Source organism: Flavobacterium sp. PLA-1-15 (assembly GCF_049060005.1).
Lineage (GTDB): Bacteria > Bacteroidota > Bacteroidia > Flavobacteriales > Flavobacteriaceae > Flavobacterium.
The window spans coordinates 1-115,343 of the sequence record NZ_JBMGQS010000007.1; the positions used below are offsets into that span (position 1 = coordinate 1).

Here is a 115,343-nt window from a genome sequence, read left to right on the forward strand (position 1 = left end):
TAGCGGTTGAAGATGCTGATCTCCCTTACATTGTATCCTGTCAGGTCAAAACTGTCGTTCTTGTCGTTGCCGTCTGGGGAGATACCTTTTTGGATTTTACAAGAAGTATTGGCAACCGTTATAGGTTCGCTTACAGAACATCCATCTGCAGTGGTTACCGTTACGGTAAATGTTCCTGGAGATTTCAAGATGATTGTATTACCCTCAGCTGTATTCTCGAAAACCGCATTATTTGATGCTGACCAAACATAAGTTGATGTAAGAGGGTCAAACGATCCATTCGATGGTATTGCGACAAGTTTGTAATTATTTGAATCACATCCTTGCTCAAATTCAACTTGTATTGAAGTTGTATTTTCATCTACATCTGTTTGGAATGAAGATATACATCCTAGAATATCAACTTCTAAAGTATAAGTACCAACTTCGTTAGCTGTAAAAGTTGCTCCTTGACCTTCAACACCACTTGGAGTAGTCCATGTGTAGGTTGCGTCAGGATTGTTTATATCAAAATTGGTAGGCGTGAATGATAAAGTTACGTTCTGACCTGGGCATATCACGTAAGGTTCACCATCGAACGCTATTTGCCAATTTGCTACACTTTCTCCAACAGTAATTGTTTCTGGACCACTGATACAGCCTTGAATATCTACCATTACTGAATAGGTTCCTGGAGCATCAATAGTTGTTGAATTAGTCGTTGAAACTACTTCGCTTCCATCTACCAAAGTAAATGTATAAGTAACTGGCAATCCGTTTGGATTATTTGTAACATTCACAGAGAGTGTTCCAGTTTCATCTGGACATAAATCAGCTGGAGCTGTCAAGTCGAAGATCCAAGTTGTGTTTGCATTTGTAATTTCAAATGTTTGAGTAGCAATACAACCTGAATTGTTTACGGTTACTGTATAAGTACCATATCCTGCTTCTCCATTGATTGTTAATGAACCTGAAGTTTCGGCAAGTGTATCTGTGCCAAATGTCCAAGTATAACTTACTAGAGCTGGATCAAAATTATTGTTTGTTGGAGAAACTGTGATCGTTGTGGTTCCTTCTGGACAAATTTCTTTTGAACCTAATAATGTAAATTGAGGCGTAAGGTCTTGAACAATCAAATCAAAATCAACCACTTGGAAACATGAAGTTCCTAAGTAATTTACCCTTACATAAATAGTTTGACCGTTTGTTCCTGGGAATTCTTCCAAATCTTCAACCGGAATAGCATTTTCCAAAACATTGTTTTCAGCATCTTCTATTGTCAAGAAATAGATAGCTTCGTGCGTAGCAGGTGCAAAAGGAGATAAAATCTGTACTCTCGTAGCCTCTAAGTTGAATATTCCATTTCCTGAAGCATCACATAGTACTAAGTCATTTGGAGTTACTGCATTTTCATCAATAAAGTATTCTACGATAACTGAATCTTCAGTAACACAATCAGTTCCTATGAAGGTTGATTGAATTTTATATGTTCCTTGTTGCGTTACAAGTAAAACAGGTTGTGTTTCGCCTGGAATAGGTTCAGTACTGTCGTTTAGGAACCATTCGATATTATACAAAGTTGGGTTTAAACCTGAATCCAATGTTACAACATCACCTTCACAAATCGCAGTTCCTTCAGAAACTAAGAAATCTTCTGGAAGTTCTATATTACCGATGTCAAAACTTCCTCCTTTTAGGAATACCGCAGAATCCAACGAAGTATCTTCTCCGAAAGGACCATAATCTGCAATTACCATCTTAATATGATAGGTGTTTCCTGGAATCATTGTGTAAATCCCTAATGTAGTAGCAGTTAAAGGACGCGTAACACCATTGAAATTGATATTTGCTCCAATTTCTCCCGCCTCATTAGCATAATAATTTTCAAAATGCTCTACATTTTGTGATTCACATTGAGAATTATATTGTCCATCTCGAATGTTAAGTACTGAAACTGGAATTGTAGTACCAGGGATAACGGCTAAGTTTATAGGAGCTGTACCTGCTGTTACATCTGTTAGTATAAAAGCAAAAGCATCACTATAATCACACTGATAAGTTCCGTATTCTTCAGAAGCAAAAATAAAATCAAAATTGATAAAATCTTGCAGTGCTACGAAATCAAATTCTAAAGAGGTGGCATTTGCTAAAGTTCCAGTAATAGGAGGGTCTTGTGCTGCTAAAATTGCAGATAAATCTGCGTCTCCGCCAAGACCACCGTTAGAAAGTACACTGTTATTTGGTCCTGGAGCAGCCATTGCGCTACCACAAGTAAGGACAATACCATCTTCGAATGGGAAATCTGACTGATCTTTATTGAAATATCCAATTCCGTTTGTAGTTGCAGTTGTACCTGTTGAATAAGTGATATTAGTTACCGTTGCACATTCTGATTTGATAAGAATATCGGTTACCAACTGTTCTTTGGTATATAAACTGGTGCTTACTGTGATTGGAGGCAAGATTGTGCCTATGCATAAATCAAATGTTATGTCTTGAAGCGTACTTGCTGCTGACCAAACTCTTATTATATATGTATTTCCAACAGTCAATCCATCTGCAATACTTTGATTATCAGCGCTACAGTATTCTAATACTAAGCTGTTGCAATCAACGCCTCCGTATAATGAATGATTAAGATCATCACTTAAACTTCCTACAACATTTTTTAGATCGATGATGTGTTTAGGACTGGTTGCAACAAATTTAAACCAAACGTCATCATCTTCTGCTCCCGCACAGCTGCTCGACTGTGGAGAAGCTGTTGCACCAGTAATAGCTCCAGGAGTTACTGTATTACATACCAATCCGTCGTTAACAGTTGCAACAATCGCCGTAGAACATTCGTCATTGGTAACTGGGGCAGGAGTAGTGATACATAAAGTAAAAGAGCTGTTTCTTGGATTGGTTGCTGTACTTGTTTCTTTAGAAAATACTCTTATTTTGTAGGTTGTATTGATTGTTAAATTGTTTGCAATACTAACATTCGGATCACTGCAATAAAGTTGTACCAGATTATCACAATCTGTTCCTTCGTATAGAACATGATTAATGTCTGTTGAAGTTCCAACAATATTACTAAAAGTAATGATATGGATATTTGAAGTAGCCACAAAGCTGTACCAAATATCATCATCTTTACCTCCACTACAAGTTGTTCCTTGAGTTGAGAGTGTTCCTCCTAATGTATTTCCAGTAACAGAATCTGCACAAACTCTAGTTGGATTTACAGGAACTTGAGTTGCCGCGCTACATTCGTCATTTACAGGTTTTGTAATAAATGATTTAGGATTTAAGATTGTCCAAGTACTGATATCTGTTGGAGAACAAATTGCTCTTACATAATAGATATAGGCAGTTCCAGGTGTTAAGTCTTCAATGATGTATGGGTTTTCGTTTACATCTGTTAGATAATAGCCAGGAACACCGGTGTTTAAAGGAGTATAATTAACAGGAGGTATTGCTCCTACTGATGGTACTGCATAAACTTCCCACTGTTGTTCTGATCCGCCAGCTGTCCAACTAAGTTGGGCAGTAGTTTGGGTAATATTCTCTACTAAAAGATTTGTTGGTTTAGGACAAGTTGGAGGCGTACAATGTCCTAATATATCGTCTGAATATAAAACCGTAAGGGGAGTTCCCTCGCCAGGCAGTTTTGTATAAATAATATCCGTAAACGGGCTTTGGATGGATACACCAATGTTTTGCGGGTTGCTACCTGCTACGCTCCAATACAAATCAATTGGAACATCAGTACAAAGTAAAACCTCAACACCATTGGCGTTATTGATTAAAGAAGCTCCTAATGTTTTAACAACGATTCCGTTTTGGCGAACCTCCATTCTTGCATTGTTCCAGCTATTACCGGTTGCAGTTGTCAATTTGAATCTGTAAAGACATTTATCTGTATCCGCACATGTAACGGTATTGAATACTATAGGGCCTGTCCATGTACTTGGATCATTTCCACCACACACTGCTCTTACATAATAGTAATAAATTGTAGCAGGATCAAGATCTGTTGGTGTTAGAGAAAGTGCTCCTGTTAATCCAGGGTAATATCTGTCTCCAGATGTAACAACTGGAACCACGCCCGGAGCTGCTGGAGCCTGAGCCTGAGGTCCTGCTTTTAATAATAAAACTTCCCACTCTGTTGCAACTCCACCTTCTTCCCACTTTAGTTCAGCACTGTTTAATGTAATACTTGTTTCTGTAACCGATTGGTTGATTGGTTTTGGACATGTAGGTAATGTAATAAAAGTATGAACAGCCGACCAAGGTGAATTGTTTGGTGTGTTACATACTACTCTCACATATACATCATATAATGTATCTGCCAATAAACCGTTTGGAATAGTGTGAGAGAAAGGAGTCGATGATCCATTCACTCCTGATGCCATTGGAGTTGACAATGCATCTGGTGCTGGTTGGCCTGAAAGAACATAATAAATTTCATATCCAACATTCTCCGTTCCTGGAGCTGTCCAATTTACGGTTGCTCCGATTGTTGTGACGAATGTTGTGTTTACTGCGGTTGGTGCAATATCACATCGTGGCGTATCACATTCTACTATACCATTATATACTACAGATCCAGGAGTACCAGTTCCAGCAGGTTTTGTAAAAATAGTTTGTCCGAATGAATTGATTATCGAAAGGATACATTGTTGTGGTTGACTACCTGCAGTTAACCAGAATACATCAAATGGGACGTTGTCACACATTGTTACTGTTATGTCAACTGGACCACCTCCGCCAGTAAATGTTCCACCAATTGTGTTTACTGGTGTTGATGCTGGAACTACCGGAAGAACAATTCCATTTTGTCTAATTTGCATTCTAGCACCGTTCCAACCATTATTCGCAGAATCGGTCATTCTAAAAGTATATGTACACTGGTCTTCAGGAGCACAAATGGCAGTATTAAATACAAATGGTCCTGCCCATGCACTGTAAACTCCAGGTGAACATTCAGAACGCACCCAATATTGATAAAGATGTGCAGTTTGTAATCCTGTTAATGGCATTCCAGCCACTCCATCATTGTCAATAAATTCAATATAGGTACCAGGGCCATTTGGTATTGGCTGGCCCGCATCTTGCACGGCAACTTGCCATGTAGTAGCTGTTTCAACTTCTGTCCAAGAGGCATTTCCTCCATCTAAAGTTGCATTTGCTTGATCAAAACCTAAACCTGTAGGCATTTCACAATTTTCATATTGTATGATAAGATTATAAGCGAATGTAGGTGTTTGAGAAGCCGAAGAAACTACGATATAATAATCTTCTCCTGCAACTACTGGAAAGTCATCTATGAGTCTTACATCTGAATTTGTATTTGCAACACCAGCCAAACAGCTGACACTAATGTCTGAACATTCATTATATACAAAAACAGATGTTCTTGCGGCACCTGGAGTCAATTTAATACTAATCAATCCAGCTGTTGGGGCAACAAATTTATAGATAACATCATTACCTGCTAGATAGTTTGTGCCCGTTGGTAAAGCGCCACAACCTGTTCCTTGGGAAGCCGTAATAAGATTAAGAAAATCTCCTGTGTTAGCGTCTGTTTCATAAGGAAGTGATGTTACGGTTATAGGATCAGTACATACTGTTCCGAAAGCGTATGTGCTAAAGAAAAAAGGACCTGCCCAATCACTGAATACATCATCATCACATTCTGCCCTCACATAGTATTTATAATCCATCCCTGGAATTAATCCAGTTGCAGTAAAACTAGTTGCACTACTTGAAGTATCCATAACTAATGGGCTGTCATCCCCAGGCTGAGAAGCGGTTGCAGGAACCACAGCATATTGAAAATTAATAGCTGTTCCTTGATGCAACCATGAAAGTAATGCCGATTCTGAAGCTATAGTAGGGACATCAAGTCCAGAAGGACTAAAGCATTTTTCTGTTACATTAACATCATCAATTATCCATCTGTCACCACCCATTCCAATAGTAGTTTGAGTATGAACCCTAACAAAAGCTATATATACTTGCTGACCAGCGGTTAAAGTTGGAGTAAGATTGACAATCTTTTCCTCAAAACTATCAAAAACCACATTCATTTCCGGCTCTGTCCAATCTTCTAATAATTGATATTGCGAAATATCTCCTTGATTGGCCACATCCGTAGAATATCGAACTTCATAAATAGTTCCTTGGTTACCACTGATGGCCTGATGGGCCTGAAAACGCAACTGTCCATTTTCAGGAACTGTTACGAGATGGGTGATCAAGAAATCCCTAGAAGTATTGTTTTGTCCAATTTCTTCAGTTCCAATAAACATAGATTGGGTCCCGTTGACAGTTGTTGCTGCGGCATTAACCAACCTCCAACTTTGGGCCATACCCACACCGTTGTCCGCTCTCATCCAATTCGTAGGAAGACCGCTTGGATAGGGCGTTATTTCGTCAAAATTCTGTGGGAATCCTTGCGAAAACCCATACAGGGAAAACAAAAAAGTTAATAATAAAAATGTAATTTTTTTCATAAAATGAAAATTTAGGTAGTTTAATATAGTTTCGTAGTTTAAGAATTTCCAAATTTAACAAAAATTAAGATTAATATGCGCAAAAACATTTATTTAACTAATTAATTTCTAATTGTTAAGATAAATATGTCTTAAGAAAATATCTTGTTAAAATTCATTACATTTTTATTAAACAGCAAGTATGTAAACATATGTTTTCAACATTTCATATATTTGAATTCTCAAAAAATAAATAATGCAAGCATTTCCGAACAAAAAAATTTACTTCGCATCCGATCAACACTTTGGAGCGCCTACAGCCGAAATGAGTTTTCCAAGAGAAAAACGTTTCGTGAAATGGCTGGATGAAATTAAAGTGGATGCCGAAGCTATTTTTTTATTGGGCGATTTATTTGATTTTTGGTTTGAATATAAAACTGTTGTTCCAAAAGGTTTTGTGCGGGTTTTAGGAAAGTTGGCTGAAATTCGCGATAGTGGGATTCCGATTTATTTCTTTGTTGGCAACCACGATTTGTGGATGTCCGATTATTTTGAAAAGGAATTGAACATTCCGGTTTACCACGATAATAAAGAATTTATTTTTGGAAATAAAACCTTCCTGATTGGTCACGGTGATGGAAAAGGCCCGGGCGACAAGGGGTATAAAAGAATGAAAAAAGTGTTTACCGCTCCATTCTCAAAATGGCTGTACAGATGGCTACATCCAGATATTGGCGTTACTTTGGCGCAATATCTTTCGGTTAAAAACAAGTTGATTTCGGGCGATACAGATGTGAAATTCTTAGGAGAAGAAAACGAATGGTTGGTTCTTTATGCCAAACGAAAGCTCGAAACGAAGCATTATAATTACTTTATTTTTGGACACCGTCATTTGCCGATGAAGCTTACGGTTGGAGAAAACTCAGAATATGTAAATCTCGGTGATTGGATTGGTTATTTTACCTATGGTGTTTTTGATGGCGAAAACTTTGAACTGAAGGAATACAAAAATTAGTTCATACCCACTCCATAAATATATTCTTCTAGTTTTATTTTGAATAAAGTGCCTTCCACAAGGTCTTTTATTGAGTCGAGTTCCTTCATAGAAACGGCCAAATCTATTTGTGAAACTGGCGTTTTGAGCAAGAATTTCGCACAACGATGCTTCATTTCGCAGTTTTCACAGCATCCGTTTCGTCTAGCACTTTCTTCAATTAAGGTCACAAAATGCTTCAATTCCGGAACCGTAAAATAGAAACCGGTTTCCTTGAAAACCAATTGTATTTTCTCTGATTTCACTACATTTCGCTCTTTCCAATAAAAAGACATTCCGAAGTCGTTGTAATAAATTTGCTCAATTCCTTTCATATAACTTAAGGGCTAATTTGAAACAAATATACTATTTTATTTATACTCATTCTAAATAGAATTGTTAAAGTATAAATTTTGCGGAAATTTTATTTGATGAATTCTGATTCCAATGGCGAAGCTAGCCTGATGGAAATGAAAATCCTTTTGCTTGAAAATGTATTTTTTGCTGATAGAAAAGAGCGACCAACGGAAGCTCCTTTTGTATCTTGCAAAAAACCATTTTCAAGTGAAAGATTGTAATGTACAGCAAGAAAAGCTCTTGAAATTAATTATCCTCTTTAATGTCTTTTAGACGAAGTTGAAGCGTAACGTTGCCGTTCCATTCGTTTTCATCGATGCAATAAACGGCTTGAAACGGTTGGCGATGAGTCGTAATTTCCAATTTATTTCCAAGTCCGAAACCAATTCCGGCAATTCCTTCCGAATTATTTTGCTTGATAAAAAGCCGGATATGCTCTTCGGCCTGACCGATTTTTTTACCAAATCCAGTATCGATTACGCTTTTGGAAATGAAAACGGGTGTCATATTTTGCGGTCCAAAAGGCTCAAACTGTTTGAGTATTCTGATGAATTTTGGAGTTATGTCAGAAAAGTTTAGTTCGGCATCAATCAATACTTCTGGCACTAGCGACTCTTCTTGAATGGTCTCTTTTACGATTTTTTCGAAAGCATTCTTGAAATCTTGATAATTTTCCTCCTTTAAAGTCAAACCAGCAGCATACATGTGTCCGCCAAATTGCTCTAGACGTTCCGAGCAAGCTTCAAGCGCATTGTAGACATCAAAACCTTTTACGGAACGAGCCGAAGCAGCCAATTTATCGCCACTTTTTGTGAAGACCAAAGTTGGGCGGTAATAGGTTTCGATAAGTCTTGAAGCTACGATTCCGATGACGCCTTTGTGCCAATTTTCATGGTAAACTACTGTTGAAAAACGTTCAGCTTCATCCTTTTCAATGATTTGGTTTAAGGCTTCAATCGTTATTTGCTTGTCGAGTTCTTTTCTGTCGACATTGTATTTTTCGATTTCGGAAGCAAATTGAACGGCTTGTTCAAAATCGAATTCCGACAGCAATTCAACCGCATGATTGCCGTGTTTGATTCTCCCTGCAGCGTTGATTCTTGGTGCGATGATGAAAACCACATCGGTAATATCCAAAACTTTTTTCTTCACTTGATGGATCAATGCCTTGATTCCCGGACGCGGATTGGAGTTTATGACTTCGAGTCCGAACTTTGCGAGAATCCTGTTTTCTCCCGTCATCGGAACAATATCGGCTGCGATTGCTGTTGCAACCAAATCCAAATAAGGCAACACCTCTTCAATGGTTTCCCCTTTGTTTTTGCCCAATGCCTGAATCAGTTTGAAACCAATTCCGCAACCGCATAATTCATCATACGGATAGTTGCAATCCTGTCTCTTGGGATCTAAAACGGCTACGGCTTCTGGAAGAAATTCTCCCGGGCGGTGGTGGTCACAAATGATGAAATCGATGTTTCGTTCTTTGGCGTAAGCCACATGTTCGATTGATTTTATACCGCAATCCAAGGCAATTATCAATGAAATTCCATTATCATCGGCATAATCGATTCCTTTGAAGGAAACACCATAACCTTCGTCGTAACGGTCGGGAATGTAAGTGGCAACATTCAGATAATAGGATTTCAAATAGGAAGCAACGAGCGAAACGGCTGTCGTTCCATCGACGTCATAATCACCGAAAACCATAATGTTTTCATCGTTTTCGATGGCTTTTTCAATTCTTGAAACCGCCAAATCCATATCTTTCATCAGATACGGGTCGTGCAAATCATCTAAGGAAGGTCGGAAAAATTTTCGGGCATCTTCATAGGTTTCGATACCACGTTGCAGTAAAAGTGAAGCAATGTTTTCTTCAACATTTAGCGTTTGAGCCAAGCTTTTTATTTGGCTTGCTTCTGGTTTTGGTTTGATTGTCCAACGCATTTTTGTATGGCTTTTAAAAATTAAATATTTATTATTACAATTATTTATTTTTTGAATTTGAACCATTAAGGAATTAAGTTTCATTAAGCTAACAATGCCTTAATCTTTTTTAATTGCTTAATGGTTTAAAACCAATGCTTCTTCTTCAAATTGAATTCCATCCCAACCAAATTGCATAAAATTTCGAATATTTTGATGGTCGGTTGCTTCAGGATTTTGCAGAACATCTTTAAAATAATAAGCTCCGAAACAAGCCAATGTTGCTTCTTTTGAAAGATTGTTCAATTTCGCGAAAGCAAATATTTTACAAGAGCCATTATTTTCTCCTACATTATTATTTTGATTACCGTTTTGGAAAGCAGTTGGTGTAAATTCATAATTTGCTTCAATAACCTGTATTGTTTCTTGAAAGGTTATTGATTTTGGATTTGCTTGAAGTTGTTCTAAAAAAGCTGTAATGGTCATTATGATTTCGAATAATTAATGTTCACTTCCACTTTTGCAAATTGACGGAACATTTCCATCACGCCACAATATTTATCTACCGAAAGATAAACGATTTTATGAAGTTTTGCTTCGTCTAAATCCGTTCCAAAGAAATTATAATTTACACGAACGGTATGGTAAAATTTTGGATGCTCCTCGGTCAAATCGCCTTCGACATCAATGGTAAAAGTATCAATTTCAGCTCTCATTTTTTCAACCAACGAAGCAATGTCAATTCCCGTACAACCCGCTAATGAAGCCAGCATCATCGATTTTGGTCGCAAACAATCGTTGTTTCCACCAAACTCAGTATCCGAATCCATCTTTATGATTCCGCCCGGGTTTGTAGCTTCGAAAGTCATATTTCCGAGCCATTTTGTATATACTTGATGTGTGTTCATAAATTTAAAGATTGAAGGATTTAAAATTTAAAGATTAAAATCTTCGCAAATTTATTTCGTCGATTTCCCAGCAACCACAACCACAATTTCACCTTTTGGTGGTTTTGCTTCGAAGTGTTTCAAAACTTCTGTTGCTGTTCCTCGAACGTTTTCCTCGTGCAGTTTTGATAATTCTCTTGAAACACAAACTTGTCGGTCTTCGCCAAAATAGGTGATAAATTCCGCCAAGGTTTTTACCAATTTATGAGGCGAAACGTATAAGATCATCGTTCTCATTTCTTCGGCTAAAGCCAAATATCTCGTTTGTCTTCCTTTCTTTTCAGGAAGAAATCCTTCGAAAATAAATCGGTCGTTTGGCAAACCGCTATTGACCAAAGCGGGAACAAATGCGGTTGCACCTGGCAAACATTCAACTGTAATATTATTTTCAACACAAGCCCTTGTGAGCAAAAATCCAGGGTCGGAAATCGCCGGAGTTCCTGCGTCTGAAATTAAGGCAATGGTCTCACCGGCTTTTAATCTGGAAATTAAATTCTCAACCGTCTTGTGCTCGTTGTGCATGTGATGGCTGTGCATGTGCGTTCCGATTTCGAAATGCTTTAGCAATTTTCCGCTGGTTCGGGTATCTTCTGCTAAAATCAAATCGACTTCTTTCAAAACCCGAATCGCACGAAAAGTCATGTCTTCGAGGTTTCCGATTGGTGTTGGAACAATGTATAATTTTGACATTTATCTTATTTAAACTTTTGCTCTACAACTTCAAGAAAACGTGTTTCAAAATCTTCTTTTCCTTTCCAGTCATTGTAATCTGGTTTTACCAAATCTTCAATAAAATTTTTGGCATCTTGAAACGTGTTGAAGGTGTTCAATTGCGAAATTACTCTATTGAAATCTTCGTTGCTTCCGGCAAAAAGCTGGCTTACAAACCCAACCTTGTCGTTCAACCCGAATGTGATTCCTTTTGTAATCTTGATGCCATCGTATTGAGGAGCCTCAGGAAATTCTCTTTTAGCTGGTTCTTCGACTTCTTCTTTTTCTGGAGCTTCTTGAACTTCTTTGAATTCTTCGATTTCTTCTACCACTTCAGCCTTTACAGGTTCTGGTCCTTCCTCATGCTTCTTCTCGATTTCAGCCTTTATGAATTCCAATTCTTTATAATCAGAACCTAAGAAATCTTCAAAAATAATCTGGTGTCCCGATTCTTTCGCAACTTCTTCAACTTCGTCTTTTTTATCAAAAGCCAATTCAAAAGTGGGTACAAATAAATCTTCTTTTTTCTCTTCTGATTTGCTTTCTGCTGGAGTTTCTTCTTCCTCTTCTTCAACTGAAGGTTCTTCTTCTTTTTCAACCGCAACTGGCTCCTCTTCGTCTTCGCTTTCGGCTACAGCCTCTTTTTCAACATCCGAAACTTCTTCTTCTGGAGTTTCTTCTTCGGCAACTTCAACTGTTTCTTCTGCTTCTTTCTCTTCCGTTAACTCTTCTTCTGTTGCTTCATCGGTAGTTTCTTCCTCCACTTCATTTTCCTCCGTCACTTCTTCTTCCGCCTCAGATACATTTTCCTCTGGAGTTTCGGCTACAGTCGTTTCTTCAACTTCCTCGTTTGATGGTGTTTCTTCCACTACAACCTCTTCTTTTTCCTCAAAAGTCGCTTCCAATTTCTCTTCCACTTCCTTGTATCCGATAGTTGGTTTCGCCTCTCCGAAATTTTCTTCTACAAACCTTAAAACTGATAATTTCTCATACAGCTTTTGCGTTTCCTGATGCAGTTGCACCAGTTCCGATTTGTTTTTAAGCTTTAAAATTCTGTGTGCGATGCTGATTAATTCGGCTTCCAACTTTTTTTTCATAACTTTTAAAATTATAGTGAATAAGGCGTGTCTTTTTTAATATTTTTGTTATCGTTACAAAGTAAAAAAAACTAATCCTTTTTAAGGCTGAAAAATACAAAATGTTTCTCGAAAATACAGTAAATCATAAAGAACAATTTGGATGGATTGAAGTAATCTGCGGTTCGATGTTTTCGGGTAAAACCGAGGAACTCATTCGAAGGCTGAAAAGGGCTCAATTTGCCAAACAAAAAGTTGAAATTTTCAAGCCTTCTATCGACACCCGTTACCATGATGAGATGATTGTTTCACATGATACAAACGAAATCCGCTCGACTCCTGTTCCCGCTGCCGCAAACATTCGAATTTTGGCACAAGGATGTGATGTAGTTGGAATTGATGAAGCGCAGTTTTTTGATGATGAAATTGTATCCATTTGTAATGATTTGGCCAATTCAGGTATACGCGTTATCGTAGCCGGACTCGATATGGATTTTAAAGGAAATCCTTTCGGACCAATGCCTGCCTTGATGGCAACTGCCGAATATGTTACCAAAGTTCACGCCGTTTGTACCCGAACGGGAAATTTAGCCAATTATAGTTTTAGAAAAACCGATAGCGACAAATTGGTTATGCTTGGCGAAACGGAAGAATACGAGCCCTTAAGCCGTGCCGCTTATTTCAATGCAATGAAAAAAAACCAAGAGTAATTCCTACTTCAATATAATCAACAAATTTATTCAATTTTATATTTGTACGAACAAATTTATTATATTTGTACGTACAACATCATTCTTCTGTCTTATGGATGCAAAATTGACCTTAAAGTTTGACAAACAAATTGTTGAGAAAGCAAAAGAATATGCTTCAAAAAACAATAAAAGCTTGTCGCGAATTATAGAATCTTATCTTCAACTTCTAACTTCAAAAGAAAAAACAGAAGATACAGAAGAAATCGCTATTTCTGATTTTGTTAAAAGCCTTTCCATCAAAACGAATGTTCCTTCGGATTTGGATTATAAGAAAGAATACGGCGATTATTTAAATGAAAAATACAAATAAATGATACGCCTATTTTTAGACACTAATGTAATGTTGGATTTGCTTTGCGAAAGAAAACCATATTACGATTCCGTTGCGAAAATAATAATGCTGAAAGAAAATGATGAGATTCAATTGGCTGTTTCGTCACTTTCTTTTGCAACCTGTCACTATGTAATGTCTAAAATTACTGATAAAAAATCGGTTTCAGAAGTTTTAAAAAAGTTCAGAATTGTTTGCGAAGTTGCAGATGTTGATGAAAGCAATATCGACAAAAGCTTATTTTCAAAATTCAATGATTTTGAAGATGCCGTCCAATATTATTCCGCTTTAAAATCAAAATCGGATATTATCATTACTAGAAGCGCAAAGGATTTCAGTCTATCAGAAATCCCAGTTTTGTCTGCCGAAGAATTTCTTTCATCCATTAATAAAAAATAAAAATTGGCACTTTCCATCCAAAATATAATTCCTAAAATCGGAGCCGAATTCCACGGTACTAATCCCGATTCTAAAATAGACAATGTTTCCATCGACAGCCGTTCGTTGCAAAACAACCAATCAACTTTGTTTTTTGCTTTGGTTGGCCCGAATAACGACGCTCATATTTATCTTGAAGAACTTATTGCAAAAGGTGTTCAGAATTTTGTTGTGACATATATTCCTGAAAGCTTAAACAGCAAAGCTAATTTCTTAAAAGTAAAAAACACTACTGAAGCTTTACAGCAATTTGCTGTTTTTTACCGAAATCTATATTCGTTTCCTGTAATTGGAATCACGGGAAGCAACGGAAAAACCATCGTCAAGGAATGGTTGAATTTTTTATTGAGTCCGGATTACAATATCATTAGAAGTCCAAAGAGTTACAATTCACAAATTGGGGTTCCGCTTTCGGTTATTTCCATAAATGAAAAACACAATCTCGGAATTTTTGAAGCCGGAATTTCCACCATCAACGAGATGCAGAAACTCGAACCCATCATAAAACCAACTATCGGATTATTGACCAATATTGGTTCGGCTCACGATGAAGGTTTTTCGAATTTGGGCGAAAAAATAAAGGAAAAACTCAAGCTTTTTCCGAATGTTGACGTGTTGATATACAACAAAAACAAAACGATTGATGCTTTTATTAAAAATGTAAAAACGTTTACCTGGAGTTGTAAAGACAGGGAAGCAGATGTTTTTATTTCTAAAAAAACAATACTCGACAAGACGCTTTTGCATATTGATTTTGGCGACCATCATTTCGAAATCAAGATTCCATTTTTGGACGATGCTTCGATTGAAAATGCCATCCAATGTATGATGGTGCTGTTACATTTTGGCTACGACCATAAAACCATTGAAAACCGAATGGAGTTGCTTTTCCCTGTCGAAATGCGACTTAAAGTCAAAAATGGCATTAACAATTCGACTTTGATTGACGACAGTTACAGCTCGGATTTTCAATCGTTGAAAATTGCGTTGGATTTTCTCGAAAGCCAAAAGCATCACAAGAAAAAAACGTTGATTCTATCTGATATTTTCCAAAGTGGTTTAGACAAGGAAGAATTATATGCAAAGGTTTCGCAATTGATTATTTCGAATAAAATCAATCGTGTGATTGGTATCGGAAGTACCATTTCTGAATTTAAAAATAAATTTCTGAACAGCATCACTTTTCAAAATACTGAAGATTTTATCAATGCTTTTGATAGTTTGTCTTTCGGAAATGAAACTATATTAATCAAAGGAGCACGAACGTTTGAATTTGAAAAAATCGTGGCTTTGTTGGAAGAGAAAACACATGAAACGGTTTTGGAAATCAACCTCAACGCCATCAACCACAATCTGAATTTCTTTAAATCGAAATTAAATCCGGAAACGAAATTAATGGTGATGGTAAAGGCTTTTGGGTACGGAAATGGCGGTTTTGAAATTGCGAAATTGCTCGAACACCATAAAATTGATTATCTGGGTGTGGCTTTCGCCGATGAAGGAATTTCGCTAAAAACGGCTGGAATCACAACACAAATTATGGTTTTGAATCCCGAAAATACAAGCTTTCCTGCGATAATCCAGCATCAATTAGAACCTGAGATTTACTCGATAAAAGGCCTGAATGCCTTTTTGAAAATTACCGAACAGAAAAAATTACATCATTATCCAGTTCATATAAAACTCGACACCGGAATGCACCGACTCGGTTTTCAGGAAAATGATTTGGAAGAATTGATTGCTACTTTAAAAAATACGCCTTCGATAAAAGTAAAAAGCATCTTGTCGCACATGGCAACTAGTGACGATTTGAATCACAAGGAATTTGCGCTTTCGCAGATTGATTTGTTCGAAAAACTATCTTCAAAATTGATGAAAGAATTGAAAATCCAACCAATTCGTCATATTTTGAATACATCTGGAATTTCTAATTTTCCGGAAGCACAATATGACATGGTTCGTTTGGGTATTGGACTTTACGGCATTTCCAATGATTCGGAAGAACAACATTATTTGGAAAATGTAAGCACGTTGAAATCGATTATCTCCCAAATCAGAACCATTAATGAAGGCGAAAGTGTTGGCTATGGCCGAAGATTTATGGCGAACAAAACCACTAAAATTGCCACAATCCCAATTGGTTATGCCGATGGAATTTCGAGAAGTTGGGGAAACGGACTTGGTTTTGTAACCATAAACAATCAGAAAGCGTTTATTGTAGGGAGTATTTGCATGGACATGCTGATGGTAGATTGCTCCGAAATCAATTGCAAAGAAGGCGACCAAGTGATTATTTTCGGCGAAAGTCCAACCGTGAATTTAATTGCAGAAAAAACGCATACAATTCCGTATGAAATTCTGACCAGCATATCCCAAAGGGTAAAAAGGGTTTTTTACAGGGAATAAATTTTGCATAAATTTTAAATGTTAAAAAAATTATTTAATTTAGCTCAAACAAAAATTAACTAAACAAAAATTAAGACTATGGGAATGATTTCAGAATTTAAAGCCTTTGCGATGAAAGGCAATGTGGTGGACCTTGCAATCGGGGTTATCATTGGAGCTGCTTTTAGCAAGATTGTCACTTCTTTTATAGAAGATGTAATTACACCACTTTTACTAAAACCAGCTTTAGAAGCTGCAAATCTTACCAAACTGGAAGAACTTACCATTTTTGGTTCGGTAAAATACGGAATGTTTCTTTCTGCCGTTATTAACTTTTTAATCGTTGCATTCGTTTTGTTCCTTGTAATCAAAGGAATCAATGCTTCAAGAAAGAAAGAAGCTGCCGCTCCTGCTGCGCCACCTGCTCCAACCAATGAGGAAAAACTATTGATGGAAATTCGTGATGCGCTGAAAAATAGATAATTAGATAAATACCGCTGCATTATATATTCTAACTAAACCACGTCAAAAGGCGTGGTTCTTCTTTTTGTAAATTTTTAAAACAATTTGTTATATATTTTAAATTCGTTTTTTCAATTGTTTTATTATCTACTTTTGTACCATCAAAAAAATAACTCTTTTACTTTAATAAATATACAATATGAAAGTTGCTGTCGTTGGTGCTACCGGAATGGTTGGCGAAGTAATGCTTGAGGTTTTAGCAAAAAGAAATTTTCCTGTAACTGAATTGATTCCAGTTGCTTCTGAGAAATCAGTTGGAAAGGAAATCGAATTCAACGGAAAAAAATATAAGGTGGTTGGTTTGCAAACGGCAGTTGATATGAAAGCTGATATCGCTTTATTTTCGGCTGGTGGAGAAACTTCTTTGGAATGGGCTCCAAAATTTGCGGAAGCGGGAACAACTGTCATTGATAATTCTTCGGCTTGGAGAATGCACGCTGATAAGAAATTAATTGTTCCTGAAATCAATGCTTCAGAATTGACAAAAGACGACAAGATCATTGCTAATCCAAACTGCTCGACGATTCAGATGGTTTTGACTTTAGCACCATTACACAGAAAATACAACATAAAGAGAATCATTGTCTCCACTTACCAATCGATTACCGGAACTGGTGTGAAAGCCGTTCAGCAATTGGAAAACGAATATGCAGGAGTTCAAGGCGAAATGGCTTACAAATATCCAATCCACCGAAATGCAATTCCACAATGTGACGTTTTTGAAGACAACGGCTACACAAAGGAAGAAATGAAACTGGTTCGTGAAACCCAGAAAATTTTGGGCGATAAAACGATTGCTGTTACCGCAACTGCCGTTAGGGTTCCAATCGTTGGAGGTCATAGCGAAGCGGTGAATGTTGAGTTTTCGAATGACTTTGATGTGAACGATGTTCGTCAGATTTTGCATGAAACCGATGGCGTTGTGGTTCAAGATAACACGGATACTTACACGTATCCGATGCCAAAATATGCACAAGGAAAAGATGAAGTTTTTGTGGGAAGAATTCGTCGCGACGAAAGTCAACCGAATACTTTAAACATGTGGATTGTGGCGGATAATTTAAGAAAAGGAGCGGCTACAAACACTATTCAAATTGCTGAATATTTAGTTGCGAATAAATTGGTATAAAATCAATTAAAAAAATATTTTCAAATCCGTTTTATTTCTAGCATTTATAAAAATGTTAAAATAAAACGGATTCTTTTATTACCATATTACCTTTGCGTTTGATGAAGAAAAAATTTGCCATAATAAATCTGTCCTTGATGGTTACCGTATTGTTCGCAATACTGTTCCAATCACTGCATTCTTATGAGCACATTTTAGAGGATAAAGCTACGTTCACGCATCTTGATTCTTCCAAAAAGGACGTTCACGCAAACGACCATAACCACGAAAAATGTTTTGTCTGCGAATTTACCTTCAGTAGTTTCGTCGGAACTGAATTCACATCTTTTCAATTCAAGCAATCTTTTGAAGCTATTGCTTATAGCTTTTTTTACAATGAAACCCCTTCCTTTTTTTCAGGAAGCCAATCTTCACTTCGAGGTCCGCCTCAATCTAATTGCTAATTAATTTTGAGCATTTTGCTCTTTCTCGGACGGTTTTCTGCTGAAAATCAGTCCTAATTATCATTTTAGATTTTTCAAAAACCAATGCGCTATTTCATTGCTCTTGTTTTCCTATTTATTGGAAATCAATCGCTTGTATATTCCCAGAATACAGTCAGCGGGAAAATTACAAGCCAAAAAAACGAACCGCTTGATGGAGCTCACATTCATGCAGGTCAGCACTTTGCTGTCAGCAATCCTATTGGAACTTTTTCGATTGATTTGCCTTCCGGCCAAAATCGTATCGTGGTTTCCTATATTGGATACAAAACGGTTGACACGCTTTTGAATGTGACTAATGATGCCGTACTGAACATCAAATTGAAGGAAGATATTTCTGCTCTTTCTAATGTTGTTGTAAAGGACAAAAACATCAAGACCAACGCGACATCCGACAGGAAAGAACTCAAGATTGCGCAGCTCGAAAAATACAGCAGTGGCAGTCTGGGTGATGCGTTGAAGGAAATCAGCGGTGTATCTTCGTTGAAAACTGGAAATACGATTGTAAAGCCTGTCATCAATGGTTTACACAGCAGTCGGGTTTTGATCATCAACAACAATGTTCGTTTGGAAGACCAACAATGGGGATTGGAACACGCACCAAATCTCGACATCAATACAGCCGGAAAAGTTTCGGTCATAAAAGGTGCTTCGGGATTGCAATACGGTGGTGATGCAATTGCTGGCGTTGTGATTATTGAGCCTTTGCCTTTGCCTGTGAAAGATACGCTTTACGGAAAAACCATCCTGAACGGTGCTTCAAACGGTCGAGGTGGAAGTATTTCTTCATCGCTTTTCAAAGGCTATCAATCGGGTTGGAACTGGAATCTGCAAGGCACTTTTAAATATCTTGGCGATGTTGAAGCACCCGATTACGTACTTTCCAACACCGGAAACCGTGAAAAGAATTTCTCTGCCGGATTGGGTTATAAAGGTGAAAGCTCAGGCTATTCCGCTTTTTTCAGTTATTACAATGCAACCATCGGAATTTTAAGGGCATCGCATACTGGAAACATTGCCGATTTGGTGAACGCCATCGACAACGGAAGGCCAAGTACAATTAATGATTTCACGTATAATATCAATGCTCCAAAGCAGGAAGTGCAACATTATTTAGGCAAACTAAACTATTACCAGACATTTTCAAACTTTGGAAAACTGACCTTTCAATATGCTTTTCAGTTGAACAATCGTCTGGAATACGACATACGAAGAGGCGTTGCAAAAAACAAACCTTCTCTGGATTTGTCACTATCGACACATTCCATGCTTGTTGATTTGGAAACCTCTTCGAGTGAAATTTCAAAATATAAATTTGGAATCAGTGGGGTTTATCAGAACAATGTTGCCGATATTGATACAGGCGTTCGTCCTTTGATTCCTGATTATGACAAATATGAAGCGGGTGTTTACGGCATTGGCACATTTGCCATGGGTGAAAAATTAGAATTAGAAACCGGCTTTCGTTATGATTTCAGCCGAATCGATGCCACGAAGTTCTATCTTAAATCCAGATGGAACGAGCGGAATTATGATGCTGATTTTTCAGACATCATCATCGGAGATTTTGGAACACAATGGAAAACCAATCCTGTTTTTACCTATCATAATTTGTCGGGAAGCATCGGGACAAAATATCAAATCAATCCGAAGTTGAAATGGTTTTCCAATCTGAGTCTGGCAAGCAGAAGTCCGAATCCATCGGAACTGTTCAGCGACGGATTGCATCATTCTACAGGACAGATCGAATTGGGAGATTTGCGATTGGAGAAAGAGAAGGCTGTTAAAATTTCGACTGCTTTCGCTTACTCTTCCGATAAATTTGCTTTCGAAGTTAATCCTTATTTAAACCTCATCAATGATTTCACCTTGCTTGAACCAACAGGTTTGGAACAATCCAACAGAGGTGCTTTCCCTGTTTGGGACTACCGTCAAGTAAACGCCAGAATGATGGGGATTGATGTCAGTGCAGATTATGATTTTGCAAAAAACCTCAACTACCATTCAACATTTGCCTACGTTTATGGAGAAGACCAAGACAGCAAGGAAGCCTTGATAGACATGCCTCCTGTTAATTGGAACAACGAAATTCAATTCAGGAAACAAAACTGGAATAATCTGATTTTGGGGCTAAAAAGTGAATTGGTTTTTACCCAAAAACGCTTTCCTGACAATGATTTTATCGTCGATGTTCCGGTGGATGGGGAATTTGTTCCGACTTTAGTTGCCATCAGCCGGCCTCCAAAAGGCTACAATCAATTGCATTTCAGTTCTGAAATGAGCTTTGCGACTTTTGAAAAATCTAAGATTACAATCGGATTCAATATCCAAAACATTTTCAACACGAACTACCGAGATTACCTCAACCGTACCCGTTTTTATGTGGACGATATGGGGCGGAATTTCACGGTTCAATTAAAATTCAATTATTAAAAATTTAAAATTTACAAAAAATGAAAACCCTTAAATTAGTACCATTCGCTTTAATCGCATTGCTTTCTTTCAATTCTTGCAGTAACGACGATAACGCAAGCCTACCTGTAAACGAAGAGGAAGTAATTACAACCGTAACGGTAACACTTACGCCTGAAGGAGGAGGAATTCCAGTTGTTTTAACCTCAAGAGATCTGGATGGAGACGGTCCGAATGCACCCGTAATCACTTCAACTGGTAGCGTCGTAGCATTGACAACTTATAATGGAACCGTTTCCTTATTGAATGAATTGACCAATCCTGCCGACAACATTTCTCTTGAAGTATTAGAAGAAGGAGATGACCACCAATTCTTTTTCAACGCAACGGGAGGTTTGTCAGGAACATTCGCCTATGCTGACCAAGACGAAAATGGAGACCCAATTGGTTTGTCGTTTAAATTTACAGCTTCGGCCAATACCCAATCTGGAAATTTAACCGTAATCCTAAGACACGAGCCGAATAAAGCGGGAGCAAATGTTGCATCAGGAGATATTACAAATGCTGGTGGCGAAACAGATATTCAAGTTACATTTCCTGTAATTGTTCAATAATTGAATTAATTGACAATATAGAAAAACCGTTTCTCTGGGAACGGTTTTTTTTTATTACTCCAATTTTCATGCAATTAATTATCAATAGTTTACAAATTTATTGTTAAATTTATAAAATTAATAATCCTTTAAATATTTTATTATGAATTCAATGTTTACTAAAATCGTAAGAATTTTTCTTGGAGTGATTCTTCTAGTATCGGGACTCAACAAACTATTCGGATTTATTCCTACTCCTGCAGGCGATTTGATCGAATCATTTGGACGAGTAGATTACATCTTTCCTGTTGTAGCCGTTCTAGAAATTGTTATCGGAGCGATGCTTTTGGCAAAAAAATGGATCGCATTTGCCTTGATATTATTAGCGCCAATTGCCATCAATATTCTACTTTTTCATATCTATTTGGACTTTGCTGGAATTATCCCTGCCATAGTAATCGCAGTTTTAAATGGAATTTTGATTTATAAACATTGGTCACAATATAAACCGCTATTTAACTAATCTCTAACAATGGTTTTGTTATTTTTGTCAAAACCAAAACTTTCATCAATGAAAAAAGTACTTTTAACATTGGTTGTAACTTCTTCTATGACCACATTTGGACAAATCAATTATCCTAAGACTGAAAAAAAAGTAGTGGATAATTCTTATTTCGGAACCACTATTCATGACCCATACCGTTGGCTTGAAGATGATAAATCGGCTGAAACAGCATCTTGGGTAAAAGCCGAGAATGAAGTAACCTTCAATTATCTTGAAAAAATTCCCTTCAGAAAAAGCTTGAAGGAAAGAATGGAAAAGCTATGGAATTACGAAAAAATTTCAGCTCCATCAAAAAGAGGAAATTATACGTATTACTATAAAAACAACGGACTTCAAAACCAATCTGTTTTATACAGAAAAGACAAAAATGGCAAAGAGGAAGTTTTCCTAGACCCTAATACTTTTTCTGCAGATGGTTCTACTTCTTTGGCAAGTATGTCGTTTACTGAAGATGGTTCTTTAATGGCTTATGCAGTTTCGGAAGCAGGAAGCGATTGGAACAAAATCACGATCCTTGATGCTGTGACCAAGAAAAAACTGGAAACAGAAATCGTAGATGTAAAATTCAGTGGTATTTCGTGGTACAAAAACGAAGGTTTCTACTATTCAAGCTACGACAAACCTGAAGGAAGCCAGCTTTCGGCAAAAACAGATCAGCATAAGTTGTATTTCCATAAATTGGGAACGCCTCAAAAATCAGATAAGGTAATTTTTGGCGATAAGGAAAAAAGAAGATACGTTGGTGGTGGTGTTACAGAGGACAACCGCTATTTGATTATTTCTGCTTCTACATCTACTTCTGGAAACGAATTGTACATCAAAGATTTGACAAAACCAGACAGCAAGATTGTAACGATTGTAGATAATTTTGAAACCGACAACAGCATCATCGAAAATGTAGGTTCAAAATTATACATCATCACCAACAGAAATGCTCCTAACCAAAAGGTAGTTACTGTTGATGCTTCTAATCCAACTCCAGAAAACTGGAAGGATTTTATTCCAGAAACTAAAAACGTGCTTTCAGCAAACACTGGTAGCGGTTATATTTTCGCCCAATATATGAAAGATGCTGTTACACAGATAATGCAATACGATTATAATGGAAAATTGGTAAGAGAAGTCAAACTTCCAGGCGTAGGTTCTGCAGGTGGTTTTGGAGGTAAAAAGGACGAAAAAGTATTGTATTATTCGTTTACCAACTACACCACTCCGGGAACTATTTATTCGTTTGACCCAAAAACAGGTACTTCAAAAGAATACGAAAAGCCTAAGGTTGATTTCAATTCTGCCAATTACGAGAGCAAGCAAGTATTTTATACTTCAAAAGACGGAACAAAGGTTCCAATGATCATTACCCACAAAAAAGGTTTGAAACTGGACGGTAAAAATCCAACCATTCTTTATGCTTATGGTGGTTTCAACGTGAGCCTTACACCATCTTTCAGCGTTTCAAATGCGGTTTGGTTGGAGCAAGGTGGTATTTACGCTGTTGCGAATCTACGCGGTGGTGGCGAATACGGAAAAGAGTGGCACGATGCAGGAACACAATTGAAAAAACAAAACGTTTTTGACGATTTCATCGCTGCAGGCGAATATTTGATTGCTCAAAAATATACCTCTTCTGATTTCTTGGCCGTTCGCGGAGGATCAAACGGTGGTTTGCTGGTTGGAGCAGTAATGACGCAACGTCCAGACTTGATGAAAGTAGCTTTGCCAGCCGTTGGAGTATTGGATATGTTGCGTTACCATACCTTTACAGCCGGTGCTGGATGGGCTTATGATTACGGAACTGCCGAAGATTCTAAAGAAATGTTCGACTATTTAAAAGGCTATTCTCCCGTTCATAATGTAAAAGCAGGCGTTAAATACCCAGCAACCTTAATAACAACTGGAGATCATGACGACCGTGTGGTTCCAGCACACAGTTTTAAATTTGCAGCCGAATTGCAAGACAAACAAACGGGTCCAAATCCTGTTCTAATCAGAATCGAAACCAATGCAGGTCACGGAGCTGGAAAACCAGTTTCCAAAACAATCGAAGAGATTGTAGACATCCAAGCATTTACACTTTATAATATGGGATTCAAAGAATTGCCTAATAAAATATAAGCCCATTTTTGCTCCAAAACGAAAGCATCCGCCAATTATGACGGATGCTTTTTTATTTTCTATTCGTATCCTTAGGTAGGGACAAATCATACATTTAAAATCAATCTCTTTGTTAGGTTAAGTTGACCATTTCTCTGTAAAATCATACTATTTATTGGAAAGCATTAAAATACAAAAGGCCAGAATTGCTTCTGACCTTTTAACATGCGAATTAAATAACCTTTTAATTAATAATTAGCCTCCCATATATTCTCCTTCATCGCCACCTTCACGTCTTGGTTGTCTTTCTTTTTCATTTTTCTTTTTGTTGAATCTGTAAGTAAACGAAAGATTGATTTGTCTTTCTCTCCATTGCATTTCGCTATAAGAGTTCAGCGTATTAACGATATTTGTTTCATTAATTCTTTTTCTTGAATTGAAGATATCACTAACATTTAGAGAAATCGTTGCCTTTTCTTTCAGGATGTCTTTACTCAAGGCCATGTTAGCAGATAAAACGCCTAAGCTTTTTCCTTGGAAATTCCTTTGTGGCGCGTTGTAAGTACCGTTTAGTTGCCACTCTATTTTGTATGGCAACGTTACTTTAGAATTTACTCTTGCAAACCATCCTGTTGCAGTATTAGCCAAATCTACAACTTCCGTTTGCTGTACGTTGTTTACGGTTCTCAAATAACTGTATTCACCCATGGTTTCATTGCTAAAGAAGTTGAAATTACTGTTCAGCCTCCACCATTTGAATGGATTGTAGTTTAAGGTAAACTCGAAACCAAATCTTCTTTCTTCAGCCAAGTTGATAGGACCACTTAAAACAACCGGGATTCCATTAGAAAATTCTCCGTTTTCTCTTTTAACAAATTGAAAAACATCTTTTGTTCTATTGAAATAGGCTGATGTGCTCAATGTGACTTTCTTCCATTTTTTCAAGTATCCAAAATCAAATGCATCAGTCATTGCTGGATCGAGGTCTGGATTTCCTTGAAATACATTAATATCACTAGATCTATTTTGGAAAGGATTCAAGAATCTTCCTCTTGGTCTTTGAATTCTTCGGCTGTAGCTTAACGAGATGTTGGTTTCATCTGAAATTTCATAAGTAAAGAAAGCACTTGGGAAAAAATTGTTGTATTTTTTTGTATTGTAATCATCTGTTGACAATTGGTTTACATTGATTTTTGAATCTTCCCAACGAAGTCCGAACAAATAAGAAAACTTGCTGATTTTTGAACCAAATTGAGCATACAAAGCATTTACATTTTCCTTGTATTCAAAATCATTTGAAAGGTCAAAATTAGTATCATATCGATTTGTAGCAACATTCAATGAATCCGACTGAAATTTCACTATGTTCTCAGTAAAGCTTCCACGGTAACCCGCTTCGAAACGGCTGTTTTCTTTTATGGGCAAAACATAATCTGCTTGGAGCTGTGTTGTGGTTTGCTTTTGGTTATTGAAGGTTCTTTCGTCTGTATTTACGCTGTCAAAAATAGAAGCGCTGTCGTCATCTGTATTCAAAGAAACATTTCCGTCAAACGTCAATTGATGTCCGTCCTTTTTAAATTTCTTGATAAAATTTGTAGAATATTCTACGTTTTCACCATTCGAAACTTGATTGTTCAAACGGTTTCTTGTAGAAATCAAGTTCCTGTTTGTGTCATAATTATAGAAAACCGTATTATCGGGATTGTTTCCAGAATCGCTACGGTAAGAAAAAGTATTGGACCATGTTGTCGTTTCGGTTAGAAACCAATCAAATCCAAAGCTTCCGTTATAACCTTCCCTAACTCTTTCGTTATTTCTTCTTTCATCGATAAATCGATATTGAGCATTCGGGTTCAGATATTCAGTATCGGTCATGGAATTTCCAGGGCTCGTTCTATAATTATAACCTTGCGTAGTAAAAAAGTTAATGTTTTCATTCTTGAAGTTAACTGTTCCTGTAATACCATAAGTTTCGGGATCTCCAACAGTTGCTGTTACCACACCGTTTATTCCTTGATTTTTACCTTTTTTAAGCAAAATATTGATGATACCAGCACCACCTTCGGCATCATATCTTGCAGATGGATTGGTAATAATTTCTACCTTATCGATTACATCTGCGGGAATTTGGCGTAAAGCCTCTGCCATATTGATGGCGTTTGAAGGTCGGCCGTCAATTAAAATTCTCACGCTTTCGTTTCCACGAAGACTTACCGTACCATCGGCATCAACAGAAACGGAAGGCACGTTGTCTAGCACATCGCTTACGGTTCCGCCCTTTACAATCATGTCTTGCCCAACGTTGTACACTTTTTTATCGAGCTTCATACTTACGGTAGAAACTTCCTGACGAACCTCAACGGCATTCAGCATGGTAGCATCTTCTACCAAGGCAAAACTCCCAAGATTAGTATCTTTAAGAAGGCTTCGTTGTTTCATTTCAATTACTTTGAACGAAATAAATTCAACCTTTACATCATAAACTCCTGCATTGATTTCAAATTGAAATTCCCCTTTTGCATCGGTAATTCCTCCAGCTATGTCACTTGGATTTTTAGTATTCTGAAAAGTTACGGTAGTGTATTCTAACGGCTGATTGGTCACTTTGTCAATAACTTTTCCTGTTACTTTTACTTTTTTAGCTTGAGGTCTTTCTTGCGAAAAGCCTAAAAAAGAGATCATTAAAAGCAGTAAAGTTAATGCGCGCTGAAAATTTTTCATCAATTGAAATTTTAATTATCGGGATAAGACTGCAAAAGTACCTTTTGGTTTAAGCTCGATTTCACAAAGGTTTGTTAAAACATCAATTGAACTGTTCTAAATTATCGTGCTGATTTCCACAGGTGGTCTCCCGATGATGGCTTTATTTCCGTTTATCACGATTGGCCTTTCAATTAAAATTGGATTTGCAACCATTGCATCGATGATTTCTTCATCGGATAAATCTTTATTTTTAAAATTTTCCTTCCAAATAGTTTCATTCTGACGGACTAATTTCAAAGGCTCTACATTTAATTTCTTGATGATATCTTTCAGTTCTTTCTTTGACGGACTGTTTTCCAAGTATTTAATCACTTCAAACTCTTTTCCCGATTCTTCCAAGATAGCCAGACCTTCTCTGGATTTACCACATCGTGGATTGTGCAATATTTGTATCATATAAAATTTATTTTTTTACAAAGTAATAGAAATGAATTGAGAAATAAGGATTAAATTCGGACTAACAAACCCCGTTAAAAATTACAAGCTATGTTTATAGAACAAATGAACAACAAGAAATTCAATTTCATTCTTTATCTGCCTATTCCGTTGGGATTTATGTTTCTGATGATCGCCAATTACATCAGTAGTCAAGGAATGGATACAGAGAAGGTGATTCATGATTTAATTGATCAAATTGGTGTAAATCTCGCTTTTGTCTTACTTGTCGGTCCTTTATCATTTGCCTGTTTGTTTCTTCTCTTTTGGGTAAAAGTTTTACATCAGCAAAGCATCCGAAGCCTTACAACCTCTAGGCCAAAAGTTGATTGGGGCAGAATCTTGTTTTCTTTTTCACTATGGGCAACAATCACAATTGCAATGGTTTCTTTGGCCTATTTTTCTAGTCCGGAAAAGTATCAAGTGAATTTTCAGCCCGTTCCTTTTTTTACGTTTTTAATTTTGGCAATCTTGCTTATTCCGTTGCAAACAAGCTTCGAAGAATATTTTTTCAGAGGCTATCTGATGCAAGGAATTGGTGTGGCAACCAAAAGCAGGCTGTGGCCTTTCCTGATTACATCGATCCTGTTTGGTGTAATGCACATTGCCAATCCAGAAGTAGGCAAAATGGGCTATATCATCATGGTTTACTATATCGGAACTGGTTTTTTCTTGGGAATTTTAACCCTGATGGACGAAGGACTGGAATTGGCATTAGGATTTCACGCGGCGAATAATCTAATCGGAGCTTTACTAATTACCTCCGATTGGTCGGCATTTCAAACGCATTCCATCTTAAAAGACCTTTCAGAACCAAGTGCTGGCTTTGACGTAATTTTACCAGTGGTTGTAGTATTCCCGATTCTTTTATTTATCTTTAGTAAGAAGTACAATTGGACGGGGTGGAAAGAAAAACTAACCGGATCCATAAACAATAACCTAACTAATACAACCGAGCATGTATAACCCAACCTACCGTGATGTTCACAATAAATTCAAGCTCAACGGCTTTCATTTGGATCGTGATGATCTTTGCCGTGTGGCGTATAGCTTTATAAAAGAAGGCGAAGCTTTTGAAAAACCTGTCGGAGATTTTATACTCGATTGGTTTGACGATAAAGATTACATCGAAATGCAAACTTCTGGAAGCACCGGAATTCCAAAATTGATTCGCGTAAAGAAGCAAGCAATGGTCAACTCGTCTCTTGCCACAGGAGATTTTTTTGATTTGAGTCCAGGCGATAAAGTCTTGAACTGCCTTCCCGTAAAATATGTGGCAGGAAAACTGATGTTTGTTCGAAGTTTTATACTCGGTCTGGATATGGAGTTTGTGGCGCCAAGTTCAAGACCGCTCAAAAACAATGATGTTTTATATGATTTCTCCGCAATGGTACCGCTTCAGGCTCAAAATTCATTGGGAGAATTGCATCTGGTAAAAAAACTAATCGTTGGCGGAGCAAAAATCAATACTGCTTTGGAAGAAAAACTCCTAAAGCTGCCTACTAAGTCTTTTGAAACCTACGGAATGACCGAAACCGTCTCTCATATTGCTGCAAAAAGTGTTGGCGAAAAAAGCTTCAAAGTCCTGCCGAATGTCACGATTGAAAAAGACGACAGGGATTGCCTGGTTATTCACGCCCCAAATATTTCTGAAGAACCAATAGTCACCAATGACTTGGTTGATTTAATTTCCGAAACTGAATTTACGTTCTTGGGAAGATTAGACAATGTGATCAACAGTGGCGGTATAAAATTCAGTCCGGAAAAAATCGAAGAGAAGCTTTCTAAACTCATAGCCGACAAAAGATTCTTTATTGCCGGAGTTCCAGATGCCGATCTGGGAGAGAAATTAATCCTTGCGATTGAAGGTGAAAAATATGATCTACCGGCCACTCTTTTTGATAAATTGGACAAGTATGAAAAACCAAAAGAAGTTGTTTTCATTCCGCAATTTAAAGAAACCGGGAACGGAAAAATCATAAGAAAAGATTCGTTGCTATAAGCTTTCAGAAATATTCTCAAAGCATACTACAAAAAAAACTGCAAGCCTTGAAGCTTGCAGTTTTTTTTATAAAGCAATGGTCGATTGACTTAGAATGCCATTGTCTATTGAGTTTTTTCAAAACGTTGAGGTTCCAATCCCAGTTCTGTAAATGCTAAAGTTATGAAGGAGTGTTTTGGTGCAGTACCATTTTTTTAATCAGTACAATTTGCCCCAGGTGATAATAACTGTGTTCAATCATTGCATCGATGTTTCGTAGGTAAGTTCCATATTTCTCGTCTACAAAATTCTCGTCTAGTTTCTCTTCTTCCATTTGTTCAATCCATTCTGCAAATGCTTCAGAATCATTCCAGAATCTGTTCAGGAAATCCTCCCATTCTCCCTGCGAGGCAATAGGAGGGAAGTCAAAACTAAACATGTCCTTGATGTCCAGCGTGCCGCCTTCAAAAACATTGTTGATCCCGTTGATGTAGTAATGAATATGCTGTGCCAAGACAGCGATGGTATTCAAGGAAGCGATTTGGGTAGTTGCCGTTTCCCAATCCATATTGGCCAATTGGTCTTTATAATTTGTATTGGCTATCCAAGTCCCATTCAAGATAACTTCTCTAAAACGGTTGGCTATAATGTTGGTTTTTTTCATCTGATTCAGTACTTTTTATGTCCTAAAATTATAGAATTTCATCCGGAGAAAGACCATCAATCCCTTTCCAATCCTCCTTGTTGTAAATTCCAGCATCAACCTCAAATTTGATGACAAGTTTTGCAAGTTCTCTCATCTCTGCAGCATTGTCAGCATTAGTGAGGATACACTCAATCGCATATTCTTTCATTCCCTCAACTTGCTCAAACATTTTTTTGGCCACCTTTTCTTGTTTCTCCAAAGCCATGACGTATTGCGCTTCGGCTAATTTCTCATCAAGGATCTTGTCTTCATAATTGTCTATTATGCCATCAAAATTTTCAAATCCCTCTAGCATTTCATTCAGATCGTCGCCGTTTTTTTTAGCAGCTTCTTCGGCTATTTGTTTCACTTCCCTTAATATGTCGGGCTGTTCCAACAACGGTTGTGCCTCGAGCCAAGCCATCATTTCTTCATCGGTTCCCTCCAACATCAGTTCTAAAAGTTTTTGTCTGTACTTCATAGCTTTTCTTTTTAAGTTCTAACTCATTTTCGTTCATTGCAATGCTAAAAAACGAGCCCAATATAATAATTAAAAGCATTCCATAAAAAAACGGCAAGGATTTTAAGCTTGCCGTTTTTTTTGTTGCTCCTTTATTTTCTGAAATAAATTCAAAGAACCTATAAAGGAGAGTATGCAACCTGAAACCCACAACCAATAGCCGATTTCGCGCGCTACAATAGGGCCTTTGTTGCCAGCTTCATCCTTATAAATGGTACTGAAAAGTAAAAAGCTCAACGAAAAGCATACGGCCAAAAAGCCCGAAACCATAGCATTTCTAATCGTATTGCTCAACAGGAAAACCCAGCATAGAAACAGAAAAGGATTGGCCATCCAAGAAATTCCAGCACCAAATATATCCGCCCATCCCAGCAACAGGGCCATAAAACCATAAAATTTTTCCTCGGGATAACTACCGTTGCTGTAGATAGACTGTGTGAGCGACGCCAGAAAAAGCAGAAGGCTTAAGATAATGATAGCGATTCGCTCGCCTTTAAATTCGTTTTTGTTCATTTAAAGTATAGTGTCATTTTAACCTCACTCTTTAAGCGTTCCATAGCTGTTATTATAAACCTTCCCCTCCTTGGGGTGCGTAAACTTCAAGGCCGACCAAACACCATCAATACTAATAGCCTTGCTCTCCACCAAGCCATAATCATAGCCCAGCTCGATGACCTTTTTGATGTTCAAATCCGTTTCCTTCTGTCCCGATTTGGGCCACGAAACCCAAAGAAATCCCTGGGGCTTCAAATGTGCTTTTAATTTTGGAAACACATCATGAAAAGCCTTCTGCGTCACCACAAACAAATGGATATAATCCAATTCACCAACCAGTTTAGCTTTCAAAGCAACAGCAGGCAGTCCTGCAACAACCGCAAAATCCTCCGGTGCATTTACAAAAAACGCACTCATTCCTTCCTTTATCCCTAACTTTTCTGCTACTGATTTGCTCATAGTGTTTTGATTTTTTGTTGTGATGCAAAACCGCTGATGCTCTCTGGCTCTTCAAAGTCTCCCGACTTCGAAGCATTTTTTAATTCATTTTTTGTGCGAAGTCGGGAGACTTCGCAGAGCGGGGTTTGCGCTATTCATCCGGTTTTCCATTTTGTAAGAACCTTATTGTACTTTCAACGAACTTTTTTTGTTCAGCCTCTTTTAAATCAACAAGTTCATTCAAGTCAGTCAACTTGGATAAAATATGTTTAACGTAAAAATACTTATCACTCACTACACTTTTAATAAATCCGTTAATACATTCTTTTGAAGCCGATAATGTATTCCGTTCTCCAGTTAATAAAAATAAATTATCATCTTCATAAGTTATGCCTTTGTATTTATACGCCTGTACACCGCATACAATTAAATTATCTTCTTTATAAACTTTAATTGAATATCGAATATCATTGAAAGTAAATTCAATATTTACTGCATCATCAATCCATCTATGTCCAATAAATATTTCAAGTGTATTACCAAAATTATCCTTTAATAATTCAATAGCGTATTCTGCGATTTCATTTTCAAATTCACTCGACAGGTTCGTTGTTTTTAGCATCTTTAGTTTTATTCAAAAGGTTCGTTTATGGATTGCGCCAAACGTCTAATAGCGGTTGCCTTAATTTTTTCTTTTTCAATTTCATTCAAATAAGTGTCAGCTACAAATAAAGCAAACTTTCTCAACTCTTTTGTTGTCCAAGTTACTTCAAGTTCTATGTTATTTTGGTTAAAAGAATTTATATCTTGTAAAGTAACGCTTTCCCATTTTCCATTATTTCCAACACATTGGATTTGTTGATGAGAAACCGCATTTCGTACTTTTTTAATGAGGTTTTTAAAAGTATGTTTGTCTTGAACCCATTGATCCTTTTTTCGTTTAGTAGGATTGAAAGTACCATTATTCAACAAACCATTTAATTCTGGTATGTTGGCAATTTCAGTATTGAAAAAAGTTTTTGCTCGCCTATTATAATATTCTGAAGGCAAAACGATTAATCCCAAAAGACAATTAAGCAATAGAGTAATATTGTAAGTTCCTTTATAAGCTGAAATTACTTTTTTTGTTCTTGTAATGAACTCAACGTCAAAAATTTCATTTTTAATTTCTCCCATATTGCGATTTTTTGTCAAGGTTGCTACCAACTATTGGCTATAATGACCTCTCGGCTTTGTCGTCGTTCCGAAAGGAGTTTTTCATTCCTTTTCGGAATGCGTCAAAGGCGGCAGTTGGGGAAACGTCGTGCGGAAGCAACAATGGTTTCCCGGTTGTCGGCGAAGCCGAGCCAAATTGTTTATTGTCTGATGTTATTAGATATATCACACTCAAAAGTGTTGTATAAGTCTGATACCATATCGTTTCCCCCAAATATAACTACTTCCCCATCAACTCCCTAACCTCTTCCACACTTTTCCCAGCCAGCCATTCCGTTACGGTGGTTTCCTTTTCCTTTGGTGCATAGACCGGTAGGGCCGTAAGGGCGTGCGTGGCGGGAACCTTCATTTCGCGGAGCGAAAACAAATCATTCGGGGTGCAGTTCAGGTGCACGCACATCAGGGTCAGCTGCTGAAAATTCAGCTGTACTGCCTCCCCCTTGAGCATCTTGCTCACCGAGCCTTGGTTGAGCCCCAGCTTTACGAGGAAGGCAGAGGGATACTTCACGTTTCTAAGGGTCATGATAGGTTCCAGGTTCAGGACAATACTGCTTTTTGGAACCTTTACGCTTGTTCGTTTGTGCTTTTTCATGCTGTTGCTTTTTTTGATAAAGATAATCAATTTCTTTATGATTTGCTACATTCTCTAGAGATAGAACATCATTCTCTAGATGCCTATATCCATTCTCTATATCTTGAGCATCATTCTCTAGATATTTACATTCATTCTCTAGATGCCTGCATTCATTCTCTAGAGGTATATCTCCATTCTCTAGCTGTTGGGCATTATTCTCTAGATGCTTAGCTTTATTCTCTAGAGTGAAAAGGCTTCTGGACTTCTCGAAAGGTGGTTTTTTGAAAGAAAAAAGCATCACATATTGGGCGAAATACTAAAGTTTTATACTTTAACATCTAAATTTTAAATAAGATTTTATGAACAAAGAAAATGAATCGTTTTTTGGGATGACCTTGAAGGTAAAGAACTTTGGGGTAAACAACGCCGTGGAGCTCAACAGCATCCCTGCGGTAGAAAATTCGTTTAACCGCCTCGATGAGCAAATTGCGGCGCTCATCAAGGCAGACACTGGAGGGCGTGCCGACCTGACAGGGGTTACGATAAACAAGTCGAACACGAGGGCAGCCCTCGAAACGTATGGCAAGCAGGTGTCTAATGCCCTGAGTGCCCATGCGGTGGTAACCGAGAATGTAGAACTGCTAAAGCGCGCCGATACTTTATCGAGCTCTTGGTATAAATTTTCGGAGGAAGAGCTCATCACGCAGGGAACCATCATCTTTGGGCTTGCAAAACCCTTGATGTCAGAATTGGCAGTGTATGGCGCGAAGGAAATTGATGTGTTGAATCTAGAAAAGGCATTGACGGTTTTTGCAAGTGCAGTATCGAGTCCGAGCTTGGCCATCGACCAGCGCAAGGTAGACAACAAGCAGGTCGTGAAAATTATTGGCGAAATAAAGGATCATTTCAGCACCAGGCTAGACATCTTGATGCGTAGTTTTGAAGTAAACAACCCGGCATTGTATGAACTCTACATCCTGGCAAGAGCCATAGACGTGAACGGACCGGTAAAACAGCCAACGGCAACGGCCGAGGTAGCGCCAAAGGCAGTGCAGGAAGTGTTTGCAGCGCCTTATGAGGGCAAGACGCTTTTCACGCTTCGCAACACCGGTACTGATGTGGTTTTCTTTAGCCTTTCGGCAAAAAATACCGAGGCAGGCTCAACAGAAGTGGCCCTTTTTCCGGGAGAAACGCGCTCGCGTTTGGCCAAAAATCTTGCTCCATCGGGCACTTTCCTGATGGTGAGAAACGAGGGCGAAACCATCGCTCCAATTAAAATTTGGGTAGAGTAATAGGGTATCTATCTAAATGCAGCCATAAAAGAAAACCCCGCTTTTATGGTGTTTTTTAGGGAATAGGCAAGAGGCAAGAGGCAAGAGGCAAGAGGCAAAAGGGAACAGGGAACAGGGAACAGGGAACAGGGAATATGCGAAAGTCTACAATCTACAATCTAAAATCTGCAATCTAAAATCTACAATCTACTCCAAGTATAGTGCTGTTGTTACTTCGATTTCCTTTTCGGAATTCTTGTCTTTTAATTTGGATGTTATTTTATAAGGATTGTTGATTCGTCCACCGGTGAAATTCATTCGTGCAATTACTTGCTTTTTTAAATCTTCAGGAGACATTCCCGTTGTTTCATAGTTTGAAAACATATTAGGGGAGGAGAGAATTTTGTTACCGTTAGCGTCCGTAATTTCCAATGAAAAGAGTGCAAAAGCCTTGCCGTCTATTATTTTAAAACCTTCTACGCCTTCCAATATCAGCATCAGTTGGTGGCTTGAATCGGCTGTATCGGCTATCACAACTTGCTTGGTGGTTTCGTCCCATAAATAGATGTTGGAATAGGCAAAATCCTTGTTTTTTATCTTAAGCACTTTGTTTTCTTTTATCGTAAAAGGAAGTTCAAAGGTGTGTTTTCCATCTCCCTTTTTATCGGATATGATAACGATGGCCTTGTATTTTTCGTTGTTTTTATTGGGCAAGGCCGTTACGAAATTGGAGTGTAATTGAAGTGGGGAAAGTTCTGTTCCGTCGTTTAAATTTTTCAGCACGTCAGGTTCAGAAAAAAGGGTGTCTTTTTCGTTGCCTATAATGTATATGGCCAATCCGGGATAGGTTTTGCCGTCAACAGTCGTTAATCCAGTCACATTGTTGAAGACAAAATTGATTTTCTCGCCATAAAAAAATTCATTTCTTGTCTCGGCCTTTCCGTTAATTTCCATGACCACATCATCACTCCCAATACCGTCGGCCCTGGAATAGGCTCCGGTTATTAAATCTTTACTGACCGACTGGTTGAACTGGCAGGAGCCGCAGATGAAGAGTAGCGCGATTAGGTTTGGTATAATTTTTTTCATTTGTTTTTATTTGATGCTATCATTTGATGCTATCAAAGATAGAATTTTTTAGACATCTCCATCTTTGCTCTTTCTTCTTTCTTCTTTCTTCAAAAATCTACCTTTTTATACAACGTTTTATTGTTTTCGCCTTGTTTAGAAATAAGATTTAGTGCTACTGCTTTTTTTAAGTCTCTGGAAGCTGTTGCGGTAGAGATGTCCTTGAAAACATTCATATAGTCTTTCCTTGAAAATTCTTCAGACGAAAGGTTTAGAAAATATTCAATCCGATCTATTTCCTTCATCGTCCTGTTATTAAAGGACAAGAGTTCGCTCAAGGCTCTTTTGATGATGCCGAGCATATACTCAATGAATAGTGTCGAATTTCCGGCCTTGTCGCATACTGCCAAAACAGAGTAGTAGTCCTTTTGATTTTTGCTGATAAGTGTTTCAAAAGGCAGGAACTCAAAGAAAGGATATTTTTCCATCAGGATAATGGTTTGCCACAGCCTTCCCATTCTTCCGTTGCCGTCCATAAACGGGTGGATGAATTCCATCTCATAATGAAAAACACAACTCTTAATCAAATGCAGTTCATTGGATTTTAAATATCCAAACAAGTCTTTCATCACGAAAGCTACGTTTGCCGCAGGCGGAGCAACGTGTGCCACTTCCGATCCTTTTACAATTCCTACGCCTTTGGTTCTATACTTTCCAGGCTGTTCAATGAGGCTTTGCATTAGTATTTTGTGTGCGCTCAAAAAATCCTTTTCAGAAGTAGATTTGAAGGATTGAAGGTTGTCGTAAACTTTAATAGCGTTCAATACTTCTAAGATGTCCTTCTGCGGACCGATTACTTTTTTATTTTCTATAAGTGCCGTAATCTGCTCTTCGCTCAAAGTATTTCCTTCTATTTGAAGAGAGGATTGGATGGTCTTGATCTTGTTCTGTTTGCGTAGAGTAGGCGATTGTTTGTTGAGAAAATTTGCATTCACTTCTCCAATCATTTCAGCTATCGAAGAGATCAATTCTAATATGTTTGCATTTAACTCGTAAGGAGGTTTCATATTGATGCTATCATTTGATGCTATCAAAGATATGATTTTTTATGTACTCTCCATCTTTTCTATTTCTTGTTTCCTCTTTCTTCTTTCTTCTTTCCTCTTCCAACTTAAGCAAAAGCCACTCTCTGGTTCATAAGTCCGCTCAGGGAATCCATTCCCGGCAGGACCACGTTTTGTTCCAGTCCGTCAAAGGCTCCTGTAGCAGGGCATTGCCAGTCGATGTCCAGAATCTGTTGCAATAATTCCTTTAGTTGCTTGATGTCCGACGGTTTGGTGATGTACAGATTGGCACCGTTCGCCAGGGTGTTCGTAATGCTAGCTTTTTCGTTTGAGGTCGAATAAATCGCAATCGGCAGGCTTGCAAACCTTGGTTCCCTGCGGATTTCCTGTAAGGTTTCCAATCCGCCCTTGATCGGCATGTTCTGATCGAGAAAGAGGCAGTGCGGCAGATGGTCGGTTTCCTTTAGATGGTCCAGCAACAGCTGTCCGTTTTGGAAGTAGGCGAGGGTATAGTCCTTGCTGATGTCCTTAAGGGCAATTTGAAACAATAAAAGATCGTCCAGGTCGTCATCGGTCAGGATGATATAAGGCTTTTTTGAGGTTTGCATGTGCTAGTGTTTGATATGATTTGGGCGTACTGAAATGGTCTGTTCAATACGGTGCCAAATTTCTCAATTTGCAGGAAGCTATGGGTTATGGAATTTTTGGAGAATGTTATAAGGTGTGTGTAGATGCTTTTGCCACAGATTTCACGGATTACACGGATTTTTCCGCGGATGGTTTAAAATCATTGCTTGCCACAGATTCACAGATTATTTTAAATCCGTTGCATCCGTGGATGTACAAGGATGTTTTAATAAATATAAAATCGGTGCATCTGTGGCTAATGGCTACAACCGACTAAAAATCCAACTTCGTGAAGGAATATCCCAAGACTTCCGCAATTTTAGAGGAATCTACTACCTTCCCAACCGATGGTTTCTCGTGGTTAAAGGTGGGCGGTGCCAATGCAAGATCAATAGCCTTGTCTATATAATAGTCCTTTCGGGTAGGGTGGAAGGGTGCAACAGCATTGAAGGTCTCGCCCCAGGAGCGGGTTTCGATAATCTTCAAGATGATGCCGATGCAGTCGTCCTGATGGATCATGTTGATGGGGGCATCCGGATTCTCAACGTCCTTTCTGCCGGCAAGGGATTTTATAGGATGGCGGTCTTCGCCAATCAAGCCACCAAAGCGAAGGACAGTAGTTTGAAAGGAGGTGTTGCCTTGCAAAAGTTTTTCGGTTGCCAATAATTGCTGTCCCGACTCGGTGTCGGGATTCGGAATCGTGGCTTCGGTAACGTGTTCTTCATCGTCATTATACACCGAAGTCGAACTGATAAACAGCACGTTTTCTATACCCGATTGTTCAATGTGAGGGATAAGATTTTCGATCTTGGCGACAAAGTTTTCCTTTTTAACACCACGCAGTTTCGGCGGAATGTCAACTATCAGTACAGACGAATTTTCCAGAAATCCGGTTATGTCGCCCTGTGTTTCTTCCGCTTTAAGCGAAATTAGGAAAGGTTCTATTTTGGCTTCCTCCAATAATACAAGCTTGTTTGCTGAGGTGGTCGAACCCTTTACGGAAAAACCATGTTGCAGCAATTTCTTGGCCAATGGAAAACCGAGCCAGCCACAACCGAGTAGGCTAATTTGTGTCATCTGCAAGAGGTATTATATCCGATTCGGGAATGGTTAGTGGTTTTGGCGATGGCTTTATCTTCTGTTTTATAACGATGGCATCGTTCAGTACAAACGGTTTTGGCATCATCGAAGCCGGCCGTTTCGGAATACTGAACAATGGATTTTCGAGCAAGTCAAAAGAGGCTTCCATAAGTTCCATATCCAGAGGCGAAACCTTGTTGATGCTGAACTGCAGTTGGAGTGGTTCGTTATCGGTTACATAATAGCTCACGATTCGTTTTCCGTTTCGAGGATGGGCAGAGCCTTCCTGCCCGAGGAGTTTTGCGTTATTGGTTCTCAGGTTGTGGATCACGAGGCCTTCATTGGCAAAGATGTCATAGCGGCTTACTTTTCTGTTAGGCGAAATCCTGATTTTCAAGTGGCGCTGGTTGCCGATAATGCTGTCGCGCAGGAAAGTAATCGTAGGTTGCGGTACGTCTTTTACTGGAGCCGGAGCCATCAGGGTAAAGCCTGAGTTGTATTTGCTGAAAAGCGCATTCTTATTCAATGATACCGCTGATTGTGGATTTTCGCCCAGGTAATTCTTTGTCCAGGTATCCAGATGGTTGTCATAGGTAGCCCAGTTTGCCTTGTCTTCCTCAGCATCATAGATGTACAAAAGGCTGTTTGGTTTCGCTTTTCCTGCCTCAAATCCCGAGTGGATATGGGCATCTACCAAGAACCCAATGGAAACGAGGAGCATTATTAGCGCCCACGTTCCTTTTTTGCCAAACGAACCCAGAATAGGCAGCAACAATCCGAAAACGAGTGTCAACAGCAGGGCGCTTCCAGCAAGCATTTTCAGCCCTAAACCAACCGGAAACATCGTGACAAATGGCACGTAGATGGCAATGGCGGGAATGGCAAAAATGATATAGAGAAGGTTGTTTGTTCTTTGCGTCAGGACATAATAGCCGAGCATGAGCAATGATCCAAAGACCGGAAGGACAAAAAATCCGGCACCGGGAAGGGCAAAGGCCAAGGCAAAATTGAGTGCAATCCATAAAAACAACGGCGCAATAGAATAGCTCATCAAATGGTTTTCGGGGATAAATTTCCGATACACGAAAAACACGATGGCAAGTGTGAGGAACATGAATGCACCAATATAGGAATGTCCGTTATAGGTAAAGCCGTGGAGGATTTCGGTATATTCTGGATAAATTGCAAGAATGATACGCCATCCCAAGAAGATGATACCGCCAACGGCGATCAGGGAGGTAAAGAAAAGCAGGAAGCCTTTGGCAATGTCTCTTCCGTTAAGGATCCTTTTTCCGAAGCCTACAAAAGTCAGTCCTAAAAACAATACCAATGCTCCCACAACCAGTGGAATATTCCATGAAAAAGGATAGCTAGTAAAGTTGAAAGGCGTATTGAAATAGACTTTGTCTTCGGTAGAATTGAGGGTGTTTAAGTCGGCATTCGAAAAGTAGTTCAGTAAAGGCATCAAGTAAGTCCCTTGATGTTCGAGTGTTTTTTTGCTCAAATGCTGCACATCGTCCTGAGCGGTATGGTAGTTGAAATGGTCGTCGATAAACGCAAAATTAAAGCCTTGCACTTGTCCGCGTTCTCTAAAGATGGTAAGATCGGTATCGTTGGGAAGCATCTTATAGATGCTGTACATCAAGGAATTTGAAGCCGGAAATTTAGGACTGGCTTCTGTAAAACCGTCCACCATATTGGCGTTTCCTTCATTGACTTCCATCAGCATATACGACGGACCTGCAGTTCCCCTGGCTTCAAAGTTAATGACCAAGCCAATTTCCTTTGCCCACTGGTGTTCTGTTACAAAGAGTGCGGCGCCGTTGAGACCTACTTCTTCGGCATCTGAAAATAGCACTACAATATCGTTTTTATGTGTGGTTTTGTTGTGTAGAAATGCACGTAGGCCTTCCAAGATGGTCACAATCCCCGAACCGTCGTCGCTCGCGCCCAGAGAAGCAGAATGAGGTGCGCTGTCATAATGCGACAAGAGCATCAGGGCTTTGGAATTGTTGCTTCCTTTGATTCGGGCGAGGATGTTCTTGCATTTTACGAGATTTCCCCATTCGGTAAACGTATAGCCTTCTTGGATTTTGGTTTCCAGACCTAATTCCTGCAATTCTTTTACGAGGTATTCGGCAACGGTTTTATGATTTTCTGAGCCTACATAATGCGGTTCTTTTGCAATGTCTTCTAATTTTTTTAAAGCCCTTTTAGTCGAAAACTCTGATAAACTGCCCTCGGTTTCGGGAACAATCTGAGGCATTGTGAAAAAATAGACAAAATAGGTAATGGCAACTAAGAAGAAAGCGTAGAGAAAGGAAGAATAAAAGTTTTTCATTTCAAAAGAGGTTAGTAGGGGTAAATCTTGTGTACTTACTGGATTCATCCAAAATAGACCCCTTGAATATCATTTCCTTCATGATAAAAATCAAAAAAGAGAAACATTCGGCACCAACATCTTATCGCAGCTATCTATATAGGAATGAAAGGCTAAAGGTAAACAGAATTCTTAGTAAACCAAAAATGTTATTCGGTTTCTTATCAAGATATTGCCTGTTTTTGTAATTTTTTTCGTATTCTAAATGATTAGAACTCTTTCTTGACTAAAATGTAATAATCGTTTTCCAAAGGCATATAACCTTGGTCGTACAAAAAATAATAAGTGTTGCCTGTTTTGGTGTTGAGTACGTTTGTAAAGAACTCAAAGTCAAAACCCTTGCTTACCAGTTTGGTTCGGGTGGTTTTGGTTTTTCCGTCGAGGTTCAATTCTGTGAGGATGCGGTAATTCTTGCGCAACTTGTTGTTGATGTTGCGCATATAATTGGTGCTGTCCTTGTTCATCTTGTTGTTGTAGGCATTTCTACAACCGTCACTGCAGAACTTCTTGTCCTCGCGGCCTACAATCTTTTCATTGCACTCTAAACAGGTTTTTTCCATTATTTCAGCTTCTTAATCTGATACAAATCCTTTCTTCTGTCCTTTAAAATTCTCACGCTTCCCATCTCGTGGAGTTTCTTCAGCATATCCAAATCGACATCGGCAATAAGCGTCATTTCGGTATTTGGAGTAGCTTCGGCTTTTACTCCATTGCTCGGAAATGCAAAATCCGAAGGGGTGAAAACCGCCGCTTGGGCATATTGGATATCCATATTGTTCACCTTTGGTAGATTACCCACACAGCCTGCAATGGCAACATAGCATTCGTTTTCGATGGCCCGGGCCTGGGCACAAAGTTTTACGCGTGAATAGGCATTCTGGGTGTCGGTCAAAAACGGAACAAAGAGGATTTCCATTCCTTCATCGGCCATCAATCGGGACAATTCTGGGAATTCTACGTCGTAGCAGATCATGATGCCAATCTTGCCACAATCGGTATCAAAAGTCCTGATTTCGGATCCGCCGACCATTCCCCAATACTGCACTTCGTTTGGAGTGATATGGATTTTGGTATACATCTCCGAAGTTCCGTCGCGTTTGCACAGGAAGCCTACGTTGTAGAGGTTTCCATCTTCGGTATAGGGCATGCTTCCTGTAATGATATTGATGTTGTAGGCAATGGCGAATTCTTGGAATTTCTTCCGGATAGGTTCTGTAAAATGAGATATCTCACGGATGGCATCGGCTTCATTCAAATGATTGAAATCGGCCATCAATGGTGCAATAAACAATTCTGGAAAAAGGCAAAAATCGCTGTTATAGCCTGAAACGACATCAATAAAAAATTCAGATTGTTCGAAAAGCGCCTCTAAATTCGCCAACGGACGCATCTGCCATTGCACCAATCCTAAACGGATAATGCTCTTTCGGGTATTGATTAGCTTCGGACTTTTTTCATAATAAATATTGTTCCATTCAAGCAAAACGGCATATTCCTGAGAGCTGATGTCGCCCTCAAGATAATTTTTCATAATCTTGATTACGTGGAAATCATTGCTCAATTGGAACGACAAAACAGGATCGTAGAGTTCCTTTAGCTTAACCTTTTCGAGGTATTCTTTTGGCGTGATGGTATCGGCGTGTTCGGTATAATTTGGAATCCTACCGGCAAAAATGATGGATTTTAAATTCAATTGTTCGCATAATTCTTTTCGAGCATCATAGAGTCTTCTTCCCAAACGCAATCCACGAAATTGAGGGTCGATAAACACGTCGATTCCGTATAAAACTTCTCCGTTCACTTCATCGTGGGTGGAAAAAGTATAGTTTCCGGTAATTTTTTGATAGGTATGGTTGGCAACTGCTTTTTTATAATCTACAATCAAGGAAAGTGCGGCACCAACTACTTTATCATCGACCAGAATAACCAATTGGCCCTCTGGAAAAATGTCCAGAAGATTTTCGATTTCTTCTTCCATCCAATAGGCACCGTCAATTTCACAATAGGCTTTGATCATCGAATTTTTCAGCTGTTTGTAGTCTTCCAGCTTTAAATTCCTCAGTTCTACCTTGTTTATTTCAGTTTGCATAGCTTCTTTTTTTATGAAAGATAACAAAATTTTTCCACTTACAAACGGTTACAATCATTTACAACCGAAAGTAAACGGTTGATTACAGAATAATTTTTAAAGCCTGCCACATCTTTGCCTCGTTGAATAACAACTATTAAATCGAAATCAAATTTTATTAATTTTTAAATTTAAAAGCCATGAATGCATTAAGAAACAAAGTACAGTTGATTGGAAACGTAGGAAACGATCCAGAAATCAGAAACCTAGAAGGAGGGAAGAAAGTAGCAAGTCTTACTATTGCCACAAAAGACAGCTATAAAAATGACAAGGGTGAAAAAGTGGAGCAAACCGAATGGCACCGCGTTGTAGCCTGGGGCAAAACTGCCGAAATCATCGAGCGATTCGTAACCAAAGGCAAAGAAATTGCCATCGAAGGAAAACTGACACACAGAAGTTATGATGATAAGAATGGCGAGAAAAAGTATATAACGGAAGTTTTGGTGAATGATTTACTCCTTTTAGGAAATAAGTAAAGTTATGAAAGTAAATGTTTTTACTATCAGGCTCCTGTCGGAGAAATTTGTGAGCGATCAAAAATTCTTGAATGATTTTCTGGAAACGGTTGAATTCATCAAATCAGATGTTTATTTTGTGGAAGGAGAGGTAAATTATTGGTCGGTTTTAATTCATTTTGAAGAGAAAAAAAATGTTTCTTTTGAACGGACCAACAAGGATGTCAAAGAGGAAGATTTGAGTCCAGAACAATGGAATGTTTATAAAGCTTTAAAGAAATGGAGGACACAAAAATCAGTTGATGACAACGTACCCACATTTATGATTTGTCATAATTCGGAGTTATTGCATGTTGTCGTAAAGCAACCCAAAACGCTAATGGATTTACGAAGAATAAAAGGTTTTGGAGAACAAAAAGTACAAAACCACGGAGAAGAAATCCTTGCAATTATAAACGCCAATTGAAATTAGAAAAACCATTCCGTCAATGCGGTGGAATGGTTTTTACTTTTATTGGTTCATCAATTCCTGGAAAGCATCTATAAATTGACCTAAGTGAAAGCCATCCATTAGGCCGTGATGCACATGCACTGACATTGCCATAGTTCGTTTTCCACTTTCATCTATCATCATTTTTCCAAAGGAAATCTTCGGACAACTGTCAGGAAAAGTAAAACTTCTGGCATGTGAAAGCGAAGTGAAATTAATCCATGGAATTGCAGAAAAATGAATGAGATTATCATCGTCAAAGCTTCGGGTAAAAAGCCCAGTGGTGTTTCGAACCCGTTCAATTTCTGCCAAGGCAATTGCATTGAATGTTTCAAAATCAGGATCAAATTTTACCAATGAAAAACCAAACGAGCCGTCTTCACGGCTGATGGTTGCAGAAGCGTTTACTTGATCGTACACAAAAATTTTATCATCCGAAATTCGGTAACGAAAACATTCGATTACATTTACTGCGGTTAACGTTTTATGCAGATAGTAAATAAAAAAAGAGGCATTTAAGCTCTTTGCGGTTTGATAGGCTTCAGTACAATCAATTTCGACAGTGGCTCCAAAAAAAGGTTCTTCGAATTTCCTGAAAAATTCAAAATGTTCTTTTCTAGGCCAATTGTCAATGTTTAAAAGGGTTTTCATTATTAGATAAGGGGAAAAATATAAAAATTAATCTGTGAAGTCGTCCTAGAATTTCCGAAGCACATATTTTTTGGCTTTCGTGTCATAATATCCAAGAATGTAGTGGTCTTTGAACTTGAATGTGGAAGCAGTAGAAACATCCTTGCTCTGATTTAAAAATTGGGAAACATAATCCATCGCTAAAATTTCCTGCTCTTTCTTGATGTAATTGGATTTCAAGTCGAGATGAGTTTCAAAATAGTTAACCTGCAGCACTCCATCAGACATAATTCCTTCCCCAAAGCCGGTAGATCCGCCTGAAGCAATCGTGCCAACGCCACTAGCAATTCCAAGAAGTACATCGCCAGTTGAGGCAACATTTCGAATGCCTCCAACGGAAATAAAAGAATCATACACGTTTTCATAAACCGAAATTCCTATATCCGAATCGTCAAGCCTTTCCAAAAATTTCTTGGTGTTTTTGAATTCCTTCTGACGCTGATTCCCGGTTTGGCTAAACAAAGGCGAATTTTTATGCTGTATTACCTCTTCTTTCAAAGTACTGAAACGGTTGATTACTTCTCCGGATGTATAATTTTTTACAGTAAGGAGCAATTCATCGGCGTTGACTTTCAGTTGATACAATTTGCCATCACTCAAAAAAGAATTTGATTTGCCAACGCCATTTTTCAATGGTTCTTGTGCAATTTTTTTCTCTATAACTTTATAATTAGTAAGATTGATTTCAAAAATCTGTGTTTCAGAAACCGTGTGGTCAAGCGCTAGTATTATCTTATCTTTCAGAACATAAAACTTTGCTTTTGATGCGCTGTAAACCAAAGAATTCAACTCGTCAACCTGAATTTTTTCGAGTGGATTTTCGTTGAAAACCGACCAAAGTTTCAATGGATTGCTTTTTGTATCAACAATCTTAAATTCAGAAAAATCAATATATTTCTCCTTTACAGATCCGTTTTGAAAGATATACAGTTTCAATTCATCCTCCGTCTTTGAAACCGTCATAATGTAGAACGAATTATTTTCGCTGAAACTGCTCAGGATCATTTCTTTATCAAACGGAAATCGAAATACATTTTCGACCGTTTTTCTGTTTTTGAAATCAAAAGAAATTCCCTTTATCTTTTTTAAATCGCTTTCTGTCCAATAGACTTCTGGCATTCCTTCTGCATTAAAACTGTAACCCGACATTTGATCGAAATTCTTTTCAGGGCGGTTGATGCTCAGGCTATCCTTGAAGAAAATAAAACTATTATATTTTAGGACAGAAAGTTTTTCTTTATCGGAAGCGAAAACAAAAAGTTCATTATTTTCGGCATTTATCGCATGCAAAGACCTATGATTGCTAGATGCATTTTTTAACTCTAAATCAATAGAAGCCAATGGAGTTTGTCCAAATAGGTTTGCAAAACAAAGCGTAAAGAAGGCAAGAAGTAAATTTTTCATAGGGTCTTATTTTAAAAAAGAGGCTCAAAAACAATACCGTACCAAGTTGATTTTAAATCTTGGCTATCTTTTAATAGAAAAAAGGCAAAACTTCAGTGATTTTTTCAACTGTTCTAAAGTTTTTATGCTTCACCTCATGATCAATTTTTTCGTGGGCCCAAGTTGTATGAAACGGGATATGAACGGCGTGACCGCCAATTCCCAAAACCGGCAGAACATCTGATTTTAAAGAGTTTCCAATCATAAAAAACTCTTCCGGCTGAATTTCCAAACGGCCTAATAAATCGTGATAATCTTTCTCCTGTTTGTCCGACATCACTTCAATATGATGAAAATAATGTCCCAAACCTGAATTGTGCAATTTTCTTCTTTGGTCCAATAAATCGCCTTTTGTAGCCACAACCAATTTGTATTTTCCGTGTAGGGCTTGCAACGTTTCTTCGACTCCATCTAACAATTCTATTGGTCTTTGAAGCAATTCCTTACCGTATTCCAAAATCTTATCGACAACTTGAATGCTGATGGTTTTGTTCGAAATTTTCATCGCCGCTTCTATCATCGACAAGATATAGCCTTTGATTCCGTAGCCATACAGTGGAAGATTATCAATTTCTACTTTAAAAAGTTCCTGAGAAATGCCTTGTTTCGAAAGATAATCATTCATCAAGCCACAGAATTTTTCTTCTGTTTCCTGAAAATAAGGCTCGTTGACGAATAAGGTGTCGTCGGCATCGAAAGCGATTACTTTTATGTTCATTATTCTTGAAATTTGTAAAAGGAATATTCGTTGGTGTTTTTGTTGTAGGCTCCAAAAAATAATTTTGAATCCAACTTAAAAATGGTTTGGTTAATCAGTTCCGTGTTTTGTTCTGAAAATGATCTCAATTTATCAAAAGCTGTTTTTTCAGAATCTCCACTAACGTGATTAAAATTTTTATCAAAGATTGAGTAAATATATACTACTCTCTTATTTCTATATGAATTTAAATTGTCTACAGAATAATTGGATGAAAAAGCACTGGCGATTAATGCTCCAGTAAAGCCTCCAATTAATCCACCGAGCATAACAGCATCTTGTTTTGGATAAGAAACTCCTCCAATTACTAGATGGTATTTTCCATCTTTGAAAAACCCAGAGATCGAAGGATTCAAGTTATTGGTTTTTCTAATAAATTGGTTTGATTTTTCTAATATTTTTTGATCTTTTATGCTTCCGTCTTCCTGGATTATTTCAGAATTTTTAAATGCGACAGGCGTATCTTGTTCTTGTTTAATGCTTTTAATTTCATTACCTTCTAAATCTTTTACGGATAAATATAATACCGTAGGTGATGTTTTGATTTGTATTAGATGATTATTAATCAAAAAAGAGTTGGAATCATAGGTTTGAAAGTCATCCTTTTTTGTATAAGGCTTGGTATATAACTTTTGAGACAGCTTAAAGTTTGACAAATCAAGGGTAAGCATCTGTGTAAAATTATTATTGATATCAAAGGTAAAAACCAATTTGTTATCAATAGAATAGGTCTTTTTTTTATGAGTGCTTAGAACAAGTGAAGGAGTAGTTTCAGCGGATATGTTTCTTAATCCATCTCGATAAACCATCCCACTGCTTTCGGTATACATATCCCAAAAGGTGGTTAACTTCCCATCACTAAAAAATTTTAATTCTGTTCCATCAGCTGTATTTTTTTCTAGCTTGCCATCAACAAATTTATAGATGTTTAAAACATTGCTACTCCTAGTTGTGGTGATGATGTAGAAAATATTGTTTTGCGTAAACTGATTGATAATTTTCTCTTTTCCTTTGTCAAAAGGTATTGTATGAGATAGGGTTTTTTTTGCTTCAAAATCAAAACATTGCGCCACAATTTCTTTGGAGTTTGAGCCAGTCCAATAAATGAAATATTGATTTTTAGAAAGACTATGACCAATAATATCATTGACTTCTTTCTTCGAGAAATTAATTCCTAAAGAATCAATAAGTTGCATATTTTCATTGAACTGAGAAACTTTTAACGACGTTTTATCGATAAAAAACAGCGCAGTTTTTTTATCAGCCTCATTAACAATAGCGAAAACATCTTTTCTTCCCTTATCTTTTGGACTAAAACCTGAAATTTTTTCTTGGCCAAAAGAAACTAAAAAAGTAAATAGACTAAAAACAATGATAAAACGGTTTTCCATATGATAGGTTTAAAATTTTTTAATTTATAGTTTCTCCATTTCCAGCTTCAGCATCCGGATTCACAAAAACCAATTTTCCTTCCGCATTGGTTGTCATCAAAATCATACCTTGACTTTCCACCCCACGCAAAGCTCTTGGAGCCAGATTTACCAAAACAGTAACTTTTCTACCCACAATTTCTTCAGGAGAAAAACTTTCTGCAATTCCAGAAACGATGGTTCTCACATCAATTCCTGTATCCACTTTCAACACCAAAAGTTTGTTGGCTTTTGGCATTTTCTCCGCTTCCAAGATAGTTCCAACACGCAAATCCATTTTTGCAAAATCTTCATATTGAATCAAATCTTTTTGCGGTTCTGCTTTTTTATTCTCGGCTTTGTTGGCTGTTTTGGTAGCTTCCAATTTATCGATTTGTTTCTGGATTTCTTCGTCTTCAATTTTTGCGAAAAGCAATTCATTCGGACCAATTTGATGTCCAGATGGAATTAAGTCTGAATTATTAGCAACATCATCCCATTTAAGCTTGCCTTCATTTTTCAATATTCTTGATAATTTAGACGCAGTAAAAGGTAAAAAAGGTTCTGCTAAAATGCTCAAGGCAGCAGCAATCTGTGAGGCTACATACAATTGTGTCTTAACGCGTTCAGGATTTTCTTTTATCACTTTCCAAGGCTCTTCATCTGCGAGATACTTGTTTCCTAAACGGGCAACATTCATCAATTCTCCTAAAGCTTCACGGAATCTGTAGCGTTCCAAAGAACTTGCAATTACCGCAGGATATGCTTTCAATTCTGTTAAAGCTGCTTCATCTATTTCTGAAAATTCATTTGGCGTTGGTATAAATCCGTCATAGTTTTTGTTAACCAAAACAGCAACACGATTGATGAAATTACCAAAAATAGCCACCAATTCATTGTTGTTTCTCGCCTGGAAATCCTTCCAAGTAAAATCATTATCCTTTGTTTCCGGAGCGTTTGATGTCAAAGCATAACGCAAAACATCTTGCTTTTCTGGAAAATCTTCCAAGTATTCGTGCAACCAAACTGCCCAGTTTTTAGAAGTAGAAAGTTTGTTTCCTTCCAAATTCAAAAACTCGTTTGCAGGAACATTATCTGGCAAAATATAACTTCCTTCGGCTTTCAACATCGCTGGAAAAATCACGCAGTGGAACACAATATTGTCCTTCCCAATGAAATGAACCAACTTAGTATCATCCGATTTCCAATACGGTTCCCAATCTTTTCCTTCGCGTAAAGCCCATTCTTTCGTCGAAGAAATGTAGCCAATCGGTGCGTCAAACCACACATATAATTTCTTTCCTTCCGCACCTTCAACCGGAACGTCAATTCCCCAATCCAAATCTCTCGTCACGGCACGAGGCTCCAAACCACCGTCAATCCACGACTTTACCTGACCGTAAACATTCGGTTTCCAGTCGTTTTTATGCCCCACTAAAATCCATTCTCTCAAGAAATCCTCATATCTATCCAAAGGCAAAAACCAGTGTTTCGTAGATTTCAAAACAGGCGTTTCTCCCGTAATGGTCGATTTTGGATTGATCAAATCCGTTGCATTCAACGTCGAACCGCATCTTTCACATTGATCGCCGTATGCTTCCTCATTGCCACATTTCGGGCAAGTTCCCATTACAAAACGATCGGCTAAAAACTGGTCTGCTTTCGCATCATACAATTGTTCCGTCGTTTCCTCGATAAAATTACCATTGTCATACAATTTTCTGAAAAATTCCGAAGCCGTATCGTGGTGGATTTTCGCTGAAGTACGCGAATAATTATCAAAAGAAATTCCGAAATCTTCAAACGATTTTCTGATAATTCCGTCGTATTTATCGATCACTTCCTGAGGCGTGATGCCCTCTTTTTTTGCCTTCATCGAAATCGCCACACCGTGTTCATCGCTGCCGCAAATAAACGCCACATCCTTTCCCTGCAACCTCAAATAGCGCGAATAAATGTCAGACGGAACATAAACTCCCGCCAAATGCCCAATATGGATAGGGCCGTTCGTATAAGGCAAAGCTGCCGTAATCGTATATCTTTTCGGATTCTGTATCATTGATTTTCAAAATAAGTATGCAAAAATAATCTATTAACGCTGAAATACCTAAAATGCCTATTATTATTAAGAAGCGAATCTATAGGCTCCAAATAATCCATTTTCCCGCTGTCTTTCCAAAGCTTTTGGGGCGAACCCCGCCCCAAAAGGCTTTTCCCTAACATCGGGGCTATTTGAAAATCTACGGACACTTTGGAAACTGCTTCACCATGACGTGAAAACCGTTGTCCATACGCTCAATTTAATCCGTCATAATTAATTGCTTTATATTTGTAATCAGAATTTAATCAGAGAGGAATCATGGCAAAAGGACCCGAAAAGAATACCAAAAATAAGGCGTTGCACACCAAGTTGCTCAACCGAAAAAAAGCCAAACTCCAAAAAGAAAAAAAGGAAAAGGCGTTGCGGTTAAAAGCGTTGGTAGCCAAATGAATCAGCAAAAGAAAAAAGGTGATTCTGAAAGTATATAAACGGAATTGATTTGTCTCCTAAATTAGAACCAATGTAAATTGGGCCTCCTGCCTGCAAAAAGCAGTATCAATCAATAATTCCTTCGAATATATTTTGCAATCTTTGGCTTCCAAAAAAAGAATTTTATGAGTAAGACAAGATTAACCGTTACAAAAAACGGATTTATAAAGATTGATGGCGATTTCGAGATTGTTGATCCAGAAGGAAAAGTATATGATTTACAAGGCAGAACGGCGCTAGGACTTTGCCGTTGCGGATTATCGGCAAACAAACCATTTTGTGACGGTGCACACCGAAATGGTTTTGAACATGATGCCACTGCTTTTGATTTGCCACCGATGAAAGCGAAATAAGAAAGTTTGCCTTTATACAGAAAGCTACATTGAAGAATGTGGCTTTTTTTGTTTTTTGGCTCAAGTTAAATCCAAAAAATATTTTGTTGCTCAACTTTTTAATAGAAATTTGCATATACTCAAAAAAATTGAAAAATGGAATTCGGTAAAATAGTAGTGTCAGAAAACGCAATGAACAGCGAGAATCCGCATGAGGTGATTCTCTCTAATATTTCGATCGTCAATTTAATGCGCGAAGAAAAAGTAGACGACGATTTGATTCATGAAGACGCCCTCATGAGCTATTATCTGGATTATTATTGGACACAGCTTTCCGAAGGTAATTTTGCACAATTCGTACACAAATCCGGCTGGGACAAAGAGCTCAACGAACTCATAGAAGAAGGTTTGGCGTTGATTGGAGCCGAAAAACATTTGGAATTGTTTCAACAGCAATCCAAAAAAGTGAAATTGATGAGCAGTGTGAAACTCAGTAAATTCCTCAAAGGAAAACTCGATGGCGTAAATCCAGTAAGAGATTCCTTGAACACCGATGCTTTTTTTGAATTGGATGAAAACCTGATTATCTTAAATGCTGATTTCCTAAAATCACATCCCTATTTTCAAGTGCTGACCGTTGATGAAATTTTCGGAGTATTGGAAGAGTTCATCGGTCGCGAAATAAAAAAATCATAATCCCTTCAATAATCAAACAAAAACGAAATGTTTAAAAAGATAATTTTAGTCCTTTTGTTTTTCAGTCTAAATACAATTGTACATTCTCAAACCAAACTCACCATGCCAGAATATTTAAAGAAAGGCGACACCGTTGGCATTTTGGCCACCGCCCGAAAGATTGATTTAGTAACGCTTCAACCCGCAATTAAATTATTGGAAAGCTGGGGATTGAAGGTAGTCATCGGAAAAACCATCGGCAAAGAGCAAAACCAGCTCGCCGGACCCGATTGGCAACGTGCCACCGATTTTCAGGAAATGCTCGACAACCCAAACATCAAAGCCATTTGGGCCGCAAAAGGTGGTTACGGTACGGTGAGAATCGTCGATCGTATCGATTTCATCAACTTCAAGAAAAAACCAAAATGGGTCATCGGTTTTAGTGATGTTACGGTTTTGCACAGCCACATCAACAATATGAACATCGGAACGATGCATGCGTTGATGGCCATTAGTGTCAAAACGGCAACTCCAGAAGCAATTGCTACCTTTAAAAAAGCGTTGTTCGGAGAAAAGCTGGAGTACAAAATTCCTGCTCATAAGTTTAATAAAACAGGTTCGGCAAAGGGAGAATTGGTTGGCGGAAACCTTTCGGTTTTATACAGCATCCAAGGTTCGGAATCGGCAGTAGACATGAAAGGAAAGATTCTTTTCCTGGAAGATTTGGACGAATATCTTTACCACATCGACAGGATGATGATGAATTTAAAGCGAAATGGTTCGCTTAAAGATTTGAAAGCAATCATCGTCGGTGGTATGACTTCTATGAACGACAATGATATTCCGTGGGGACATGATTCGCTGGAAATCATCCAAGACATTGTAAAGGATTTGAAAATTCCTATTGTTTATAACTTCCCGGCAGGCCATATAAAAGACAACCGTGCCATGATTTTTGGAAAAAATGTAACATTGAATGTTTCCGAAAAAGAATCAGTTTTAACTTTCGAATAGATGGCAGACCACAACGAACTCGGAAAATTAGGCGAGGATTTAGCCGTAGAATTTTTAGAAAAAGCAGGCTACGAAATCCTCGAACGTAATTGGGTATTCCAAAAAGCCGAAGTAGATATCATTGCGCAGAAAGGTGAAACCGTTGCTGTCGTTGAGGTCAAGACACGTTCCAGTATCGATTTTGGGCTTCCCCAAGAGTTTGTCAAACCAAAAAAAATCCAATTATTGGTAAAAGCGGTCAATGAATATATCACAACAAATGATTTAGATGTTGAAGTGCGATTTGACATAATTGCTATTCATAAAACAGCTAACGAGTTTGTTATAGAACATCTTGAAAGCGCTTTTTATCACTTTTAGAGCAAAATTTTGTGGTTAAATTTGTAACAAATTGTATTTAAATATATATTTGCAATATCAACCTTAAAAAACGTATATGAAAACAGTTTCTTCAATAGTAGAAAATTACATTAAAACAAAGCCTTTTTTGTTAAGTGCATTGTCGCAAGGAATCATTAATTTAACTTCTTTGGCAAGAAATATAATGATGGAACTTGATGTCGAACTCGGAAAAGAAGTAAAGCAAGGTGCTGTAGTGATGGCTTTGAAAAGACTTTCTGACGATTTAGATTTTAGAGTAAACCATAAAATTTCTAAAGTTTTAAAGAACATTGGAGAAATCACCGTTCGTTCTTCGTTAGTGGATTATAACTTCGGAGTTTCGGAAACCATTTTGAACAGCCAAGCCGAATTGATTTCTGAAATCAACAAGCATCCAGATATTTTTTATACGTCTTCAAGAGGTGTAAACGAAACCAATATCGTAGTGAGCGAAAGCGTTTCCTACTTGGTTGATAAGCATTTTGCTAACGAGAAGTTACTTGAAAAAACAGAGAACCTGGCGTCTATCACCATCAAGCTTCCAAAAGAAAATGTATCAACTCCAGGAGTTTACTATTTCATTTTCCAACGTTTGGCTTGGGAAGGAATTATCATCAACGAGGTAATTTCTACGTCTTATGAGTTTACGATTTTCGTAGGCGATGATAAAGTAGATGTTGCTTTCAAAGTAATCAAAGATTTGAAGAATTTGTAATAGATTCTAATCATATAAAAAAAGCGTCTTGAAAATCTCAAGACGCTTTTTTTTTATAGCATTTCCATCAGCTCCAATGCTTTCCTGACCGATTTTACATTCTCAAAAGTAAGCAGCAATCGCAAGCCGTTTGGTGTTTGTTTTTCCTTCATTTTCCCTAACGTTTGGTGTTTTTGAACAAACTGCAAAACCCTATGGAAATGATTCGATTGATAATAATCCGATTGCTGATCTGAAACAAAATACGCAATCATTTTGCCCTGCTTCATAATCAATTTTTCAATTCCGAATTTCGTAGCAATCCATTTTATCTTGATGCTGTTCAATAACGAAACCGCCTGTTTTGGCAATGGTCCGAAACGGTCAATCAATTTTTGCTCGTAGGCCAATAAAGCCGCTTCGTCCTTAATCAAGCTCAATTCATTATAAAGATTCAGCCTTTCCGAAATATTATTGATGTATTCGTCTGGAAACAACAATTCAAAATCAGTATCAATCTGAATGTCTTTTACAAATTCCTTTTCCATCGTTTCATCTTCCGGATACAAATCCTTGAATTCATTTTCCTTCAATTCCTCGATGGCTTCGTTCATAATCTTCTGGTAGGTTTCAAAGCCAATCTCGTTAATAAAACCACTTTGCTCGCCCCCCAACAAATCTCCAGCACCACGAATTTCCAAATCCTTCATTGCGATATTAAAACCGCTACCCAATTCACTGAATTGTTCCAAAGCTTGGATTCGCTTTCGAGCATCATCGGTCATGGCTGAATAAGGCGGACAAATAAAATAGCAGAACGCCTTCTTGTTGCTTCTTCCCACTCGGCCTCGCATCTGATGCAGATCAGAAAGTCCAAAATTATTGGCATTATTAATGAAAATCGTATTCGCATTTGGCACATCCAAACCACTTTCGATAATCGTCGTAGCCACCAAAACATCAAATTCTCCGTTCATAAAAGCCAACATCAATTCCTCGAGTTTCTTGCCGTCCATCTGTCCGTGACCGATTCCAACACGGGCTCCGGGAACCAATCGCTGGATCATTCCCGCCACTTCCTTAATGTTTTCTATTCGATTATTGATAAAGAAAACCTGTCCATTTCGCTGAATTTCATATGAAATCGCATCCCGAATCAATTCTTCATTAAAGCCAACCACATTTGTCTCAATCGGATAACGGTTCGGTGGAGGAGTAGTAATAACCGATAAATCCCTTGCCGCCATCAATGAAAATTGCAACGTCCTCGGAATCGGAGTTGCCGTCAGTGTCAACGTATCCACATTGGCAGAAATCGTCTTCAGTTTATCTTTTACGTTCACCCCAAATTTCTGTTCCTCATCAATAATCAGCAAGCCTAAGTCCTTAAAAATAACATTCTTATTGACCAATTGGTGCGTCCCGATTACGATATCGAGCTTTCCTTCTGCCAATTCTTTCAGCGTTTCGGCTTTCTGTTTGGCACTTCTAAAACGGTTCAAATAACCAATCGTTACCGGCATGTCCTTCAAACGTTCAGAAAATGTCCTAAAATGTTGGTAGGCCAGAATAGTTGTAGGTACTAGGACGGCAACCTGTTTACCATTATCCACCGCCTTAAATGCCGCACGAATCGCCACCTCCGTCTTCCCAAAACCAACATCCCCACAAACCAATCGGTCCATCGGCCGGTCGCTTTCCATATCGGCCTTTACATCTTGTGTAGAGGTAATCTGGTCGGGAGTATCTTCGTAGATAAATGAACTTTCCAGCTCCATCTGCAGGTAGCTGTCCGGCTTGTATTGAAAACCTTTTTCGAGTCTTCGTTTTGCGTAAAGCTGTATCAAATTGAAGGCAATATGTTTTACCCTTGCCTTCGTTTTTTGTTTTAAAATCTTCCAGGCATTCGAGCCTAGCTTGTAAATCTTAGGCGGAGCGCCGTCTTTTCCGTTGAATTTGGAAATCTTGTGAAGCGAGTGGATGCTCACATAAACTATATCATTATCGGCATAAACCAACTTGATGGCTTCCTGCGTCTTGCCTTCCACCTGAATTTTCTGCAAACCTCCAAATCGTCCAATTCCGTGATCGATATGCGTTACATAATCACCAACGGAAAGCGTATTGAGTTCCTTCAGCGTAATCGTCTGCTTTTTCGAATACCCGTTCTTGATGCTGAATTTATGATAACGCTCAAAAATCTGGTGGTCGGTATAGCAGGCAATCTGCAACTCTTCATCAATAAAACCTTCATACAAAGGCATCACCACAGTGTCATATCGTTTGGCAATGCTTTCAAAGTTCACTTCGTCCAAACTTTCAAAAATATCATGAAAGCGTTTCGCCTGTTGCTCGTTCGAGCACAAAAGGAAGTTCTTGATACCGTTCGAGTGATTGTCGTTGAGGTTGTTCAGCAATAAATCAAACTGCTTGTTGAAAGAGGGTTGGGGTTGTATATGAAATTCAAAGGATTTCTGCGTCTTGAAAATAGCCTTCGAAGCAAATTCCACCACCGTAAAATCCAATGCTTTCTTGATAAACGAAGCCTGATTCAAAAACAACAATTCAGGTTCCGAGTGTTTGATGTCCTTTGATAATTTCTCAAAAGCAACACCCGCTTTTTCAAACAATTTGTCCAGTTTGCTAAACAAACCTTCAGTATTGCTAATGAAAAGAACCGTCTTCGGGTTGATGTATTCCAAGAAACTTTCCCTATCTTCCTGAAAGAATTTATTCTCCACATTCGGAATAATAATGATCTTCTTCTGTCTTTCAATCGAAAGTTGGGTTTCCACATCAAAACTTCTAATACTGTCCACCTCATTACCAAAAAACTCGATACGATACGGATTGTCATTCGAAAACGAAAAAACATCAATGATACCACCACGAACCGAAAACTCTCCCGGTTCCGTAATAAAATCAACCCTTTTGAATTCATACTCAAACAAAACTTCGTTGATAAAATCAATCGAAATCTGGTCGCCAACCGAAACCTTCAAAGTATTCTTGTCCAGTTCCTTCTTCGTCACCACCTTCTCAAAAATAGCTTCGGGATAGGTAACGATTATCGCCGGTTTTTTTCTGGAATTGATGCGGTTCAGTACTTCCGCACGAAGCAAGATGCTCGCGTTATCTACATCTTCAATCTGGTACGGATTTCGATACGAACCCGGATAAAACAACACATCTTCGTTGTTAATCAGCTGTTCCAGATCATTCAAATAATACGCCGCCTCTTCCTTGTCGTTCAAGATCAGCAAATACGGATTTTCCGTTTTCGTAAAAAGCGATTTCACCACAAACGACAGCGAAGAACCAATCAAGCCCTTCAAATGAATCTTCTGTTCGCGTGTTTCCAATTGCTCCGCAATCTGTTTGATTTTCGGAGAATTGTCATATCTGTTCTGCAACGATGTCAGTGCTTTGCTCAATTTTCGCTATTTAATAGGAGTCGAAGGAATCGCTCTCGTAGTGTCCAACATTTTAATCATATCCGATTCGCCCTGCTCCATCGGAATCTTATCCCTACGCACAATCTCTTCAAATTGCAACTGCAACGACAGTAGCGCTTTGTTGATTTCAGGAACCAACGCCACCACTTTTTCCGCCGGAACATTGTCCAGATTCATATACAAGTCCAGCGAATTAATCTGCGTAGTCAGGATAGCAATCCTGCTTTTCACCTGCGGACTCGCAAATTTAATCGGAATATTATTGTTCAAATCCCTCACTTTCTTCGACAAGGTTTTCGACTTTTTCTTGAAAGCACCAATCGAGCTCTTAGGCTTCTGCTTCAATTCCGTCAAAAAATTACTCCATTCGCTCCAGTTGCTCAACCAAGTCTGCATTTCCTGGTCCATCGGTTTCTCGCTAAAGCTCCAATTCTTGTTAATCGTCTCAAAAACCTTTTCCCTTTTCTCCAAATTTTTCAACCGCGCCGTTTCCCGTTTCGCATCATCATCCTGACAAGAAACCCCCATAATCAGCAGAAAAAGAATATAATAAACCTTAATTTTCATCCCTCGAATTTTAGATGCACAAAGTTAAGATGAAATCTCAATTATAAACACCCTATTAAGAATTATTAACGAATCCATAATTCATTTCAGGAGCAAAACATCAGGCATTTGTTCCAGCCCTATTCCTGCTTTCCGTTCCAATCTTTTTATTTTTAAAGAAAAAATAAAAAGGATTTCCACTACAATCAGGGCTATAATGGAAACTATAGGCTCCTAGGAAACAATCCCACCCACCGCGAAACAAATTCCATCCATCAAAGCCAAATCTGTAAAAGGCGCACCATCCGTGCTAAATTTCCAGCACAATCACATAATAAAACGCCCCAAAATCCATCTCTACAACATTCTTCCAATCTTCAGCCCTACGTTGTTCAAAAGCAGTACGCCGGAAGAGCTTCTTGATACGCCGGAGCAATTTCTGAGGCGCCGAAAGCATTTCTGAAGCGCCGGAAAAGCTTCTTGATGCGCCGGAGCAATTTCTGAGGCGCCGAAAGTATTTCTGAAGCGCCGGAAAAGCTTCTTGATACTCCGGAGCAATTTCTGAGGCGCCGAAAGCATTTCTGAAGCGCCGAAAAAGATTCTTGATACGCCGGCAAGATATTTCTAAGCGTCGTTCTAGTTCCCATACGTTGTCGTGAGCAAGATGCTCACGCCCATAGGATAAGCCTTTTCCTAAGCAACCTCCAAGAATAGCACTTATCCAATTAATTCTGTTACATTTCTAAAAACCTTTCAAAAAAACATTTCCACAAAGAGGATATTTTGCGAAATCGTTATCTTTGCTTCACTAAACAACAACATCAAATGGATACTAAAATCTTAATCATAGGAGCTTGCGGACAAATCGGAACCGAGCTCACCCAAAAGCTTCGAACGATCTACGGAACCGATAACGTAATTGCTTCCGACATTAGAAAACTAAACACCGATGTCGTAAATTCAGGTCCTTTTGAAGTAGTGAATGCGCTCGACTTCAACCAAATCGAACACCTTGTAGAAAAGCACAACATCACCGATGTCTATTTGATGGCCGCCCTGCTATCGGCTACAGCCGAAAAGAATCCAGCCTTTGCCTGGGATTTGAACATGAACTCCCTTTTCCACGTCTTGAATTTGGCGAAAGCCGGAAAAATCAAGAAGATATTCTGGCCTTCGAGTATTGCCGTTTTCGGACCTACAACTCCAAAGGAAAACACGCCACAATATACCGTGATGGAACCTTCAACAGTCTATGGAATCAGCAAGCAGTCGGGCGAAAGATGGTGCGAATACTATCATAATATCTTTGGAGTAGATGTAAGAAGCATCCGTTATCCGGGTTTGATCAGCTGGTCTTCTCCTCCAGGTGGCGGTACTACCGATTATGCGGTTGATATCTATCACAAAGCCTTGAGCGACAAAACCTACGAGTGTTTCCTTTCGTCCGAAACCAAGATGCCCATGATGTATATGGATGATGCCATCAATGCGACCATTCAGATCATGCAGGCACCTGTTGAGCAAATAAAAATCCGTTCGTCCTACAATTTGGCGGCAATCAGCTTTACGCCAACAGAAATCGCGGCCGAAATCAAGAAGCATATTCCTGAATTCACAATTACCTACAACCCAGATTTCCGCCAGAAAATCGCCGACAGCTGGCCGGCAAGCATCGACGATAGTAGGGCAAGGGAAGATTGGGGATGGAAGCACAAATTTGATATGGATACCATGACCACCGACATGCTGGAGCATTTGTCCTAAGAATTATAACTCAAATAAAAACGCCATTCGTAACGGAATGGCGTTTTTTCTTGAACAAATCAGGGGGTAATTATTGCTGAACGATAGGATCTCTCAATGATTCTAAAACTTCTACTACGTCGCCAATCAACGCGGGATCGGTTACACCGTTTAGGCCTGCTGATGCTCCTACATATCCAATGAATTTGTCGTAGTTCGCATCGGTAGACTTGGCGCCCATTCTTGGATTTTGTGCAGGGTCGTGAGCTTCTACCATATTTAAACCAGAGTAGGTATTGGTTGCTCCTCCACCTGTGTTAGCAGAAAAGAAATCGGTTAGGTTTTTACTCAATACGGCTACGTTTGTAGCGTTTCCACCGGAAACTTCGCCAACAATTGGAGCAAAATGTGCGCCTAAATTGCCATTGCTGCCTGCCACAATATCGGCCACAATCAAGTTGATAGTAGAATCTACCACCGAGCGATAGCTCAAACGGCCTTTTTCGATCATTTGTCCAGGATTGTTAGGGTCGGCAACCTTGGCTGTGCCTCCTAATTTTTGATACAATGTCAATTCTACCGGCGGTGCGGTAGTGTTGTCGTCGTCACCGCAAGAAACCATAAGTGTTCCTGCCGTGAGGGTCATTGCGTAAAGCGCGATTTTTGAAATCTTTTTCATAATAGGGGTATTTGTGGTTAATTAAAAATGCTTTTTATTCCTCTTGAAAATTTATATTTGAAACTGTCTTCGTCCATCACGGGGCATACTTGCTTGGAAGCTATGTTAACGGGAATGATCAACCTTTCGGCTTTGTAATTTCCCTTTGCCATCAGCTGATTGAAAACCTGCTCGGAGTTCGTAATCTTGATGTCGTGGTAATAGACCATTACATTCTTATCGATATACACTTTTGGATTTTTTACTCCCGCAATGCTCTTCATGTTGCGGTGTATTTCTTTTGCCTTGAGGGAATCTATAGGTTCCTTAAAGTCGATACGGCTTATTTGCAAGGTGGCATTGTCGTAAACTTTTGGCTTTGCGGTTACGATATGGACTACCAATACAGTAAAGAGGATCAGAAAAATGCCGAGGATACTTCCTGCCGCGATTTTTATGTTTCTGTGGATTTTCATAATGCTTTTTTTAGTGGTTAATTTTGGTTGGTTTAAAGCATGTACGAACAGAATTGAAGCATGGTTTTAAAAAATGTTTATTTATATTTTTTCTAAATAGAGATATGAAAAAACTCCAAACAAATAAATGTTTGGAGTTTTCTTTTGTAAAAGGGGCGGTATTTATTTTTTTGATTTGATGGTGTTCATCAGTTTGTCATCGAAAGGTGTTTTTATTTTTACAACCTCGTCTACGTTGTCGTTTGGAACAGCCATCGAAAGAACATAATGTGCAATCTTCCATTGTCCGTCTATTTTTTTCAATACACCCGATCCTCTGCAAATTTTCATTTGGGTATCGAGCAGTTCATCGAACCAGGCGGTTTTTCCATCTTCTGATATAAAAATATTACGCTCTAAAGCAGTAAAATTCCATGCTCTCCCTTTGTCGAAATAAGGTTTTGCAAAAGATTTGAAGGCTTCCTTGTTCCAGTTCTCGGTAGCGTCTGTGCCAATGTAGATGCCGTCTTCTGCCATGGGAGCAAAATAGGCTTCGAAATTTGCTTCGGCGGCAGCCTTGTGCCAATCATTTAGAGTTTGATTGATTACTTCCTTGTTGTCTTTTGGAAGCTGGTAGGTTTTGCAGGAAATGAAGGCAAAGGCAAGGAATAAAAGAAGTGCTATTTTTTTCATTGGGATTGTATTTATTACGAAAGTAAGAATTTTGATTGGTTTTGCCCTTAGGATTTATTTGTAACTACTGTTTCTGACGGCGAAGCTAGCCCCGACATGAGTGGAAAGCTCGCTTGGTCCCGGGGTTCGGGACCAAGGGACTTGGAGCGTTGGCGGGATTAGCTCCTTGAAAAACTTCTAGGAAACGTTTGCTGCTGGTTCTTTAGCGAGTTCCAATATGGAGTTGTGTAATGCCGCATCTTTATGAGGATCGAGCGTTTCGTCGTGTTGCGAAATGTCCAAGCCGATATGTTCCGATTCTTCAGAAACGCGAAGCGGAATGAAGAAATTGGTGACTTTAAAGAGCAGTATGGATCCAAAAAAAGTGAAAAAAGACACGAGGAAGAGTGCCATCATGTGGTGTCCGAAAACAGTCCAGCCACCGTGCATGAGGCTCGCGTTTTCGCCTTGAGCGAAGATGGCAGTGAGGATCATTCCCATGATGCCGCCAACGCCGTGACAGGCAAAGACATCGAGGGTATCGTCTATTTTTTTCATTGCTTTGGAGTATAAAATTTTATTGGAGACAATGGCGGTTATGAACCCGAAGAACATACTTTGAGGTACCGTTATAAATCCTGCGGCAGGAGTGATGGCTACAAGTCCAACTACCGCACCGATGCAGGCTCCGAGGGCGGATACTTTCCTGCCGTGCAACCTGTCAAAAAACATCCAAGTCAGCATGGCGGCCGCGGATGCTGTAGTGGTGGTGGCAAAAGCCATTGCGGCAGTTCCGTTGGCGGCAAGCGCAGAACCCGCGTTGAAACCAAACCAGCCAAACCAAAGCATTCCGGTTCCCAACAGTACAAAGGGGATGTTGGTGGGAATGTGTTTGCTGTTCTTGCGTTTTCCTAAAACCACAGCCCCGGCCAAAGCAGCAAAACCGGCACTCATGTGGACTACGGTTCCTCCTGCGAAATCCTTCACGCCAAAATAAGTCCCTAAGATGCCATTCGGGTGCCAAACGGCGTGGCAAAGTGGTGTATAGATGAGCAACGTGAAGAGGCAGATGAACAATAAATAGGATATGAAACGAACCCTTTCGGCAAACGAACCCGTGATGATGGCCGGTGTGATTACGGCAAATTTCATTTGGAACAAGGCAAACAATATAAACGGAATGGTAGAAGCCATTTTGTTGTGTGGCAGTACATTTACATGGTCAAAGAAAGCAAATGATGTTGGATTTCCTATGATGCTGTAGAATCCATTTCCAATATGAAATCCCAGTGGCTCTCCAAAGGCTAGGCTGAAGCCAACGGTAACCCAAAGTAGGCAAACGACACCCAAACACACAAAACTTTGCAACATGGTGGAGATGACATTTTTTTTGCCGACCATCCCGCCATAGAAGAAAGACAATCCTGGTGTCATTAATAGAACCAAGCATGAAGCAGTTAGCAACCAAGCCACATCAGCAGGAACAATCTGATTGGTGGTGCCAAATTGTGAGAGAATTTCAGGAGTTGCTATCGCTTGTGGCCATAAAATACCTGTTAGGGAAACTATACTGATAATGATAAAGGATATGATCCAGCGTTTTTCTATTTTTTGTTCTTTTGTTTTCATTTTTAACCCTATTTTCATTGGGGTAAAATTAATAAAAATGTATTTATTTTTTAATCATGTGGTGATTTTAAATGGGTATGCTATGATTTTTGATAAAAATATTTTTTTAGAACCAAATTTTAAAGATTAATTTTTTTTATGTCTATAAAATTGTGAATCATCTTAATCCGATGGGAATAAAAAATCCGCCAATATTTGGCGGATGTATTTCTAATGCCTCAAGAACAATTCGGCGAGCAATTAATGGGATTTCTTCCGGTTTTCAAAATCTTCTGCAATTATGGCAATCATAATTTCGTTGGTCTTGTGTTTCTAGGCAATTTTTCAATTTCAATTTTTTTAGGTATTCCTGCAATAAATCTTTAGCTTGTCCTTGCTTTTTGCTGTATTGAATAATTTCTAGGGCTAGTTCCTTGTCACCATTTTAAAGTTATGATGCTTGGACACACCCATAACGGATATAGCATAATTTTTTCTGCCAGCTGTATCAATTCTCCTGATGCGCCTGCCTTGCTGTTCCGTTTCAGCGAACTTGCCATAGGTCGAGTACGCTTAATTTGATATTTTTCATACTTACAAAGGTAAGGATGATATTTCTTAAAGTTAAGTCAAGATATTTATGGGGATGTTATAGTTTGGTAAATCTGCAAAGGTATCAATACATCAATTACTTAAAGTTATTGCAGTGAGGATGAAAGTTATGGGTGTTAATATTATGTACAAAAAACCAATAATTCTAATAAGGTTTGCTTCTCTTGAATATTTGACATCATATTGATGGATTATTTTTTTATATTCTTTTTTTGTTATAAAGTATCTTTTAAATATAAAATAATAGATTAAGAAAATAGATGCCAAAAATATTTTTATAATAATAATTGGGATTGATGTAATAAATTGTTTAGGAATAATAAATTTTATAAAAAATAAAGCCATTATAGTATTTGTTGATAATAATAATGACAAAGCCGTATTAGCTAATATATGATCTATAGGCTCTTTTCTACGGATAATTGTAGACAATTTGTAAATCGAGTAATAAAGAAAACTTAATGGTTTCATCATTCAAGTATATTTTGTTCCAAAGTCTTTTGATTATATGCGTAAGAAGCTAGTTCAGCGGCTCCATATACTAAAGCAATAATAGCAACTGCTGGAGCAGCTGTTGTACCAGCAACTATCCAGGCGGCGGCAACTAGAGCTGTATTAATTCCAAAACCAACAGTATCTGCAGTTGAAATTTGTTCACCTGTAATAACTTTTGTTCCAATTGACACAACTGAAAGCCCATAACCGGCAATTCCTATCCTATTACCCCAAACTCCTAGAGAATTTGTGAAGGCTTTTAATCTTGAAGCCGCTGCTTGAGTTCCTATTCCAAATGCTGGAGCGACTTTTTTTGCCAAGTTGTATTGCCTTGCTTTATTAACACCTGTCTGGACTGTACCCCAAAAAGTAGTTGTTGCATTTGTCATTTGACCAAGATTGTCAGTGTAAGCATACCAGTCAAAATCATTATCGAATCGATCTATACCAGATCTATCGTCATAATTACCAAACATACTTTTATCATTGCTTACAGCTACTTCATTAAGAGTTCCTCCTTGCCATGTCCACTCACCATTACTATAAGTATATTCTGATCCAAAACTTGTCACATAGCTCTGTCCTTCCGTAATCGTTTGTCCTGCATAATAATCATCACATTCATCACAAAGGCCTGTCGGGTCATTCAATGCAACAGGATTGTTTCTTGCAAAGCCATAAGGAGAAATATTGTAATACATCTCCGAAAGCACATCCATAGTGGTGAACCTTCCAGTGGCATTATCATACTGCCTGAAGTCCATAGCCGTAACATTCAGCCCCAGCTCTTCCTGAAGCTCCTTGCCGTTATACTTGTACTTCTGCGCATTGGCATTGCCACCGCCGTTGTAGACACCACCGCTGTGCTTTAGGCCAAAGGGAAAGTAATGGTTCTCCTCGATTACCTCACTGGCAGTGATGGATCCATTCCTGTTAGAGTCCGAATAGCTCAGACGGACATTGCCAAGATGGTCTTTGTACTGGTAAATATACGACAAAGTAGCGACGGCATTGCTATTCAGGGTGCAGTATCCTTCCGGATGTGCAATGAAATCCAATTTCGTGCCCCCCGTATTCACCTTGCTATAGCCATATCCCGGCCCGTATTCTGTAGTGGCGGTGTTTGTCCCAGTGGTAACCACTTTCCGGAGCTTCTGCCCCAAGGCATTGTAGGTATAGCTTATCTTGGTCGAGGCGTCCCCATTAAATATGATTTCGGTCGGAAGGTTCAGGTGATTGTAGGTAATCGCATCCGTACTACCGTTTACGATGCCCTTGTTAAGGTCTCTTGTCATATTCCCGTTGATGTCATAGCTATATTGTTCCGCCGTGTTTGTTGGCGCCATGACCGTTGTAAATCCCTCTCCAGCAATACCGTCCTCCCTTATCCTCATCAGGCGGTTGCCATCATAGTAGTAAGTCATTACATCCATCTGCAGAGAACCGTTACCCGAACGCTTCATATTCTCAATATTTCCGTTCCTGTCGTACGAAACATTCTCAAAGAAATTGGAATCTTCCCCGGCATTGCCCGTGTTCTTGTAAAGGGCCTTGTTGAGCCTGTCCAGTCCGTCATAGGTGTAGCTGTAGTTCTTCCACTGGTTGCCCGTCATGGTCCTCCACGAGGTCTGGCTGATGTTACCGTTGTATAAAGCTGTGGCGCCAGCAGTGGGGTTGTTGTAGTGCAACTCTAAGGAAAACAACTCATTTGGAGAAGGGATAGTGGATGTTGGCTTATTGATTCCGGTAAGCCATCCTTTTATATTGAAGTTATACCTTGTCTTCTCAAGAGCATAGGCATCCCTGTAGGTATAATTGTTTATGGAAATATCCTTCATTGTAGCATTGGGGTAAAAGAAATAAGCTGTTGGAAAATAAGTGGCAGAGGAACTTGCGCCAGATAGCGTATAGAACTGCACGCCATTTTTCTTGAAGTTTATGTTCTTGTCAATCCTTTCGATGATAATTTCATCACCTTCCTTATAGTTGGTCTTAATCCCAAGGTCAGTTGTTCCCTTAAAAATCTTAAGCTCCTTTCCGCCTTGGCTGTGTGATGTCTTGAGAAGTCCTACGGCGTACTCGATCTGGTTATATGGGACTGAACTAGGGGAAGCCGATGTTGAAATACCGATCCTTATCTCATCGCTTGCATTGGTGACAAGGAAGGAAAGGTTGCCACTGCCAATGATTTTTTCCAGTGAGGATATCTTTGCATTGGTCCAGCTTTCAGTGGTGGCCGTCTTCTTGTAGGTCCCATTGCTATAGGAAACACCTACAACATCAAAACGATTCCATCGCGTTCCCACCTTTTTCTCGACCAGCATCCCGAGTTCATCATAACTGTTGAATGCGATCAGCTGTGTAGCATTGGGACCTATCTTTTGGTTGTGACGGACCAATCTGTCGGCATGGTCGTACTCATAAAAATCATACGTTATAAGATTGCTAATGGCTCCTGTCTTTGTATGAGTAGTCCTTCTTTCCAGCACCTTCCCAAGAAAGTCTAGCTTGTTTTCAATAATATCAATGGTTCCAAGCGTTGGATTGTCGGTCCTGGACCAAATCACCCTAGCCTTGTCGTCATATCCAGTCACCGATGTAGCCCATTGGCTCGTGCCAAGCGTCCTTACCTTGACTACAGCAGGAAGGGTTTTCATGTCAGCGGTTATAGAAGCACCATAATAGGTTGTAGAGGGGATTGTTGCACCCGCAACAAGATCAGAGTTAGCATAACTGTCATAATAGTTAATCGTAAACAGGTTGGTATTGGAAACAGGGAAAGCACTGTTGGTATAATATGTATTCGTGCCACCAATAAGTATAGGCGTACTGCTTTTTGCCTCGTAGAGCACAGGAGCCACTACAAGATCCAGAGACGTCTGGATGGAGTCCCTGATTGCCGTATCATTGTACTCCCCAGTATACGTAATCCTTCCAAACGCATCATATTTGCTAAAAAGCCACTTCCCCTGGAGCTTTAGCCTGCTGTCCTGTACCAATACAGGCCTGTCCATTTTGTCATATACGATATATTCCCAGCCCTTGCCAGGAAGTTTCTTCTCCGCAATACGGCCACGATAGTCGTATAGGTACTGGTAGCACAAATCGTCCAACTGGGTTGAAGGGGTGTCGGCAAGCGGTGGGATTACATACGATAAATTTCCGTACTGGTCATACACGTAATACGTATCGTGTGGGGTGAGGATCGAATCGACAAAGCTGAAGCTCCTCTTCAATATCAACTTGCCCTCCATGTTTATGAATTCTTCGATGGTATTCAGCTTGCCATCCAATGCCTTCCAATTTTCATTCTTGCTTACAATCTTCTGAAGCCTATTGGATTGGTAAGGGGGTGTCCCTCCCTCCAGTACAGAAACATAAAGTTTTCTAGTTGGATTCCATTGGGATGAGGCCTTATAAGACATCACATTCTCTTCCAATGTATTTAACCTGTACTCGTATCGGGAGACCCTGTCAGTTAAAACACCTGGATCAGGATTGGGTTGCCACAATGTACCGGTACCTCCCTGCTTCAGTTTCCTATTGAGGGGTGAAGGTTCAAATACCGAAACTTGATAGGGCTTATTGTCTCCATAGTGTTGGGTGTAATAGCCGGATTGTAACGTAGAGGCACCTGCAACAAAATCCTGACCGTTCTGGTTGGAGGAAAAAGGTAGGAATTCCCTTTCGGTACGCCCATAGCTGTCATATTCATAATGGGAAACTATATTCTTCTTGGTCGCTGAATTCTTCAACAGGATATCTTGAACAGGTCTTCCAAGTCCATCAAAATAAGTAATCTGTTCAAGCTTCTGATCTGCCGTGTAGCTGGGATTGTCCGGGTCTGCAATAGATACGGTGAAGGTCTTGATGAAGGATGTCGCCGTTGCACCAGGGGCCGAATAGTTCTCCTCGATTTTGAGGCAATTGCAATTGCCCCCGATGCTGACCTTGTAAAGGTTCGGATAACTTGGACCACAATCCATATTGCCCAGAACCTGATAAGGTATAGGAGCACTTATGTTTATTGATGGGGTCGGCGATTGGGCGACCATATAAGCTCCACCGGGAAACGAAACGTTAAAGGTTACTGTAAGTACATCATTGATGATGCTAACCTTGATGGTGCCTTGTCCATAATTGCTGAAAAAGGACTGCGCATCGGCCCCGGACATGTTAAAAGTCTTGCTCATATCGCTGTAGGTGCCTGATGATTCCGAATTGTAAACAGTGGTCCTGATGTAATTCTTGTCCGGGCTTTGGCCTAAAACAACAAAAGGGAATACTAGGAGGAAGGAAAATATGATTCTCATGTGGCTATCTTATTGTTTGTAATTGTAATCTTTGCTCGACAAAACATTACCGTCGTTGTCCTTGACAAACTTCAGGCGGTTGAAAGAATCATAAGTGTAAAAGATGCACTTACCGCGCGCATCGGTTATGCTCTTGACACCAACCAAAGGATCATACGTATAGGTTGTAACTAGGCTGTCGGGAAAAATGCTTCTGAGATTGTTAAGGGCCACTCTGAGATTTTCTTCGGTCTCTTTAGTATATTCAATATCAGATAGCGCTTGAAGATCGATAATGATTGATGATAGAATATCTCTGTTGTATACTAGATTCTCAATCTTCGCAATTAATTTGGTCTTGTTGTAGCCCCAGATAAGTACTGTCTTTGGCCCTGACTTTTGGGAGATTTCAAAAGGCTTGGAAACGAGAAGATCATATCGGTGGAATTCAAAATCTAGTTGCAAAGGATTATCACCAAAAGCAATATGTGAGGTCGATGGAAGTATCCTATCGAAAGCAGCGTGACGTGTAAAGAGTTTACGAGACCTATATTTTAAAGTAGTATTTTTATGCTGATCAACTTGTAAGGGCACTGATATATAGTTGTGCGATGCATTCTTCATTGCTAGTAATGAGGTTAGCTCAGCAAAAGTCAGTATACCGCCTGGAAGGCTGTTTGTACTGACAACATCCTTGGGATAATAAAAAGTGGTCTTCTGTATATCTACGCCACCATTGTCAGTCAAGGCTTTGGTCTTCACCATTCCATAATCGGTGTAGGTATAATTTTCAACTATCTGGTATTCATTGCTTCCGTCAAATGAGGTTACAGTCTTTTGGCTCGGAAGATAATTACTCGCCTTGATGTACTTGAATGCTGTAAGTAAATGCACTACATTGTTCTCTACAGAATACGATTGTACAGGCCTGTTTATTGGTTGCGAAAACTGATAATTGCCATTTGTATAATCCGCATACGTAAAGTGTGTCTTTTGTACCCATCCACCAGCTTCCGAAAAAATATTTTCCTCCAAAAGCTTACCGCGCCTATAGGAATTATCGGTGAAGATGTTTGCTCCTATGCCACTGTTCAATATTAGAAAATTAGCCATGCTACAGTTATAAGTGTTTGAAACGGTAGTAGTTTGAGTCACATAACCTTCGTTGGTCCTCTGGATTAAATTTCTATTATCGGGCTCCTCGTTGGAGGTGAATTTAAATTCCTTGTAGCCGTTTCCAACTTCCTTTTCAGTAATTCTGGAATAGCCAATATAGGCACCTATGGAAATATCTGCATTGAGGTTGCTCTTGTCAAATAGTTTCCAATCGACAACATTTGTACTTGTCCCAAGTGGTGTGAATGAAAAAGGATCAGAGGTGCTCGTGACATCAAAAAATTTTTTTGTGGGATGTCCGAAGAAAGGTATTGAAGACAATTTTCCCGAACTTATGCCATTTCCCTTATTGTAACCGTATTCAACTGTCTGCACCCCTCCATAACCATCTCTAAGCAACTGCTTTGCAATCCTGACTCCTCCTCCGGTTATAGTTTTTCCAAATACCTCAAAAGTATTGGGTTCGTATACGAACTCCAATTCGCCACCCGTCGGATACTGTATTTTGGTGAGTGTCCATGCCTTGGAATTATTATTAGCTGTACGGTCAAAATAACCGTTTATGGTGCTGTAGGAAGTACCAGCAACAGGAAAGGGAAGCAGCGAATATTCGTATTTGTTAGGGTAATAATACAGCTTGGGATTGGGTTTTAGAATGTCTATTTGAGCAGTATTAAGCACGTCTGGAGAACCATTAAAATACCCCAGAAAATCTACAGAAAATGAATTTATTGGTGGCAGTTTTACAGACTCGTCATACGTAAATTTATAGGCAGGTTTGCCTCTTTCTTGAAAACCTGTCAGTTTAAGCCTCTTGTAGCGATAATCACTGTAGTCTGCATAGCCATTTTCATTGAATTCGCCAACACCGTAATCGGATTGGAAATAATCATAGCTCAATTGGAACGAATTGACAACGTCAGAATTTTTATTCTTAAGTTCCACCCCTGTCAGGAAATCTCCAGCATAGATGTCGAGCCTGGCACCTCCGCTATCGGGAACCGACGCGCTGTCCCCATTGTAGTAGAACTTTATTTCACCTTCGTCAAAACTTATGGACTTTAGCCTTTTCAATTGTACATCTATACGCCTTGTCCTGTTAGTACTTCTGGGATAATATTCTTCCTTAAAATAGTAATCATTGCAAGAAAGATTTCCATTTTGCGTTGGATATGCCGTATAATTAAAGGTGTCCTGTGTACCGTTCATTAAAAGCCTCATCTGATCCTCCGTTAATGGAATTCCATCTGCCATCTCATACGGGTTGGAGGAGGTGGTGTCGTATTCAAATGTTATGGACTTGCCGGTGCTGGTGTCAATTATTTGCGAAATATGCCAAGCCGATACCTGCGCCGGAGCAAAATAATTCTTGGTCGACGTGTAATCAAAGGTAGCGCTTAGATCGTAATCATTGAATATGTACTTTATACCATCATTGGTTAGGACTGTAATCGAAAAAAAATCCTGAGTTGGAAAGTCATAGTAGTCTTGTGTGGGATATGCGTTATTTGTTATTGGATATATGGAGGCATAGTGGGTATCAAAAGTCTGCTTCCCTCTTACAGCATTGATCAGTGTCCCCTTAGGGGTGATCTCTACCGGTGTGGTAGGGTCAGTGAAAAAAAAGGATATTGAGGAAGTGTGGGTATAGAAATTATAGGTGTCCGGTAGAAGGTCTACATTCTTATTGCTGCCCGACATAGGAATACCTCGCCTTTTTGCTAAAAAATAGCCAACATTTTCCGAACCTTCCAGCCATGCCGAGAGCTCTTTACTATGTTCTGAGGGAGAATAAGAATAATAGTAGGGATCAGAGGTGCTGATAGCATTATCATATTTATTGTTACCCAAATTATTGAAATCATTATTCTGGTTTACGGTTCGGGTAATTACGGTCCTAGATAAATTCCAACCTAAGCCTACATTAGAAGCAAGCTGGTCTACCTTAATCCCGCCTGTATCATAATTCAAGCTTATGGGATAGGAAATATTTCCCGTATTGATAGTATAGATGGGGATGTTCACATTCGCCTTCCCTGTATAATGATTCAACGGATTAATCTTGTATTTCTCAAAACTGTATACATCTGGAGGAGAAACGGTGTAACTTTTTATGTGACTCGTTGCATCAAACGGGATATCTTGAGCTACACCTTTTAGTGATATAACAACCAAGATAAATGAATAAAAACAAAGTCCAAATATTTTATTGCTCATGAGCGTAGATTTTAGTTTTCCAAAAATATTTAAAATATATTTAATAAATAAGCTTTTTTCTACAAAAAAAGATTTAATAAATTCTTTATGTTTAGCTCCAGTCCAAAAAAAAGACCGTCTGTAAGGACGGTCTTTCAATAAATATTGAAAATGATATTAGTTTACTGTAATATCATCGATTTGCATTGTTGTAGTAAGTGCAGATCCAGCACCATTTCCAGTATATTCAAAAATGAAGAATCCATTTCCTGTTACTGTTGCAGGGATGTTATATACACCACTGTTAGTAAAGTTTACTGCATATCCGGTAGTGGTTCCGCTAGCAATTGTGAATTGGCTAGTGATGTCAACCAATGTTGCATTGCTGATATCAGTTCCAGGAGTATAGTTTGTAGTATACCATACTTTCAATACTGCACCGTTGTTGAATCCATCTTTGGTTTTGAATGAAAGTGTATTGGCCGCCGTCATGTCTACAGGTACATAGAAGAATGTTTTGTTTACTTCATTTGAAGCATTTGAACTCATCTGGATGTATTTGTTACCTGTATTAGGAGGGAATTGTTTAACCTCCCAATATCTAGCTCCAATGTAAGAATCATTCAAATATTTAGGGAAAATTCTGTTGTTTAAAGCATAACTTTCGAAGTTTTCAGTAAAGCTTCCTAAGTATGCAATTTCAGTTCCACCTAATTGTGTGTTGATGTAGAATCTTTCCTCAGTCAATTTGATATCCGATTCTGTTCTAGGAGTAAATTGGTAAGTAGATCCAAAACGAGTTAATATACCTCTGATTGTACCACTGTTACCTGGTACTAAATTAACTGCATATTTAGAGAAACTTGTAGATCTTACGATGATTGTTTTTCCTGTAGCATCGGTAATAGTATGGTTTGTTCCAGAAGTTCCGTTTGTTGGAATGTGGTAAGGTTTTCCTACAGCACTAGTAAGGAATTGTACTCCAGTAAATTCTACTAATTTATTCAAATGTAGGTTAGAAGCTATTGCTTCAGTAATTGTTAATCCAGTTACTAAATCATCGTCATTTTTCAAATCATCACAAGTTCTTGGAATAGTTGGAAATACTAATGGTCTTGCGATTCTGAAAACAGAGTTCCCGTCTAATTCTCCAATTAATAAACCACCATCTTTGATTTGAACGTAGCGGTCTTTCAAATTGATAAACACTTTTCTTCCTGATTGGTATTCAGCTGAATAGTTTTCAATATCAATTAAAGCAGTAAGAGCGATAGCTTTATCTTCTGATTGTAGGTGCATCGTTTTAAAGAAATTTCCACCTTTATCAGCTGATACTACAATTGCAGTTATGATATCATTATCTGGATACTTAACCGGCAATCCAGCGGCCGCATTCGCGATATCAAAAATTTCTTGGATTGTCTTAGTTGGAGTAATACTAGCAGCTTCTACACAGTTAAATTTGTCCAAATTAGGTGTTCCATAATCGTCGTCGTTAACACAACTAGTAAGGATGCCAGCTGATAACGCTACATATAAGATTGATTTTAAAAAATTCGTTTTCATATTTATATTATTTAAATAATTTTTTTAATTAAAAGTTGAAATATACATTTAAGAAATAAGTTCTTCCATAACCATAGAAATATTTAGGTCCAAAAGAACGTGCAGGTCCTTGCATGTCTTGTTTGATTTCTTTGAAGTTCGCGTTTCTTGCTTGTTCAAATCCACCTGTAACGTAATCTACATCGAATACGTTGTTGATAGACGCAAAGAAACCAACAGTGTTTCTGTTTTTTGCGCTCACCCTCCAAGATTTACCTCCTGTTAAGTTCACCAATCGGATTGGATCAAATTTTTCCTGTTTCAATAACTTTCTTCCTTCTTCTTCAGTAGCACCATAGAATGGTAATCCTTGTGGGTCATCTACATTTTTATAGAAGTTACTGGTTCTTAATAACGGAGAAACATCAATATAAGTATCATCCAAGTAATTTGCATTTAAGCCAACCCACCAGAATCTAGGATCTCTATATTCAAGACCAACAGAATATGCTTTTTGAGGAGTACCCGCTTGCTTGTAATCTTTCATAGTTGATTGACCATAATCAATTACTCTTTGTGCGTTATCAACACTTAGTTTTACATTAGGATTGTTATCAAATGTATATTGACCATAAGCGGCAGTACCTGTTGCTTTAATAGTTGAAGTTATTTGATACTCCAAACCAAATTCCGCACCCATGTTCTTTCTGTTGATACCTGTAACAATTTCAGCAACAAAAGCATTTCCGGAACCACCAAGTAATTCTCCGCTTTCATCGAGTACACCCACACCTTCAGAATAGAAGAAACCGATATCTGTTGCATTTTGGATTTTAGAATAGAAACCTGTCAATCTTGCTTTTAATTTTGGCATTCTGATGATGTAACTTGCATCAAAAGATTGTACCGTTTCGCTTTTAATATCCGCTACGATGTTGTTGTTCAAACGCGCATTCGGGAACGTGTTACGCATCGTAGGAGCGCTGTTCATATAAAGAGCGTTGAAATCTAGGAAATGACGTCCTGTAATTTTATAAGTCAAACCTCCTTTGAAACCGAAGTTTTCAAATTTTGCTTTGTCGCTTTTTCCAAGGGAATTAGTTGGGTAGATACCATTTTGGTACAAACCTTCTCTTTGGTAAACCGATTTAGAGAAGTTTTGCGCTAAATAGAAGTCAAACTTATCGTAAGAGAATTTGAATTGTGTAAATGCTTGGAAAACATCTGCATGCAAAATATAGTTATAACCGTAACGATCACCTTCAACAACGGTTCTATTTGGAGTCAAAAGGTTAGGTTGCGATTGATCTCCTGAAAAGAATTGATCGACATCTTTATAATACTGTCCTCCTAATAAATCCAATACATTTTGGAAGTTTTCAGATCTAAGCTTTCTATATGTAGCACCAGCATTCAAGATGATGTTATCCGATAATTGAGTGTTTAAGATGCTGTTTGCTGTAAATAGTTTGTCATCTGTTCTGTCTTCATACAAAATGGTTGTAGATTCACCACCATTATTTACGTTAGCGTCGTAGATAGCATTCCAGTTTATTTGTTTGTTATTTAAAAACGTTGTTCTGGAAAGATCGGCGTTTAATAAATTTTGTGGTGAATTCCCTATATAATCACCAAAATCATCATGCTTTGTGGTGTAATAACTTGGTAGTTTTCTGTAATAAGTTGGGTCTGGATTGCTAGCTCCATTAAAATCAAAACGACTATTACCTATCGAACCAAATTGGTATGAAGCATTAGTGTTTAAATTTGTTTTCTCGTTGATTTTCCAGTAATGGCTCAAGATAAAGATTGGTTCTTCAACATCTTTGTCTCTTGAATTTCTCTTTTTACCATCTTGCCAACCCCAGTAAGAGTTGTATTTGATACCAGCCAAGTCGTTAATCTCTTTTGTATTAGGAGAATTTTTTCCTCTGCTGTTTTGAGCATAAATTGCAGTAAAGTTTAAACTATGGCTATCGTTTATTTTCTTTTCAACACTTGCAAAGAAAGAATTCGCACTGTAGTCTGTTCCTTCAAAATATCCTTCAACAGCCCATCTTCTTGACGCAGAAATTACATAAGCCCATCCGTTTTTGTCCATGCCAGAAGCATGAGTAGCCATTGCTCTCCAGTTGTAGTTTGTATTCGTTCCAGAGAATGAAATTCTTGTTCCAGGTCTGTAAATTGAAGCCCTAGTGTTGATTTCTTGTGTTCCTAAAGGACCTCCGAAAGTATAATCAGAAGGAGCAGAACCGTTTGTAAATTCTTGATTTCTAGTAGCATCATTCAATCCTCCCCAGTTACCCCATTGTGGACGTCCATCATAAATCTTATCCATTGGAACACCATTAATCATGGTTCTTCCATACTCATTGTCCAAACCTCTGATTCTAAAACGAGCTTGTCCCCAGTTGAAGGCAGCTGCTTGGTTGAATACATCTCTTGTGGCTTGTAATAGTCCAGCTGTACTCTCAGAACCACTATTGTCATCACCTAAATCACTTTCGGTAATGGTAATTAAGCTTAATTGTTGCTCAGAAGTGATGTCTTCTTCCAAAACAATAATACCCAAATCCAAAGTTGCACCTGGGCTAACTTCGATTGCTAAAATTTGTCGCGAATAACCACTACTGGTTATTTCCAACAACTGATTTCCAACAGCTACATTTTCAAAAACAAAAATACCTTCTGAATTTGTCATCTTCGTAGATGTCGAGTTTTGAATTGTTGCGACTACATTTTCCAAAGGTTTTTGCGTCTTAGAATCAACAACTTTCCCAGTGATACCGGTAGGTTTGTCCTGTGCCCATACAAAAACCACTTGCATCACAAACAGAATACTAATTACAAGTTTTTTCATAAATAAATTTAATATTAATCCGTTTTGTTAAAATAATTATTTCTTAACGGCGTCAAAGTTACATTATTAATTAATATTATTTACTTTTGCTCCCAAGTTTGTGTTAAACTTGACGATAAATTAATATGCTAGATATGAGAATTAAGAATTTACTGACTGTTTTTGTTGCACTATTGTCAATAATTACAGCCAATGCACAGGAAAAAAAATATAAAGTGCATACTATTGCATTTTATAATGTTGAAAATCTTTTTGACACCATCAAAGGGCCAAATTTCGATCAAGAATATCTTCCAAGTAGCGGCTGGACTTCTGCCAAGTATAAGAAAAAGTTAAATAATTTAGGTAAAGTTATTCCAGGAATTGGAACAAACGATCAACAAAAAGAATCTCCAACTATTATTGGAGTATGTGAGGTTGAAAACAGAGGAGTTCTTGAAGATTTGGTAAAAAGCCCTCTGTTAGCCAGTAAAGATTATGGAATTGTTCATTTCGATTCACCAGATGCAAGGGGAATCGATGTAGGTTTCCTTTATCAAAAGAAATTCTTCAAACCAACAAGTTATAAGAATATTCCACTTTACATCTATAAGGACCAGTTGAAAGAGGTTAAAAATGATAAATACGATGAAGCGGACGATGTAAAAAAGCCAGAAGTTGATCCAACCAGTAAAAGAGTTTACACTCGTGATCAATTATTGGTGACAGGAATCCTTGAAGGAGAGGAAATCCATGTTATTGTAAACCACTGGCCATCTCGTTCAGGAGGAGAAAAAAGAAGTAGTCCTTATAGAGAAGCTGCTGGAAAGCTAAATAGAAAAATAATGGACTCTTTGTTTAAAATCAATCCAGATGCAAAAATCATCACGATGGGAGATTTGAATGACGGAAGCTACAATAAAAGTGTAAAAGAAGGAATCGGAGCAAAATTGAAAAAATCTGAAGTTCAAAAATTCGGAATTTATAACCCTTTTGAGCAAATGGCAAAAGATGGTCACGCAACTTTATTCTATAGGGATTCAGGTGATATTTTCGATCAAATCATGGTTTCTGAGCCTTTAATCAGAGATGATTATTCCTCATTGCGTTATTGGAAAGCAGGAATTTATAACAAGCAATTTTTGATTACACCAAGCGGACAATATAAAGGATATCCTTTAAGAAACAGCTCTAGTGAACCAGGATTCAGCGATCACTTTCCAGTTTACATTTATCTGATTAAAGAAATAAAATAGGAAGAAACTCAAATGAACTTTACCGCAAATTCGCAAATTAAAAATGATTTGCGAATTTGCGGTTTTTTTTGTCATTCTGAGTATGCTGTTTTTTGCTTAAATTAGCTTTAAAATAAAACCTATGCCACTTTCAAAACCCTTCAACCTCAATAAATGGATCGATGAAAACCGTCATCTCCTAAAACCACCCGTTGGAAACAAAAATATATATGTAGATTCACAAGATTATATCGTAATGGTGGTTGCAGGGCCAAATGCCCGAAAAGACTATCATTACAACGAAACCGAGGAATTGTTTTACCAACTCGAAGGCAACATAAAGGTCATCGTTCAGGAGAATGGAGAACGGAAAGAAATGGAACTGACAGCCGGCGATATGTATCTGCACCCTGCCAAAACGCCACATTCTCCTGTTCGTTCAGAAAATTCAATCGGATTGGTAATCGAAAGAAAGCGTGCAGGTTTAGGCTTTACAGATGGATTGCTTTGGTTTTGCGACAACTGTAACCACAAGCTTCATGAAGTTTATTTTGAGTTGAAAGATATTGAGAAGGATTTCCTTCCTCATTTCCAGCATTTCTATAATTCTGAGCATCTTAGAACCTGCGACAAATGCGGAACCGTGATGGAAACCGATTCGAGATATTTACTTAAAAAGTAAGTGTTTCAAAGTTTATAAGAAACCGCAAATTCGCAAATTAAAAAAAAATAATAATCTGCGAATTTGCGGTTGTTTTTTTTGTCCAACATCATCTACAATATATTAAAAGAAAAAGGAAGTTTTTTATATCAATTAACAAAAACATATTGTCAAAAATGTATTTTTAATTGGCAGGATTGCATCAAAAATCCTAACTTCGCAAAAAAATAATACAATCTACAGTAAAAACGTTATAAATGGCAACAATAGCAGAACAGTTCGGCATGACCGAAGCCTTGAAAGAATTAGGGATTAAAGACATTAACGAAGGAACTTCAACAGGAAACAGCTGGTTTTCTAACGGAGAACTTTTGGAAAGTTTTTCACCAGTTGATGGGAAATTAATTGGAAAAGTAAAAACTTCTACTCCAGCAGATTACGAAAAAGCGATGCAAAGCGCAACCGAAGCCTTCAAAACATTCCGTTTGATGCCAGCTCCGCAAAGAGGAGAAATCGTGCGTCAATTTGGAGAAAAATTGCGTCAAAAGAAAGAAGCTCTTGGGAAATTGGTTTCGTATGAGATGGGAAAATCTTTGCAAGAAGGTTTAGGAGAAGTGCAGGAAATGATCGACATCTGTGATTTTGCAGTTGGACTTTCACGTCAGTTGCACGGTTTGACGATGCATTCTGAGCGTCCAGGACACAGGATGTACGAACAATACCACCCGCTTGGAGTGGTTGGAATCATTTCAGCTTTTAACTTTCCGGTAGCGGTTTGGTCTTGGAATACGGCTCTAGCATGGATTGCAGGTGATGTTTGCATCTGGAAGCCATCTGAAAAAACACCGCTTTGCGGAGTGGCGTGTCAGAACATCATTGCAGAGGTTTTGAAAGAAAACAATCTTCCAGAAGGAATTTCTTGCTTGATCAACGGAGATTACAAAATTGGAGAATTGATGACGGCTGATAAAAGAGTGCCATTGGTTTCTGCGACAGGTTCTACCAGAATGGGTAAAATCGTGGCGCAAGCCGTTGCAGGACGTTTGGGTAAATCATTATTGGAATTGGGTGGAAACAACGCTATCATCGTTACGCCAGACGCAGATATTAAAATGACGGTTATTGGAGCTGTTTTTGGAGCGGTAGGAACTGCAGGACAAAGATGTACTTCAACGCGTCGTTTGATTATCCACGACAGTATTTATGATAAAGTGAAAGATGCAATCGTTTCGGCTTACAAACAATTGAGAATCGGAAATCCTTTGGACCAAAACAATCATGTTGGACCACTAATCGACACACACGCTGTTGAAATGTACAATAAAGCTTTGGACAAAGTAGTTGCAGAAGGTGGTAAGATTTTAGTTGAAGGCGGTGTTCTTTCAGGAGAAGGTTACGAAAGCGGATGCTACGTAAAACCTGCAATTGCAGAAGCTGATAATTCATTCGAAATTGTACAACACGAAACTTTTGCTCCAGTTTTATACCTATTGAAATATTCTGGTGGTGTAGAAAATGCTTTGGATCTACAAAACGGAGTAGCACAAGGACTTTCATCTGCTATTATGACCAACAATTTGCGTGAAGCAGAATATTTCCTTTCAGTTCAAGGTTCAGATTGTGGAATTGCTAACGTAAATATCGGAACTTCTGGTGCTGAAATTGGTGGTGCTTTTGGTGGAGAAAAAGAAACCGGAGGAGGTAGAGAGTCAGGTTCTGATGCTTGGAAAATCTACATGAGAAGACAAACCAATACAATCAACTACACGACAAGTTTGCCATTGGCACAAGGAATCAAGTTTGATTTGTAGTATAAAAAAACCTGCAAGGCTTTAAATCTTGCAGGTTTTATATTTTAAAGAATCCTAAAATAGGACTCCAAAAAAAGACAATTAGAATTAATTTTCTAATTGTCTTTTTTTGTTTTTATATACTTTATATACTCCTAGTGATGTTCCTAAAGCTAACAATAGTAAAATGCCTGAATCTATTGGAGCACATGGACTTTCGCCAGCGTTGCACGCATTTATGCAAGCAGTGTAATCTGCTTCTTCACTTGGAGTGGGGCCCTCTTCTGGATTTGCTAATAATTCATCACAACAAGGGCAAGCATTTGGCGGACCTCCCGGTTGAGCAAAACCAACATTAAGGCCAAATAAACACACAAACAGTACAATATATTTCTTCATCTCTGATTTAATAGGGCGTAAAAGTAAAAAAAAAAATTATCAGTCAAAACTTTTTTGAAATTATTATTGAATTGATAACAAACACAATAGGCTATCAAACATTAATTAACAATTAGCTAATAACTCAGTAATAAATAGTAAATACGGTAAAAATGGGGGTATAGTTTCCGCTTATCGGGTGTAAAAGTAATAGATAATGTACTGAAAAACCAAATGTTTTCTTAAAATTCTTACAACAAAATTTAGAAAAATGCCCTGAGCTGTATGTTACCGGTATGAATGGCCTTGCTGGTTTCGCTTTTTCTTCCTTGATAGTTGATGTTAATGTCCAAATATTGCGTCAAATTTTTTTGAACCAACAAACGCCAAGTCAAGTTTTCCCCCGCCTGGAGTCCTTCCAGCATTTGATAGGCAACCGGCGATAATTCATTTCCATTGAATTTATTCTGATACAAGGAAACTTCGCCATTCATTGTAAATTGTTTTTCACTCGCATACGTAAACGACGTTCCAAAACGTTGCTGTTTTAAGGTTTCAGAGTCGCCAATTCTGTTTTCTTTATTCTGATATTCATAGAAGAGGTCCCAACTTGTGCTTTTAGAAAACAAATAGGAAACTTTTGGTGCGAACTGATAGCCTTCCAGTTCAAAGTTCTTGGAACCATAATTCTCTGATGAAAGTTTCGTTTCAATAGTTTTTCCGGCCAAACCAAACAGCCAGCTTTTTTGAAGCAAATGTGCATATTGCATCTGGTGCGACTTGTTCGTGTTTTCCTGAGAACCAACCGACAATAAATTCCGAACACGATTGGTCAAGTAAGTATAGGTAATGGAATGTTTCTGCTTTCCGCGGTTGTAAAACAAACTGTTTCGGAAGCTTGAATTCAATCCCAATAAGTGAGTGTCGTTCGAACTAAAAGGATTAAAATCAAAATCACTTCCGTTGCGCTCTATCTTTCTTTCCGTTAAATAGGAAGTTTGATTGTAGAAATACGACAGGAATTTTTTAAAGCCCTTTTCATTTTGCCAATGTGTAGGATTTAAAGTCACCGATTGCGAAAACTTATTCTGATGCGTCCTCAAGAAAACTTGATTCGGCAAATAAATCCTGATGTATTTTGCCTGATCGGGAAACGGTGCAATTTCAAACTCTTCCAACTCCTGAATGCCATTGCTGTTGTAGTCGTTCCACATATAAACTCCCTGGCCGGGTTCTACTTCCAGATACGAAAATTCCTGTTGAGCAATTCGTCCCGAAGTAGTTTCATAGGCAGTTGTTATCTGTATCAATTGATTAAAAAAACGATCGTTGTAAAGCAATCTTGAGTTCAACGAAGGCTCATCTTCTCTAGTCTTGTCTTCGTATTTCAATGTCCTATAGTTGACATAAACCGATAAATCGCTCTTATCGTTCTGAATTAATTTTGACTTCAAATAATAGGAATTAGAAGTATTTACGCGTTTCAGGAAGCCGTCCTGCAAACTGTCATTCGTGCGGTTCAAATAACCCAATTCAACATATACTTTCGTAGAATCGCCTCTTCCGATAAAAGCGCCATACTCGGTAAATTTTTGGCTTAAAGCCGAAAAAGTATTAGTCGCTTTGGTCTTTTCCTGATTGTTTTCCAGTCGCAACGTTCCGCCAATCCAGTTTTTCTGGAAATGATAACGAGTCTGTGTCTGGTTGCGCAAGAATTTAGAAGTTGCCAACGTTCCATCGCTTTGCAAATAGCTTCCGTTGTTTTGAAAGCTCCAGTTTTTCAACTTAAAATTAGCATTGAACACGTGACGGCTCCCCGAAAAACTGTCGGAGAAGTCGAGCTTTTCAAACTGATAGGTCATTTGCCCATTCTCCGGAAGGATAAAAGAAGCCCCCGAAATCAGCAGGCTTTGGTTGCCTGTTGGGTTGTTCAAATTCCAATCACGGTCGAATTCAATCGTAAACAAACGCTCGATGGTTTTGAATTCCTTCTGTACAAATTGATAATTTGCGAAAGCATCGACTTTCCATTTCTTTGAAAACAGCTGTTGCTTTACGTTGATTTTTCCGGCAACGCCCTGATTATCTTCATCGTCAATCGAAGAAAACAGATTGAGATCGTTATTGCTCAATCCAAATTCAAAATCGACATTGGTCTTTTCCGAAGGATTGTATTTCCCCAAAACCGTAGCAATCTGGATTTTCGTTGGCGGAACCAGTCGGCTAATCGGTTCATAATCGCCTTGCGGAACGCCATTATCGGGAGCGATATATTGGTAAACACGCCCCGCTCCCGTAACGGTTTGCAGTTGATAATTCCCCATCTTTGCCCCCACGAGCGAAAACCTTACGTTGTATAATTCTTCCTCCGGATTGGTCGAAGCTTCAAAAATTTCCACACCATTAAGGAAGGTTTTACGGTAGAGTATCTTATTTTCTGAATACGAATCGACATAGGCCGAAGGAGCCGTCATCAAATTGGGATTGTCGCCGGCGTTGACTAAAATCTGAGCCTGTTCGGGCGATAAATTTTGCTGAAGCGGTTGATTTTTTACATCATTTTCGGAGTATAAAAAACCACCGATGCTCCAATCCTTGCGTTCGTGTACCGCCCCGGCGTAGGTCACAAATCGGGTATAATTTCTATCAGAAAATTGATATTCGATGTTGATTCGCATCTCCGACGTAATCGGAAAAAGCGAGGTAAAGATGATTTCGCCGGCATTATAATCAATGATGTAATCGTTGTTTTCGCCACGTTTCAACAAAATTCCATTCACATAAACCCGCTCGGAACCTGAAATAACAAGGATAAACAATTCTCCGTTTGGACCTCGAAGTTTGTACGGACCCTGATTGCCTTCCTGACCTACAAACGTACTTTTGGCATATTGCCCACGAACCAGCGCGGCCGAGGCGAACACATTGGTCTTGGCTTCCTTGTTTCCGAAGGTGAAATTCGCCGAAAGGCCTTGTACTTTTTTATTGAAATTTAAAAATTTAGACTGTCGGTTCTCCAAAAACAAATCACCGGCACGGATGCTCCATTTGTCGCTGAAAAGCTCAATGAAAATTTGGTCGAATTCGTCGAGCTTTTGCGAATAACCACCTTCCTGCAACGGAATATTAGTGTCTTGGATAGAAGCCCGAAGACTTACCTTATCGGAAATTTTCCCGGTAATCTGCAAATCCAAAGCTGAGTTCACTACTGCATTCTGGTTGTTCCCGACGGTAACGCCGCGCGTGATGCTCCCTGAGGTCGTCAATCCGTCAAAAGGCACAAAGCGCTTGGCAGGGTCGCGCGAAACCTTGAATAAATTGCCCGAAGCATTGTTGCTCACCACACGGCTTTTGTCGTAGATGCTGTATTCCTTGGTGAGGTAGTCGGGTAGTTTCAGGAAGCGCACTATTAAGGTGTCGGAGGGGGTATAATTTTCGTTGAACACCAAAGTTCCCTTCTGGAAATTAATTTTATAAAAAGAAGTGTCAACGGCAATCCCGGCCTGGTCGATTAGCTTGAAAAAACTGGGGTTGATGCTCACGCTATCGAGTTTTATGGTGTCGCGCGAGGGCAAAATCTTCCTCATCTTGTAGGGCGAATTGATTTCCTGAGCGTTCATGCCCGAAAGGAAACCGATTGCAAGACAAAAAAGAAGTTTTTTAAGCATAATGGATATAACGCCAATACATCAAAAGTAGTACGTTTTTGGCTAGAAAAAGCTTTTTTAAGTTTTAACCAAAACCAAATTACAATCTTTTGGACCAATTTTTAGGGGAACGTGAAGTGTGGAATATCCCAATAATGAAGATTTCGTTTTTCTTAATTAAATAGTGAATGCCATATGGGAAACGTGAAATAAACCTGATTTTTACATGTTTATATCTTTTTTGAAAAGCTGAAGGGCTTCGTGAAATTTCAGCTATTCCTGCTTCTAGGCACAATTCGAAATCATACGAAAGACCTTCTCTTTGTTCTTCATACCAAATCACAATATCTTCAATGTCAAGAAGCGCATCTTTTGTGAATTGAATATTGTTCATCGAACAGATTTCAAGTGATTTTTCACTTCTTCCCAGGTGTATAATTCGGACTTGCCTTCTTCTAATTTTTGAATTCGATAATCAAGTTCTTTTTTAACTTCATCTGAAATATCAAGATCTTTTTTTGAAACACTATCCCATAATTGTTCTGCCAGAACAATTTTTTCTGCATTACTGTATTTGGATAAATCTTTGATTTTCATCGTTATTTTTTTATAAAAGTAATAATTTATGAATAGATTTCAATGTACAAACATCCATTTCTCAGTTCATATTGCTTAAATTGAAAAATAAATGTTTGTATATTATCGTAAGTTATACTTCCTTGGTAACAATTTGCATTGTCTCACGGCTCACTTGCTTCAACAGCACATTTTTGTTTTGTTCCACCATCTGCGAAGCCTTTTCGTCAAAATGACGAATGGTGTAGAGCGAAACATTGTCGTTATAGGACACCTTGAATTTCTTCGAAAGGATATTTTTCAATTCGTTGAAATTGCCAAACTTGTCCTCGATACAAACAGAGAAGCTGATGGCCGAATTCTGAATCAAGCTCACTTTCATCTTGTATTGGTGCAGGAGGGCAAAAATTTCGCTGATGTTTTCTTCCATTATAAACGAGAAATCGATGGACGAAAGCGAGATCAAAAGTTGCTCTCTTTTTACGATAAAACAAGGTAGATGTGGCTCTAGATCGGCACCCTTGCTCACGCTTGTTCCCGGCAAAACCGGATTGATGAACGATTTTACATAAAGTGGAATTTCCTTTCTTTGCAAGGGTTGCAAGGTTTTCGGGTGGATCACCGTCGCGCCATAAAACGCCAACTCGATTGCCTCACGATAGGAAATCTGGTTCAAAAGCGTTGCATTTTCAAAATAACGCGGGTCGGCATTCATCACGCCCGGAACGTCCTTCCAGATCGTTACGCTTTCGGCATTCAAGCAATAGGCGAAGATGGCGGCAGTATAATCCGACCCTTCACGGCCTAAAGTGGTGGTGAAATTGTTTTCATCAGAACCTAAGAATCCCTGCGTCACGTTCAGTATTTTTCGCTTTACGTTTTTGGAGATGTTTTGCTGGGTCAAATCCCAATCTACTCCGGCATCACGGTAGTTGCTGTCGGTTTTGATGAAGTCGCGTACATCAATCCAGTTGGTTTTGATGTCTTTGTAATTCATGTAATGACTCAAAATTGTAGTAGAAATAAGCTCTCCGAAACTCACAATCTGGTCGTAAACAAAATTGTAATTCGGCGATTTATTATGGTTAAGAAAATATTCCAATTCGGCAAAAAGCGTCGTCACGTTCTTAAACACAAGGTGCTTCTCGTCTTCAAAAAGGTCCATCATGATCTCGTTGTGGTACTTCTTGACTTCCTGAACAGAGGCCTGCAATTCCTTCGACTTTTCGAAATAATTCTTGATTACCACTTCGAGTGCATTGGTGGTTTTTCCCATTGCAGAAACCACAAGCAACACATCCTCATAACCCACTTTTTGAAGAACGTCATAAACGTTTCTTACTCCGGCCGCATCTTTTACAGAGGCACCTCCAAATTTGAATACTCTCATTCTGATATTAAAAGATTAAAAAAATAAATTATTATTTAGAATTTCTATCCAAGAATTCTTCAATTCCCTTGTCGTCCATTTGGGCGATACGCCAATCATCAAACACTTTTGCTCCTGATTTTTCGTAGAAATCGATTGCTGGTGTGTTCCAATCTAGGACGTTCCATTCAATTCTTCGAACGTTTTCTTTCTTTCCTTGTTGTATGATTTTAGAATAAAGAGCAAATCCAACGCCGCTGCCACGCATCTTTTCGTTTACGATCAAATCTTCCAGGTGGATGGTCTTTCCTTTCCATGTTGAATAGCGGTAATAATAAAGGGCGATGCCTACAATTTCGTCATTCACTTCGGCAACAAAAGTGTGGAATAAGGGATTTTCAGAAAACCCATCGATTTCCAAATCTTCGACGGTAATGACAACTGCATCAGGCTCTTTCTCGAAAACGGCCAGTTCTTTTATCAGATTTAAAACCGAAGGCATATCCTCCTTTTGACCTTTTCGGATGTTCATTGGGAAATAATTTGAGCAAATATACAATTAAGGGAAACTATCCGATAAAAATGGTTCCATTTTCACAAAAAAAACGATATTTGTACCACATAACTACAACGGTTTCGCAATGGAAGAACGCAACAAAACACTCGGTGAGTTTATCATCGAAAAACAAAAAGACCATCAGTACTCGTCGGGAGAATTATCAAAAATCATCAATTCCATCCGATTGGCGGCAAAAGTCGTTAATTATAAGGTAAACAAAGCCGGATTAGTGGATATAATTGGTGCCGCTGGAGAACAGAACATTCAAGGCGAAGACCAACAGAAACTGGACGTTTATGCGAATGAGGTTTTTATTCAGACGCTTATCAATAGAGAAATTGTCTGCGGAATTGCTTCCGAAGAAAACGACGATTTTATTACCGTTGAAGGTTTGGACAGCGGACATAATAATAAATATGTTGTCTTGATGGATCCGCTTGACGGTTCTTCAAACATCGATGTGAACGTTTCTGTCGGGACTATTTTTTCAGTTTTTAGAAGAATTACACCTATCGGAACTCCGGTAACTTTGGAGGATTTTCTACAGCCGGGAACAGCTCAAGTTGCTGCGGGATATGTAATTTACGGAACATCAACAATGTTGGTATACACAACCGGACACGGCGTGAACGGATTTACGTTGAACCCAGCGATTGGAACGTTCTATCTGTCACATCCAAATATGAAATTCAAGGAAGACGGAAACATCTATTCCATCAACGAAGGAAATTATATTCATTTTCCGCAAGGCGTAAAAGATTACATCAAATATTGCCAGACCGAAGAAGGCGACCGACCTTATACGTCACGCTACATCGGAAGTTTGGTGTCGGACATTCATAGAAATATGATTAAAGGCGGAATTTATATTTATCCAACAAGTTCGAAAGCACAAAAAGGAAAATTGCGTTTGCTATACGAATGTAACCCAATGGCTTTTATTGCCGAACAAGCAGGAGGAAAAGCTTCAGACGGTTTCGGACGAATTATGGAAATTCAACCAACAGAATTGCACCAACGTGTGCCTTTTTTCTGTGGAAGCTTGAACATGGTAGAAAAGGCAGAAGATTTTATGATGAAGGCAAAGCTGAGCAAATACTAGAATTTCATCAAATAAAAAACCATTAAGGTAGTAAGTTTATTAAGTCACGCTTAATTTTCTTGCTACCTTAATGGTTTTTATAACTCAGTTACTTTTTAGCTTAGCAACTCAGCAACTTTTATTTATTCATGTGTTGCATCTCGAAAAGGAACGTATCCAAATCAACATTCAATACCAATAAAGATAACGCTTTATCTACAATATAATGAACGTTTCCTGGCGTAAAACCTAATGCCAATGCAAAACGCGTCAAGATCTCTTTTTGTTTTGGTCCTAGAACGTGGTCTGCATAAACCATTCTCGATAAATCATACAAACGCTCGATTCTGTGCGTATGCAAGTAAGGAGGGTTGATTGGATATTTCAAAGGATTCTCCATGATTTCAGCATATTCTTCAGTAGAAATCTCCAATTCTTTGGCCAATTTGTCCAAGAAATGTCTCTCTTCCTCGCTCAAGTGTCCGTTTTCCATCGCCACTCTCACGATAGAAGAAAAATGACCTTTATTTCTGTTTTTAAATCCGCTATCAAATAATTCTGCAAATGACATAATTGATGTTTTAAATATCCTGCAAATATAAATCTATTTCAAAATTTATTGACAAAAATTCAAAAGTTTTATGCGTCAAATGCAAATCCTTGCGTTATATATTTTCAAATGCATTATTAATAAAATAAATTGTAAGTTTGACTTCCCCAAAAGAACTTTAAAATACCATCAGTATGTCAGAATTTATGATATATCTCGAAATAGGCCTGCGACATGTTCTAGACATCAATGCCTATGACCATATCCTTTTTCTAGTAGCGCTAACCGTTCCGTATGCCTTCAAGGATTGGAAAAAAGTATTGATTCTCGTTTCGGTTTTCACACTCGGACACACCTTGGCCTTGTTCCTTTCCGTTTTCGAAATCGTAACCATAAAAGCAAGCTTGGTGGAATTTCTTATTCCTATAACCATCCTTTGCACCGCCGTTTACAACCTTTTCACTTCCGGAAAGTCAGCCAAAAAAGACAGCATCAGCGTGACGGGATTCATCACCTTATTCTTCGGAATCATCCACGGATTGGGCTTTTCCAACTATTTCAAGTCCATTCTTCCAGGTTCAAGGGGCGATAAGATGCTTCCTTTATTGGAATTTGCCCTAGGAATCGAAATCGCACAAATCATCGTTGTCCTAATCGTGCTGGTACTTTCCTTCATCGTGCAGAACTTATTCCGAAACTCAAAACGCGACTGGATTCTCATCGTTTCGTCCATCATCATTGGCGTCATCATCCCGATGTTAATAGAAAGCGAAATTTGGAATTAATAGTTTCCGAAGCGAAACCTTTCCGTACTTTTGTAATCCATTTTCCTGCTGTCCGTTCCAATCTTTTTGTTCTGAACACCAGAACAAAAAGGATTTCCACTACCATCAGGGCTAAAAGGGAAACCATTTGAATATTTGTAAACGAAATGAACGAGAACAAACGCAATAAATACGACAAAGCCTACCTTCGAATCGCAAAAGAATGGAGCCTTTTGTCCTACTGCCAACGAAAAAAAGTCGGAGCCATCATCGTAAAAGACCGAATGATAATTTCCGATGGCTATAACGGAACGCCAACAGGTTTTGACAACTGTTGCGAAGACGAAAACAACCTCACGCATTGGCACGTACTTCACGCAGAAGCAAATGCGATATTAAAGGTAGCGCGTTCGACGCAATCCTGTGAAGGAGCGAGCTTGTACATCACGCTTTCGCCTTGTAAGGAATGCAGTAAGCTTATCCATCAATCAGGAATAAAAAGAGTAGTCTATCAAAATGGCTATAAGGACGATTCTGGAATTCAATTTTTAATCAAAGCAGGGGTAGACGTAGTCCACATCCCCGATTCAGAAATCTAAATGAAAAGCAACAAAAAATATTTCCCCATACTATTTTTTGCAACCTTAGCAGTTGGTGTTGTCTTGGGTACGATGCTTAATTTTCCTGCTCCAGGGAATTTTTCCTCGGCCAACAACCATAAAAACAAGCTCAACAAACTCATCGATTTTATTGACAATGAATACGTCGATAGTGTCGATACTGATTCTATCGTAAACCTCACCGTCAATAACATTCTTGAAAAGCTCGACCCACATTCGGTGTATATTGCCCAAGAAGAAATGGAAGAGGTTTCCCAAAGTATGAGAGGTGATTTCGTTGGCATCGGGATTCATTTTTACATGGTTGGAGATACGATTGCCGTCATCAAACCTATTGAAAATGGACCTTCGGCAAAAGCCGGAATCCAAGCAGGCGACAGGATTTTATTTGCTGGGAAGGATAAATTATTCGGAAAGAAAATTCCTCAGGACACATTATTTTCAAAGCTAAAAGGGAATGCTGGTTCAGAAGTGCAATTGACCGTTTACCGGAAAATGCTGAATAAGAAATTCAATGTTACTGTAAAACGCGATGTAGTTCCGATTAAAAGCGTAGATGTGGCGTTGATGTTGGATAAGACGACAGGGTACATCAAAATCAATCGCTTTGCCGAAACTACTTATGCAGAATTCAAGAAAGGTTTGCTTACGCTGAAAAAACAAGGAGCAAAAACATTGGTCATCGATGTTCGTGACAACGGCGGAGGCTATCTTGAAAAAGCAGTAGAAATTGCCGACGATTTCTTGAAAAAAGACCAATTGATTGTTTTCACCAAAAACAAAAAAGGAAGAATCGACAAGACTTTTGCTTCCGAAAAAGGAATTTTTGAAACTGGAAATGTTTTTGTTTTGATCAACGAAAATTCCGCTTCAGCGAGTGAAATCTTAGCAGGAGCTTTGCAGGATAACGACCGAGCTACGATTGTTGGAAGACGTTCCTTTGGGAAAGGATTGGTACAACGCGAAATGGATTTTGGAGATGGTTCGGCGGTTCGCTTGACGGTGGCACGTTATTATACACCAACCGGCCGTTCGATTCAAAAATCATACGGAAAAGGAAATGAGGATTATTTCAAGGAATTCGGACATCGTTTTGAAACTGGAGAATTGTATTCAAAAGACAGTATAAAACTAGCCGATACCTTAAAATTCAAAACGCCAAAAGGCAAGATTGTCTATGGCGGTGGTGGAATCGTTCCGGATGTTTTTGTGCCTTTTGAAGTAAAACACGGTGAAGAAAGCATTGCCTATGTGATGCAATCGCCAATGGTTGGAAATTTTGTTTTCGAACAATTGGATAAAGACAGGAAATCATTTAAAGACTTGACTTTTGAGCAACTGCTTGCTAAAGTAGAAAAAACGGATTTGTATTTCAATAATTTCAGAGCCTATCTCAAAAGAAATGAAATCGATTTAAACCTGGAAAAAAACAAGGAATTAGTAAAAAGATACATCACGGCTGAATTCGCCGGACAGCTTTTTGGAGAACAGAAGTATTTCGAAATTATCCTGAAAGAAGATGTGATGATTAAAGCGGTTTTGAAGAAATAGGTTTGTTTTTTTGCCACGAATTACACCAATTAGCGCAAATTTATTCGTGTTAATTGGTGTAATTCGTGGCAAAAAATAAAGTTTATTTTTCTTATCAATTACAAAAATCTGAAATCTATTTATTACAGTGCTATTTTTTGATACTATCGTGAGCTTGAGAATGTGTTCCATTATTCCACAAAGTGAGAATATCGGTGGCAACCGAAGCTCCACTTCCCGAAGCAATGGAAAGCTGACTTCTCCAACCTGCTAAAGTTCCTGCAACGTAAATACCTTCGGCAACTTTGTGGTCGGTATTTTTTAATTGGATACGATTTTTCTCTGGAATTGCTTTCCTATGCGGTTCCACATATTGCATCAAGCCTTCGATGGCAAAGGTGTTCGAAGCGTTTATCGCAACCACAATATTCTGAGTACGGTAGGAATTTTTATTGGTCGTAACCAAAAAATCAGGAAATTCTCCTTCAATCTTGAGGACTTTTTCGTTCGGAATTTGCTCGATATGAGGATATGCTTCTGATAAATGTTCGATGCTTTCGGTCAATAATTCAGAACCTAATTTACCTGCCGGAATTCCGTAGGCATTGTTGAATAAGGCTTCTTGAAGATTGGAACTTTTTTGATGGGTGAAGATTCCGATTTTTTTATCGCTTGCAAAAGGTTTTTTATAGGCTGAACCCAAAACCAAAGCACACGAAATTCCCGAAACGCCACCACCAATAATTAAAACATCAAACATTTTTAATTGTTTTTTGTTTTCTCTTCAATCATTTTCGACATTCTGAAGATAAGTAGAATGAAAACAGCACAAAATGAAGCTGCAATTCCTATCAATCCAACCAAACTATCTCCTGTGAATAAGCTATCAAAGTCAAGTAGTGTGATGTTGAAAATAATTAGAGCCAAGGCCAAAACTATTAATATGGAAGTGAAAATTTTCATTTATAAAATTTTATAGGAAGTGAAATTAATATTTTTTAATCTAAATGAACAGTGCTTTAACATTAGATGCAAATAATTTAACAGCGATTGCTAAAAGTACCACACCGAAGGTTTTTCGGATAACACCTAAGCCATTCTTGCCCAGCATTTTCTCGATTTTGGAAGAAGATTTCAATACTGCATAGACCAAAACGATGTTCAATAGAATTCCAACGATGATGTTTACGGTTTGGAATTGAGCTCTCAAGGATAACAAGGTTGTCATCGTTCCAGCTCCGGCAATCAAAGGAAAGGCAATCGGAACAATTGAAGCTGAACTGGCTTCTTCGTCTTTATAGATTCTGATGCCGAGAATCATTTCCAACGCCAGAAAAAACAACACAAATGAACCTGCTACAGCAAATGAGTTTACGTCAATACCAATAAGTTTCAGGATTTCTTCTCCAACAAAAAGAAAAACAATCATGATGATTCCTGCTACAAGCGAAGCTTTTTCGGATTCAATATGACCGTGTTTTGATCTTAAATCAATGATAATTGGAATACTTCCGATGATATCGATTACTGCGAATAATACCATTCCAACAGTAATCATTTCTTTGAAATCAAAGTTCATAAGAGAGGGGTTTTTTCAGACCGCAAAAGTATTTTATTTTGCAAAGAAGATTGCCAACTATTAGTTAATTTTTAAGCAAGTTTAAGGGTTGAAAATGAGATTATTGAGGCTTTAAATCTTAAATCTTAATTCTAGAATCTTAAATCTCAATTCAAATCGTATCTTTGTAGCATGTTTCAACTAGGAAAAACAATTGTCTCGGAAGACATTTTAGAAAAAGAATTTGTGTGCAACCTTTCGGCTTGCAAAGGTGCGTGTTGTGTGGATGGTGATGCTGGAGCTCCTCTTTCTGAAGAAGAGACAAAAATAATGGAGGCAATCTATCCAAAAGTAAAGCCATTTCTTCGAAAAGAAGGAATTGCGGCAATCGAAGCGCAAGGAACTTGGGTTGTGGGTACGGATGGAACTTTGGAAACCCCTCTGATCGACGAAAAAGATTGTGCCTACGTTATTTTTGATGGAAAAACCGCGCTCTGCGGTATAGAACAAGCCTATAATCAAGGCTTGGTTGATTGGAAAAAACCAGTTTCGTGTCATTTGTATCCTATCCGTGTGAAGGATTTCAGTGAATTTGCAGCGGTGAATTATGACCGTTGGGATATCTGCGATGATGCCTGTTCTTTAGGCAAGGAATTGGAAGTTCCGGTTTATAAATTTGTGAAGGAAGCATTGCTCCGAAGATTCGGTGAAGATTGGTATGCTGAACTTGAAAAAGTGGCTTCTGAACTTAAGAAATAATCCTTTAAAAAAACTGAAAAATTAATTTTTTTCAGAGCAAAAATCCTTTATTTTATAGGTCATCAGGTAATTTTATTTAAGTGTAAAATATTTATTTTCAGATATTTAAATCCTTTGGCTTCTAAACATCAATGTTTTCGGGCGTTGTTAAAAACTATTCTAAATTGTGGATAAGTTTGACTTAGTTTTTCCACAAGAAATCGCAATCTTTGTATCATACTTTGAGTCAGAAATTAACCTTTATAATACCATAAAAGTCAGTCCGATATGTCATCAATAGAACCAATTTTACAAGAGAATAAAGATCGTTTCGTAATTTTTCCTATCAAACACCACGATATTTGGGAATGGTATAAGAAAATGGAAGCTAGTTTTTGGACAGCAGAAGAAATTGATCTTCATCAAGACTTGAACGATTGGAACAATAAACTTAGCGACGATGAACGTTATTTTGTAAAACACATCCTTGCATTTTTTGCTGCTTCGGATGGTATTGTAAATGAAAATTTGGCTGAAAACTTTGTAAATGAAGTGCAATATGCCGAAGCTAAATTCTTCTACGGTTTCCAGATCATGATGGAGAACATCCATAGCGAAACCTATTCGCTTTTGATTGATACTTATGTAAAAGACGAAACCGAAAAAGACCAATTGTTTCATGCATTGGAAGTGTTTCCAGCAATTCGTAAGAAAGCGGATTGGGCTTTGAAATGGATCGATTCAGATTCGTTTGCCGAAAGATTGATTGCTTTTGCCGCAGTGGAAGGGATTTTCTTCTCAGGAGCTTTCTGTTCGATATATTGGTTGAAAAAACGCGGCTTGATGCCGGGATTGACCTTTTCAAACGAATTAATTTCCCGTGACGAAGGTGTTCACTGTGATTTCGCGGTGCACTTGCACAATCACCATTTGATAAACAAAGTGCCAAAAGCAAGAATCACTGAGATTTTGGTTCAAGCTCTAGATATCGAAAGAGAATTCATCACCGAGTCGCTTCCGGTGAGTCTTATCGGAATGAATGCAAAATTAATGACGCAATATTTGGAATTCGTAACCGATAGACTTTTAGTAGAATTGGGTTGTGCAAGGGTTTACAATTCTTCAAATCCGTTCGATTTTATGGACATGATTTCGCTTCAAGGAAAAACCAATTTCTTTGAAAAAAGAGTTTCTGAATACCAAAAAGCGGGTGTTATGAACAGCGGAACTGCAAATGATTCCGACAGCCAAAAAATTAGCTTCGACGCCGATTTTTAAATTTTCGCCTTTAGGCTAAAGCCAAAATCAAATTAGTAAATCAAAGTTTAGGACAACTTAAACTTCAAAATAACGTTGCAATTTATAGCGTTGCGACTTTGTGCCTTGATGGCAAAACATATTACAAATAACCCGAAATCAGAAAAGGGATTTTCTGTTTCACAAAACAAAAAAAGCTTATGTATGTAGTAAAAAGAGACGGCAAGAAAGAGCCGGTAATGTTCGACAAGATTACAGAAAGAATTAAAAAACTTTGTTACGGTCTGAACCATTTGGTTGACCCGGTTAAAGTTGCAATGCGTGTAATTGAAGGATTATACGACGGTGTTGCAACCTCTGAATTAGACAATCTTGCAGCTGAAACAGCCGCTGCAATGACCATTACGCATCCAGACTACGCACAATTGGCGGCACGTATTGCTATTTCTAATTTGCATTCCAATACAAAAAAGTCATTCTCTGAGACAATGACGGATATGTATCATTATGTAAATCCGAGAACCAATAAGCTTTCACCGTTATTGTCTGATGAGGTATATGAATCCATCATGGCAAATGCAGAATTCTTGGATTCGCATGTTATTTACACAAGAGATTTCAATTACGATTACTTCGGATTTAAAACGTTGGAGCGTTCGTATTTGCTAAAAATAAACGGAAAGATTGTAGAAAGACCACAGCACATGTTGATGCGTGTTGCTGTAGGTATCCACTTGAACGATTTGGAAGCGGTTATCGAAACCTACGACTTGATGTCGAAAAAGTTCTTTACACACGCTACGCCAACACTTTTCAATTCTGGAACTCCAAAGCCACAGATGTCGTCTTGTTTCCTTCTTACCATGAAAGACGACAGTATTGACGGTATTTACGATACATTAAAGCAAACTGCAAAAATCTCGCAATCAGCGGGAGGAATTGGTTTGGCAATCCACAATGTTAGGGCTACAGGTTCTTACATAAGCGGAACTAACGGTACTTCAAACGGTATCGTTCCGATGCTTCGTGTATATGACATGACAGCGCGTTACGTGGACCAAGGTGGAGGAAAAAGAAAGGGAAGTTTTGCCATCTACATCGAGCCATGGCATGCTGATATTTTTGATTTCCTTGATTTGAGAAAAAACCACGGTAAGGAAGAAATGAGAACTAGGGATTTATTCTTGGGTATGTGGATTCCGGATTTGTTTATGAAACGTGTGGAAGAAGATTCAACTTGGACGTTGATGTGTCCTAATGAATGTCCTGGTTTGAGCGAAAATCATAGCGAAGCTTTCGAAGAATTGTATTTGAAATACGAATCAGAAGGAAGAGGAAGAAAAACCATCAAGGCGAGAGAAATCTGGGAGAAAATCATGGAATCTCAAATTGAAACGGGACTTCCGTATATGTTGTACAAGGATGCGGCAAACAGAAAATCAAACCAAAAGAACTTAGGAACTATCCGTTCTTCTAACCTGTGTACAGAAATCATCGAGTATACTTCTCCGGATGAGGTTGCGGTTTGTAATCTTGCTTCGATTTCACTTCCAATGTTTGTAGAAGATGGAGCATTCAACCACCAAAAATTATACGAAGTAACCAAACGTGTTACCAAGAACTTAAATAAAGTAATCGACAGGAATTATTATCCTGTTATCGAAGCGCAAAATTCAAATCTTCGCCACAGGCCAGTAGGTTTGGGAGTACAAGGTTTGGCAGATGCTTTCATTCTGCTAAGAATGCCTTTTACAAGTGATGAGGCTAAGAAATTAAACCAAGAAATTTTTGAGACGCTTTATTTTGCTGCCGTAACATCATCGATGGAATCTGCCAAAATAGAAGGGCCGTATTCAACTTACGAAGGATCGCCAATTTCAAAAGGAGATTTCCAATACAACCTTTGGGGATTGAAAGATTCAGACCTTTCAGGACGTTGGGATTGGGAATCGTTGAGAAAAGAAGTATTGGAGCACGGTGTTCGTAACTCTTTGTTGGTTGCACCAATGCCAACTGCTTCTACTTCACAGATTCTTGGAAACAACGAAGCATTTGAACCTTATACGTCGAATATTTATACAAGAAGAACGCTTTCTGGAGAGTTTATCGTAGTAAACAAGCACCTTTTGGAAGATCTTGTAAAAAGAGGATTGTGGAACGAGCAATTGAAGCAGGAAATCATGCGTCACAATGGTTCAATCCAGCACATCAATGGTATTCCTGAAGATTTGAAAGAGCTTTACAAGACAGTTTGGGAAATGTCGATGAAAGATATCTTGGATATGTCCCGTCAGAGAGGTTATTTTATTGATCAATCGCAATCTTTGAACTTGTTTATGCAGGATGCCAACTATGCAAAACTAACTTCTATGCATTTCTATGCTTGGAAATCAGGTTTGAAAACGGGTATGTATTACTTGAGAACAAAATCTGCTGTTGATGCGATTAAATTTACTTTAAACAACGATAAAAAAGTAGAACCAATCGCAGTTGAAGCACCATTAGAAGTAGCCAATATGGTTCAGGAACCTGTTTCGCCAATAGCTGTGGACGATTTCAGAGCAATGCTGGCAAGAGCACAATCTGCAGAACCAGACGATTGCGAAATGTGTGGTTCATAAATTAAATCTATCAAAAATTTATTTATAATAAATACAATCTATATATTTGTATAACTTAAAATATATAGAAATGAACAGAATTGTAGATTTGACAGAAGTACAGCTAAAATTTATTAAAAACTTAATTAAAGTAGATTCCTTAATAAGGAAAGCAGTTGATGATTTAGAGATTAAAATCATTCTAGAAAAAGTATATAGAGAATTCAAGAATGTTGAACCTCCAAAATTTAGAAGAGCCAATAACTTTTTCCAAATTGATAATAAAGGTAAATTTTTGTTATTAGATTTGTTTAGAATAGAGATGGATTTGATCTACTCTAGTTTACAAAAAAGGAAAGTATCAGTAATTCTTACTCTTCATTTAATTATAGGGATGTTTTTACTGTATGATGATGAGTTAAATAAATTATATACTATAGAAACAGCTGTCATTTGACGGCTGTTTTTTTTAAGCACTAATTTCAGTCTTCGTATATTTGCATCAAAATAAAAAATCTTGAGTTTATTATATTTCAGAGACCGGGAAAATGTTGATTTGGAAAATGTGGTTTTCGAAGAATCCGTTTCGGAGCAAATCCAACAATTTTTAAAGGAACATCAGTTTGCCGAAATCCTGCAACAATATGAACTTCCGGTTGCCAACAAGATTCTACTTTACGGCAAAACGGGTTGTGGCAAAACGATGACGGCAAAAGCAATCGCTAAGAAATTAAATAAAAATGTTTTTATTGTAAACTTGGCTTCGGTTGTTTCCTCCAAATTAGGTGAAACGGCAAAAAATGTCCAAGGGATTTTCAAGGAAACCAATTATGAAAATGCAGTCTTGTTTTTTGATGAATTTGATTCATTGGGACAAGTTCGCGATTACGACAATAAGGACAGCAGTGAGATGAAACGCGTGGTGAATGCCATTCTTCAATTGATTGATAATTTTCCTAAAAGTTCCATATTGATTGCGGCAACAAATCAAATCCAGATGATTGACGAAGCTTTAATCAGAAGATTCGAAATCCGACTCGAATTTGCCCTTCCGTCGAATGAAAAGTTGAACAATTATTATGATAAATTACTTTCGAAATTTCCATCACAATACCAAAATGTAGAAAAGCACTACGGAATTTCGTTTTCTGAAGCGAAAGACCTTATCTTTAGGCAGGTTAAAAACAATATTATCTCGGATGAGATCAATAAACTAAATCAAAAAAACACCAATTAAAATGTCAAAACAAAAAGGAGTTTACACAGGAATTATCGAACAAGATGCCGACGGAAATTTTTTCTGCGGAGAATATCTGTTGGATTATAAATATACGGCCGCAAGTTTCAAATTGGGAGATGAAATCAACATCAAGTCGGTTATAACCAATCCAAGCGATAAAAGCTACGAGCGTTATCCAAAAAAATCAGGTAATTTCTTCCTGGCAAACAATAAGGAGTAAATATGTCATATAATAAACCATTTGAAGTTGATAGTGAAATCATAGCCTCTACAGGAAAAAGATTTGCAAATTACATTATTGATGTCCTTTTTATTTATGCTATTCTCATAATTTTATTAAGTGGCATTGCTATAGTTTCTGCTTTATTTGGGTCTTATGGTTTTGCACAATGGCTTCAGACAATGAGTGATTTGGAATTCTATTTGGTTTATTTCTTAATTGTAATAATCTATTTTATTTTTTTCGAAACACTCACTTCTCGTTCTTTAGCCAAGTATATTACAGGAACAATTGTAGTTTTTGAAGACGGTTCGAGACCAGATTTTGGAACAATTACAAAAAGGACTTTATGCAGATTTATTCCCTTTGATGCACTTTCTTTTTTTGCAAGTGACGCAAGAGGATGGCACGATTCTATTTCAGACACATATGTTGTAAGCAAGAAAGGTCTAGAAACGAAAATGAAATTATTTACCGAATTGGATGAAATTGGCGTTAGTCAAGACTAATCTAATCCAAAACTTTCTCGTTTCGAAATTTCGAAATCGAAACTAAAATATTAAATCCTCAATCCAATGATGCACTGGGAACAACTTCTATCCTTAAAAAGACAAGGCGACAAAGGCAAAAGACTGCGAAAAGAACAAGACGATACGCGGCTTGGTTTTGAAGTAGATTACGACCGAATTATCTTTTCGTCGGCTTTTAGAAGCTTGCAGGATAAGACACAGGTTATCCCGCTTTCAAAGACCGATTTCGTACATACACGCTTGACGCATAGTCTGGAAGTTTCAGTTGTTGGTCGTTCCATCGGAAGATTGGTAGGAAAGAAAATCATTGAAAAATATCCGCACCTTCAGGAAATTCATGGTTATCAGCCGAATGATTTTGGAGCAATTGTCGCAGCCGCTTCTTTGGCACATGATATCGGAAATCCACCTTTTGGACATTCCGGAGAAAAGGCAATTGGAGAATATTTCAAGATAGGAAACGGAAAACAATTCAAAGAACAGCTTTCGCCAAAAGAATGGCAAGATTTGATTGATTTTGAAGGAAATGCAAACGGATTGTCAGTTCTAACAGGATCAAGACCGGGTGTTTCCGGCGGTTTGCGGTTGACCTACGCTACTTTAGGAGCTTTTATGAAATACCCAAAAGAGTCGCTTCCTAAAAAGCCGACTTCTAATATTTCAGATAAAAAATACGGTTTCTTTCAAACGGATAAATTGTTTTTTCAAGAAGTTGCCGAGGAGTTGGGAATGATTTCTAAAAACGGAAACGATATTGCCTTTCAAAGACATCCATTGGCTTTTTTAGTAGAAGCGGCTGATGATATTTGCTACACCATTATTGATTTTGAAGACGGAATAAATCTTGGTTTGGTTTCCGAAGATTTTGCTCTGGAGTATTTGATAAAGTTGGTAAAGGACAGCATCGATACCGCAAAGTTCAATCAACTTACAACCAAAGAAGACAGAATCAGTTATCTGAGGGCTTTGGCTATAGGAAGCTTGATTAACGATGCTGTAAAAGTTTTTATTGAAAATGAAGAAGCCATCTTAAGAGGTGAATTCCATTCGGCCTTGACCGATAAAAGCAAATACAATGCTCAGATGAATGACATCATTAAATTGAGCGTCAAAAATATCTATCAGAGTAGGGAAGTGGTCGAAAAAGAAGTGGTGGGCTATCAAATCATTCAAACCTTATTGGATAAATTCATCACCGCTTTCAATAATAAATTCAACGGAGAAGCTTCGAATTATGACAATCTGCTTCTGAAAATGTTACCCGAAAAATTCCACGAAGAAAAGGACGATTTGTACAAAAGATTGCTCCACATCTGCCATTACGTATCACTTTTGACAGATGGAAATGCATTGGAATTGTTCGAAACTATAAACGGAAGAAAGAAGTTGTAGGTTAGAAATTATACACCAAACCAACTCCAATCATTTGCTTTAATTGGATTTTCGGACCAACAGTAACTTGCTGTCCGTTCACTTCTTCTTTAGCCTTGATATCATCGTCATAAATCATGTGGATACCTACGTTTGCCTTAACATATTTATTCACGACCAAATCAAGTTGAGCCTGCCAATCAACATCAATATTGCCAAAATGATTCAAATAATCGGAATACAAACTCAATCGGTTTTCAAAAATGATGTTCTTGAAAACTTCCCTTTTGAAATGGCTGGTCACCAAAAAACCGAGTTCCGTTCGGGATTTTTTACCTTCCCGGATTAGAATATTGTCAGCATCATAAATTGCCTTTTCAACCCCAAATGCACCCTGGTTAGCCAATCTCTGGTCGAGCACCAAAGTGTTTTTCATCGTCAATGGCGAGATATAAACATTGATTTGATCTTTCTTGTTGGAATATTCGGCTCCGACTCCTAAGAAAGTATAAGCTGGAGCGAACGGTTTTGAAATGGCAATTTCCGTGTTCGGATAGGCATAACCGTTTGTAAACTGTGTGTTGAAATTGAATTTTGCCGAATGGAACCAATTTGAAAGCGTGTCCCTTCTGTATCCAAAAGTAGAATTGAATTGAAAGGCATCATCCGTTTTTCGCCATTCAACACCGTCTTGTTTGTTCACACCATAACGGATAATAAGTTCATTTCCCCATTTATAATTGTCTCGCTGATAGATTCTTGTAAAATTTCCTTTTACTAAACCCGAAACAGAACTTACACCACCGGCGCTCCAATTGACAAATGCAATCTCGCTAAGGTCAAAACCAACGCTGTTTTTCTTTTCCCAATAGGACTTTTTTATCTTTATGGTATCAACAACTTTAGTGATAATGATAATGCTGTCTTTCGTTTCGACTTTTGTACTGTCGGTGGTTTGCGAAAAGGAAGCAAAAGAAAAAGTCAGGATGAAAAATCCTATGATAAAGCGTAATAGTTTCATTTTTAGGGGACACTAGAATTGGGTTACAAAAATCAACAATTTTTAGTAATCTGAAAAAAGATTTTCTAAACTTTTTGTGTCGATTTTACAATAACGTTGTAGTTCTTCAATTGTTGCATGCTCGATAAATTCATCCGGAATTCCGAGTGTTTTTATGGACGAAGAATAATTGTTTTCGGCAGAGAACTCTAAAACAGCGCTTCCAAAACCACCATTAATGGCACCATCTTCGATTGTGATGATGTGCTTGAAAGAGGTAAAAATTTCGTGCAATAATTTTTCATCCAAAGGCTTTACGAAAGCAAAATCATAATGCGCAAATTGGTCGGCATTTTTACTATTGGCTAAAGCCGAAGTAACATTATTACCTATAAATCCGGTTGAAAGTACTGCAACCGATTGCCCGTTTTTCAACTGCTTTGCCTTGCCGATTTCAATTTTCTTATAGGGTTTCATCCAATCAGTGTTGATTCCACGACCTCTAGGATAACGGATTGCGATAGGATGTTCCAAGCCTAGTTGAGCGGTATAGAGCATATTTCGCAAATCAATTTCATTCATTGGAGCATAAACAATCATGTTTGGAATGCATCGCAAATAGGCAATGTCAAAAACACCATGATGCGTGGAACCGTCTTCGCCAACAAGTCCGGCCCTGTCGAGACAAAAAATAACGGGAAGATTCTGCAAAGCTACGTCGTGAATCACCTGATCGTAGGCTCTTTGCAAAAAGGTCGAATAAATGTTGCAATACACAATCATTCCCTGGGTTGCCATTCCGGCCGATAAGGTGACGGCGTGCTGTTCGGCAATTCCAACATCAAAAGCGCGTTCTGGGATAGCATCCATCATAAATTTCAATGAACTTCCGGAAGGCATTGCTGGTGTGATTCCGATGATTTTTTCATTGGCTTTCGCCAAATCCAAAACGGTCAAGCCAAAGACATCCTGAAATTTAGGAGGTAGATTTTCTTCAAATTTCGGAATAATTTCACCCGTCAATTTGTCGAATTTTCCGGGAGCGTGGTATTTCACCTGATCTTTTTCTGCCTGTTCCAAACCTTTTCCCTTCGTGGTAATGATGTGCAGGAATTTAGGACCTTTGGTATTCTTTAATCGTTTTAATTCTTTGATGATGGCAAAAATATCATGACCGTCAATTGGTCCTGAGTAATCAAAGTTCAACGACTTGATCATGTTGTTCTGCCTCGGATTTTTCCCTGATTTAACCGCTGTCAGATAATTTTTCAAAGCACCAACACTTGGGTCAATTCCAATGGCATTGTCGTTCAAAATCACTAATAGGTTAGCATCGGTAACTCCGGCATGATTCAATCCTTCAAAAGCCATTCCCGAAGCAATCGAAGCATCACCAACCACTGCAATATGGTTTTTCTCAAAATCGCCTTTTAAATTTGAAGCAATCGCCATTCCCAAAGCGGCAGAAATTGCGGTTGAAGAATGGCCTACGCCAAAAGTATCATATTCGCTTTCGCTTCTTTTCGGGAAACCTGAAATGCCTCCGAGTTGCCTGTTGGTATGGAAACTGTCTTTTCTACCGGTTAAAATTTTATGTCCGTACGCCTGGTGGCCAACATCCCAAACCAACAAATCTTCGGGTGTATTGAAGACATAATGCAAGGCAATCGTCAGTTCCACAACGCCTAGACTTGCACCTAAATGTCCTTCTTTTACCGAAACAATATCAATGATAAAATCACGTAATTCTTTCGCGAGTTGAGGCAATTCCGTTTGAGGAATAAGGCGTAAGTCTTTGGGAGAATTTATATTTTGAAGCAAATTTTCTGACATAAAGCAAAGGTACGACTTGAAATTGTATTTTTACATTCAGAAAGCGATTTCAGAAAAACCAAATTCGTGAATTCGTGTCAAAGATGGATGTTTTTACTGATGAATATTTTATGAAAAAAGCCTTGCAGGAAGCGGAAATGGCTTTTGAGAAAGGCGAAATTCCTGTTGGAGCACTTGTTGTGATTGACAACAGAATCATTGCTCGAACACATAATCTGACTGAAATGCTCAATGATGTTACGGCCCATGCCGAAATGCAAGCGATTACTTCAGCAGCGAATTTTCTAGGCGGTAAATATCTGAAGAATTGCACACTTTATGTCACTTTAGAACCATGCCAAATGTGTGCTGGTGCTTTATATTGGAGTCAGATTTCTAAAATTGTATTTGGAGCCAGCGATGAACAGCGCGGTTTTGAAAAGATGGGTACCCAGATTCATCCTAAAACAACGGTTGTTCGTGGTGTTTTGGCCGAAGAAGCTGGCGATTTAATGAAGCGGTTTTTCTTGGAAAGAAGAAAGAATTAGATTTTTATCTTCAATGCCGTTACTTTTTGCTCGTCAACAACTGCTGGAAAATCAATTGAAATTTCATTTCCTTTCTTTGAAAAATTTCCTTTTGGGATTTTGTAATTTCCGGCTTTTCCTTTGCAGTAACACCAAACTCCAAACAGCATCTTGGTGTTTTGAAGTTCCTCATTGGATAGTTTCAGGTCTTTGGTTTTGGAATCCAATTCAAAAATAATTTCCTCTCTATAACCAGCGTCCTGGTACTGTTTATCTGTTTTTTGATTGTAAGTAAAGTGGTAAACGGTTGTTCCGTTTAAATCTTCCAATTCATAATAAGTGCCACCAATTCCATCATTTTTCACAACCATTGTTTTGTTTGGAAGTAGTTCCAATGTGCAATCGTAACCTTCTGGGCAAGGTGTTAGGATTTGTCCTTTGGGATTTTTGTTGTTTTCTGAAACGGCTTTCTTGGAGTTGTAACACGATAGGGCTGTCCAGAAAATGATTGATAGAAGAATTGCTTTTTTCATTACGGCATTATTTGATTTAAAGATAGCAAAAGAACTTTACTTACCGTTAAAACTGGTCATTGTATTTTCTAATCCGGCAGTTCCGAAGGACTTTATAATTTCGGAAGCAATTTCCAATCGCTCGGGAAGCGCTGTTTTTTCGGCATCGTCCCATTCGCCCAAAACGTAATCTACCTGTTGTCCTTTTTTGAATTGGTCGCTTATACCAAAACGGAAACGGGCATAATTCTGTGTATTCAAAACCAAGTTGGTGTTTTTGAGTCCGTTGTGGCCGCCATCGCTTCCTTTTGGCTTTATACGGATTGTTCCGAAAGAGAGATTCAAATCGTCGGTGATGACCAATATGTTTTCTAGCGGAATGTTTTCCTTGTCCATCCAATATTTAATTGCTTTTCCGGAAAGATTCATGTAGGTATTTGGCTTGAGCAATAAAAAAGTCCTGCCTTTGAATTTGTACTCTGCCAATGTGCCGAGTTTTACGGTTTCGAAGGAGAGTGCTTCTTTTTTTGCTAAAAAATCCAAGACTTTAAAACCTATGTTGTGTCGGGTGTTTACGTATTCTGCTCCGATGTTGCCTAGGCCAACGATTAAGAATTTCTTCATTGGGTCTGTGTTTGCTGTAATTTTTGTTTCTTGTTTTTGGAATAAATTGCTAAGCCATTTCATTTGGCAAAGATAGGAAAGTTTACAAGTACACAAATGGTTTCCCTTTCTAACCCTGATTGTAATGGAAATTTTTTTCAATTGACTTGGGTTTTAACCCGAGGGAATTGAAAAAGATTGCAATGGAAAGCAGGAATATGGATTCCAGAACACGCAAGCGATTCGTTTCTGAAAATTTAAAGTGTGGTAATAAAAAAAAGCACCAGTTTTGAGGCTGGTGCTTTTGAAAATATAAGGGTAAGATTATTTTTTCTTTCCTTTTGCAGGTCCTGCTTTTGCTGCTTTTGCTGCTTCTTGAGCTGCTTTCATAGCCGCACGAGAGATTCTTACTTGAGCTACAACTGTGTTGTCTGGGTGAAGCAATTTGTAGTTATCTGCAACAAGTTTCGTTACATATAATTTGTTACCCATTTCAAGTTCAGAAATGTTAGCTTCTACGAAATCTGGAAGATTTTTTGGCAAAGCTTTTACTTTCAATCTACGTTGGTTCAAACGTAGCACACCTCCTAAAAGGACACCTGGAGAAACACCAGTGATCTTAACAGGAACTTCCATTGTGATTTCTTTGTCATCATGCAATTGGAAGAAGTCGATGTGTAAAATTTTGTCAGATACCGGGTGAACCTGGATGTCTTGCAAAACTGCGTTGAATGATTTTCCACCTTCAAGTTCGATCACAACTGTGTGAGCGTTTGGAGTGTAAACCAAGTTTTTGAATGCTTTTTCTTCTGCAGAAAAATGCACTGGTTGATCTCCTCCGTATAAAACGCAAGGAACCGCTCCAGCATTACGTAAGGCTTTAGTCGCTGACTTGCCTACGCTTTCTCTTTCTGATCCTTTAATTGTAATCGATTTCATTTGTAAAATATATATAATTAATAATAATTCGGTGCTAATCAGGTTACATTAAAAATGTTCCGCTGATTGAGTTGTTGTGTTGTACCATCTGCATTACGTCTGCAAAAAGCGGTGCACAACTTACTACTTTGATTTTGTTTGATTCTTTCCTTAACGGAATAGAATCGGAAACAATCAGCTCAAGTAGTTTTGAGTTTTCGATTTTCTCGTAGGCTTCTCCCGATAGGATGGCGTGTGTGCAAATGGCGCGAACGCTCAGTGCTCCTTTTTCCATCATCAAATCGGCGGCTTTCGCCAAAGTGCCTCCTGTGTCAATCATGTCGTCCACAAGGATGACGTTTCTGCCTTTTACTTCTCCGATAAGTTCCATCGTGTCGATCACGTTGGCTGCTTTTCTTTGCTTGTAGCAGATTACCACGTCTGATTCTAAAAATTTAGAATAAGCATAGGCTCTTTTTGAACCTCCCATATCCGGTGATGCAATCGTCAGGTTTTCTAAACCAAGACTTTTCACATACGGTAGGAAAATCGTTGATGCAAACAGGTGATCTACTGGTTTTTCAAAAAAACCTTGGATCTGATCTGCGTGCAAATCCATTGTCATAATACGTGTTGCTCCTGCGGTTTCCAGTAGTTTTGCTACCAGTTTTGCTCCAATCGGAACACGAGGCTTGTCTTTACGGTCTTGTCTGGCCCATCCAAAATAAGGTATCACGGCAGTAATGTGTCGTGCTGAAGCCCTTTTGGCGGCATCAATCATCAGTAAAAGCTCCATCAGGTTGTCGCTACTTGGAAAGGTAGAACATACTAGAAAAACCCTTAATCCTCTGATCGATTCCTCGAAAGACGGCTGAAATTCGCCATCGCTGTATTTTGAGAACGTTACTTTACCTAGCGGAACACCATAGTTTTTGGCTATCTGTTCTGCCAGATGTACACTTTGAGAACATGCAAATATCTTTGCTTCCGGTTCTTGGTGTGGCATTTTAATTAGTTGTTTTATGCCGTTACGCTGCATACAATTCAGCTTTGTTGTTCTACAAAACAGAAAGCCTGCAAACGTCTCGGGTGTAGTTAGTTAGTGTTGTGTCGCCGAAACGAGGTGCAAATTTAGAAATAAAAATGAAGACTGAACGAAAAATTTCGACAATTTTTTTTAGAATATGTAAAATAATTTTTTACATTTGCACCGTGTTAAAGGAATCAGTGTTACAATTGGTTCTATTGCGTCGAAGCTGTTGCTTCTTCGTCTGCTAAGCCCGGATGGCGGAATTGGTAGACGCGCTGGTCTCAAACACCTGTGGGAAACCGTGCCGGTTCGACTCCGGCTCCGGGTACAAAAGCCTCTTCGAAAGAAGAGGCTTTTTTGTTTTTAGTCATTTTTGTAATGATGATGGATGTCCTAAAAGTCCAAATATTTACGACAATACCACAACTGCAAAACTTCTTTAAAGCTGTAAATTTGTCCTATAATAATAGATAGCTTTGCTATCATTTAAAACGAATCTTATGTTAGGTAAGGGAACAAAAGCCTACAGCATCTTTACAGGTGCTTGTCCGAAATGTCATGGCGATCACATGTATGTAAACAAAAATCCATACGCTTTGACGGAAACGATGAAGATGCATGAAACCTGTGGTAATTGCGGTTTTCGTTATAAGGTAGAACCGAATTTCTTTTTCGGAGCTATGTTTGTGAGTTATGCGGTTTCGGTATTTGTAGGAATCATGATTTTTCTGCTGTGTTATTTTGGGTTTAAAATGAACCTGCTCCACATCTTTATTGCCATATTTGCAGGATTGATTGTATTGATGCCACCCATTACGCGAATTTCAAGGAACATCTACATCAATATATTCGTGAGCTATGATAAAGAGGCCGGAAAAAAGAATATTCCGGCCTAATATTTTAATAAATCACTTTCTTGGTTACTATTGCGTTGCTTTTCAATTGTACTTTTACGATTAGAGTTTGTGTGTCGTAAACTACATCAGTTGCTGTAAAACTGTTACCATTGATTTTATCTTCTGAGAAAATTCTCCTTCCTAGGATATCATAAACTGTAATGGTATTTATACTTTCCAAAGATGATTTCACCTTCAATTCATTTCCGTCTTTAAAAATGATGACGCTTGAAACGATCTTTTCCAAATCTGGATTTGAAAGAGTTTGCTGAGGAATGTACCTTAAAACAAAACGATTGTTGAAGGTTCCCGGAACGGTTGTAAAAGTGTAATTAGAAGCTTTGAGATCGTGGACAACGTTTAGGTCCAAATCTTCCAAATAAATATCCTGATCTTCAAATAAGCCGTCAAAATGATCGATGTTAATCGTTAAGGTTCCTGTCAAAGAAGTTTTGTAACCTAGCGGTACCAAATCTTGATTGTTAAAAGGCAAAGCGCGTCCTTGTATGGCAAGATTTTTACTTTCGGCAATAGAGTACAAACTCACTTTGTTGCCACCAAAATGATCTCCATCATAACCCCAATCCAGTTCGTTTGTTGCATTTTGAATGTATCCAACCAAGGTTTGGTTGAAGGCATTTTGTCCGGTGAGGTTCAGCCAAATTCTGTGCTTTCCTGTTGTTTGCCAGTTGTTCACTGGTTGTGTTAAACCAGGCCTGAAGAATTGATCGTTATTTCCGGCAACACGCATGGAATTATTGAAAACCACCGTTTCTGTATTTAAACCTTTTACAAAAAAGGATTGTCCGGAAGCCAAAAATTCATCGGGCGTAGGACCACCAGTTGAGGCTGGAGCCGTTGCCGTGGAACCACTAAAATTGAATGTAGCATAATCGCTCGGATTATAGCTGTATATGCCTGGAACTCCCGTTGCTTGTATTTGGGAATTGTGTGTCCATAAATAAATTGTTCCTTCGAGGTTAGCAGCATTGAACGATAGGAATTTTTCCATATCAAGTGCGGAAGGGTAGGGATTTCCAAGCAGGTTCCATTGATCCACCAAGCTTGATCCTGTAACCTCATGTTCTACGATTCCATTGTTTGGTGTTCCTATAAAATTTGCTGTATATACGGTAGCAACTGCACCGGAAGCTCCCTGAATGGCGAAATTTTGAGGTGCCCTCACGATGTAGCCTCTTCCCGGCACCATCACTTCTGCCCCGACAGGAATGGTTTGCCAAGCCTGCGGAGAGGCGGCATGATTCCATTTATAATATTTGTCAAACATAGTCATGGGAGATAATTGCTTAAGCGTAAATGCATCTTCAGTAGTGTCATCCGACGGATCTTCATTTGCAAAAAGAGGGGAGCTCCAATAGGTGAAATCATAACGGTAAACAGGTTGCGTATTTCTTTTTATCGTTACATTTCCGGTGTTCACCGCATTATCATTATGCTGTAATAGACTAGAGCTGTCTTCAAAAACGGCAACACCATTATTTATGAAATCACTTTCAATATCGATATTGTCATCTGTGGCAACTGTCAAAGTCGCTCCAGAAATGATTTCACACTTACAGCCTACAAAGCCAGATCCTACGACATCAGAGTCATAATCTCCATTGATTATGGCAATTTCAGAAGAGGTAGGCGGGTTTCCATCGCCACTCCAAGCGGTTCCGTTCCAAGTTTTTGAAGCTTTTCTTTTTGCTTTTAATGTTATATTGTCAATGGCCCAAATTTCATCCCCAGCGTTATTAAGAATTGTCAATTTCAATTTTAAGGCTGCTGCCAATGGGAGATTTGTGATGTTCAGAGTGCTGTATCCATCTGTAGTTCTGTAGCCTCCGCTTAAAGGTTTTAAAAAACTTTCGATGGTTCCATTTCCATCGTAAACAGTGATTCCAATGCCTGTTCCACTAGTGAATCCCCATTTGGAATTGGTATTTCCATTTACCGATAGTTCTTCTGTCCAAGTGACCCCGTTGTCTTTACTGATTTGTATTATTATATAGTCGGGATTGTCCAAACCGGAAGTTCCGGAAGCATTGGATAGCGCGGCAACTTTTAACGACAGGTTTACATCTGATAGTTCTAAAGTGTTAATCGCATCAAAAATAATTTCAGCTGTTGCATTGTTGACTTGCAAACTTTTGGCGCCTATAAACGCATTGGAAGTTTGGGTTGTCCCGTTATCGCCTGCTTTTCCATATCCAGTTCCGCCCGCTACTGTCGCTCCCAAAAGAGGAGTTGAATAGCCCCAAGAAGGCGTTGCAGGAGTGTCTTCAAAATCTTGAATTGCTATAATTTCTTCTGCTCCAAAACTACATTCGGTATAATCAATTCCTTGACCTTGGATATCAAAAGTGTAAATGCTCTCATCAGAATCATTATTGTATATTGTTACGGTAGCGGTGCGTAATCCAGGTGCCGATGGTGCAAATTTTATAACCAAATAGGAAGTTCCTCCAACAGAAATAGAGGATGCAGGAATAGTAGTAATGCTGAAATCCGAAGCATGAGCACCGGAAATTGTAACATTCGAAATTGTAAGTATGCGCTTGGCTGTTACAAGATTCTGGATCAAAAAGGTACTTGACCTTGTAGTTGGACTGTTTCCAAAATCAGTAAAGTCTGAACTTGAAGGAGTTGTGTCTCCGGATGCAATGGTCAGGTTATTTCCCACAACATTTATTTCAGGATTACCCAGAGGATATCCGGCAGATATATCATTTGTAAACAAACTCGTCGCATCAGAATCTACTGAAATCTCAAGTGTATTTGCAGTTGTTCCTATGGTAGTTCCTTCTGTCCATTGTGTTCCGTTCCATCTTCCAGAAATAGAATTGCTTTCGGTTCCTACAACATCATAATTGGTAGGAGTGGAGTGGTATTTTCCTGAAAAAGTATAAGCTGCATCGCCAGTTATTCCAGTTGAAGTTAGCCTCCAATATCGGGATAAGTAATCGGTTGTGGCCTGCATTTCAGGGTGTTTTGCATCGCTAACTCCTAAAGAGACCGATGCTGTTGACGAAAAAGTGCCATTTGTAAAAGATATTGTAGCAGGTGTGTAATTCGAACCGTTGGCCGAATCGGTCCTGTCGCCTATTGGATAGGTAAAAGCTCCCGTACTGCCATTTATGTTTTTTCTAAATCTACCCGTTGTATTTACATCAGAAATGACATAACTATTCGATGAAGCGCCCGTATGAGTTGCTGTGTTGGTCAATACAATATTGCTTGTTCCCAGAAAAATCAATCCTTTTGTAAGTGACAAGGAAGAATGGATGGTCAAATCGGTACCTAGATTCAAAGCAGTGGTAGCATTTTCTCTATTTACGGTAAGCGTTCCAAGTGTTCTAAAACTATTTGTGAAATTTACAGTACCAATGCTTCCATTTCCTAAAAGCGTCAAACCAGACGTTGTACTTCCTTTAAAAGTTCCAGTTCCTGAAATCAAATTGTTTATTCCGGATGTTCCGAGTGTCAGTGTTTTTCCATTCAAATCGAAGATGTCGTTCGCGCTATTGAAAGAAATCACATTTCCTGTATTGGGAGCGCTTATCGTTAAATCGGTGTTCAATTGAACAGTCGTGCTTCCGCTTGACGGTTGAAAAACCACATAATGAAAAGTTGGGGGAGAAGCTGTTGGTGCTGTAATAATTTGTGTTCCATTTTTAAGGAAGAAGACAGCACGGTTTTTAGCATCGAAGGAATAACCAGTGTTGAAGGTGACATTTCCAGCAACCTTCAAGTCGTTGCCAGCTACCGTTCCCAAGGTCATATCTCCAGCTGAGACAATGTTTCCCATAACGGTCAGGGGGCCATTACTGCTAACGGCACCATAGTCCATATACAATTTACTTCCAGAATCTATCGTCAAATTCCCGGTCATTCCTAACGAACCTGGGCTTCCAAAAGGATAATTCAAAGTGGTAGTGTTGGTAATAATAATATGATGCGGAACACCATAGCTGCCTCCAATAGTTGAATTCCATTCAACACGCCTATCATAGCTGCCTCCAGAATTATATTTTAAAAGCGACAATGGACCATATTTTGGAGCATTGACATTCACAAAAGCATTCATGTTCAACTGCAAGGTGCCATTTATAGTGGTGGGATTGCCCGCGCCAAAATTACATCCCGTTTCCAGTACTATGGTTGTATTGGTATCAAAGTCTACTGTTCCAGGGTTTATTATGGTGATGGCATTAGTAGTAATGCTGAAAATACCGCCGGAAACAGTGCTCGTAACTTTCCGATTGTTAGAAGCCAAACTCAAATTTCCGCCGCCAGTAACAGATAAGGATTGTCCGTTCAAGTCGAGCGTACTCGTGGCATTGCTTGAAGCTAACGTCAATCCGTTGTTTGCGTTTACAATTGCATCCGTGCCCGTCGCCAATTTTAAGGTGCCGCTTCCGCCGATATTTAAATAATTGAAAGTTTCAGTTCCGCCGCCAGTTCTAGTGATGGTTTGGATTGCATTACCGTTGAATAGGACAGCTCTTCCGTTCGGATTAAAGGTGGAGGAAGCAGCTCTGGTCCAATTTCCAGATGTTTTAAGGTCGCCACCCAGCGTTCCGGAGAGCGTGAGATTTGCTCCTGTAGCAATGTTGATGTTGCCGGAAACATCCAGACTTTTATTGGTCTGGTCCATATTTAGCGTTCCTCCCAAGAGATTGAGATTACCTGCAACTGCTGTGGTTCCGTATCCAGAACCCCCAGAGCCAAAATAGATTATTCCTGAGTTTACAACCAGATTGTTTCCAATGTTCCAATCACCTCCCGAATTCAATCGTGCAATTTGCTGTCCTGGGCTGTTCATTGTAAAATCCCAAACATTGATGGCGCCAAATGAGTTGTCTGTGGCCGTTATCGGATGGGTATAAGAATTTCTTCCAAACGGATTTGTAGAAGTGCCATTCGCAGTACTGCTAACCGTAAAGTACCTCTTGATGCCATTTGAATTCGAAGAAACAGCCGATCCATTATAATTTTCAAAGGGAACTTGAGCATACATCCCATTGCTATACGAAGCATAGCCCATCCAATTGAAAGAAGCTGGCCGGTTGCCACTGTTTATGGAACCAAGCAATCTACTCCAAGCAATTTTAAATTCACGACGGTCGTCGCTTCCGGCACCATTCCCGTTATTGTTTGAGGCATATTGTCCATTTGCATTTCCGGTATAGTCCGATGTGCCTCCGCCAGCAAATCCATCAGATCCTCCTCCTAAAGATGTCCAACCGTTGGCGCCGTCTCTGCGCCGTATTTCCCTGTAACCGTTATGACTGTAAATAAATACATCGGCTCTGAAAGGCAGGTTGGGAGGGGTAGAATAACCATCATAATTCAGTCCAACCAATGTGCCATTGCTGTCACTTCCTCCATTAACGGGAACTATAGGGTCTACATCTAAGAAAAGCGTGACAGGTTCTGTTTCATTTGCATTTTGAAGGAATACATAGAGATAGGTGTTGTCCCATGTAACGTGCCATGTGCTAGAACCAGAGGTATAATTTGTTGGATAATTGGCTCCATCCAAAGTTCCATCAATCGTTGGAGTAGTAAATTGGGCATTTGTTTTTTCAGAGAAAAGCAAACTACAAAATATCCCTAGCGCCAGAATAAGACGTTTATGGATGGATGCTGATTTTTGAATTGACTCCCTCATCATGCAACTAAAAATAATGTTTCTCATAACATTTAGGTTTGTTTTTAAACAGTCCGTTGGTACAGCTTCATGTTGGATAATGTTTACAAATCAAACATTATCGGGCTTGAGAGACATGAGATATCTTAATTTAAGAATTTGGGAATAGTAAATTTAACAAAATAGTTGCATCATTTTAACCGTAAGTAAAAAAACAACAACTACAACGTTTTCGTGTTTATAAGTTTATTGATTATGAGCTTTATGTGCCGTTATAAGAGTAAATACAAGTATAATACTGATAGACTTCAGCGAGATTTAATTTGAGTCTGATTTCGAATGACTTTATTTTACATAATCATTTTAATACATTGGTCATACATTATCTATACTCTAAGTAGGGAGTATCTTAGAAGTTAATCTGTTTAAAATCGATGCAGATTCATCATAAATGCACTTAAAATAGAAATCCCGACTCGGAAGCGAGACGGGATTTCATATCAACAATACTTCAATTTTTAATTCTGTTTAGTAAACAATCTTCTTGTTCACGATCTGTCCGTTTGCAAGTCTGATCTTCACGATAAGCGGTTGCTCGTTCATCACTACGTTTTCAATGCGTATTTCATTTTGGCCGATACCTGCGGTATTGAAAAGTGTTCTTCCCAACAAGTCATAGATGGTCACCTGCTCCAAAGCTTGCAATTGCGACTTGATCATGATCTTGTCGTCTTCCTGATACAAGATCAGACCATCTGCAACAGCTACAGGATCCGGATTACCCAACTGTTCCGAAGGAAGGTAACGCAACACAAAACGTCCGTTAAAAGTTCCGGATACGGTTGTAAAGTTATAAGCGCTGGCCTTCAGGTCGTGAACGATGTTCAGCAATTTGTCTTCAAGATAAATATCCTGCCCTTCAAATAGGCCATCATAATCGTCGATACTGATGGTAAGCGTGCCATTCAAGGTGGTCTTATATCCAAGGGGCACTTCATCCTGATTGTTGAAGGGCAATGCACGACCTTGAATGGTAAGATTTTTATCCGCCAAAATCGAATAGAAGGTTACTTGATTACCACCGAAGGATTCTCCATCAAAACGGATGTCCCATTCGTTAGTTGCATTTTCAATATACCCCACAAGCAATTGGTTAAAGCCAACCGTTTGTCCTTTCATATTCAGCCAAATGCGGTGCTTGCCGGTAGTGTCCCAGTTGCTTACTGGTTCTGTTGATGCAGGCCTAAAGAACTGACCGTTGTTTCCGGCAACACGCATTGTGTTGTTGAACAACGCTTGCCCTACAGCAGTACCTTTTATGAAAAAGGACTGACCAGCGGCAATATACCCAGTTGGCTTGTTGTCGTTAGGGTTGCCTGGCGTAGGATCCGTCGCGGCTTCTTTAGTGTCGGTGCTTCCTGTTCCATTATAGCAGGCATAGTCACCGGCACTGTAGCTGTATATCTGTGGTGTTCCCGTTTCTGTTATTTTGGTATTGTGAGTCCACAAATAAATAGTTCCTTCAAGAGTGTTAGTGCTTCCTAAACCGGCACCCACATTAGCATCAAAAAACGCATCTGCATGAATAGCCGACGGATAAGGATTACCCAAAAGGTTCCATTTGTCTGGACCTGAAACAGCATGTTGAACAATACCATTATTTGGCACTCCAATGAAATTAGCAGTATAAGTCTGATAGGAAGCAGGAACTGGAGTAGCACCATAGTTTTGAGGTGCTCTCACGATATATCCTCTTCCAGGAACCATGGATTCCACACCAACTGGAATTGTCGCCCATCCTGATGTTGTTGGACTATTTTCCCATTTGTAGTACTTGTCAAAGAAGGTCATAGGTGACAATGCTTTCAAATTAAATTCTGTACCAGCAAGTACAGCAGTGGCATCGTCGCTTGAATCATTGTTAGCAAATACTGGCGAACTCCAATAAGTAAAATCATAGCGATACATAGGTTTTGTAATACGTTCCATGCTTATTTTACCTATGTTGTTATTCGCATTCGCATTATTTACATCCGCCACCTGAACAAGGCTTCCGTTGTTGAGGATCACAAGTTTTCCAT

99 protein-coding genes, 1 tRNA gene and 1 pseudogene (1 of these 101 running past the window's edge) are annotated in these 115,343 nt (G+C 38.6%); 43 read left to right on the forward strand and 58 right to left on the reverse strand.

Annotation, left to right across the window (positions count from 1 at the left end; all coding sequences use genetic code 11):
* Window positions 1-6,482: choice-of-anchor L domain-containing protein (locus tag ACI6PS_RS06540; protein ID WP_421011748.1), on the reverse strand; the 6,482-nt coding region annotated here is incomplete at its 3' end.
* A gap of 235 nt (window positions 6,483-6,717) precedes the next feature.
* Between ACI6PS_RS06540 and ACI6PS_RS06545 the strand changes: the two genes are divergently transcribed.
* Window positions 6,718-7,476 (forward strand): UDP-2,3-diacylglucosamine diphosphatase, encoded by a 759-nt coding sequence (locus ACI6PS_RS06545; protein ID WP_421011749.1) that lies wholly within the window; start codon window positions 6,718-6,720, stop codon window positions 7,474-7,476.
* On the opposite strand, the gene ACI6PS_RS06550 is transcribed toward ACI6PS_RS06545, so the two are convergent.
* The gene (locus tag ACI6PS_RS06550) at window positions 7,473-7,829 is read right to left on the reverse strand and encodes a hypothetical protein (RefSeq protein ID WP_421011750.1); all 357 of its coding nucleotides are present in this window, start codon (window positions 7,827-7,829) and stop codon (window positions 7,473-7,475) included. The genes ACI6PS_RS06545 and ACI6PS_RS06550 overlap by 4 nt on opposite strands.
* Window positions 7,830-7,925: 96 nt before the next feature.
* On the opposite strand from ACI6PS_RS06550, the gene ACI6PS_RS06555 reads away from it, so the two are divergent.
* Window positions 7,926-8,072, forward strand: a complete 147-nt coding sequence (locus ACI6PS_RS06555) for a hypothetical protein (RefSeq protein WP_421011751.1) — start codon at window positions 7,926-7,928, stop codon at window positions 8,070-8,072.
* Between the two features lie 25 nt (window positions 8,073-8,097).
* Here the strand turns inward: ACI6PS_RS06555 and recJ are convergent, their stop codons facing one another.
* The 5 genes from recJ to ACI6PS_RS06580 all read right to left on the reverse strand — a co-directional run bounded on the left by recJ (window position 8,098) and on the right by ACI6PS_RS06580 (window position 12,529).
* Complete coding sequence (gene recJ, locus ACI6PS_RS06560) at window positions 8,098-9,795, reverse strand: single-stranded-DNA-specific exonuclease RecJ (RefSeq protein WP_421011752.1); 1,698 nt, start codon at window positions 9,793-9,795, stop codon at window positions 8,098-8,100.
* A gap of 117 nt (window positions 9,796-9,912) precedes the next feature.
* A complete protein-coding gene (locus ACI6PS_RS06565) occupies window positions 9,913-10,260 on the reverse strand; it encodes a HopJ type III effector protein (protein ID WP_421011753.1) in 348 nt (115 codons plus the stop codon).
* Window positions 10,260-10,682 (reverse strand): OsmC family protein, encoded by a 423-nt coding sequence (locus ACI6PS_RS06570; RefSeq protein ID WP_421011754.1) that lies wholly within the window; start codon window positions 10,680-10,682, stop codon window positions 10,260-10,262. The genes ACI6PS_RS06565 and ACI6PS_RS06570 overlap by 1 nt, the downstream gene beginning before the upstream one ends.
* A 51-nt stretch (window positions 10,683-10,733) precedes the next feature.
* A complete protein-coding gene (gene rsmI, locus ACI6PS_RS06575; RefSeq protein ID WP_421011755.1) occupies window positions 10,734-11,411 on the reverse strand; it encodes a 16S rRNA (cytidine(1402)-2'-O)-methyltransferase in 678 nt (225 codons plus the stop codon).
* Between the two features lie 5 nt (window positions 11,412-11,416).
* Window positions 11,417-12,529 carry a hypothetical protein gene (locus ACI6PS_RS06580; protein ID WP_421011756.1) on the reverse strand — a complete coding sequence of 371 codons (1,113 nt, stop codon included), beginning with the start codon at window positions 12,527-12,529 and terminating at the stop codon, window positions 11,417-11,419.
* Window positions 12,530-12,630: 101 nt separating this feature from the next.
* Here ACI6PS_RS06580 and ACI6PS_RS06585 point away from each other — a divergent pair, with 101 nt between their 5' ends.
* The 11 genes from ACI6PS_RS06585 to ACI6PS_RS06635 all read left to right on the forward strand — a co-directional run bounded on the left by ACI6PS_RS06585 (window position 12,631) and on the right by ACI6PS_RS06635 (window position 24,229).
* Window positions 12,631-13,218: a thymidine kinase gene (locus tag ACI6PS_RS06585; protein WP_421011757.1), complete on the forward strand. Its 588-nt coding sequence runs from the start codon at window positions 12,631-12,633 to the stop codon at window positions 13,216-13,218.
* 94 nt (window positions 13,219-13,312) lie between these two features.
* On the forward strand, window positions 13,313-13,570 hold the full coding sequence (locus tag ACI6PS_RS06590) for a DUF6364 family protein (protein WP_421011758.1): 258 nt from the start codon (window positions 13,313-13,315) through the stop codon (window positions 13,568-13,570).
* Complete coding sequence (locus tag ACI6PS_RS06595; protein ID WP_421011759.1) at window positions 13,571-13,990, forward strand: type II toxin-antitoxin system VapC family toxin; 420 nt, start codon at window positions 13,571-13,573, stop codon at window positions 13,988-13,990.
* Between the two features lie 3 nt (window positions 13,991-13,993).
* A complete protein-coding gene (locus ACI6PS_RS06600) occupies window positions 13,994-16,435 on the forward strand; it encodes a bifunctional UDP-N-acetylmuramoyl-tripeptide:D-alanyl-D-alanine ligase/alanine racemase (RefSeq protein ID WP_421011760.1) in 2,442 nt (813 codons plus the stop codon).
* A 78-nt stretch (window positions 16,436-16,513) separates the two neighbouring features.
* A complete protein-coding gene (gene mscL / locus ACI6PS_RS06605; protein WP_421011761.1) occupies window positions 16,514-16,897 on the forward strand; it encodes a large conductance mechanosensitive channel protein MscL in 384 nt (127 codons plus the stop codon).
* A 178-nt stretch (window positions 16,898-17,075) separates the two neighbouring features.
* Window positions 17,076-18,065 (forward strand): aspartate-semialdehyde dehydrogenase, encoded by a 990-nt coding sequence (locus tag ACI6PS_RS06610; protein ID WP_421011762.1) that lies wholly within the window; start codon window positions 17,076-17,078, stop codon window positions 18,063-18,065.
* Window positions 18,066-18,166: 101 nt separating this feature from the next.
* Window positions 18,167-18,508, forward strand: coding sequence for a hypothetical protein (locus ACI6PS_RS06615; RefSeq protein WP_421011763.1), 342 nt, complete (start codon window positions 18,167-18,169; stop codon window positions 18,506-18,508).
* Window positions 18,509-18,592: 84 nt separating this feature from the next.
* Complete coding sequence (locus ACI6PS_RS06620) at window positions 18,593-20,980, forward strand: TonB-dependent receptor domain-containing protein (RefSeq protein WP_421011764.1); 2,388 nt, start codon at window positions 18,593-18,595, stop codon at window positions 20,978-20,980.
* A 20-nt stretch (window positions 20,981-21,000) separates the two neighbouring features.
* Window positions 21,001-21,573: a type 1 periplasmic binding fold superfamily protein gene (locus ACI6PS_RS06625; protein ID WP_421011765.1), complete on the forward strand. Its 573-nt coding sequence runs from the start codon at window positions 21,001-21,003 to the stop codon at window positions 21,571-21,573.
* 142 nt (window positions 21,574-21,715) lie between these two features.
* Window positions 21,716-22,075: a DoxX family membrane protein gene (locus ACI6PS_RS06630; protein ID WP_421011766.1), complete on the forward strand. Its 360-nt coding sequence runs from the start codon at window positions 21,716-21,718 to the stop codon at window positions 22,073-22,075.
* A 48-nt stretch (window positions 22,076-22,123) separates the two neighbouring features.
* Window positions 22,124-24,229, forward strand: a complete 2,106-nt coding sequence (locus ACI6PS_RS06635) for a prolyl oligopeptidase family serine peptidase (RefSeq protein ID WP_421011767.1) — start codon at window positions 22,124-22,126, stop codon at window positions 24,227-24,229.
* A gap of 234 nt (window positions 24,230-24,463) precedes the next feature.
* Here ACI6PS_RS06635 and ACI6PS_RS06640 read toward each other — a convergent pair whose 3' ends face one another.
* Window positions 24,464-26,929 carry a TonB-dependent receptor domain-containing protein gene (locus tag ACI6PS_RS06640; protein ID WP_421011768.1) on the reverse strand — a complete coding sequence of 822 codons (2,466 nt, stop codon included), beginning with the start codon at window positions 26,927-26,929 and terminating at the stop codon, window positions 24,464-24,466.
* A 96-nt stretch (window positions 26,930-27,025) separates the two neighbouring features.
* Window positions 27,026-27,367 (reverse strand): arsenate reductase (glutaredoxin), encoded by a 342-nt coding sequence (arsC, locus tag ACI6PS_RS06645; protein WP_421011769.1) that lies wholly within the window; start codon window positions 27,365-27,367, stop codon window positions 27,026-27,028.
* A gap of 90 nt (window positions 27,368-27,457) precedes the next feature.
* On the opposite strand from arsC, the gene ACI6PS_RS06650 reads away from it, so the two are divergent.
* Together ACI6PS_RS06650 and ACI6PS_RS06655 are read left to right on the forward strand one after the other, a co-directional pair.
* Window positions 27,458-28,372 carry a CPBP family intramembrane glutamic endopeptidase gene (locus ACI6PS_RS06650; RefSeq protein ID WP_421011770.1) on the forward strand — a complete coding sequence of 305 codons (915 nt, stop codon included), beginning with the start codon at window positions 27,458-27,460 and terminating at the stop codon, window positions 28,370-28,372.
* Complete coding sequence (locus ACI6PS_RS06655) at window positions 28,365-29,408, forward strand: AMP-binding protein (RefSeq protein ID WP_421011771.1); 1,044 nt, start codon at window positions 28,365-28,367, stop codon at window positions 29,406-29,408. Before ACI6PS_RS06650 ends, ACI6PS_RS06655 begins: the two co-directional genes overlap by 8 nt.
* Window positions 29,409-29,568: 160 nt before the next feature.
* Here the strand turns inward: ACI6PS_RS06655 and ACI6PS_RS06660 are convergent, their stop codons facing one another.
* The 8 genes from ACI6PS_RS06660 to ACI6PS_RS06695 form a co-directional block, all read right to left on the reverse strand.
* Window positions 29,569-30,051, reverse strand: coding sequence for a DUF1572 domain-containing protein (locus ACI6PS_RS06660; protein WP_421011772.1), 483 nt, complete (start codon window positions 30,049-30,051; stop codon window positions 29,569-29,571).
* Window positions 30,052-30,079: 28 nt separating this feature from the next.
* Window positions 30,080-30,553 (reverse strand): hypothetical protein, encoded by a 474-nt coding sequence (locus ACI6PS_RS06665; RefSeq protein ID WP_421011773.1) that lies wholly within the window; start codon window positions 30,551-30,553, stop codon window positions 30,080-30,082.
* A 102-nt stretch (window positions 30,554-30,655) separates the two neighbouring features.
* Entirely contained in the window at window positions 30,656-31,105 is a 450-nt protein-coding gene (locus tag ACI6PS_RS06670) for a hypothetical protein (RefSeq protein ID WP_421011774.1), read from the reverse strand.
* A gap of 24 nt (window positions 31,106-31,129) precedes the next feature.
* The gene (locus ACI6PS_RS06675) at window positions 31,130-31,546 is read right to left on the reverse strand and encodes a hypothetical protein (protein WP_421011775.1); all 417 of its coding nucleotides are present in this window, start codon (window positions 31,544-31,546) and stop codon (window positions 31,130-31,132) included.
* A gap of 130 nt (window positions 31,547-31,676) precedes the next feature.
* Window positions 31,677-32,147, reverse strand: coding sequence for a hypothetical protein (locus ACI6PS_RS06680; protein ID WP_421011776.1), 471 nt, complete (start codon window positions 32,145-32,147; stop codon window positions 31,677-31,679).
* An 8-nt stretch (window positions 32,148-32,155) separates the two neighbouring features.
* Window positions 32,156-32,701 (reverse strand): HEPN family nuclease, encoded by a 546-nt coding sequence (locus ACI6PS_RS06685; RefSeq protein ID WP_421011777.1) that lies wholly within the window; start codon window positions 32,699-32,701, stop codon window positions 32,156-32,158.
* A 37-nt stretch (window positions 32,702-32,738) separates the two neighbouring features.
* A complete protein-coding gene (locus tag ACI6PS_RS06690) occupies window positions 32,739-32,909 on the reverse strand; it encodes a hypothetical protein (protein WP_421011778.1) in 171 nt (56 codons plus the stop codon).
* Between the two features lie 51 nt (window positions 32,910-32,960).
* Complete coding sequence (locus ACI6PS_RS06695; RefSeq protein ID WP_421011779.1) at window positions 32,961-33,332, reverse strand: helix-turn-helix domain-containing protein; 372 nt, start codon at window positions 33,330-33,332, stop codon at window positions 32,961-32,963.
* Window positions 33,333-33,904: 572 nt separating this feature from the next.
* Between ACI6PS_RS06695 and ACI6PS_RS06700 the strand changes: the two genes are divergently transcribed.
* Window positions 33,905-34,606 (forward strand): hypothetical protein, encoded by a 702-nt coding sequence (locus ACI6PS_RS06700; RefSeq protein WP_421011780.1) that lies wholly within the window; start codon window positions 33,905-33,907, stop codon window positions 34,604-34,606.
* A gap of 186 nt (window positions 34,607-34,792) precedes the next feature.
* Here the strand turns inward: ACI6PS_RS06700 and ACI6PS_RS06705 are convergent, their stop codons facing one another.
* The 3 genes from ACI6PS_RS06705 to ACI6PS_RS06715 form a co-directional block, all read right to left on the reverse strand.
* Window positions 34,793-35,674 (reverse strand): hypothetical protein, encoded by an 882-nt coding sequence (locus ACI6PS_RS06705; protein WP_421011781.1) that lies wholly within the window; start codon window positions 35,672-35,674, stop codon window positions 34,793-34,795.
* 89 nt (window positions 35,675-35,763) lie between these two features.
* On the reverse strand, window positions 35,764-36,720 hold the full coding sequence (locus ACI6PS_RS06710) for a Fic family protein (RefSeq protein WP_421011847.1): 957 nt from the start codon (window positions 36,718-36,720) through the stop codon (window positions 35,764-35,766).
* A gap of 104 nt (window positions 36,721-36,824) precedes the next feature.
* The gene (locus ACI6PS_RS06715) at window positions 36,825-37,325 is read right to left on the reverse strand and encodes a response regulator (protein ID WP_421011782.1); all 501 of its coding nucleotides are present in this window, start codon (window positions 37,323-37,325) and stop codon (window positions 36,825-36,827) included.
* Between the two features lie 80 nt (window positions 37,326-37,405).
* Between ACI6PS_RS06715 and ACI6PS_RS06720 the strand changes: the two genes are divergently transcribed.
* Window positions 37,406-37,621, forward strand: coding sequence for a hypothetical protein (locus tag ACI6PS_RS06720; RefSeq protein ID WP_421011783.1), 216 nt, complete (start codon window positions 37,406-37,408; stop codon window positions 37,619-37,621).
* On the opposite strand, the gene ACI6PS_RS06725 is transcribed toward ACI6PS_RS06720, so the two are convergent.
* The 4 genes from ACI6PS_RS06725 to ACI6PS_RS06740 all read right to left on the reverse strand — a co-directional run bounded on the left by ACI6PS_RS06725 (window position 37,618) and on the right by ACI6PS_RS06740 (window position 42,893).
* Window positions 37,618-38,421, reverse strand: coding sequence for an SDR family oxidoreductase (locus ACI6PS_RS06725; protein ID WP_421011784.1), 804 nt, complete (start codon window positions 38,419-38,421; stop codon window positions 37,618-37,620). The two genes, ACI6PS_RS06720 and ACI6PS_RS06725, sit on opposite strands and share 4 nt — an antisense overlap.
* On the reverse strand, window positions 38,408-40,765 hold the full coding sequence (locus tag ACI6PS_RS06730; protein WP_421011785.1) for a M20/M25/M40 family metallo-hydrolase: 2,358 nt from the start codon (window positions 40,763-40,765) through the stop codon (window positions 38,408-38,410). The genes ACI6PS_RS06725 and ACI6PS_RS06730 overlap by 14 nt, the downstream gene beginning before the upstream one ends.
* Window positions 40,766-41,013: 248 nt before the next feature.
* Complete coding sequence (locus ACI6PS_RS06735) at window positions 41,014-41,364, reverse strand: hypothetical protein (protein ID WP_421011786.1); 351 nt, start codon at window positions 41,362-41,364, stop codon at window positions 41,014-41,016.
* Window positions 41,364-42,893, reverse strand: a complete 1,530-nt coding sequence (locus tag ACI6PS_RS06740) for a GNAT family N-acetyltransferase (RefSeq protein ID WP_421011787.1) — start codon at window positions 42,891-42,893, stop codon at window positions 41,364-41,366. Before ACI6PS_RS06740 ends, ACI6PS_RS06735 begins: the two co-directional genes overlap by 1 nt.
* Window positions 42,894-43,072: 179 nt before the next feature.
* Between ACI6PS_RS06740 and ACI6PS_RS06745 the strand changes: the two genes are divergently transcribed.
* Both ACI6PS_RS06745 and ACI6PS_RS06750 read left to right on the forward strand, forming a co-directional pair.
* Window positions 43,073-43,408, forward strand: a complete 336-nt coding sequence (locus ACI6PS_RS06745) for a single-stranded DNA-binding protein (RefSeq protein ID WP_421011788.1) — start codon at window positions 43,073-43,075, stop codon at window positions 43,406-43,408.
* A 4-nt stretch (window positions 43,409-43,412) separates the two neighbouring features.
* Window positions 43,413-43,853 (forward strand): HRDC domain-containing protein, encoded by a 441-nt coding sequence (locus tag ACI6PS_RS06750; RefSeq protein ID WP_421011789.1) that lies wholly within the window; start codon window positions 43,413-43,415, stop codon window positions 43,851-43,853.
* Window positions 43,854-43,898: 45 nt separating this feature from the next.
* Here ACI6PS_RS06750 and ACI6PS_RS06755 read toward each other — a convergent pair whose 3' ends face one another.
* From ACI6PS_RS06755 to metG, 5 genes are all read right to left on the reverse strand, one after another.
* Window positions 43,899-44,528 carry a CatA-like O-acetyltransferase gene (locus ACI6PS_RS06755; protein ID WP_421011790.1) on the reverse strand — a complete coding sequence of 210 codons (630 nt, stop codon included), beginning with the start codon at window positions 44,526-44,528 and terminating at the stop codon, window positions 43,899-43,901.
* A 45-nt stretch (window positions 44,529-44,573) separates the two neighbouring features.
* Window positions 44,574-45,971 carry a hypothetical protein gene (locus ACI6PS_RS06760; protein ID WP_421011791.1) on the reverse strand — a complete coding sequence of 466 codons (1,398 nt, stop codon included), beginning with the start codon at window positions 45,969-45,971 and terminating at the stop codon, window positions 44,574-44,576.
* A gap of 70 nt (window positions 45,972-46,041) precedes the next feature.
* On the reverse strand, window positions 46,042-46,728 hold the full coding sequence (locus tag ACI6PS_RS06765; RefSeq protein WP_421011792.1) for an HAD family hydrolase: 687 nt from the start codon (window positions 46,726-46,728) through the stop codon (window positions 46,042-46,044).
* Window positions 46,728-48,158, reverse strand: coding sequence for a hypothetical protein (locus tag ACI6PS_RS06770; protein ID WP_421011793.1), 1,431 nt, complete (start codon window positions 48,156-48,158; stop codon window positions 46,728-46,730). Before ACI6PS_RS06770 ends, ACI6PS_RS06765 begins: the two co-directional genes overlap by 1 nt.
* A gap of 19 nt (window positions 48,159-48,177) precedes the next feature.
* A complete protein-coding gene (gene metG / locus ACI6PS_RS06775; protein WP_421011794.1) occupies window positions 48,178-50,235 on the reverse strand; it encodes a methionine--tRNA ligase in 2,058 nt (685 codons plus the stop codon).
* 596 nt (window positions 50,236-50,831) lie between these two features.
* On the opposite strand from metG, the gene ACI6PS_RS06780 reads away from it, so the two are divergent.
* The 5 genes from ACI6PS_RS06780 (at window position 50,832) to ACI6PS_RS06800 (ending at window position 53,823) form a co-directional block, all read left to right on the forward strand.
* The gene (locus ACI6PS_RS06780) at window positions 50,832-51,059 is read left to right on the forward strand and encodes a CDGSH iron-sulfur domain-containing protein (protein ID WP_421011795.1); all 228 of its coding nucleotides are present in this window, start codon (window positions 50,832-50,834) and stop codon (window positions 51,057-51,059) included.
* Between the two features lie 135 nt (window positions 51,060-51,194).
* Window positions 51,195-51,734 carry a DMP19 family protein gene (locus ACI6PS_RS06785; protein ID WP_421011796.1) on the forward strand — a complete coding sequence of 180 codons (540 nt, stop codon included), beginning with the start codon at window positions 51,195-51,197 and terminating at the stop codon, window positions 51,732-51,734.
* 102 nt (window positions 51,735-51,836) lie between these two features.
* Window positions 51,837-52,727, forward strand: coding sequence for a S66 peptidase family protein (locus ACI6PS_RS06790; RefSeq protein WP_421011797.1), 891 nt, complete (start codon window positions 51,837-51,839; stop codon window positions 52,725-52,727).
* Window positions 52,728-53,087: a YraN family protein gene (locus ACI6PS_RS06795; protein WP_421011798.1), complete on the forward strand. Its 360-nt coding sequence runs from the start codon at window positions 52,728-52,730 to the stop codon at window positions 53,085-53,087.
* A 76-nt stretch (window positions 53,088-53,163) separates the two neighbouring features.
* Window positions 53,164-53,823, forward strand: a complete 660-nt coding sequence (locus tag ACI6PS_RS06800; protein WP_421011799.1) for an aspartate kinase — start codon at window positions 53,164-53,166, stop codon at window positions 53,821-53,823.
* A 53-nt stretch (window positions 53,824-53,876) separates the two neighbouring features.
* Here ACI6PS_RS06800 and mfd read toward each other — a convergent pair whose 3' ends face one another.
* Together mfd and ACI6PS_RS06810 are read right to left on the reverse strand one after the other, a co-directional pair.
* A complete protein-coding gene (gene mfd, locus ACI6PS_RS06805; protein WP_421011800.1) occupies window positions 53,877-57,236 on the reverse strand; it encodes a transcription-repair coupling factor in 3,360 nt (1,119 codons plus the stop codon).
* A 6-nt stretch (window positions 57,237-57,242) separates the two neighbouring features.
* Entirely contained in the window at window positions 57,243-57,824 is a 582-nt protein-coding gene (locus ACI6PS_RS06810) for a hypothetical protein (RefSeq protein WP_421011801.1), read from the reverse strand.
* A gap of 804 nt (window positions 57,825-58,628) precedes the next feature.
* Between ACI6PS_RS06810 and ACI6PS_RS06815 the strand changes: the two genes are divergently transcribed.
* On the forward strand, window positions 58,629-59,567 hold the full coding sequence (locus tag ACI6PS_RS06815) for an L-threonine 3-dehydrogenase (protein ID WP_421011802.1): 939 nt from the start codon (window positions 58,629-58,631) through the stop codon (window positions 59,565-59,567).
* Window positions 59,568-59,637: 70 nt separating this feature from the next.
* On the opposite strand, the gene ACI6PS_RS06820 is transcribed toward ACI6PS_RS06815, so the two are convergent.
* From ACI6PS_RS06820 to ACI6PS_RS06860, 9 genes and pseudogenes are all read right to left on the reverse strand, one after another.
* Window positions 59,638-60,225: a hypothetical protein gene (locus tag ACI6PS_RS06820; protein WP_421011803.1), complete on the reverse strand. Its 588-nt coding sequence runs from the start codon at window positions 60,223-60,225 to the stop codon at window positions 59,638-59,640.
* 17 nt (window positions 60,226-60,242) lie between these two features.
* Window positions 60,243-60,680 (reverse strand): hypothetical protein, encoded by a 438-nt coding sequence (locus ACI6PS_RS06825; RefSeq protein ID WP_421011804.1) that lies wholly within the window; start codon window positions 60,678-60,680, stop codon window positions 60,243-60,245.
* 162 nt (window positions 60,681-60,842) lie between these two features.
* Window positions 60,843-61,352 carry a nuclear transport factor 2 family protein gene (locus ACI6PS_RS06830; protein WP_421011805.1) on the reverse strand — a complete coding sequence of 170 codons (510 nt, stop codon included), beginning with the start codon at window positions 61,350-61,352 and terminating at the stop codon, window positions 60,843-60,845.
* A gap of 177 nt (window positions 61,353-61,529) precedes the next feature.
* Window positions 61,530-62,960: an ammonium transporter gene (locus tag ACI6PS_RS06835; RefSeq protein WP_421011806.1), complete on the reverse strand. Its 1,431-nt coding sequence runs from the start codon at window positions 62,958-62,960 to the stop codon at window positions 61,530-61,532.
* 1,061 nt (window positions 62,961-64,021) lie between these two features.
* Window positions 64,022-67,225, reverse strand: a complete 3,204-nt coding sequence (locus ACI6PS_RS06840) for an RHS repeat domain-containing protein (protein WP_421011848.1) — start codon at window positions 67,223-67,225, stop codon at window positions 64,022-64,024.
* Window positions 67,226-67,564: 339 nt separating this feature from the next.
* Window positions 67,565-68,359, reverse strand: a pseudogene (locus tag ACI6PS_RS06845) (DUF6443 domain-containing protein); the annotation flags it as partial.
* A gap of 9 nt (window positions 68,360-68,368) precedes the next feature.
* Window positions 68,369-71,671, reverse strand: coding sequence for a hypothetical protein (locus ACI6PS_RS06850; RefSeq protein ID WP_421011807.1), 3,303 nt, complete (start codon window positions 71,669-71,671; stop codon window positions 68,369-68,371).
* Window positions 71,672-71,827: 156 nt separating this feature from the next.
* Window positions 71,828-73,216 carry a DUF5689 domain-containing protein gene (locus ACI6PS_RS06855; RefSeq protein WP_421011808.1) on the reverse strand — a complete coding sequence of 463 codons (1,389 nt, stop codon included), beginning with the start codon at window positions 73,214-73,216 and terminating at the stop codon, window positions 71,828-71,830.
* 28 nt (window positions 73,217-73,244) lie between these two features.
* Entirely contained in the window at window positions 73,245-76,055 is a 2,811-nt protein-coding gene (locus tag ACI6PS_RS06860; RefSeq protein ID WP_421011809.1) for a carboxypeptidase regulatory-like domain-containing protein, read from the reverse strand.
* Between the two features lie 134 nt (window positions 76,056-76,189).
* On the opposite strand from ACI6PS_RS06860, the gene ACI6PS_RS06865 reads away from it, so the two are divergent.
* The 3 genes from ACI6PS_RS06865 to ACI6PS_RS06875 all read left to right on the forward strand — a co-directional run bounded on the left by ACI6PS_RS06865 (window position 76,190) and on the right by ACI6PS_RS06875 (window position 79,741).
* A complete protein-coding gene (locus ACI6PS_RS06865) occupies window positions 76,190-77,290 on the forward strand; it encodes an endonuclease/exonuclease/phosphatase family protein (RefSeq protein ID WP_421011810.1) in 1,101 nt (366 codons plus the stop codon).
* Between the two features lie 121 nt (window positions 77,291-77,411).
* Window positions 77,412-77,951 (forward strand): 3-hydroxyanthranilate 3,4-dioxygenase, encoded by a 540-nt coding sequence (locus tag ACI6PS_RS06870; RefSeq protein WP_421011811.1) that lies wholly within the window; start codon window positions 77,412-77,414, stop codon window positions 77,949-77,951.
* Window positions 77,952-78,187: 236 nt separating this feature from the next.
* Complete coding sequence (locus tag ACI6PS_RS06875) at window positions 78,188-79,741, forward strand: aldehyde dehydrogenase family protein (protein WP_421011812.1); 1,554 nt, start codon at window positions 78,188-78,190, stop codon at window positions 79,739-79,741.
* Between the two features lie 87 nt (window positions 79,742-79,828).
* On the opposite strand, the gene ACI6PS_RS06880 is transcribed toward ACI6PS_RS06875, so the two are convergent.
* From ACI6PS_RS06880 to ACI6PS_RS06905, 6 genes are all read right to left on the reverse strand, one after another.
* Window positions 79,829-80,119, reverse strand: coding sequence for a PID-CTERM protein-sorting domain-containing protein (locus tag ACI6PS_RS06880; RefSeq protein ID WP_421011813.1), 291 nt, complete (start codon window positions 80,117-80,119; stop codon window positions 79,829-79,831).
* A gap of 242 nt (window positions 80,120-80,361) precedes the next feature.
* Window positions 80,362-83,766 (reverse strand): hypothetical protein, encoded by a 3,405-nt coding sequence (locus ACI6PS_RS06885; RefSeq protein ID WP_421011814.1) that lies wholly within the window; start codon window positions 83,764-83,766, stop codon window positions 80,362-80,364.
* A 79-nt stretch (window positions 83,767-83,845) separates the two neighbouring features.
* A complete protein-coding gene (locus tag ACI6PS_RS06890) occupies window positions 83,846-84,139 on the reverse strand; it encodes a type II toxin-antitoxin system RelE/ParE family toxin (RefSeq protein WP_421011815.1) in 294 nt (97 codons plus the stop codon).
* On the reverse strand, window positions 84,136-84,342 hold the full coding sequence (locus tag ACI6PS_RS06895) for an addiction module protein (protein WP_421011816.1): 207 nt from the start codon (window positions 84,340-84,342) through the stop codon (window positions 84,136-84,138). The genes ACI6PS_RS06890 and ACI6PS_RS06895 overlap by 4 nt, the downstream gene beginning before the upstream one ends.
* 112 nt (window positions 84,343-84,454) lie before the next feature.
* Window positions 84,455-85,711 (reverse strand): aspartate kinase, encoded by a 1,257-nt coding sequence (locus ACI6PS_RS06900; RefSeq protein WP_421011817.1) that lies wholly within the window; start codon window positions 85,709-85,711, stop codon window positions 84,455-84,457.
* 31 nt (window positions 85,712-85,742) lie between these two features.
* A complete protein-coding gene (locus ACI6PS_RS06905) occupies window positions 85,743-86,222 on the reverse strand; it encodes a GNAT family N-acetyltransferase (protein WP_421011818.1) in 480 nt (159 codons plus the stop codon).
* A gap of 109 nt (window positions 86,223-86,331) precedes the next feature.
* Between ACI6PS_RS06905 and fbp the strand changes: the two genes are divergently transcribed.
* Entirely contained in the window at window positions 86,332-87,351 is a 1,020-nt protein-coding gene (fbp, locus tag ACI6PS_RS06910) for a class 1 fructose-bisphosphatase (RefSeq protein WP_421011819.1), read from the forward strand.
* Window positions 87,352-87,469: 118 nt separating this feature from the next.
* Here fbp and ACI6PS_RS06915 read toward each other — a convergent pair whose 3' ends face one another.
* The gene (locus tag ACI6PS_RS06915; protein ID WP_421011820.1) at window positions 87,470-87,901 is read right to left on the reverse strand and encodes a TerB family tellurite resistance protein; all 432 of its coding nucleotides are present in this window, start codon (window positions 87,899-87,901) and stop codon (window positions 87,470-87,472) included.
* 173 nt (window positions 87,902-88,074) lie between these two features.
* Between ACI6PS_RS06915 and ACI6PS_RS06920 the strand changes: the two genes are divergently transcribed.
* From ACI6PS_RS06920 to ACI6PS_RS06930, 3 genes are all read left to right on the forward strand, one after another.
* A complete protein-coding gene (locus tag ACI6PS_RS06920) occupies window positions 88,075-88,665 on the forward strand; it encodes a HupE/UreJ family protein (RefSeq protein WP_421011821.1) in 591 nt (196 codons plus the stop codon).
* Window positions 88,666-88,811: 146 nt separating this feature from the next.
* Window positions 88,812-89,243 carry a deoxycytidylate deaminase gene (locus ACI6PS_RS06925; RefSeq protein WP_421011822.1) on the forward strand — a complete coding sequence of 144 codons (432 nt, stop codon included), beginning with the start codon at window positions 88,812-88,814 and terminating at the stop codon, window positions 89,241-89,243.
* Complete coding sequence (locus ACI6PS_RS06930; RefSeq protein ID WP_421011823.1) at window positions 89,244-90,815, forward strand: S41 family peptidase; 1,572 nt, start codon at window positions 89,244-89,246, stop codon at window positions 90,813-90,815.
* A gap of 130 nt (window positions 90,816-90,945) precedes the next feature.
* Here ACI6PS_RS06930 and ACI6PS_RS06935 read toward each other — a convergent pair whose 3' ends face one another.
* Genes ACI6PS_RS06935 through ACI6PS_RS06945 form a run of 3 tightly spaced genes read right to left on the reverse strand, consistent with a single transcriptional unit; the run spans window position 90,946 to window position 92,373 of the window.
* Window positions 90,946-91,554: an FAD-dependent oxidoreductase gene (locus tag ACI6PS_RS06935; RefSeq protein ID WP_421011824.1), complete on the reverse strand. Its 609-nt coding sequence runs from the start codon at window positions 91,552-91,554 to the stop codon at window positions 90,946-90,948.
* 2 nt (window positions 91,555-91,556) lie between these two features.
* Complete coding sequence (locus ACI6PS_RS06940; protein WP_421011825.1) at window positions 91,557-91,757, reverse strand: hypothetical protein; 201 nt, start codon at window positions 91,755-91,757, stop codon at window positions 91,557-91,559.
* A 40-nt stretch (window positions 91,758-91,797) separates the two neighbouring features.
* Entirely contained in the window at window positions 91,798-92,373 is a 576-nt protein-coding gene (locus tag ACI6PS_RS06945) for a MarC family protein (RefSeq protein WP_421011826.1), read from the reverse strand.
* Window positions 92,374-92,544: 171 nt separating this feature from the next.
* Between ACI6PS_RS06945 and ACI6PS_RS06950 the strand changes: the two genes are divergently transcribed.
* The 8 genes from ACI6PS_RS06950 (at window position 92,545) to ACI6PS_RS06985 (ending at window position 100,329) form a co-directional block, all read left to right on the forward strand.
* A complete protein-coding gene (locus ACI6PS_RS06950) occupies window positions 92,545-93,111 on the forward strand; it encodes a DUF3109 family protein (protein ID WP_421011827.1) in 567 nt (188 codons plus the stop codon).
* A 267-nt stretch (window positions 93,112-93,378) separates the two neighbouring features.
* Window positions 93,379-94,368, forward strand: coding sequence for a ribonucleotide-diphosphate reductase subunit beta (locus ACI6PS_RS06955; RefSeq protein ID WP_421011828.1), 990 nt, complete (start codon window positions 93,379-93,381; stop codon window positions 94,366-94,368).
* A gap of 179 nt (window positions 94,369-94,547) precedes the next feature.
* On the forward strand, window positions 94,548-96,968 hold the full coding sequence (locus ACI6PS_RS06960; RefSeq protein WP_421011829.1) for a ribonucleoside-diphosphate reductase subunit alpha: 2,421 nt from the start codon (window positions 94,548-94,550) through the stop codon (window positions 96,966-96,968).
* 70 nt (window positions 96,969-97,038) lie between these two features.
* On the forward strand, window positions 97,039-97,404 hold the full coding sequence (locus ACI6PS_RS06965; RefSeq protein ID WP_421011830.1) for a hypothetical protein: 366 nt from the start codon (window positions 97,039-97,041) through the stop codon (window positions 97,402-97,404).
* Between the two features lie 60 nt (window positions 97,405-97,464).
* Window positions 97,465-98,184 (forward strand): AAA family ATPase, encoded by a 720-nt coding sequence (locus ACI6PS_RS06970; RefSeq protein ID WP_421011831.1) that lies wholly within the window; start codon window positions 97,465-97,467, stop codon window positions 98,182-98,184.
* A 1-nt stretch (window position 98,185) separates the two neighbouring features.
* A complete protein-coding gene (locus ACI6PS_RS06975) occupies window positions 98,186-98,407 on the forward strand; it encodes a hypothetical protein (RefSeq protein ID WP_421011832.1) in 222 nt (73 codons plus the stop codon).
* A gap of 2 nt (window positions 98,408-98,409) precedes the next feature.
* The gene (locus ACI6PS_RS06980) at window positions 98,410-98,916 is read left to right on the forward strand and encodes an RDD family protein (protein ID WP_421011833.1); all 507 of its coding nucleotides are present in this window, start codon (window positions 98,410-98,412) and stop codon (window positions 98,914-98,916) included.
* A gap of 69 nt (window positions 98,917-98,985) precedes the next feature.
* Window positions 98,986-100,329 carry a deoxyguanosinetriphosphate triphosphohydrolase gene (locus ACI6PS_RS06985; protein ID WP_421011849.1) on the forward strand — a complete coding sequence of 448 codons (1,344 nt, stop codon included), beginning with the start codon at window positions 98,986-98,988 and terminating at the stop codon, window positions 100,327-100,329.
* A 1-nt stretch (window position 100,330) separates the two neighbouring features.
* Here the strand turns inward: ACI6PS_RS06985 and ACI6PS_RS06990 are convergent, their stop codons facing one another.
* Together ACI6PS_RS06990 and ACI6PS_RS06995 are read right to left on the reverse strand one after the other, a co-directional pair.
* Window positions 100,331-101,329 carry a DUF3078 domain-containing protein gene (locus ACI6PS_RS06990; RefSeq protein WP_421011834.1) on the reverse strand — a complete coding sequence of 333 codons (999 nt, stop codon included), beginning with the start codon at window positions 101,327-101,329 and terminating at the stop codon, window positions 100,331-100,333.
* 42 nt (window positions 101,330-101,371) lie between these two features.
* Complete coding sequence (locus ACI6PS_RS06995; protein ID WP_421011835.1) at window positions 101,372-103,141, reverse strand: 1-deoxy-D-xylulose-5-phosphate synthase; 1,770 nt, start codon at window positions 103,139-103,141, stop codon at window positions 101,372-101,374.
* A gap of 83 nt (window positions 103,142-103,224) precedes the next feature.
* Between ACI6PS_RS06995 and ACI6PS_RS07000 the strand changes: the two genes are divergently transcribed.
* The gene (locus tag ACI6PS_RS07000; RefSeq protein WP_421011836.1) at window positions 103,225-103,668 is read left to right on the forward strand and encodes a nucleoside deaminase; all 444 of its coding nucleotides are present in this window, start codon (window positions 103,225-103,227) and stop codon (window positions 103,666-103,668) included.
* Here the strand turns inward: ACI6PS_RS07000 and ACI6PS_RS07005 are convergent.
* From ACI6PS_RS07005 to ACI6PS_RS07020, 4 genes are all read right to left on the reverse strand, one after another.
* Window positions 103,665-104,180 (reverse strand): hypothetical protein, encoded by a 516-nt coding sequence (locus ACI6PS_RS07005; protein ID WP_421011837.1) that lies wholly within the window; start codon window positions 104,178-104,180, stop codon window positions 103,665-103,667. The two genes, ACI6PS_RS07000 and ACI6PS_RS07005, sit on opposite strands and share 4 nt — an antisense overlap.
* Window positions 104,181-104,216: 36 nt before the next feature.
* On the reverse strand, window positions 104,217-104,846 hold the full coding sequence (gene pth, locus ACI6PS_RS07010) for an aminoacyl-tRNA hydrolase (protein ID WP_421011838.1): 630 nt from the start codon (window positions 104,844-104,846) through the stop codon (window positions 104,217-104,219).
* Window positions 104,847-105,086: 240 nt separating this feature from the next.
* Window positions 105,087-105,701, reverse strand: coding sequence for a 50S ribosomal protein L25/general stress protein Ctc (locus ACI6PS_RS07015; protein ID WP_421011839.1), 615 nt, complete (start codon window positions 105,699-105,701; stop codon window positions 105,087-105,089).
* A 43-nt stretch (window positions 105,702-105,744) separates the two neighbouring features.
* Window positions 105,745-106,686 carry a ribose-phosphate pyrophosphokinase gene (locus ACI6PS_RS07020; protein ID WP_421011840.1) on the reverse strand — a complete coding sequence of 314 codons (942 nt, stop codon included), beginning with the start codon at window positions 106,684-106,686 and terminating at the stop codon, window positions 105,745-105,747.
* A gap of 272 nt (window positions 106,687-106,958) precedes the next feature.
* On the opposite strand from ACI6PS_RS07020, the gene ACI6PS_RS07025 reads away from it, so the two are divergent.
* Both ACI6PS_RS07025 and ACI6PS_RS07030 read left to right on the forward strand, forming a co-directional pair.
* Window positions 106,959-107,038 (forward strand) — tRNA-Leu (locus ACI6PS_RS07025).
* 172 nt (window positions 107,039-107,210) lie between these two features.
* A complete protein-coding gene (locus tag ACI6PS_RS07030) occupies window positions 107,211-107,606 on the forward strand; it encodes a DUF983 domain-containing protein (protein WP_421011841.1) in 396 nt (131 codons plus the stop codon).
* A 4-nt stretch (window positions 107,607-107,610) separates the two neighbouring features.
* On the opposite strand, the gene ACI6PS_RS07035 is transcribed toward ACI6PS_RS07030, so the two are convergent.
* Window positions 107,611-113,310 carry a choice-of-anchor D domain-containing protein gene (locus ACI6PS_RS07035; RefSeq protein ID WP_421011842.1) on the reverse strand — a complete coding sequence of 1,900 codons (5,700 nt, stop codon included), beginning with the start codon at window positions 113,308-113,310 and terminating at the stop codon, window positions 107,611-107,613.
* 480 nt (window positions 113,311-113,790) lie between these two features.
* Window positions 113,791-115,343: the 3' end of a fibronectin type III domain-containing protein gene (locus ACI6PS_RS07040; protein ID WP_421011843.1), read on the reverse strand. Its footprint extends 5,869 nt past the window's final position; only the last 1,553 of its 7,422 coding nucleotides appear in the window; the start codon falls outside the window, past its right edge; its stop codon occupies window positions 113,791-113,793.

What these genes read in the sequence shown, in the direction of transcription:
- ACI6PS_RS06545 (WP_421011749.1), top strand. Translation starts at nt 6,718, where the DNA reads ATGCAAGCATTTCCGAACAAAAAAATTTACTTCGCATCCGATCAACAC.
- ACI6PS_RS06550 (WP_421011750.1), bottom strand. Translation starts at nt 7,829, where the DNA reads ATGAAAGGAATTGAGCAAATTTATTACAACGACTTCGGAATGTCTTTT.
- ACI6PS_RS06555 (WP_421011751.1), top strand. Translation starts at nt 7,926, where the DNA reads ATGAATTCTGATTCCAATGGCGAAGCTAGCCTGATGGAAATGAAAATC.
- recJ (WP_421011752.1), bottom strand. Translation starts at nt 9,795, where the DNA reads ATGCGTTGGACAATCAAACCAAAACCAGAAGCAAGCCAAATAAAAAGC.
- ACI6PS_RS06565 (WP_421011753.1), bottom strand. Translation starts at nt 10,260, where the DNA reads ATGACCATTACAGCTTTTTTAGAACAACTTCAAGCAAATCCAAAATCA.
- ACI6PS_RS06570 (WP_421011754.1), bottom strand. Translation starts at nt 10,682, where the DNA reads ATGAACACACATCAAGTATATACAAAATGGCTCGGAAATATGACTTTC.
- rsmI (WP_421011755.1), bottom strand. Translation starts at nt 11,411, where the DNA reads ATGTCAAAATTATACATTGTTCCAACACCAATCGGAAACCTCGAAGAC.
- ACI6PS_RS06580 (WP_421011756.1), bottom strand. Translation starts at nt 12,529, where the DNA reads ATGAAAAAAAAGTTGGAAGCCGAATTAATCAGCATCGCACACAGAATT.
- ACI6PS_RS06585 (WP_421011757.1), top strand. Translation starts at nt 12,631, where the DNA reads ATGTTTCTCGAAAATACAGTAAATCATAAAGAACAATTTGGATGGATT.
- ACI6PS_RS06590 (WP_421011758.1), top strand. Translation starts at nt 13,313, where the DNA reads ATGGATGCAAAATTGACCTTAAAGTTTGACAAACAAATTGTTGAGAAA.
- ACI6PS_RS06595 (WP_421011759.1), top strand. Translation starts at nt 13,571, where the DNA reads ATGATACGCCTATTTTTAGACACTAATGTAATGTTGGATTTGCTTTGC.
- mscL (WP_421011761.1), top strand. Translation starts at nt 16,514, where the DNA reads ATGGGAATGATTTCAGAATTTAAAGCCTTTGCGATGAAAGGCAATGTG.
- ACI6PS_RS06610 (WP_421011762.1), top strand. Translation starts at nt 17,076, where the DNA reads ATGAAAGTTGCTGTCGTTGGTGCTACCGGAATGGTTGGCGAAGTAATG.
- ACI6PS_RS06615 (WP_421011763.1), top strand. Translation starts at nt 18,167, where the DNA reads ATGAAGAAAAAATTTGCCATAATAAATCTGTCCTTGATGGTTACCGTA.
- ACI6PS_RS06620 (WP_421011764.1), top strand. Translation starts at nt 18,593, where the DNA reads ATGCGCTATTTCATTGCTCTTGTTTTCCTATTTATTGGAAATCAATCG.
- ACI6PS_RS06625 (WP_421011765.1), top strand. Translation starts at nt 21,001, where the DNA reads ATGAAAACCCTTAAATTAGTACCATTCGCTTTAATCGCATTGCTTTCT.
- ACI6PS_RS06630 (WP_421011766.1), top strand. Translation starts at nt 21,716, where the DNA reads ATGAATTCAATGTTTACTAAAATCGTAAGAATTTTTCTTGGAGTGATT.
- ACI6PS_RS06635 (WP_421011767.1), top strand. Translation starts at nt 22,124, where the DNA reads ATGAAAAAAGTACTTTTAACATTGGTTGTAACTTCTTCTATGACCACA.
- ACI6PS_RS06640 (WP_421011768.1), bottom strand. Translation starts at nt 26,929, where the DNA reads ATGAAAAATTTTCAGCGCGCATTAACTTTACTGCTTTTAATGATCTCT.
- arsC (WP_421011769.1), bottom strand. Translation starts at nt 27,367, where the DNA reads ATGATACAAATATTGCACAATCCACGATGTGGTAAATCCAGAGAAGGT.
- ACI6PS_RS06650 (WP_421011770.1), top strand. Translation starts at nt 27,458, where the DNA reads ATGTTTATAGAACAAATGAACAACAAGAAATTCAATTTCATTCTTTAT.
- ACI6PS_RS06655 (WP_421011771.1), top strand. Translation starts at nt 28,365, where the DNA reads ATGTATAACCCAACCTACCGTGATGTTCACAATAAATTCAAGCTCAAC.
- ACI6PS_RS06660 (WP_421011772.1), bottom strand. Translation starts at nt 30,051, where the DNA reads ATGAAAAAAACCAACATTATAGCCAACCGTTTTAGAGAAGTTATCTTG.
- ACI6PS_RS06665 (WP_421011773.1), bottom strand. Translation starts at nt 30,553, where the DNA reads ATGAAGTACAGACAAAAACTTTTAGAACTGATGTTGGAGGGAACCGAT.
- ACI6PS_RS06670 (WP_421011774.1), bottom strand. Translation starts at nt 31,105, where the DNA reads ATGAACAAAAACGAATTTAAAGGCGAGCGAATCGCTATCATTATCTTA.
- ACI6PS_RS06675 (WP_421011775.1), bottom strand. Translation starts at nt 31,546, where the DNA reads ATGAGCAAATCAGTAGCAGAAAAGTTAGGGATAAAGGAAGGAATGAGT.
- ACI6PS_RS06680 (WP_421011776.1), bottom strand. Translation starts at nt 32,147, where the DNA reads ATGCTAAAAACAACGAACCTGTCGAGTGAATTTGAAAATGAAATCGCA.
- ACI6PS_RS06685 (WP_421011777.1), bottom strand. Translation starts at nt 32,701, where the DNA reads ATGGGAGAAATTAAAAATGAAATTTTTGACGTTGAGTTCATTACAAGA.
- ACI6PS_RS06695 (WP_421011779.1), bottom strand. Translation starts at nt 33,332, where the DNA reads ATGAAAAAGCACAAACGAACAAGCGTAAAGGTTCCAAAAAGCAGTATT.
- ACI6PS_RS06705 (WP_421011781.1), bottom strand. Translation starts at nt 35,674, where the DNA reads ATGAAAAAAATTATACCAAACCTAATCGCGCTACTCTTCATCTGCGGC.
- ACI6PS_RS06710 (WP_421011847.1), bottom strand. Translation starts at nt 36,720, where the DNA reads ATGAAACCTCCTTACGAGTTAAATGCAAACATATTAGAATTGATCTCT.
- ACI6PS_RS06715 (WP_421011782.1), bottom strand. Translation starts at nt 37,325, where the DNA reads ATGCAAACCTCAAAAAAGCCTTATATCATCCTGACCGATGACGACCTG.
- ACI6PS_RS06720 (WP_421011783.1), top strand. Translation starts at nt 37,406, where the DNA reads ATGGGTTATGGAATTTTTGGAGAATGTTATAAGGTGTGTGTAGATGCT.
- ACI6PS_RS06725 (WP_421011784.1), bottom strand. Translation starts at nt 38,421, where the DNA reads ATGACACAAATTAGCCTACTCGGTTGTGGCTGGCTCGGTTTTCCATTG.
- ACI6PS_RS06730 (WP_421011785.1), bottom strand. Translation starts at nt 40,765, where the DNA reads ATGAAAAACTTTTATTCTTCCTTTCTCTACGCTTTCTTCTTAGTTGCC.
- ACI6PS_RS06735 (WP_421011786.1), bottom strand. Translation starts at nt 41,364, where the DNA reads ATGGAAAAAACCTGTTTAGAGTGCAATGAAAAGATTGTAGGCCGCGAG.
- ACI6PS_RS06740 (WP_421011787.1), bottom strand. Translation starts at nt 42,893, where the DNA reads ATGCAAACTGAAATAAACAAGGTAGAACTGAGGAATTTAAAGCTGGAA.
- ACI6PS_RS06745 (WP_421011788.1), top strand. Translation starts at nt 43,073, where the DNA reads ATGAATGCATTAAGAAACAAAGTACAGTTGATTGGAAACGTAGGAAAC.
- ACI6PS_RS06750 (WP_421011789.1), top strand. Translation starts at nt 43,413, where the DNA reads ATGAAAGTAAATGTTTTTACTATCAGGCTCCTGTCGGAGAAATTTGTG.
- ACI6PS_RS06755 (WP_421011790.1), bottom strand. Translation starts at nt 44,528, where the DNA reads ATGAAAACCCTTTTAAACATTGACAATTGGCCTAGAAAAGAACATTTT.
- ACI6PS_RS06760 (WP_421011791.1), bottom strand. Translation starts at nt 45,971, where the DNA reads ATGAAAAATTTACTTCTTGCCTTCTTTACGCTTTGTTTTGCAAACCTA.
- ACI6PS_RS06765 (WP_421011792.1), bottom strand. Translation starts at nt 46,728, where the DNA reads ATGAACATAAAAGTAATCGCTTTCGATGCCGACGACACCTTATTCGTC.
- ACI6PS_RS06770 (WP_421011793.1), bottom strand. Translation starts at nt 48,158, where the DNA reads ATGGAAAACCGTTTTATCATTGTTTTTAGTCTATTTACTTTTTTAGTT.
- metG (WP_421011794.1), bottom strand. Translation starts at nt 50,235, where the DNA reads ATGATACAGAATCCGAAAAGATATACGATTACGGCAGCTTTGCCTTAT.
- ACI6PS_RS06780 (WP_421011795.1), top strand. Translation starts at nt 50,832, where the DNA reads ATGAGTAAGACAAGATTAACCGTTACAAAAAACGGATTTATAAAGATT.
- ACI6PS_RS06785 (WP_421011796.1), top strand. Translation starts at nt 51,195, where the DNA reads ATGGAATTCGGTAAAATAGTAGTGTCAGAAAACGCAATGAACAGCGAG.
- ACI6PS_RS06790 (WP_421011797.1), top strand. Translation starts at nt 51,837, where the DNA reads ATGCCAGAATATTTAAAGAAAGGCGACACCGTTGGCATTTTGGCCACC.
- ACI6PS_RS06795 (WP_421011798.1), top strand. Translation starts at nt 52,728, where the DNA reads ATGGCAGACCACAACGAACTCGGAAAATTAGGCGAGGATTTAGCCGTA.
- ACI6PS_RS06800 (WP_421011799.1), top strand. Translation starts at nt 53,164, where the DNA reads ATGAAAACAGTTTCTTCAATAGTAGAAAATTACATTAAAACAAAGCCT.
- ACI6PS_RS06810 (WP_421011801.1), bottom strand. Translation starts at nt 57,824, where the DNA reads ATGAAAATTAAGGTTTATTATATTCTTTTTCTGCTGATTATGGGGGTT.
- ACI6PS_RS06815 (WP_421011802.1), top strand. Translation starts at nt 58,629, where the DNA reads ATGGATACTAAAATCTTAATCATAGGAGCTTGCGGACAAATCGGAACC.
- ACI6PS_RS06820 (WP_421011803.1), bottom strand. Translation starts at nt 60,225, where the DNA reads ATGAAAAAGATTTCAAAAATCGCGCTTTACGCAATGACCCTCACGGCA.
- ACI6PS_RS06825 (WP_421011804.1), bottom strand. Translation starts at nt 60,680, where the DNA reads ATGAAAATCCACAGAAACATAAAAATCGCGGCAGGAAGTATCCTCGGC.
- ACI6PS_RS06830 (WP_421011805.1), bottom strand. Translation starts at nt 61,352, where the DNA reads ATGAAAAAAATAGCACTTCTTTTATTCCTTGCCTTTGCCTTCATTTCC.
- ACI6PS_RS06835 (WP_421011806.1), bottom strand. Translation starts at nt 62,960, where the DNA reads ATGAAAACAAAAGAACAAAAAATAGAAAAACGCTGGATCATATCCTTT.
- ACI6PS_RS06850 (WP_421011807.1), bottom strand. Translation starts at nt 71,671, where the DNA reads ATGAGCAATAAAATATTTGGACTTTGTTTTTATTCATTTATCTTGGTT.
- ACI6PS_RS06855 (WP_421011808.1), bottom strand. Translation starts at nt 73,216, where the DNA reads ATGAAAACGAATTTTTTAAAATCAATCTTATATGTAGCGTTATCAGCT.
- ACI6PS_RS06860 (WP_421011809.1), bottom strand. Translation starts at nt 76,055, where the DNA reads ATGAAAAAACTTGTAATTAGTATTCTGTTTGTGATGCAAGTGGTTTTT.
- ACI6PS_RS06865 (WP_421011810.1), top strand. Translation starts at nt 76,190, where the DNA reads ATGAGAATTAAGAATTTACTGACTGTTTTTGTTGCACTATTGTCAATA.
- ACI6PS_RS06870 (WP_421011811.1), top strand. Translation starts at nt 77,412, where the DNA reads ATGCCACTTTCAAAACCCTTCAACCTCAATAAATGGATCGATGAAAAC.
- ACI6PS_RS06875 (WP_421011812.1), top strand. Translation starts at nt 78,188, where the DNA reads ATGGCAACAATAGCAGAACAGTTCGGCATGACCGAAGCCTTGAAAGAA.
- ACI6PS_RS06880 (WP_421011813.1), bottom strand. Translation starts at nt 80,119, where the DNA reads ATGAAGAAATATATTGTACTGTTTGTGTGTTTATTTGGCCTTAATGTT.
- ACI6PS_RS06885 (WP_421011814.1), bottom strand. Translation starts at nt 83,766, where the DNA reads ATGCTTAAAAAACTTCTTTTTTGTCTTGCAATCGGTTTCCTTTCGGGC.
- ACI6PS_RS06890 (WP_421011815.1), bottom strand. Translation starts at nt 84,139, where the DNA reads ATGAACAATATTCAATTCACAAAAGATGCGCTTCTTGACATTGAAGAT.
- ACI6PS_RS06895 (WP_421011816.1), bottom strand. Translation starts at nt 84,342, where the DNA reads ATGAAAATCAAAGATTTATCCAAATACAGTAATGCAGAAAAAATTGTT.
- ACI6PS_RS06900 (WP_421011817.1), bottom strand. Translation starts at nt 85,711, where the DNA reads ATGAGAGTATTCAAATTTGGAGGTGCCTCTGTAAAAGATGCGGCCGGA.
- ACI6PS_RS06905 (WP_421011818.1), bottom strand. Translation starts at nt 86,222, where the DNA reads ATGAACATCCGAAAAGGTCAAAAGGAGGATATGCCTTCGGTTTTAAAT.
- fbp (WP_421011819.1), top strand. Translation starts at nt 86,332, where the DNA reads ATGGAAGAACGCAACAAAACACTCGGTGAGTTTATCATCGAAAAACAA.
- ACI6PS_RS06915 (WP_421011820.1), bottom strand. Translation starts at nt 87,901, where the DNA reads ATGTCATTTGCAGAATTATTTGATAGCGGATTTAAAAACAGAAATAAA.
- ACI6PS_RS06920 (WP_421011821.1), top strand. Translation starts at nt 88,075, where the DNA reads ATGTCAGAATTTATGATATATCTCGAAATAGGCCTGCGACATGTTCTA.
- ACI6PS_RS06925 (WP_421011822.1), top strand. Translation starts at nt 88,812, where the DNA reads ATGAACGAGAACAAACGCAATAAATACGACAAAGCCTACCTTCGAATC.
- ACI6PS_RS06930 (WP_421011823.1), top strand. Translation starts at nt 89,244, where the DNA reads ATGAAAAGCAACAAAAAATATTTCCCCATACTATTTTTTGCAACCTTA.
- ACI6PS_RS06935 (WP_421011824.1), bottom strand. Translation starts at nt 91,554, where the DNA reads ATGTTTGATGTTTTAATTATTGGTGGTGGCGTTTCGGGAATTTCGTGT.
- ACI6PS_RS06940 (WP_421011825.1), bottom strand. Translation starts at nt 91,757, where the DNA reads ATGAAAATTTTCACTTCCATATTAATAGTTTTGGCCTTGGCTCTAATT.
- ACI6PS_RS06945 (WP_421011826.1), bottom strand. Translation starts at nt 92,373, where the DNA reads ATGAACTTTGATTTCAAAGAAATGATTACTGTTGGAATGGTATTATTC.
- ACI6PS_RS06950 (WP_421011827.1), top strand. Translation starts at nt 92,545, where the DNA reads ATGTTTCAACTAGGAAAAACAATTGTCTCGGAAGACATTTTAGAAAAA.
- ACI6PS_RS06955 (WP_421011828.1), top strand. Translation starts at nt 93,379, where the DNA reads ATGTCATCAATAGAACCAATTTTACAAGAGAATAAAGATCGTTTCGTA.
- ACI6PS_RS06960 (WP_421011829.1), top strand. Translation starts at nt 94,548, where the DNA reads ATGTATGTAGTAAAAAGAGACGGCAAGAAAGAGCCGGTAATGTTCGAC.
- ACI6PS_RS06965 (WP_421011830.1), top strand. Translation starts at nt 97,039, where the DNA reads ATGAACAGAATTGTAGATTTGACAGAAGTACAGCTAAAATTTATTAAA.
- ACI6PS_RS06975 (WP_421011832.1), top strand. Translation starts at nt 98,186, where the DNA reads ATGTCAAAACAAAAAGGAGTTTACACAGGAATTATCGAACAAGATGCC.
- ACI6PS_RS06980 (WP_421011833.1), top strand. Translation starts at nt 98,410, where the DNA reads ATGTCATATAATAAACCATTTGAAGTTGATAGTGAAATCATAGCCTCT.
- ACI6PS_RS06985 (WP_421011849.1), top strand. Translation starts at nt 98,986, where the DNA reads ATGCACTGGGAACAACTTCTATCCTTAAAAAGACAAGGCGACAAAGGC.
- ACI6PS_RS06990 (WP_421011834.1), bottom strand. Translation starts at nt 101,329, where the DNA reads ATGAAACTATTACGCTTTATCATAGGATTTTTCATCCTGACTTTTTCT.
- ACI6PS_RS06995 (WP_421011835.1), bottom strand. Translation starts at nt 103,141, where the DNA reads ATGTCAGAAAATTTGCTTCAAAATATAAATTCTCCCAAAGACTTACGC.
- ACI6PS_RS07000 (WP_421011836.1), top strand. Translation starts at nt 103,225, where the DNA reads ATGGATGTTTTTACTGATGAATATTTTATGAAAAAAGCCTTGCAGGAA.
- ACI6PS_RS07005 (WP_421011837.1), bottom strand. Translation starts at nt 104,180, where the DNA reads ATGAAAAAAGCAATTCTTCTATCAATCATTTTCTGGACAGCCCTATCG.
- pth (WP_421011838.1), bottom strand. Translation starts at nt 104,846, where the DNA reads ATGAAATGGCTTAGCAATTTATTCCAAAAACAAGAAACAAAAATTACA.
- ACI6PS_RS07015 (WP_421011839.1), bottom strand. Translation starts at nt 105,701, where the DNA reads ATGAAATCGATTACAATTAAAGGATCAGAAAGAGAAAGCGTAGGCAAG.
- ACI6PS_RS07020 (WP_421011840.1), bottom strand. Translation starts at nt 106,686, where the DNA reads ATGCCACACCAAGAACCGGAAGCAAAGATATTTGCATGTTCTCAAAGT.
- ACI6PS_RS07030 (WP_421011841.1), top strand. Translation starts at nt 107,211, where the DNA reads ATGTTAGGTAAGGGAACAAAAGCCTACAGCATCTTTACAGGTGCTTGT.
- ACI6PS_RS07035 (WP_421011842.1), bottom strand. Translation starts at nt 113,310, where the DNA reads ATGAGAAACATTATTTTTAGTTGCATGATGAGGGAGTCAATTCAAAAA.